Here is a 108973-nt window from a genome sequence, read left to right on the forward strand (position 1 = left end):
TGTTAAGTTCTTTAAAGTCTCCAAGAGCAATACGTCTTCCAATTTCATCCAATGTAAGATGTTTCTTGGTCCGTATCGATTGTTCCCTCTGTAATTGCTCTCTCTTATTAGCAATGGACTTAGCTTCGCGCTCGTCCTCAAAGACACGGAATTTATCCCCTGCTGTTGGTGCGCCGTCCAGACCAAGAATCGTAACTGGAATGGAAGGACCAGCTAGCTCCATTGGCTTTCCGCGCTCGTCGAGCATCGCCTTAACTTTACCGTGGTTCTTACCTGCCAGTACATAATCTCCAACTTCTAAAGTACCCGATTGGATAAGCACTGTGGAGACATACCCTCTACCCTTATCTAAAGAAGCTTCAATTACAACTCCCTGCGCTTTCTTGTCTGGATTGGCTTTAAGCTCCAGGAGTTCTGCCTGAAGCAACACTTTTTCAAGCAATAGGTCGACATTCGTACCAAATTTTGCAGAGATTTCTTGAGATTGTACATTACCACCCCACTCTTCTACCAATATATTCATACTGGAAAGTTGTTGACGGATATTGTCTGGGTTTGCATTAGGTTTATCCACCTTATTTAATGCAATAATCATTGGAACACCAGCTGCCTGCGCATGTGCTATGGCTTCCTTGGTCTGTGGCATTACATCATCATCCGCTGCAATCACAATAATTGCAATATCGGTAACTTGTGCTCCACGTGCACGCATCGCAGTAAACGCTTCGTGACCAGGAGTATCTAAAAAGGTTATTTTCTGACCGTTTTCTAACTGCACGTTATAAGCACCGATATGCTGCGTAATCCCTCCGGATTCACCGGCAATTACGTTTGCCTTACGTACATAATCGAGAAGTGACGTTTTACCATGGTCCACGTGACCCATCACGGTAACAATAGGTGCTCTAGGAGATAGATCCTCTTCTTTGTCTGGAGTTTCCTCTTCTGCTGCTTCTTCAAGATCTGCATCGGAGAATTCAATATCGTAACCAAATTCATCAGCTACCAGCTGCAAAGTGTCGGCTTCTAGACGTTGGTTCATAGTTACCATCACTCCAAGTGAGAAGCAGGTGGAGATTACTTCGGTAGGGTTAACATCCATTAGTGATGCCAGTTCCCCCACAGTAATATATTCCGTTACTTTCAAAGTTCTGTCCTGCGCATCCATTTCTTGTTGAAGCTCGTCTTGCTCCCTTCTAAATGAACGCTTTTCGCGACGGTGCTTGGCTCCTTTAGATTTCCCACCCTTATTGGTGAGCTTCTCTAAAGTCTCCCGGATTTGATTTTTAACGTCCTCATCCGAAAGTTCCACAGGCATTACTTTCTCACCTCTGCGTCCTCCTTTCTTGTTGCCCGCTTGTCCCGGTCGGTTTTGCCCCCCTTGTCCTGGGCGTGTACCTCCCTGTCCAGGACGGTTACCAGTTTGAGCTCCCGCAGTGCCTTGCGCAGAACCAGGTCCACTTACTGGTTTTTCAATTCTCTTGCGCTTTTTCTTTTTATCTGCACTTGCTTTACTCTTTGACTGAAACTGAGAAAGATCTACCTTTTGCTCAAGAATTTTAGGGCCATCGAGTTTTTGGTATAGTGTTTTATGTTTTGCTGGCTCTTCAAAAGAAGGACTTGCAATCTCGGATTTAACCTCCGGTTGCCCGATTTTTTCTTCTGTAGGGCTTACAGCGACCTCCGCTTCTTTCGCTGGCTCCGGCTCTTTGGCTGGTTCCACCGCTTTTGTAGATTTAGCTTTTGGCGTTTTAGGCTTGGATGAAGATTCTATTTTCGACAAATCAATTTTGCCCAGCACATTGAATTCCTGACGCTGAGGTTTCTCTTGTTCCTCAACAGATTTTTCAGGGGTCTCCTTACTTGTACTCTCCTCTACTGCCGGTTCGACTGCTTTAGGGACCTCAGGGGCGGCTTCAGGCTCTGCTGATTTCGCATCCAGATCAATTTTACCAAGAACTTTGGTCTCTGCCTTGAGTTGCGATTTAGCACGGATTACCTCCGGCTTCTTCTCTTCTAGTTCCAGTTTCTCCTCCGGAACCTTCGAAATTACCACCTCATGCGAAGCCTTACGCTGTTCACCGTCTTTGGCAAACTCGGCCTGCAGTGCAGAATATGCCGCTTCTTCCAATTGAGCGTTTGGGTTGCTTTCCACCTCAAAACCTTTGGTCTGCAGAAACTCCACAAGCCTTGACATTGAGATATTAAACTCCTTTACCGCTTTATTTAATCTAATTTTTGGCATTTATACTTTTAACTTTTTATTTTTTTGTTCTGTGATCTGGCCTGGGCTGTATTAATTAATCTTCAAACTCTTCTTTAAGAATCTGTTTCACCTCATCAATAGTTTCCTCCTCCAAATCGGTCATATTAAGTAGGCTCTCCGTATCTTTATCCAACACACTCTTTGCTGTTAAGAGTCCTACTTTCTTAAATTCATTAAGAATCCACTGCTCAATATCGTCAGAGAATTCATCCAATTCTACATCGTCTTCTTCTACGGTCTCTCTATAGACGTCTATTTCGAAATCGGTTAACCACGAAGCGAGTCGTATATTTTGTCCCTGCTTCCCTATCACCTTTGAAATTTCTTCCACCGGCGTGTAGACCATTGCATAGGCCTGCTCGGGCTTGATTTCAATCTTATTTATAGTAACATTGCCCAGGGCTCTTTTTACCATGATCTCAGGATTTTTTGACCACTGGATAACGTCTATATTCTCATTGCGAAGCTCACGTACCACACCGTGAATCCTACTTCCCTTCACTCCTACACAAGCTCCAACAGGATCTATCCTGTCGTCATACGCATCCACCGCAATCTTAGCTTTCTCACCCGGTATACGTACTACTTTTTTCAATATGATCGTGCCATCTTGGATTTCCGGAATTTCAAGCTCAAGAAGCTTCTCCAAAAATTTAGGCGCCGTTCTGGAAACAATAATTTGCGGTTTAGAACCTTTAAAGTCTACACTTTCCACGATAGCTCGTACATTCTCTCCTTTCTTGAAAAAGTCGGAAGGAATTTGATTCTCTTTAGGAAGAATAAACTCATTACCTTCATCATCCAGCAAAATTACATGTTTGTGGCGTATGTGGTGTACCTCACCTACCACAATTTCTCCTATTCGGTCCCGGAACTGCTCATAAAGCAGAGCATTGTTGTGCTCCTGCAACTTAGTGGCCAGAATCTGCTTCAAAGTTAAGATATTTCTCCTACCTAACTGCGCAACCGGAATTTCCATCGTATAGTCTTCACCAACCTCAAAGGTGGGATCAATCTTTTTGGCCTCGGAAATCTCAATTTCTAAATCATCGTCTTCAGACATTCCATCTTCGACAATAGTTTTATTTAGGAAAATTTGAAAATCACCCTTGTCCGGGTTTACAATCACATCAAAGTGATCATCGGAATCGTATCTCTTTCTAAGAAGTGTCTTTAACGAGTCCTCTATGATGGCCATCAGGTCGATCTTACTAATACTCTTCTCGTCCTTAAAGTCACCAAACGCTTCGATTAAAGCTATATTGTCCATTATCTTTTGGTTTATATTTTATAATTACTCTAGGGAAGTTCCACTACCCTACTAAAACTTAACCACTACCGTGGCCTTCTTTATTTCACTGTATCTGATTTCGAGTGTTTCCTCAACATCAACTTTTCCTTTTCCCACTTCCTTTGGCTTTCTGTAGCGAAGCAGTAGCGCAATACCCTCATCGCTAACTGCCTGAAGCTCCCCTTCAATTTCCTTATCGTCTTGAAGAAGTACCTTCAAATCACGACCAATATTTTTCTTGAATTGTCGCGGCATGGTGAGTGGTTCACTTAGCCCTGCGGACATGACCTGTAAACTGAAATCATGAGCCTCCCGATCCATGTTAAATTCCACAGCACGGCTAGCATCCAAACAATCTTGAAGCGTCACTCCTTGGTCGCCATCCAATACTACAGTCACATCATCTGCAGCAGATATTTTCAAATCCAATAGAAAAAGATCGGTTCTTTGGGAGAGAAACTCCTCTAAAAGCGCAGTTATTTTTTCTTTAAATTCCATAGGTATACGGTCTTATTCGGGAAGGATACGAAAAAAGGCTTTCTTTTCGAAGGCCTTTTCATCTGTTCCGTATTTCCGTTGCAAAGATAATAAATTTATAGCATATTGCAAAACCCGCCTCTAATGGCAACCTATTGTAGTATATGCTATAGGTATAAACATACCATTCAATAGTATTTTTTCTAAATTTGTAGCAAAATTTTGCGGTAAATGAAAATTACTATTGTGGGCACTGGCTATGTAGGACTGGTTACTGGAACTACTCTTGCAGAACTAGGAAATGAAGTGTATTGCGTAGACGTAGACCAGGAAAAAGTGCGTCTTATGACCGAAGGCACGGTACCAATTTATGAGCCTAACCTCGAAGAAATGTTTCTTCGCAACATCCAGGCCCAACGACTTTTCTTTACCACAGACCTGCAAATGGCCTTAAAACAAAGTGAGGTCGTGTTTTTGGCTCTTCCCACGCCTCCAGGAGAAGACGGTTCCGCGGACCTCACTTATGTACTAGGAGTAGCGGAACAGATTGGAAGCCTGATGGATTCCTACAAGATAGTAGTCAATAAATCCACCGTACCGGTAGGTACTGCAGATAAGGTTCGCAGTGTAATAGCCGGCAAGACCAATATCGAGTTTGATGTGGTATCCAATCCAGAGTTTCTCCGGGAAGGGTTCGCTGTGGAGGATTCGATGAATCCAGCCCGGATTGTGGTCGGTTGTGGCTCTGAGCGCGCCCGTTCCATTATGTCGGAGATTTACCGACCGTTTACCAACACCGGAATCCCCATTATCTTCATGGATGAGAAATCGTCCGAACTAACAAAATATGCCGCAAACTCGTTCCTTGCTGTAAAGATCACTTTTATGAATGAAATAGCGAATTACTGTGAGATGGTTGGCGCAGATGTAGATATGGTTCGGCTAGGTATGGGCAGTGACGATAGGATCGGACACCGATTTCTTTTCCCAGGCATAGGATACGGCGGAAGTTGCTTCCCGAAAGACGTAAAGGCACTCATTGAATCCGGGCACCAAAGCGGGTTTGACTTTCAAATCCTTAAGGCCACTGAAAAGGTGAACAAGGTGCAGAAAACCATATTGGTGGACGAAATTGAAAAGTTCCTTGGCACTCTGCAAGGAAAAAAAATCGCAGTGTGGGGCCTAGCATTCAAGGCCAATACAGACGATATCCGTGAGGCATCTTCGCTAGACAACATTAGAATGCTCCTGGATAGGGGCGCTAGTGTAACGGCTTATGATTTAGTGGCAGAGAGCAATGTGAGAAAAATTCTTGGAGACCAGATCTCGTATGCCCCAAGCATGTACGAAGCCATTGAAAACGCAGACGCACTTCTAATCGCCACGGAATGGCCGGAATTCAAGAACCCCAATTTTGGCATCATGGCACAGCGCTTAAAGAATAAGGCCATCTTTGACGGAAGAAATATGTTCTCGCTGGATCTTGCGCGACAACATGGCTTTTATTACAACAGCATAGGTCGCACCACCGTTGGTGGGTAACCCTTTAAACCACAGACAATGAGCAGAAACTACGAGACCATTTTTGAAAACAACAGAAGTTGGATTCAGGAGAAACTAGGTGACGACCCTGACTTTTTCCGTAAATTGGAAGCAGGTCAGAATCCGGAATATCTGTACATTGGATGCAGTGATTCCAGAGCCACTGCCGAAGAGCTCATGGGACTGAGGCCTGGAGAAGTTTTTGTACATCGGAATATCGCCAATGTGGTAAACGCGCTCGATATGAGTTCCACAGCAGTTATTCAATACGCGGTACAACATCTGCAAGTCAAGCATATCATAATCTGCGGACATTATGGATGTGGAGGCGTAAAAGCCGCTATGACTCCCCAAGACATGGGACTACTTAATCCGTGGCTTCGTAACATCCGAGATGTATACAGAATACACCAAACACAGCTCGATGCCATTGCAGACGAAGCACTGCGATACAACCGCCTAGTAGAACTCAATGTACAGGAGCAGTGTATCAATGTGATTAAAATGGCTTGCGTTCAGCAGCGCTATATCGTGGATCAATACCCCATCGTACACGGATGGGTTTTTGATATGGGCACGGGAAAGCTCATTGATCTGAATATTGATTTTGAAGAAATCCTCCACGGCATCCAAAAAGTGTATGATTTGACCGATTCAGATTGGGTAATGAGTCGCAAGAAAAACAAGAATCTTCTTTGATTATAGATTTTGAATATTAATTTTAGTTAATATTAAGATTAAATCTATAATCACTTGCGCATTATTTAGTCTATTATTATATTTGCAACTGTTTTATTTTTAGATTGAAGCAATTTACCTACATAGCAGTTTTGGCAATTTTTGTCAATTTCATGGCTCTTCCTTCGGTGGGAGTGCTGCTCGGATTTGACGTTCCTACAACCAATGTAGTGAGCTCAGAAGAAGAAACCCATTCTTCAAATTTCACATTGTTTGAAAAAACGCTTCCTGGCACCATTAGTGTACACGACTTCATCAAATTTTTCGCAGAGCGCTCTCTCAACCAACTGAGCACTATCTATTCAGAGGACTTTCACCTCTCTCCTCTTCTTACTATATTTTCTCCTCCTCCAGAGGATTTGATTTTTTCATAACTCCGCTCTCTGAACCCTTTCGCATAAGCAATCTTGCCACTGGTTCAGATATTTCACTAAAGTACCACTGTGCTGTGGCATAGCCACTTGTTTCGGTCGCAGCTATTAACTACTTCATAAAAATGAAAAAATCAAATTTTAACCTTGGAGGGATTAAACAGAATGTCCCTTCCGGAGTTGTCGTCTTTCTTGTCGCACTCCCACTTTGTCTAGGAATCGCCCTTGCTTCTGGCGCTCCTCCACTTTCTGGTATTATTGCGGGAATCGTCGGAGGTATTGTAATTGGAAGCCTCTCCAACTCCCATATTTCGGTTTCCGGCCCTGCCGCAGGTCTGGCTGCCATAGTATTAAGCGCCATTACTGAATTGGGCGCATTTGAAATATTCCTGTGCGCAGGAGTAATTGCTGGAGTTTTGCAGCTCCTCTTAGGATTCATGAAGGCCGGAAGTATTTCCAACTATTTCCCTAACAGTGTTATTGAAGGGATGCTTGCCGGGATTGGAGTAATCATCATATTAAAACAGATTCCTTATGCCCTGGGCTACGAAGGTTCATCCTTTAGCAGCGAAAGAGTATTTGAGAGTGGCTATAGCATTGAGAGTATCTGGTTGTATATTCAAAGTATCTTCGACTCTATTCATCCGGGTGCCGTTCTCATAACTCTGATTTCCCTAGCAATCCTTTTGGCATGGGATAAAATTCCTGCATTAAAGAAACTAAAGATGTTACCTGGGGCACTTGTAGCGGTTATTGCCGGTATTGCTCTAAATGCACTCTTTCTCTCTACGGGAAGTAGCCTGGCTATAGAAAGCAAACACCTGGTAAATTTACCCGTACCACAATCCTTGGGGGATTTTGCAGGACTTCTGACACTTCCCGACTTCTCGGGATTCCTCAACCCTCAGGTGTGGGTTGTGGGCGCCACAATTGCAGTGGTAGCTTCCATTGAAACGTTACTTTGTATTGAAGCATCAGACCGCCTCGACAAGCAAAGACGCCTTACAGACACCAACAATGAGCTGCGTGCGCAAGGTATTGGAAACCTAGTTAGTTCCTTTATTGGCGGGCTACCCATTACCTCTGTAGTGGTGCGCAGTTCTGCAAATGCCAATTCAGGGGCCACACATAAATCCTCTACGATTATGCACGGAATATTACTTCTGATTTGTGTGCTGGCCATACCCTTTCTATTAAACATGATCCCACTGGCAACGCTTGCTGCAGTTTTACTGTTGGTAGGTTACAAGCTTGCCAGCCCTGAAAAAATTAAGAATTTCCTGAAGAAAGGCAAGTTTCAGTACATTCCTTTCCTAGCTACTATTTTAGCAGTAGTATTTACGGATCTACTAACGGGAGTGGCTATAGGAATGGCCATTGCAATCTTTTTCATCTTACAGGGCAACATGAAACGTGCGTACTACTTTAGCAGGGAGGAGCTTCAGGACGCGGACGAGATCACTTTAAAACTTGCCGAAGAAGTTTCCTTTCTTAATAAGGCAGCAATTAAGAAAACCTTAAAAAACATCCAACCTAATTCCAAGGTGACCATTGATGCGAAGGGAACTTCCTATATCACTGCCGACGTGATTGAGCTTATTCAAGATTTTGCAAACATTCGTGCCAGGGAAGAACAGATCCAAGTGCAGCTTATAGGTTTTAAGACCAATTACAGTCAATACGAGCACGACCAACACTCACATATCACGATCGACCATAGAAGATCAATGTAAATTATTATTTTTAAAACGATTTTTCAATTATATATAACTTATGAAAGCACATACATCAGAAACCCAAGCCACTATAACACCTGAAAAAGCACTGGAATTCCTCAAGGAAGGAAATAAGCGCTTTGTAGGAAACCTAAAAGTAAACCGCAATCTACTGGAGCAAGTTAATGATACGCGGCAAGGCCAATGGCCCTTTGCCGTGATTCTAAGCTGCATTGATTCCCGTACCTCTGCCGAACTTATCTTCGACCAGGGACTTGGAGATATTTTTAGCATCCGTATTGCAGGAAACTTTGTGAATCAGGACATCTTGGGATCCATGGAATTTGGTTGCAACGTAGCAGGCTCAAAACTTGTGGTTGTTCTCGGCCACAGCAAATGCGGAGCTCTGAAAGGCGGCTTGGATGCACCCAAGATAGAAGGCCTGGGGATGGACAACCTAAATCATCTAATCTACCATTTTCAACCTTGTATTGACAAGATCATTAAAGAGGGTGAAGAGCGCAGCTCCACCAATGAGGATCTGCTTGAAAGACTTAATATCTGCAACATTGAAAAAACCATGGACGATATCCGTCACCAAAGCTCTACTCTTAGAACTTTGGAAGAGGAGGGGAAAATCAAGATCGTGGGTGCTAATTACTGCGTGGAAAGTGGCGAGGTAACCTGGCTATAGATTTCTTTAGAACCTTGAAGAATAATAAACTGCTCTCAAATGGATTTGGGAGCAGTTTTGCTTCGTAAAGAAAGACTGGAAAGAATGCCAGCCTTATGCCTCACGTCTACGGTACAGAATCCTTTTCAGTTCAAAACAGAGCAGTATTTTACTTACTTTCCGTTAAAAGCACTCATGGTATTTGCAATCCCAGCAAATACAAAACTAAGTGAAGCCTTAGCGGCCATTTCGATGCGCTCGCTAAGGCTTTCCTTCTCTTTATCATTCCATTCACCAAGTACATAATCCACCTGGGTACCTTCTGCAAAATCGGCTGATATTCCAAACCGAAGCCGCGGATAAAGTTGTGTCCCTAGCTCCTGCGCAATACTTTTAAGCCCGTTATGACCGGCATCACTACCTTTGGCCTTCATTCTAAGTGTTCCAAAGGGAAGAGCGAGATCGTCGGTGAGTACAAGCACATTTGAAAGGGGGATTTTTTCTTTTTCCATCCAATATTTCACTGCTTTACCCGAGAGGTTCATATAGGTATCGGGTTTAAGAATAAGGACTTTTCGACCCTTGTACTTTCCCTCTGCCATCCACCCAAAATTGGTGGATTTGAAAGGAGCTTCAAGAGAGCTAGCCATTTGCTCGGCAATTTTAAATCCAATATTGTGGCGGGTTTGGGCATATTCATCCCCTTTATTTCCCAGTCCTATTATCAGGTATTTCATAAAGTATTTACTATGGCATTATTAGTAGGATGCACGAATGTTCATCAGTAGTTGGGTAAGCTCTGCAACACTCTGCACATTATCCTTACGTATCAACAACTGGCTTCCATCCTTGCTGTGCTTCTCTTTGAGTTTAGCCTCGGTAGGATTTGCGCTAAGATAATGTAACATCTTATGAAACTTATCACTTGCGTAGAAACGGTCCTGTGGATTAGAAGGGAAGTACCCCAGGAATACCCCGGCTTTAAGTACGAGTTTATCAAAACCAACCTCTTGGGCAAGCCACTTTAACTCTACAGACTTAAGTAAGTCTTCCGCCTGCATAGGCATCCGTCCAAAACGGTCCTTTAGTTCTTCGGCAAAGCTTGCTAGCTCCCCCGGTCCTTTCAAGTCAGCCAGGCGCTGGTAAAGCACCAGTCGCTCTTCGGTACTTTGAACATAATCGTCCGGAAGCATCAGTTCCAGGTCCGTATCTATGTTTACATCGCGACGGGTTTGGATAAGTTTTTGTCTTTGTTCTTCGTTCTCAAATAAATTTTCGAATTCCTCCGTGTTCTGAAGTTCTTCAAGAGCTTCCTGCATTATTTTCTGATAGGTTTCAAAGCCCATTTCGTTAATAAAGCCACTTTGCTCGGCGCCAAGTAGATCGCCCGCTCCACGGATTTCCAAATCCTTCATCGCAATGTGAAAACCAGAACCTAAATCGGAAAACTGCTCTATAGCCTCCAGACGTTTTCTGGCATCGCTGGAAATAAGTTCATAGGAAGGAGTAATTAGGTAACAAAAGGCTTTACGGTTAGAGCGACCTACTCGTCCACGCATCTGATGCAGATCGGCCATACCGAAACGCTGCGCATCGTTTATGAATATGGTATTGGCGTTTGGAACATCTACACCACTTTCCACAATAGTGGTAGAAACCAGAACATCGTATTTCCCTTCCATAAAATCCAACACATTAGTCTCAAGTTGCTTTCCTTCCATCTGTCCGTGACCGGTAACCACACGAGCCTGGGGCACCAGCCTTTGGATCAGACCGGCTATTTCCTTGAGATTTTCAATGCGGTTATTAATAAAGTAAACCTGACCATCACGCTGTAGTTCGTAAGACACAGCATCGCGGATAAGTTCCTCATCAAAACCCACCACATGCGTTTCCACCGGCTGGCGATTAGGTGGTGGCGTCTTAATAACCGAAAGGTCTCTTGCGGCCATCAAAGAGAATTGCAACGTCCTAGGAATGGGCGTAGCTGTCAGAGTTAAGGTGTCAATATTGCTCTTTAAGGTCTTTAACTTGTCTTTTACATTAACGCCAAATTTATGTTCCTCATCTATGATAAGTAATCCAAGGTCCTTAAAGACAATGTCCTTGCTTACTAATTGATGTGTTCCAATCACAATATCGATGGTCCCCTCTTTCAGGCCTTCCTTTGTTTGCGCCTTTTGCTTGGCGGAACGGAATCGGTTAAGGAAACTTACTGTAACGGGAAATTCTTTCAAACGTTCCGAGAAGCTACGATAGTGCTGGAATGCTAAGATGGTTGTAGGAACAAGTACTGCTACCTGCTTACCATCGGTAGCTGCTTTGAATGCTGCCCGAATGGCTACTTCGGTTTTACCAAATCCCACATCCCCACATACAAGGCGGTCCATAACCAGTGGGGATTCCATGTCTTTTTTCACATCGGCAGTTGCCGATTCCTGATCCGGTGTATCCTCATAAAGGAAACTGGCCTCAAGCTCCTGCTGTAAGTAGGAATCCGGTGTAAAGGCAAACCCCTTAGCTGATTTTCGTTCTGCATAGAGCTTAATTAAATCAAAAGCCATTTGCTTGACCTTGGCCTTGGTCTTCTGTTTGAGGGATCTCCAGGCCGGAGACCCAAGTTTGCTTAGAACTATTTCCCTGCCTTCCGGACCGGTATATTTAGAAATCTTATGCAATGAATGCACACTAACATACAACAAGTCCTGGTTTTTATAGACCAGTTTGAAGCATTCCTGAATGCGACCGTTATTGTTGATCTTGACCAGACCCATGAATTTACCTACGCCATGATCAATGTGCGTGATGAAATCACCGATCTTTAACGAAGTTAGATCCTTTAATGTAAGTTGCTCACTCTTGGCAAAGGAATTCTTTGCCTTGTAGCGCTGGTAGCGGTCAAAGATTTGATGGTCGGTGTATACCGAAACTTTTAGTTCAGTATCCACAAAGCCTTCATGTAGATCCGATTTAAAGCTGAAGAAATGGTCCCCTACCGCAATTTCCTTTAGAATTTCCTCCAGACGTTGCTTTTGCTTTTCAGAAGAAAAGGAAATCCAACACGAATAGCCTAGCGTATTTTTCTGTTGGAGATCCTGCGCAAGCATTTCAAAATTCTTGTGAAAGGAGGGCTGGGGAGTCTGGTGCAGCTGCAGATTGTAAAAATCCTTTAGAGGTGAAGCTGTGAAATCAACAATTTTAAAGTATTTCATCCCAGAAAGAAAAAGCTGGTGGTCCATAAAAAGATCCTCAGGCTTGGAGTGGGAAAGTTCCTTAGAAAGCTTCTGATAATTTTCCTGGGCACGATCGTAAAATTGCTCCATTTTGTGCAAACCCAGCAACCCACTGGTACTGACCACTAATGTTCTCTCAGGCAAGAGATCCGTAAAGGGCACCTTCTGGGAAGTAGTTGCGGCGGTGATATTGGATACCAATGTGAAGGAATCCACCTTCTCATGCGAAAGCTGGCTTTCTATATCAAATGTACGGATGCTCTCAATCTCGCTACCAAAAAAACTGATGCGGTAGGGATGCTCATTCGAATAGGAAAATACGTCGATTATTCCTCCACGAACTGAAAATTCTCCAGGCTCGGAGACGAAATCCGTTTGTTTGAAATGGTAGTGCGTGAGAAGCTCGTCCACGAAGTCAAAGTCCAGACTTGCCCCCTGGGAGATAGTGTGTGAAATGGCGCCTAAATCTTCCTTCTTCAGAACCCTCTCACTCATTGCGATATACGGGGCTACCACCACTAAAGGTTCTTTTAGACTGCTTAAGCGGTTAAGGACTTCGGTACGCAGTACAATGTCTGCATTTTGAACGCTTTCTAGTTGGTAGGGATCCAGGTGTGAGGATGGAAAATACAACACTTTGTCCTCTCCGAGCATTTGTTCTAATTCCGCAGTAGCGTAAAGCGCTTTCTCCTTGTCGTCGATTAGGTAAAGAACGGTGCTTTTCTCTATTAAAAAATATTCCGCTACCCATATGCTCGGAAAGGAACCGGCAGCTCCTCGTACCGCTACTAGGGACTGTGAATCCAATGTACTAAAAATGGTCTTCCCCATCTGGTACTTTAGAAATTGGGGCAACAGACTTGTCTTTATTTCGGGTAATGGCATAGAAGTATATATAAATACCCGTACGATTTCAGGAATTGCCTGAAATCGTAAGGAATGCAAAGTTAATCAATTTGAAAAAAAACTAAGGAAGCAGTGAATTTTATTAAATTTGCTTTATGTTGAGATTTCTTAAAAAGCAGGCCGCGCTAGTATGGGCAAAGCTCCATGTCAAGGCTGCGCAAAAATACAAGGATAATGCACCGAAAGATCAGGAGAGGCTACTAAAGGAGTTAATTTCCAAAGCAGAGAAGACGCTTTTTGGAAGGACACACCAATTTGAACAGATCCGCAGTATTAAGGATTTTCAGAAGAGGGTACCCCTTTACGATTACGAAGCATTACGCCCCTACATCGAGAAAGTAAAACGGGGGCAGAGCCATATCCTGTGGCCCGGACAGCCCCAGTACTTTGCAAAAACCTCAGGAACTACCTCGGGGTCTAAATACATCCCAATTTCTCATGAAGCCATGCCCTATCAGTTGGGTGCAGCCCAAAGTGCAATATTTCACTATATCGCCAAAAAAGGCAATGCCGATTTTGTAAATGGAAAAATGATTTTCCTGCAAGGCAGCCCCCACCTTGACGAAGAGTACGGCATTCTGACCGGACGCCTTTCAGGAATTGTCGCACACCACATCCCCTCCTACCTTCAAAAAAACCGGCTTCCCAGTCTTGCTACCAACACCATTGAAGACTGGGAACAAAAAGTGGATGCCATAGTAGAGGAAACGGAGACCCAGGACATGACCCTTATCTCGGGAATCCCGCCGTGGCTGATCATGTATTTTGAAAAACTCACGGAAAAGCATGGAAAGAAAATCACTCACCTCTTTCCTAATTTGCAGCTCCTTATTACAGGGGGCGTGAATTACGAACCCTACCGCGAAAAAATGGAAGAACTACTTGGAAAACCTGTAGACACGATCCAAACGTTCCCCGCAAGTGAGGGTTTTTTCGCCTTTCAGGACGATTACACCAAACCAGGACTGCAGCTTCTTACCAACCATGGAATATTTTATGAATTCATTCCTTTAGAAAGCTATGGGAAACCCGATGCTCCACGCCTAAGCCTAGCAGAGGTGGAACTGGAGAAAGATTACGCCCTTATTCTTTCCACCAATTCAGGACTGTGGGCATATTCAATCGGTGATGTGGTACGCTTTATTTCTTTGAGCCCCTACCGTATTGTGGTGTCCGGCCGTACCAAACACTACACTTCGGCCTTTGGAGAACATGTCATTGCCTACGAAGTGGAGGAGTCCATGAAAGCCACGGCAGAGAAATTTAATGCACAGATCAGTGAATACCACTTGGCACCTCAAGTAAGCCCCGCTGAAGGACTTCCGTACCATCAGTGGTTTGTAGAGTTTGAGCGGGAGCCCTCGGACTTGGATGCATTCTCTACGGAGCTCGACAAACAGCTTCGCAGTCGCAACAGTTACTACGATGACTTGGTAAAAGGGCATGTACTCAGACCTTTGGTACTCACGAGCCTCCAACGTAATGCTTTTATAGAGATGGCAAAATCGCAGGGCAAGCTGGGAGGACAGAATAAGCTCCCACGACTTTCCAATGATAGAAAAATTGCAGAGCAACTCGAACCCTACACAATTCCTTAGTTACTCACTATCTTAAGACCTACTACCGAGGCAATTAATGTGAAAACAAAGAACATCCTCCAAAAAGTGACCGTCTCGGAAAACACGAATATCCCTGCCAATACACCCCCAACAGCTCCGATTCCGGTCCACACTGCGTAAGCGGTTCCAATCGGGATGGGATGTGCGCCCCAGGAGATGGATTTGTACATTAAAAACATGGAGATGAAGAGACTCACCACAAATCCACCCCACCAATAAAGGCTCTCCCTGCCAAAGGTTTCCTGTGCTTTGCCCAGACATGTGGCAAACGCAGTCTCAAAAAGACCTGCTACTATAAGAATAATCCAGTTCATTGGGCAAAAATAATTAAAAATAGTTTCTTCCATCCGTATGTCCTCCTCCCCCATTCTAACCTTACGCATAAGCGAATTTCGCCACCTGATAACCGGTCGGTTTATACTCATACTTTCCTTTCGGATGCTTGCAACCGTTTTGGGCTGGTGGATCTACGATCTGACCGGCGATCCTTTTGCTATTGGTCTTATTGGCTTATCCGAAGTAGTTCCTGCAGTGAGTTCGGCCCTCTACGCAGGGCACATAATTGACCACCGGGAAAAAAAGAAACTTTTGCTGCTTTGCAACTACGCCTATGTACTGCTTATAGGGATCTTAACATACACCGCGCTTTTTGGCGGAAGCCGTCACGGCTTAAGCGCCACAGAGATCAGCTATGTACTTTATGGAATCGTATTCTTCACTGGATTTTGTAGGGCTTTCTTGGGACCGCTTCTTCCCGCCATGATACCGAAAATTGTAGGGGCAAAGCTTTTACCTGCTGCCATTACAGTAAACCAGGCAACTTTCCTTTCGGCATCCGTACTTGGTCATGCCTTGGGCGGATTTTGCATCCATTGGATGGGCGTAAGCGGTACACTGTGCCTGGTGGTAGCGCTCATGGTCTTGGCATCGCTTTTCTTCTGGACACTCGGCAGTCACCCGTCCAGCAACATTAAAGGCAGTTTAAAAATATCCCAAAGTATCCGTGAGGGACTTTCCTATATTTACCGCACCAAGGAAATTCTCGGCGCACTGCTTCTAGACATGTTCGCCGTCTTATTTGGAGGGGCCGTAGCATTGATCCCGGTTTTTGCACGCGACATATTAAAAGTAGGCCCAGAAGGATTCGGTATTCTCAATGCGGCAGCTGATTTGGGTGCCGCAGTTGTCATAATTACATTAAGTTTCATTCCGCTACGAAGAAATCAAGGTAAGATACTCCTTGTTGCAGTGGCCGGATTTGGCCTATGCATTATCGGATTCGGTCTCTCTAAATGGTATTGGCTTTCCTTTGCCTTACTGATGCTCAGTGGCATGTTTGATGGAATTTCCGTAGTGATACGCGGCACCATCGTGCAGCTTAAAACCCCGGAGCACATTCGGGGCCGTGTCCTTAGCGTGAATTCCATCTTTATTATGTCTTCCAACGAATTAGGTCAATTTGAGAGTGGCCTTGCAGCTAGGTTACTAGGCGTAGTACACTCGGTGGTCGTCGGGGGTTCACTCACACTGCTTATTGCACTTACGGTCGGAAAAACCGTTCCGAAGCTAAGACGTCTAGAGTATTAACGCACACGGATATTTACCAACATACAAACAATCACATAATCAATTGCTTACAGGCAAAAAACCCACCATTGTGAATTAATTAATTTAAATCAAATGGCAAAAAAACTATCTTTGTCCCATGGCACAAAAGGAAACCCTATCTTCTTTAATTCACGGCAATTTTGCTAAAGAGCTTTCTATTTCCGAAGGCAAAATGCCTCCTAATGCAATTGAATTTGAAAAACTCGTCATAGGAACCTTTTTAATCGATAAGAAGGGGATGGACTATACGATAGACCTTCTTACGCCCGATGTGTTTTACGACCCCAGACACCAACTTATATTTATAGCAATCCTCAGGCTTTATGAGAACAACCACCCGGTCGATCTCATGACGGTAATTCAAGAACTAAAAAGAGAGGAAAAACTCTCTCAGGCAGGAGGAGACCACTATATCATAGAGCTCACTTTGGGAGTTAGCTCCTCGGCACATATTGAATACCATGTGCGGATCATACTGGAGAAGTTCATACTGCGCAGTCTCATTAATGTCTCTGCTAATGTAATAGACCAGTCGTATAAAGAGTCCACGGATGTTTTCGAACTACTGGACAAGGCCGAACAGAGTTTTTTTGAAATTACCAACGGAACTATCAAGAAAGGGTTCGATACGGCTAACTCGCTCGTTAAACAGGCTGTGGAATCTATCAAATCCCTCCGCGATAAAGAAGGGCTCTCGGGGATACCCTCAGGATTCACAGCAATGGACAAGGAAACAGGAGGCTGGCAGAACTCTGACCTTATCATTATTGCAGCAAGACCTGCGATGGGTAAAACCGCATTCCTGCTCTCGATGGCCCGCAATATTGCAGTAGGGCACAAAATTCCACTGGCCCTATTCTCCTTGGAGATGGCCTCCGTACAGCTTATCACTAGAATGATCTCCTCGGAGACTGGAATTTCGTCTGAAAAACTTCGGAAAGGACAGATGAGTGATGAAGAATGGCAACGGCTCTTTAGAAACGTTTCGGAACTTGAAAACGCCCCGCTGTTCATCGATGAAACGCCTTCACTATCTGTCTTTGATTTTCGCGCTAAATGTAGAAGACTGGTAATGCAGCACGGTGTGAAAATCATCATGGTGGATTACCTACAACTTATGACGGCTAACAGCGGGGGGAAGCAAAATGGTAACCGTGAACAGGAAATTGCCATGATTTCACGCTCCCTAAAAGCAATTGCCAAAGAATTAAATGTGCCGGTCATTGCACTATCCCAGCTCTCCCGTAGCGTGGAATCTCGCCCCAATAAAAGACCGCAACTTTCAGACCTCAGGGAATCGGGTGCCATTGAGCAGGATGCCGATATTGTTTCGTTCATTTTTCGTCCGGAATACTACAAGATTTCTACATGGGACAACGATCCTGATGGAGAGGAAACCTCCACGGAAAACCAAGCTGAAATTATCATCGCCAAACACCGTAACGGTGCTACTGCAGATGTGCGCCTCTCCTTTATTAAAAATTTAGGAAAATTCACGGACTTGGACCTTTTTGCAAGCCACGACCTGAGCACATACCCCGCAGCGGGCTTCTCTCAGCAGGATGCCCCTAGTGGTTTTCAGCGCCTCCAAGGGGAGACCGACCTAAATTCCGCTTTTGGTCCTCCAGTGATGCCTTCGGGCGTTACGGGCAGCTCTATGAACGATCTTGACGATGACGATGAATCGATGCCCTTTTAATTTTTAGTTTTGCGGATTGACATCTATACAGACGGTGCGTGCAGCGGGAATCCAGGTAAAGGGGGTCTAGGGATTCTCATGCAGGTTAAGGAAAAAAACTATTCAAAACAGTTTTCCCAAGGATTTGCTCTAACTACCAATAACCGCATGGAACTTCTGGCCGTAATTACCGCCCTGGAACAGATTACCAGTACAGGACACGAAGTGCATATCCACACCGATAGTAAGTACGTCTCAGATGCAATCAATCAAAAATGGCTTCAAGGCTGGGTGAAAAGAGCTTTTAAGAATGTAAAGAACCCGGATTTATGGAAAAGACTCTTGCCGCTTTTAGAAAAACACAAGCCAAATTTTCACTGGATAAAGGGACATGCAGGACATAAAGAAAATGAAATTTGCGACAGGCTTGCAGTCCAGGCAGCCGCAAATCAGAATCTTGAGCGTGATATGTATTTCGAACAGATGCAGGGGCAAGGCCTTTTTTAGCAGTCTCTTAAATGCCTCAAGAATTATGTAACTTCGCTTCATGGATTATATTCACGCCTTAAAAAAACGGTATTCCGTAAAAAAGTTTGGACCAGAGTTGCTTGATGAGGAAAAAATAAATTCCATACTGGAAGCAGCAAGACTTTCTGCAAGCTCTATGGGGCTTCAACCCTACCGCATTTATCTGGCTAGTAAAGCCCGTACTCCTGAACTGCTCACAAAACTATCCGGAGCTTTCTATAACCCCTCACAGGTTCTAACCTGTTCCCATTTATTCATTCTCTGTGCAAAGAAGCAGGTGGAACCCCACTATATAGACGGGTACTTTAAACACATTGAGAGTGTGCGCAATGTAACGCCACAAAGCCTGGAGGGGTTCAGAAAAAACATTGGGGACTTTAAAAACTCCTTCTCCGAGGAAGCGCTCTTTCACTGGACTCAAAAGCAGGCGTATATTGCCTTGGGGCATTTACTGGTAGCAGCAGCACTCGAAGGCATTGACTCCTGTCCCCTGGAAGGGTTTGATGGGGAAAAACTCAGCGCGCTGATGCCCGTAAACCCCAAGGCGGAATTCCCTTGTGTGGCGTTGGCTCTAGGTGTCCGCGCACAGGAAGACACCTTTCAAAATTTGAAGAAGGTTCGTAAACCATTGGAAAAGCTTGTAAAATACCTTTAGCGATAAACTGCAGGATTATGATAGAGACAGATGTACTAGTGATCGGTTCGGGAATTTCCGGACTATCCTATGCCATAAAAATTGCACAGGAACTTCCACAGACTAAAATAACTATCGTCACCAAGGCGGACGAAGACGAAAGCAACACGAAATACGCCCAAGGTGGACTGGCAGTTGTCACCGATTTCGATCAAGACAATTTCGAAAAACACATCGCCGACACCATGCGCGCTGGCGACGGCGAGAATAAAATGGAAATAGTGGAAATGGTGATAAGGGAAGGTCCCGCACGGTTTAAAGAACTAGTAGAATGGGGAACTCATTTTGACCGAAGCCAAACAGGAAACTATAAATTGGGTCGGGAAGGAGGCCACACAGAAAACCGAATCGTGCACCACAAAGATATTACCGGGTTTGAGATCGAACGTGCACTGCTAGAAACCGCCAACTCTCTACCCACAATTGAGATTTTGGACTACCATTACGTAGTGGACCTTATTACACAGCACCAAATAAGCGGCCGCAAGTTAGACTTGGAACATATCACCTGCTACGGCGCCTATGTACTAGACCAAAAGACAAGCAAAATCAAGCGCATCCGCTCTAAAATTACCATGGTAGCCACCGGGGGTGCGGGGCATGTCTATAAAAACACTACCAATCCTTCGATTGCTACAGGAGACGGAATTGCTTTTGTGCATAGGGCACGTGGGAAAGTCTCTAATATGCAGTACTACCAGTTCCACCCTACCGCACTTTATTCCAAACATGAAGGTATGCTATTTCTTATCTCGGAGGCCGTGCGAGGAGACGGAGCTAAACTGCGCACCAAGGATGGAAAACCTTTCATGCACAAATACGACCCGCGTGAAGAATTGGCATCTAGAGATATCGTTGCAAGGGCTATTGACAATGAACTAATCACCTCCGGTGACAGTTACGTGGGACTCGATTGCCGGCATATGGACCGGCAGAAGTTCATAGAGCATTTCCCTAACATCTACCAAAAATGCCTAGACGAAGGCATCGATCCCTTCAAGCAATTGATCCCCGTCGTGCCTGCATGCCATTATCTGATGGGAGGAATTGATATTGATAAGAACGGACAAAGTTCCATTGAGCATCTTTTCGCGTGCGGGGAATGCACCAACTCCGGCTTGCATGGGGCCAACCGCCTTGCCTCCAATTCTCTCTTGGAAGGCTTGGTGTTCGGACACAATGCGGCTATGCGTTCGGTAGAACTTCTCAAGGAAGATGCGTTCAACTATAAAGACCTGGAACTAATTCCGGAGTGGAATCAAGAAGGGATGAAGGTCATTGACGAAATGGTAATCATTAGTTACCTTAGAAAGCAACTTCAGGAACTTATGAGTGATTTTGTGTCTATCGTTAGAAGCAATGCGAGGCTCCAGCTGGCAAAAGAAAAGCAGCGGGACATATATCTTGCCGTTACCGAACTGTACAATTTCGCTATTTTATCCCCACAACTTTCCGAACTAAGAAACTTGGTCAACGTTTCCTATCTTATTATAAAACACTCCCTGGAAATGACACAAAATAAAGGATCCTTCTACAATAAAGATCTGGCAAAAAAACCATTAATTCCTTAAAAACAAAAGACTACATGCAAAGACCTTCCTATATCACTGAAGAAAATCTTAATTTTTTCATTAAAACAGCTTTGGAGGAAGACCTTCAGGACGGAGACCACTCTACGCTTTCTACTATTCCCAATAACCTACAGCAGTCGGCCCAATGCATAATAAAGCAGGACTGTATCCTGGCCGGAGTGGAACTTGCTCAAATTATATTTCAAATTTTTGATTCCACCTTAAGGGTAGAACTACTTAAAAAGGATGGAGACAGCGCAAAGAAAGGGGATATAGCATTTATAGTTCATGGCAGTGCCCGGTCCATTCTGCAAACCGAGCGCCTTGTTTTGAATTGCATGCAACGTATGTCGGGTATAGCCACCCTCACGCACGATTGGGATGCGCGCTTGGTAGGTACCAAGACGAAACTTCTGGATACGAGAAAGACTACACCTAATTTTCGCCTTTGTGAAAAATGGGCCGTGGCAATAGGTGGAGGAACCAACCACCGCTTTGGACTATATGACATGATCATGCTTAAGGACAACCACATCGATTTCAATGGCAGTATCTCCAAGGCAGTAGCTATGGCCAGGAACTACTTAGAAGAGCAAAAGAAAAACCTACTGATTGAAGTCGAAACCCGAAACCTGGACGAGGTGAAAGAGGCTCTAGAGGCCGGAGCAGACCGCATTATGCTCGACAACATGTCGCTGGAGCAAATGCGCCAGGCAGTAACTCTCATTGGTGGAAAGACCCAGACAGAAGCCTCCGGAGGTATTACCCGGGCGATGCTCAAGGACGTGGCAGCCACAGGCGTCGACTATATCTCTGCCGGAGCACTTACACATTCTGCGCAAAACATTGATATCAGCTTAAAAGCAATAAAAGCGAAATTGTGAGATAGATAAAATAAAGCCCCTTTTCGCTTTTTTTTGGTAATTGAAAAATTAAACACACTTAGCCAATATTAGTTATAATGAATTGCATACCAATTATTTAACAGCTAATATTAACAAAACATTAAATATTAACACATTGTTAATGTATGATATAATATTTAATAGTATTTTTGCAACGTGAAAAATTAATTTCTAATTAAAAACCATTATGAATTTTAATCCATTCAAGAAATCAATGCTTGCTACAGTAGTTACTTTTTCTACTGCGAGTTTTTATTTTGCTCAGACAACAGACACAGTGAGCAAAGAAAGAGACATTGAGCAAGTCGTACTAACAGGTGTTGCGGATATCGCTAGAGACCGTAAGACACCAGTAGCAGTTTCTACTATTAGAGAAGCTGTTATCGTTGAGAGACTTGGTAACCAAGAATTCCCAGAAATTCTTAACACGACTCCATCCGTTTATGCAACTAAATCCGGTGGAGGTTTTGGAGACTCAAGAATCAACGTAAGAGGGTTTGATCAAAGAAACACTGCGGTGATGATCAACGGTGTACCAGTGAACGACATGGAGAATGGAGCAGTATACTGGTCCAACTGGGCTGGTCTTTCTGATGTAACATCTGCCATGCAGGTACAAAGAGGTCTTGGTTCGTCCAAGCTCGCTATTGCTTCTGTGGGAGGTACCATCAACGTACTAACTAGATCAGCTGACAAGAAAAAACAAGGAAATGTGATGGTAAGTGTTGGTAACGACGGATACCACAAAACACTATTTTCTTACAACACAGGTAAATACGAATCTGGATGGTCGTCTTCCTTCCTAATGAGTAGAACAGCAGGTTCTATGTATGCCGATGGAACAGAATTTGAAGGGTACAACTACTATTTTGCTCTAGGATACAACCCTAATCAGAAGCACGATTTCCAGTTTACCATTACAGGAGCTCCACAGTGGCACCACCAGCGTGCATTCCAGTCACGCATTTCTGATCACATCAAATACGGCGGAACTGAAGAAGAACCGAACAGAAAATACAACCAGAACTGGGGGTATTTAAATGGTGAAGAGTACTCCATGGCGAGAAACTACTACCACAAACCGGTAATGTCCCTAAATTGGGATTGGAAGTTCACCGACATGACCAAGTTAAGCACCGTAGCCTATGCTTCTTTTGGTAGAGGTGGTGGTTCTGGTGACGCAGGCCGTATCAACGGAACTTTCTACAACAGACTACCAAGAACTGCAGACGGTTTAGTTCGTTACGACGACATCGTAAAATGGAACCAAGGTGGTATTGTAGCGGATTTCGGAGCAGTGAACGCCACTCCAGGCATCGCTTCTTCAAGCAACGGTATTATCAGAAGAGCTTCAATCAACTCACACAACTGGTTAGGTTTAATTACAAGCCTTAACCACAAGTTCAATGACTATTTGAGCGCTTCAGTGGGTCTTGACGGTAGAACTTATACAGGTATGCACTACAGAGTAGTGTCTGACCTACTTGGAAACCAGTCTTATACAGACACCTCCAATATAAACAACCGTCCAAACATTATTAAAAACACCTTCGATGCTAACCCAAGCTGGAATCCATTCGGTGGTAAGACCAACGATATCAAAGATCAGATGGCGTATAGCAATGACGGAATCGTAAATTGGCTAGGTGCATTCGGACAGTTGGAATACAGCAAAGACGCGTTATCTGCTTTCGTTCAGGGATCCGTTTCCAACCAGGCATTCCAAAGAATTGACTACATGCTTTACGCTCCTGCAGAACAGGAAAGTGAAAAAGTAGACCTAGTAGGATTCAACGTGAAAGGGGGTGCAAACTACAACATTAACGAGAACCATAACGTATTTGCAAACGCAGGGTACTACGAAAGACAACCTTTCTTTGGTGCGGTATTCTTAAATAACAGAAACGACGTAAATCCAGGTCTTACCAACGAGAAAATTACTTCTTATGAATTAGGATATGGATTCCGTTCTGCTATCTTCAATGCAAACGTGAACCTATACAACACCGTTTGGGATGATATCTACAGAAGAATCACTTCCCGTGTGGACGGTCAGACTTTTGTAGCTAACGTACTTGGAATTAAAGAAGTACACCGCGGTGTGGAACTAGACTTCAACGTTAGACCAGCCACCTTCGTTACAGTTAACGGTATGCTATCTGTAGGAGACTGGTTCTACGAAGGAAGCCCAACAGCATCTTTCATCGATGACCAAACCAATGAAGTAGTCGCTACGCAAACGCTTTATCTTGACGGATTGAAAGTTGGGGATGCGGCACAATTAACTGCAGCACTAGGAGCAGACTTCAGAATCAACAAGTACTTCAACTTCGACGCTCAGTACAGATATGCGGACAACCTTTATTCTGCATTCGAGCCTCAGAACAGAACTACTAACGACGGTGCGACAGCAGTAAAACTACCTTCTTACGGTCTAGTGGATCTTGGAGCTACACTAAAGTATGACTTTGCTAACAATCAGGGTCTTAAGTTCAGAGTAAACGTAAACAACTTGTTTGATACTACGTATATCGCTGAATCCAGAACGAATATTGCAGCAGATTCTAACCCGGCCAACAACTGGAACGGAGTAAACAAAAACAACGAAGTATTCTTTGGTTTCGGAAGAACCTGGAATGCCTCTGTGGCATACACTTTCTAATCGAAGTGCACACAATGGAAATCCCGGCTTTTAGTCGGGATTTTTTTTATATTTGCACCACACATAAAAACTACACATGGACACATTTTACATCATGCTTCAAGCCCACCGAGGTTTTGCTTATTTGTTACTTGTATTAACAGCCGTATTTGTTGTTTCCCTTCTCATGGCCATGTTCGGCTACAGTGGAAACATTTCCAAACTCCTTAGAAAATCTACCCTTTTTACCATGATTTTCTTTCACCTTCAGGCTCTTGTAGGACTGGTAATGCTGTTCTTCTTCTCGCCTGGTTTCAAAGCAGCCCGGGAGCAAGGAACACTTATGAGTGATTCGGTAAGCCGTAACACCTATGTAGAGCATCCCTTTGCAATGATAGTAGCAGCAGTGCTGCTTACCATTTTAAATAAAAAATTAAAAACGAACGAGAAGCTATCCATGGGTATGGTAGCCATGGGACTAATAGCCGTAGCACTTATGATGTGGGCGTTCCAATGGTCGCGTTTGTTTGCTTAAATAAATAAAACTTAGTTGAGATGAAAGTAGCAGTTGTTGGCGCTACCGGGATGGTGGGCCAGATAATGTTGAAGGTTCTTAGTGAAAGGAAATTTCCAATTAGCGAACTTATACCGGTTGCATCCGAGAAATCGGTGGGAAAAGCGGTTACCTACGAAGGTGCCGCGTACCCTATCGTATCTATGAAGGATGCCATTGAGAAAAGGCCCCAACTTGCACTATTTTCCGCCGGAGGAGAGACCTCCCTGCAGTGGGCTCCACAGTTTGCAGAACACGGAACCTTTGTAGTGGATAATTCCTCTGCATGGCGTATGGATCCTTCCAAAAAACTAGTAGTACCGGAAATCAATGCGCAGGTCCTACAGTCCGAGGATAAGATTATCGCAAACCCCAACTGCTCCACTATACAGCTTGTAATGGTACTGCACCCACTAAACCAGGTGTACAACATCAAACGTGTTGTAGTATCCACATACCAGTCTGTAACAGGCACCGGTAAGGCAGCTGTGGATCAACTAAACTCGGAAATTGCTGGCGATGCTTCCGCACAGAAGGTATACCCCTACGAAATATTCAAGAATGCACTTCCCCAATGCGATGTTTTTGATGAGATGGATTATACCAAAGAAGAGCTCAAGCTTATGCGCGAGCCCAAAAAAATTATGGGAGACAATACCTTTTCTCTCACAGCCACAGCGGTACGTGTTCCCGTACAGGGAGGACACTCCGAGAGCGTCAACATTGAATTTGAGAACGAATTTGATCTGAAAGATGTAGTGGATTTGTTGCGTAACACACCGGGGGTGGAAGTGATGGACGACGTGAAAAACAAGATTTACCCAATGCCTTTATACAGTGAAGGTAAAGACGAGGTATTTGTGGGAAGAATACGCAGGGATCCTTCTCAGCCCAATACTTTAAATCTTTGGATTGTTGCTGATAACCTGCGAAAAGGTGCCGCTACCAACGCGGTGCAAATTGCCGAGTATCTTCTTTCCAAGAACCTAATTTAACAGACCCGCCTCAAGGCGGGTTTTTTGTTAGAAATATAAAACTGTTTAGTGTACATCATGCAAACTTCCAATACAGCGACCCCTAGTAATTTCAATTTCCAGCGAAATGTGGCCTTAGCCGGAGTGTTGCTTTTTCTGGCAAAACTATTTGCTTGGCATACTACCGACTCCGATGCTATCTACTCCGACGCCATGGAAAGCATTGTTAATATTCTTGCTGCTTTTATGGGACTTTACTCGCTGTATCTTGCATCCAAGCCAAAAGACCACGACCATCCTTATGGGCACGGGAAAGTAGAGTTTATTACCTCGGGAATAGAAGGCGCCCTAATTATATTTGCTGGCATACTTATCATCCTCCAAGCCTCCGATTCGCTACTTCATGGAAACACACTGAAAAAATTGGATTGGGGGATTGCAATCATAGCAACCACGGCACTTCTCAACTATGTATTGGGATACCTTTCCATACAGAAAGGAAAACAGAGTCATTCCATGGTACTGGAGAGTTCGGGCAGACACTTGCAGACCGACACCCTATCGACCGTGGGCGTCGTTTTGAGCTTAATTTTGGTCAATCTTACAGGTTACTACTGGGTGGATGCGTTAACTGCAATGGGGTTTGCACTCTTTATCATGTTTACTGGATACAAGATTGTGCGCAAATCTTTAAGTGGGATAATGGATGAAACCGACGTGGGCATGCTGGAAGAAATAGCGCAAATACTTTCCCAGTCCAGGCGCTCCCAGTGGGTGGACATTCATAATGTCCGTGTGCAGCAGCACGGCAGTGACATCCACGTGGACGGCCATATAACGCTCCCCTATTATTATACCCTACGCCACGCACACCAAGAAATGGAGGAGGTGATGCAGCTTTTGGAAGGACATACTACTCGGGCGATTGAATTCAACCTTCACATGGACGATTGCAAAGAATTTTCCTGCAAGATATGCTCGTTAACTGAATGCCCACTCCGTACCCATCCTTTTGAAAAGCAGGTGGATTGGACGCTGGGCACAATCACCCAAAAGGACAAGCATACACTAGAGACTGCCTCATAACACTACAACGAACCTGCTGGAGGTCACCCATCGAAGAATCCCTAGTAATGTTTATATTTGCATTCGCTATGGCTACACCACAAACACGCATCACCAGTTTCTTTTATGGCTATTTTAATAAATACCCCGATGCGGTTGTGCCTCTCTCCCCAAGTGGATCGGCGAGAGAGAACTTCATCATACGTTCAGGAGAGGAAAAATTTGTAGCGACCTACAATGAGAACATTAAAGAGAACCATAGCTTCTTTTATTTCTGCAGCCTGTTTGAGACTCTGGAGCTTCCCGCTCCAAAGGTCTTTCACATAGATACCTCAGAGAAACTCTACCTACAATCTTATGTAGGAGATGAAACGCTTTCCGATGTGATAGCTAAAGAAAAATCAAGTCCTCGCGTTCGCAATTTAGTACGCGTCTCCCTTGAAAATTTGGTAATGCTCCAGCAGCGAACGCTGGGTCAGGTAGACTACTCCAAAACCTTTGAATACACCTCCTACGATCGCCTCACCATCACCCACGATCTTTATTATTTCAAATTCTTTTTCGCAGATATCCTTGCAGTGCACTACCCAAAAGGGTTGCTTCTTAAAGAATTGGAGGCACTAAGTTCGCAGGTGTCGCAGCAAGGACCTAAAGTTCTGATGCTTCGTGATTTTCAGGCCAGGAACATTATGGTAGGCCCAACGAACAAGCCCTCCTTCATTGATTTTCAAGCCGCTATGGAAGGACCAGCGCTCTACGACGTAGTTTCGCTCCTTTATCAGGCCAAAGCCAATTTTTCTTCGGAGTTTCGGCAAGAAATGTTGGAGTATTTCATAGCACTTTATCCTAAAGGAGTTGAACAAGAACAGCTACGTAGATCATTGGAACCACTGGTACTACTTCGCCAGTTGCAGGTTCTAGGAGCCTACGGCTTACGGGGCCTGATTGAGAGAAAGCCTCACTTTCTAGAAAGTATTCCGCAGGGAATTCGAAACGTAATACTTACTGCCAACCAATGGACTGGCATGAATAAGTACCCCACTCTGCTGGGAATTATAAACCAACTTGAAGCTATTTACCAAAAAAAATATGCACGATAAACTACACATTGAGATTCAGAGTTTTTCTTACAAGAAAGGCGGAATTCCTACCGACCAGACAGAGAACGGAGGAGGGTTCGTATTCGACTGCCGCGGTATTTTAAACCCTGGAAGGATTGAGCGCTATAAAGAGCAGACGGGCAGGGATATTGAAGTTGCCCACTATTTAGAGGAGAACACTCTGATGCCCCAATTCCTGCAACATATTACAGCCTTACTTTCAATTACCATTGATAATTATATCGCACGTGATTTTAAGAGCCTGAAAGTCAATTTCGGTTGTACCGGCGGGCAGCACCGCTCCGTTTATTGCGCGGACTATACTGCGAAATTTATTGAACAAAAATACCCCATGGTAGCGGTAACAGTACGCCACAATGAACAACCTCAATTAATTTAAGTATATTGCCTCTACAAAAATCCAGATAACTTACTTTAAAGAATGAAAGCCATGATATTTGCGGCCGGAAAAGGCACTCGGCTGCAACCCTTTACGTTGCACCATCCCAAAGCCTTGGCGAAGGTCAATGGAGTCGCATTACTGGAGCGGAACATCCTTTATCTTAAGTCTTTTGGAATTGAAGAAATCATAATTAACATACACCATTTCGGAGAGCAAATTGAGGCATTTTTAGACGCGAACAAAGACTTCGGCTGTACCATTCATCTCTCCGCCGAAAAAGAGCTCCTAGAAACCGGTGGCGGGATGATGCTTGCAAAACATTTCCTACAAGGAAGCGAAAGCTTTTTAGTTATGAATGCAGATATCCTTACAGACCTGGACCTTCGTCCGCTGATAGCACAGCACCAGGCAAGTGGAGACCTTGCCACTTTAGCTGTCTCTTCACGTACGAGCAGCCGCTCACTTCTCTTTGACAAAAACAACCATTTGTGTGGATGGAAAAACACTGCCACTGCCGAAGAAATTCGCTCTGCCAGTAGAGCACCAGTAACTAGTTATGCATTTAGTGGTATACACTGTATACAACCTACACTTCTTACACTGCCACATCCCAAGGGCGCTTTCTCTATAATGAATTCGTATTTGGACTTAATGGACAAGTTTCCGATAGGTGCCTTTGTGCACCATTCCGTTTTGGTGGATGTGGGCAAAATAAGTTCCATTGCAGAGGCCGAAAAACATTTTAAATAAATGAGTAAAATTAAAAGAGGTAAGGGTCTTACCAAAGTAATATCAGGACCTGAAACAGAAATAGACCAGCGTGTCCAATACCATTTTCAGGAAAAAACCTGGGATGAGACAATCACTAAAGACAGTTGGATGGTCTTTAAAGTGATGGCAGAGTTTGTAGATGGCTACGAAAAAATGGCAAAGATTGGTCCTTGCGTTTCCATCTTCGGTTCTGCACGAGTAAAGGAAGGGGATCCGTCGTATGAAATGGCGGTGGAAATCGCTGAGAAAATTACCCGACTGGGATTTGGGATTATCACTGGTGGCGGCCCGGGTATAATGGAAGCCGGTAACAGGGGTGCCAGACAAGCGGGTGGAAAATCCATTGGCCTAAATATTGACCTTCCCTTTGAGCAACATTTCAATCCCTATATAGACAAACACTACTCAATGGACTACAACTATTTCTTTGTCCGTAAAGTTATGTTTGTGAAATATTCCCAAGGATTTGTAGTAATGCCGGGTGGGTTTGGCACCTTAGATGAGCTTTCCGAAGCCATCACCCTTATTCAGACGCTTAAGATTGCGCGTTTCCCCATTGTTCTGGTCGGCTCCAAATTCTGGAACGGACTCCTGGACTGGTTTAAAAATACTTTGCTGGAAGAAGGCATGATATCGGAAGAAGATCTTAAACTCTACCGCGTGGTGGATACCGCTGATGAGGCCGTTGCACACATCAAGGCGTTCTATGATAAATACTCTATAAATGTAAATTTCTAGAATTGGCATATTATTTGACCCTTTCGCTGTAAATTATGGCATAATAGTTTTTACACACAAAATGAAATTAAAAATTTATATACTTTCTTTATTTTCCCTTCTTCTGCTTTCCAGCTTTACCCTGGCGGATTTCTTCTCCTCCATGACTAAAGTGGATTACGTGGAAGGAAATAAAACACTGAAATTCACCACCAAACTCAATACCGAGCATATTTCCAATGCAATAAAAATACGCCCCGAAACGGCAGGTTTTGAGGCCGAGGTAAAGAGATACGTCAATAAAAACTTTGATGTATTTGTCAATGGAGGGGCAAAGAACCTGACGTTTACAGGCTCCCAGGTTAACGGAGAGTCCGTTTGGGTCTATTTTGAAGCACCGGGCGTAGGAGATATAAATACTCTTCGAATCCGAAATGCTATCCTTCTAGAGACGTATCCACGCCAATTCAATGTGGTGAATGTGGCCTACAGAGGACAGCAAAAAACCATGAATTTCACGCGGGGCAGGGAAACCAGTCAGGTCGAATTCTAAAGAAAGGCGAGAGACACCATGTTTGACGACGCGTACTATATGCGCCAGGCTTTGCAGGAAGCCCAAAAAGCAAAGGAGCAAGACGAAGTTCCCGTGGGCTGCGTAGTGGTATCCGACGGGCGCATTGTTGCCAAAAGCCACAATCTTACCCAAACCCTTAACGATGTGACTGCCCATGCAGAAATGCAGGCCATTACTGCTGCTGCAAACTATCTGGGTGGAAAATACTTACGGAACTGTACGATGTATATAACCCTTGAACCCTGTACGATGTGCGCGGGGGCTCTTTCGTGGTCTCAGATTACAAGAGTGGTTTACGGCGCCCAGGACCCTAGTCGTGGCTACCAGAATTTTGGACTGTCCTTACATCCAAAAACAACCGTACAGGGGGGCGTTCTCCAGGAGGAGTGCAGCGAACTGCTTCTGGATTTTTTTCGTTCTAAACGCTAACTATCTGCTGCCCAGGTAATAAAGACCTTTAAGGGTATGAAGCCGGTCGGCCACGTGAATTTTTTCCGTCAGCGGCTTATAGACGTGCGATACCCCACCGGTGGCAATTACATGACACTCCTGGCCCACATGTGCATTGATTCGGTCCACAAACCCCTCGACCATTCCAAGGAACCCGTACACCATACCACTCTGCATACAGCTTACTGTATCGAGTCCTAGGATAGACTCGGGTAGTACTAGCTCAATTTCGGGGAGCTGCGCTGTCTCATCGACCAGTGATTTAAGCGATGTGATGATGCCCGGAGCGATAATTACTCCTAAAGTATCCGCATCCTGATTAATACAGCTCACCGTCAGAGCCGTTCCAAAATCCATGACAATCTTTGTTTTCCCAGGATATAAATGGTGGGCAGCCACCAGATTCGCGTAGATGTCCGTACCCATCTGGCGCGATTTAGGGGCCACTGCCGAGGGGGTATTGCGATCGACCAGAACCGCCGAAATTCCTTGGGACTGATGGATTTTTTCCAGTGCGCGCACGATATCGTGGGTGAGCTGCGGCACCACAGATCCCACAATAATCCGCTCCACTTTTTCAATCTCTATCTTATAGCTTTGGTAAAGCATAAGAAACTGTACGAAAAGCTCGTCGCGGGTACGGTATGGTTTGGTATTGATGATCCAGGAGGTCTCGCATAGGTCCTCCTTGAAAAGGCCAAAGCGGATATTGGAATTACCGATATTTACTACCAGGGTGTGCATACAAGTGGTTTTTTGCTCAAACAACTACTTTACTTCTACCGTATTGTCCTCAAGGTTAATATCGGCCAGTCTCTGCGAGAAGTCAATTCCCAGGGCTGCTATCTGCTCTTTTGTAAAAGGCACCGTAAATGTATATTCATTTTGCGTCCACGGCCAGTACGGTAGGGTAGCGAACGAGCCGTAAATATCATTCTTCTTCCACTCCCTAGTCATATTCATAGGAATATGGTAATTGATCACGGTATTGTCCCGGGTAAGGATGCTAAAATCAATCGGCATAGGGACCTGCCCTTTATTCTGCAGTGTAATGGTGGTGGAAGAGACATCGTACTGCACATTCTTTACAGCATAGTCAATGGTTTTGGTCGTATTTATCCAGTAGTGGTAAAACCATTTCAGATCCATCCCCGAGAGTTTTTGCGCAATGTGCATAAAATCCCTGCCGGTAGAGTGCTTCATTTTCCACTGGTTGAAATATTCTTTCATTATCAGTTTAAGAGTGGGCTCTCCCACGATATAGCCCAGTTGGACAAGGAACGTTTCCCCTTTCACATAACTTGCAATGCTGTACGCCCGTCCGTCGTCGTGGTGGTCCGCTAAATACACTGCCGGTTCTTCCTTTCCTGTTTTGGTAAAGTTCGCATACCCGCGAAGAGAACCTACAAAAGGGTTGGGTTGCGGTTCTTTGGGTGGGAATAACTGGCTCATCACCAGGGTTTCTGCATAACTGGTGAATCCCTCATCCATCCACGGGCTCATACTTTCATTGGTAGCCAGCATATGCTGAAACCACATATGCGCTCCTTCATGCACCATAAGACCTACCAGACTCTCCAGGCTTCTGTGTTCCCCCAGTATCATCGTGGTCATCCCGTATTCCATTCCACCGTCTCCCCCCTGTACAAAGGAGTAGGTAGGATACTGGTACGGACCGAAAGTAGCATTCATAATTTGGAAAAACTTCGTAATGTGGGGTTTGCTCTGCTCCCAAAATGCAGTCTTTTCTGATTTCTGGTATACATAGGTAACCTCCGGTCCTCCCAGAACCGTGAACTGCTCTACCGTGTAATCACGGTCTGCGGCCCATGCAAAATCCAGAAGGTTTTTAGCGCTCCACTTCCAAGTGGCTTTTCCATCTGCTGAGGACTTAACATTCGCACCAGGTACATATCCCTTAACTTCTCCGGGGTTCAGTAGCGTGCCTCCGGCGCCAATGACATAATCTTTGTCTATTTTGATCTGCACATCGAAATCGGAAAACGGGGCATGGAACTCTCTTCCAATATAGTCAAACGTGGCCCAGCCGTCGTAATCGTATTCAGCAATTTTTGGAAACCACTGGGTCATGGTCATATCAATTCCTTCCCTGTTATTGCGTCCCGAGCGGCGAATCTGCATAGGGATTACAGCATCCCATTCCATAGTGAATTGCGTAGTGGCACCGGGCTTTATAGGATCGGCCAAAACCACCTTCATAATCGTTTCCTGCACTTCAAACTTGAGTGATTTACCCCCTTGTTTGATCCAGTGTATATTTTGCGCCCCTGCCTGCTCCTCAGGAATACCGGCCAGGCGTGAAACTCCGTTTTGCTGCAGTCTGCTGTCCCCATTGGGAATCTGGTTCTGTACTCTTTGGTCCATCATCGATCCCGCCCTAAAGGCATTCCAGTACAAATGAAAATAAACTACTTTGAGTTCGTCCGGAGAATTATTGGTATAGGAAAGAGACTGCTTGCCCTTGTAGGTGAAATTGGCAGCGTCTACATCAATCTCCATCTTATACTTTGCCTGCTGCTGGTAGTAAGGACCTTGTTGGCCATATAGGGCGGCGGTAAGTAAAATGAGAAATACAGAAAGAATTCGATTCATCAGGATTTAATTTTGAGTGGGAAGATACACAATTTTTGAAAAATTCTTTTCCCTACACTTGGGTTTCCTGTAGCTCCGGGGGCGTTTGATGCCTACTATCCAAAATAGTTTGTAATTTTGCACGCGCAATCCCATCCCATATGTTAACAGTAGAGAAAATAGGCGGCACCTCCATGAGTCAGTTTGACCAGGTGCTGGAAAATATCATCCAGATCAATAGTCCCCAAATACCGAAAAACAACCGCATTTTTGTAGTATCGGCCTACAGTGGGGTGACCAACTGGCTACTGGAACATAAGAAAACGGGGGAACCGGGCGTGTATAACTATTTTCTCCGTGGCGAGGATTTTTCCGCGCCGCTTTTCGCCCTCTTGCAGCGCCTTCTGGAAATAAACACTACCCTGGTGCCTCTGGGTCTTGATCTTGCAGCGGCCAATGCGTTTATCACAGAGCGAATTAAACAGGCAGAGACCATGCTCAAGAGCCTTAGTCAGGTACTGGCCTCGGGTTACGTACTGGAAAAAGACATCCACCTGGCCGCGCGTGAAATCCTGGCCTCTATTGGTGAGGCGCATTCGGCGTTTAATTCCACGAGCATCCTTACGAACCACAACATACCGGCGCGCATGGTGGATTTGTGTGGATTTGAAGACAATCATGCCTATACCATTGACGAGCGTATTCACTACGGATTGCAAGGAATTGATTTTACCCAAGGGATCTGCATTGCCACCGGCTACACGAAAGGTACCGAGGGCATCATGCGCGCTTTTGACCGCGGCTACTCCGAGGTCACTTTCAGTAAGATCGCCGTAGAAGTGCAGGCCGATGAGGCAATTATACATAAAGAATACCACCTCTCCAGCGCAGACCCGGGAATTGTTGGGGTGGAAAACTGCGTCCCGGTAGGTCTAACCAATTTCATTGTAGCCGACCAGCTGGCCGACATCGGTATGGAAGCCATTCACCCCAAAGCGGCTAAGCCCCTGGAACTAGCCGGAATCAACATCCGTATCAAAAACACCTTTGAGCCCCTCCACGACGGCACCCTAATCTCCAAGGACTACCAGTCGCCGACTCCCAAAGTGGAAATTGTTTCGGGATCCAACCAAATGCTGGCCGTAGAAATCCACGATCCGTTAATGGTAAGCGAAGTGGGCTACGATGCGCGCATAATGGAGTATTTTATGCGCTACGGCATCAGCTACGTGCTCAAATCCACCAACGCCAACTCTATCACAATGGTCGTTTGGGACACTCCGGTGGCACGGGAAATGATCGAAGTACTTAAAGAAAATTTCTATCAGGTAAACTTCATCGAGGCCGCCATGGTCTGCGCTATGGGCACCAACCTCTCCGGTCCGGGTTTTCTGTACCGGGCCACCAAAGCCCTGTACGAAAACGGAATCAACATCGAGTGCTACGGACAGTCCTTGATGCAGGTGAATCTCCAGTTTGTGCTTTTACGTGCGAGCTACAACGATGCCATCCGCGCCCTGAACGCTAGTCTATGCACCCCAGGTGCCAACAAGTAAAAAGGGCTGCGCAAAGGCAGCCCTGTAGCATTTAGTTCTCGGGGGACCCCACGGAGGAGCCCAGAATTTTCTCTAGAATCTTAAGGGTAATAAGGTAGGTGGGTTTTACGCCCGTCAGGCCAAGCCCGCCGGAAGAAAGCGTGCTTCCTGTCTCCAGGGGATTATCTGAGGCATAATAGGCATAGCACACAAAGAGATCGGGAGAAATATGGTGCCGTATTTTGGAGGCCACCTGAATCGCCTTGTGGTAATGTGCACCTTCCATTTCCAGTCCCACCGCCTTCCACGTAGTATTCATAAAATAGGAAAGGATGTCTTTATTCTGCAGGGACGTTCCCAGAACCGTGATCATCGAGCCTTCAAACGCTTTGATTTCTTCGTCTTTGAAATCTTCGAGTTTGAGCGCGTTTTCAAATACGTAATTATCCGCTGTCCCCTCGAAGATATGGGAAGTAGGTATCATGATGTCCCCTTTGGAACCGGTAAGAATCCCGGCCTTACCCATGATGGATATGGACTTTACTTTCATAGTGTAAACCTCTCCATTATGTTCGTAGGGTCTAAGCAGTTCGTCCATTACTTCGTAGGCCTGCTCCCCGAAGGCATAATCAAAAACCAACACCACATCCTCGCCCTGAAAATTGCAGTGGGCAAAAGGCGTCTTAGAGAGGTCCGTTTTCTGTAGATCGATGATCTGTACATCAATGTTACTGCCGCTCTGGTCGTCGATATAGATAAGTCCCTGCTTTTGGGAATAGTCCAGGATTTTCTCCTGCAGAGAGCGGGTATTGGAAATCTGTTCGTACAGGGAATAGTCTACCTGGCCCTGAAAGGGTTTACCAAGCGAGTTGTTGGCATAGAGCATATTTTTTACCGAGTGCATATTGGCCGAAATTATATGCAGTGGCCGCATATGCAGCTTGTTTTCGGCCAGAACCTGCTTGATGCTGTTGGCCCACCGTTCTCCGAAAAGGTGGTGCCCGACGCGCTCTCTTAAAATAGCACTGAAAAATACCTCCCGCTCTCTGATGCCTTTCAGATCGTCCAGGCTGGCCTTTCCCAAGTAGTATATGATTTTAAACAAGCGGTCCGGATTCTCATCGTCACCAAAGTTATTGTAGGCTGCAAGCACTTCATCGAAGGTTCTGCCCAATAGTGAGGAGAGGTGTATGAGTGCTACTTCCTTCTCTTTCCGGCTCATTTTGGCCTCGCCGGTGGCCACCTGCTCAATGATTTTCCAGGCGCGGCTCGGTTTGTAGTCTTCGTCCTTTCTAAAGCCCAGCTCGCGGATCTTGTCCGCCTCTATATAGAGAAAGGTCAGGTGGGTGAGTATATCGTAGATTTCAGAGCGCCCCAAGAGCACCTCTATATTCATCTGGTGCTGGTCAATGCGGTAGCAGTTCCGTCTTCTTTTCTTGGGTACAATTACCTCAAAACTTCCTTTCTCAAAACCTTCATCGGAGGTGAGATGTACAAAGGCCGTTTCTTCGATTCCTTCCGGCAGACGGTCCAGGACATAGAGAAGACCATCGAGCTCCACTTTATTGGAAATGCTCATGGAACCATAAATCTCAGGAGAAATAATCATTAGTAGATTTCGGATGGTATCACCCGATACGCCGCCTGGCTTGAAGAATCCGCGGTAGAACAAGTGACGCATAGTCACATATAACCTTTCAATCGCTTCGGTTGTTTCGCGGGCCCGTAAGTTTGTTGCCATAAATTATATATCTTGTTTTTTAGTTTATAATAGATGACGCACAAAGTTACTACATTTCTTCCTTACAACCACCATAGAAAGGTGGCCGCATTAGCGACGAAATCGAAAGTACTTAGCCAATGGATGCTCCTTACCCTTCAGATGCGTACTTACTAAATCCATTCCTATCACCGAGAAGGTAATACCGTTGCCTCCGAATCCCAAAACAAAGTAGGCGCCGGGAAAATTGGGGTGCTCTCCTATATAAGGAAGACCGTCCTTAGTCTCCCCAAACGTTCCCGCCCAGGAAAAATCAATACGCAGGGGCGTTTTGGGAAGATGTTTGGAAAGGGTCTTTGCCAGTTTTTCACTCTTCTTGGATAGCAGCTCATCGCGTTTCTTGGCGTCTGTAAAATCCTCGTCCTCCCCGCCGATAAGAATTCTATTATCGTCGGTGGTACGCATATAAAGATAGGGATCGGCTGTATTCCAGACAAGTAGCGCTTCCAGGGCGGATTGTTCGCTCTGGCGTTCCCCCACTACCGCATAGGTGGAAAGAAGCTGCACGAAATTGTCCTTTATAAGCTCCGTACTTTCAAACCCGGTGCAGTAGATGATCTTCTTTGCCTTGATCGTGTTTCCGTACTGGGTCACTACACGCACGCCTGTTTTCTTATAGGTAACCTCTTCTATTTCGGTCTTGTCGTAAATATCAAGGCCTTTATTGTGGTTGTATTTAAGGATGTCATGGGCAAGCTGGAAGGCATCGATACTGCCGCCCTGGTCGGAGAGAATCCCCCCGTGGGTACTGGCGATCCCGTAGCGCTCCTCTATCTCTTCCGGTTCTAGCCACTCCACAGGAAAACCCGCTTTGCGACGGGCCTTGAACTCCTTCTTTAGCCACGGCACGTCCTTTTTGTACGATGCGAAGTACAACGATTTCTTTTTCTTGAAGCCGCACTCAGAGCCCACCTCCCTGCAGATATCGCCCAGAGTGTCTATCGAATCGTAGCAGGCCCAATAACTCTTTTCCGCGCCGGTTTCCCCGATCATCTCCTTTAGCTCGTGCAAAGCCACGTCAATTTCGTACTGCAGCATGGAGGTGGTGGCGGATGTACTTCCGTTACACACCTCGCGGCGGTCCAGTACCGCCGTGCGGTATCCGTCCTTAATGGCTTGGTGGGCAATCAGGCTACCGGTGATGCCGGCCCCTACGATGAGCACATCTACTTCCAGTTCTCTATCAAGCGAAGGATAACTCTCCAGAATACCGTTCTTTACCAACCAAAAAGGCTCCGATGTTTTGAGTTTCATGTTTTATTTCAAAAATACTAGGCGCCTCCGGTGTGCTGCTTACAGTATTTGTCTATTATATTACAAAGTATGTTATAGAAACTGGATATGCTCCAAAAACCACAAACCGCACTAAAAAATCAAAAAATTTTAGATTACCCCCTAAAAACATAGGGGTATTCATTTTTTTTATTGGTTTTTTATCTACATTTGCATCATTAAACAACCGTTATATGTCCACACTACGTTTCAAAGCTTTAGCGCAACTCCCTTTTATTGATTTCAGAAAAGACAATGCCGTGGAAGTTCCCAAGAAACTCTCAGAGCTCTTCTGTGAGAATGTGTTCTCCGAGGAAACCATGCGTAATTACCTTACTAAAGAGGCCTTTACCTCTATTCAGGATGCGATCAAACGCGGGACCAAAACCCCGCGCCATATTGCCGACCAGATTGCCGTCGCCATGAAGGACTGGGCGCTTTCCAAGGGTGCCACCCATTACACCCACTGGTTCCAGCCCCTTACCGGCTCTACGGCGGAAAAACACGACAGCTTTTTTACTCCATTTGAGAGCGACCGTGCCATTGAGCGCTTTAACGGTAGTATGCTCATTCAGCAGGAACCCGACGCCTCTTCCTTTCCCAATGGAGGCATACGCAACACCTTCGAAGCCCGCGGTTATACCGCCTGGGACCCAACTTCCCCGGCTTTTATCATAGGAACCACCCTATGTATTCCCTCCATCTTCATATCCTATACCGGAGAGACGCTGGACTACAAGACGCCCCTGCTTCGCGCCCTCTCGGCCGTGGACGATGCGGCTACCGACGTATGCAGGACCTACTTTGATAAGAACGTCACGAAAGTAACGGCTACCCTGGGCTGGGAGCAGGAATATTTCCTTATCGATACGGCGCTCTACCAATCCAGACCGGATTTGATTCTCACGGGCCGCACCCTGCTGGGCCACTCCCCTGCAAAAGGCCAGCAGCTGGACGACCACTACTTTGGATCCATTCCTACCCGGGTGATGAATTTCATGAAGGAACTCGAGATCGAGTGCATGAAACTCGGCATTCCTGTAACTACAAGACATAATGAAGTCGCTCCGAATCAGTTTGAGCTGGCCCCGATGTTTGAAGAGACCAATGTGGCAGTGGACCACAACTCCCTGTTGATGGATATAATGGCACGTGTGGCACACAAACACCATTTCCATATCCTATTTCACGAAAAACCGTTTAAAGGTGTGAACGGCAGTGGCAAGCACAACAACTGGTCCCTTGCTACCGATACGGGAGAAAATCTACTGAGTCCTGGGAAGAACCCCAAGAAGAATCTTCAGTTTCTGACCTTTTTTGTAAACTCGCTAAAGGCCGTGCAGGAGTATTCGGATCTACTGCGCTGCAGTATTGCCTCGGCAAGCAACGACCACCGCCTCGGAGCCAACGAAGCGCCTCCAGCGATCATCTCGGCGTTCATCGGGTCGCAGCTCTATTCCGTTCTTGAAGAACTCGAAAAGGTTACCAATGGAAAACTAAGCCCGGAAGAAAAAACCGAGTTGAAACTTAACGTTGTAGGTAAGATTCCGGAAATACTCCTGGACAATACCGACCGGAACCGAACCTCCCCTTTTGCCTTTACCGGGAACAAATTCGAATTCCGCGCTGTGGGCTCTTCGGCAAACTGTGCAGAACCCATGACCGTGCTTAATGCGATCGTGGCCAAGCAGCTACGTACCTTTAAAAACCAGGTGGAAGAACTTATTGCAGGCAGCAAGTTAAAGAAAGACGAGGCCATCTTCAACGTCTTAAGGGAATACATTAAGGAATGCAAGAACATTATGTTTGAGGGGGATGGGTACTCGGATGATTGGGCCAGCGAAGCGGAAAAGCGTGGTCTTAGCAATTTGAAAACCACGCCGGAGGCTCTTAAGATGGAACTAAATGAAAAATTTGTTTCCCTGTACGAAGAGCTGGGCATTTACAACCACAGAGAATTTGAAGCCCGTAACGAGATCAAACTGGAAAAGTACGCCGCAGAAATCGATATCGAGGCCAAGGTCTTAAGCGATATCGCGCGAAACCACATCATTCCTGCAGCCCTATACTACCAGAACCGACTGATCGACAATGTAAAAGGTCTGAAAGAGATTTTCTCAGAGAGTGAATACGGCGACCTTGCAAAAGACCAAATGGATATTATCCGAAGTATCTCCTACCATGTATCTGAGATCAAGGTGGGTGTGGATGAACTTCTCCAGGCAAAGGAAGATGCGAATAGTACGCACAATGCACAGGAAAAAGCCGAACGCTTCTGTAACGAAGTAAAGCCGCGCTTTGATAAAATAAGAGAAGCAAGCGATGCGCTGGAAATGCTCGTAGACGATGAGCTTTGGCCTATGACCAAATACCGAGAACTGCTTTTCACGCGTTAAGAAAACGTTCCTTCTTAAGTAGCAACCCTCAGGAAATTTTCCTGGGGGTTTTTCTATATTTTTCTTCTAGGGCACAATACCCCGAAATAGCGTGATTCTATACCTTTTATAGGACGAAAACACACTTATAACAGCATAACAAATGTATAATGTCCTCGCAAATAGCACATTACACAATTATAGGCAGAGCTTATATAATTAATAGAAATTGACTATGAAATGTTAAAAACTCTTAATAAAAAAAATGGCCGCAGCACCTAAACAAAGGGACTACGGCCGGTTTTTTTTTAACATACCAAAATAATATGTTAAAATGTGTTAAAAGCAGCTTGGCAAAAAAGCAAAAAACAGCTTGTTTTTGAGCTATTATCTACATTTGTCTTGTCAAAAATCAAAGTAAATAACTTTTTAACACAGATAATCAAATATATATGAAGAAAAGAGTTCTATTTTATCTGACTGTAATTACTTCAGTATTTTCATTACAATCTTGCGTTTCCAACTACGTTGTATCACAACCAACTACATACAAATCAGATGCCAAACTACAGCCCGTTTCACTTAATGCTGTAGCACTTGAGAAAAAAGAATTATCTCCGTCCAAGCAAATCGATATGGCGCTTGCATCCATTGAGAAAGTGAACAGGAATGCAGAAATCCACAAGACAATACTTTTCGAAAAAAAGATGGACGATCTTCTTGCAGAGGCAGAGTCCTATCTGGGCGTTCCGTACCGTTACGGGGGGACCACTCGCAGTGGAATTGACTGCTCTGCATTCGTATTGTCTGTATTTGAAGACACCATGGGAATGGATCTGCCGCGCGTAGCAGCAGCACAGGCCCAACAAGGAGAACGCGTTTCTAAGGAAGACATGAAAAAAGGAGACCTGGTCTTTTTCTCCCGCGGAGGACGCATTTCCCATGTGGGTATTGTCCATGATGTAGATGCAAGCGGTGAGGTGTATTTTATCCATGCAGCTACTTCCAGAGGCGTGATGATTTCTCCATTAAGTGACCGCTACTGGGGTCCTAAGTTCCGATTTGCAAAAAGGGTGATTACCGACAATTCGATCGACTATTCTCAACTAGCTCAGAATTAATCATAATAAATAATTGATAGATTAAGCCACCGCCTTTGCGGTGGTTTGTTTTTTTTGTAAATTTGGCCACACCACCGTAAAGCAAATACTACACATAGTACTTTTACTTGCCACCGGCATTATGCTTTTAATGCCTGGGAGCATGCTTGCGAATTATTCTCAGAATCCAATGTCCTGCTGCGAAAAAGAGCAGCCCGTAGAGACAGAAAGCTGCCACGCTAAAAAAGATACCTCTTCTGAGAAAGGCTGTGGCGACCACCAGGATTCGGACTGCAATTCACAGTGCTGCTTAAGCTGTATCAGATGCCATAGCGTACACACGCTTTTAAGCGTGGTAAAAGTGCTTTCTTGGCAGACTATGGCAGCAACGGCTGAGAATACCTCTAATTTCTCGTACGTGCATCCGGCGCTTTCCAGTACAGGTCCGGAGATATGGCAACCCCCTAAAATCTTTAGTTAATTACCCGCTGCACTCCCTTTGGGAACGTGTACCGGATACTTTATGCCTTGGGATTTCTTGTGCTTTGCACACGATTCTACTCCCATGCTATCAAGCGAGCCCTTCCAGGGCCGGCTTCAGCCAATCCAATTAACTAAAAATTTAATGACATGTCGTTTTTTATTAAAAAAACCACCCTTTTAATGGTCCTCTTACTTTCTGCTTTAAGCTTTGCTCAGCAGCTTACTACATTGCAATTCGAAGTAAAAGGAAACTGCAGTATGTGTAAAGAGCGTATTGAGACTACAGCCAAGACTTTAGGTGCCCATTCTGCACAGTGGTCCGCTTCTTCACAAAAACTAACCATAGAACTGGACTCTTTAAAGACCAATCCAGAAAAAATCCTGCAGGGCATTGCTCGTGCAGGCCACGATAATGAACTCTTTACTGCGCCCGACGATGTATACAGCGCGCTACCCAGCTGCTGCCTCTATGAGCGTGAAACCACCTCCCAATCCACACAGCTTAGCCAAGAGCAGTTTTTTGTGAAAGGAAACTGTGATATGTGTAAAGCGCGTATTGAAAATGCTGCGCTAAGTGCAGGCGCCAAAGCCGCCACCTGGGAAGCACACAACCAAACCCTTGTACTCTCCCTGGACGGTAGCATCTCTGCCGACACGATACTAAAGGCCATCGCACAGAGCGGGCATGATAATCAGCTCCATACAGCCCCTGACGAAGTCTACAAAGCGCTTCCTTCCTGTTGCCTGTACGATAGAAAGGCCCCGTTAGGTAAAGTAACCCACCTGGTGCATTCCGACAGAAAACCTCAGGTACAGGACCACGTTGACCATTCGGACCACGTTGATAAATCCATCGAAGGGGTAAGCATCACCAAAGCACAGGCCGCGACGAGCCTAAGTAACAAGAGCGCCGGTCTGGTTTTCAATATCTCTGAAAAGGAACTTTTAAAAGCGGCCTGCTGCAACCTGGCGGAAAGCTTCGAGACCAATGCGACCGTAGATGTAGCATTCAGCAATGCGGTGACTGGAACCAAACAGCTTAGAATGCTGGGCCTGGATCAAAAATACACCTCCCTTACTAAAGAGCTTCTTCCCGAAATCAGAGGTCTTGCCAGTGCGTACGGCCTTAATTTTATCCCGGGGCGGTGGATCCAAGGGATTCAACTCACCAAAGGAGGCAGTACTGTAACGGCAGGGTACGAAAGCATCACCGGCCAGATCAATACCGAACTTTTGAAATACGGCAGCGAACCGGAGACCGCACTTAACCTCTTTAGTGATATTAACGGAAGAAACGAGCTAAATATTACCAATACTTCTCCGCTCAGCACCAAATGGAACCAAAGTATCCTTCTCCATGCCAATGCGACGGTAGGAAAAATGGACTACAACGACGATGGTTTTCTGGACCAGCCTACAGGATCGCAGCTCAATATGACCTACCTGTTAAATTATAACGACCTGGAAAAAACCGGATGGGGTTCGCATTTTGGAATTAATGTTCTCAGCGACCAGCGCTACGGGGGACAAACGGACTTTGAGAGAAATGTACCGCAGAGTGAGCAGACCCCCTATGGAGTCGGAATTAAGATTGATCGGGCACAGTTATGGAACAAAACTGGGTATATTTTCAAAGGAAAACCCTACCAGAGCATTGGGCTAATGAACCAGTTCACCTTCCATGAGCAAAACAGTTTCTATGGACCAAGAACCTACCAAGGAAAACAAAACACTTTCTTTTCCAATTTGATTTTTGAAAGCATACTTGGGAATACCAACCATAAGTATAAGGCAGGGGCCAGCTTTCTGTACGATAAGTACGACGAAACCTACCTGCAAAACCCCTACATGCGGAGCGAATCGGTACCTGGTCTATTCTTTGAGTACACCCTTACGGGCCTGAAATACACCCTAGTGGCAGGCGCCCGAACGGATTTTCATAATCTGGCAGGTACACAGTTCACCCCGCGGGTAAATTTCAAGTACGATATTACCCCCCAGCATATACTGCGCCTTTCCGCAGGCAAGGGATTTAGAACCGCCAATGTGTTTGCAGAAAGCCAGGCGTATTTCGCCTCCAACCGGGAAATCGTCATAACGCCCAGTGGCGGATCCATATACGGTTTAAAGCCTGAAATTGCATGGAACTACGGCGCCAGCCTTCAAAACCAGTTTAAGCTCTTTGGAAGAACCGCCTCACTGGTGACCGATTTCTTCCGTACCGATTTTACCGATCAGGTAGTCCTGGACCTGGACCAGTCGACCCGACAGATCCATTTTTACAATCTGGACGGAAGTTCCTTTGCCAACAGTCTGCAGACGCAGCTCGATCTAATTCCTTTACGCAACCTGGAACTGCGCCTTGCCTATAAGTACTACGATGTACAGACGGACTTTGCCAATGGCCGCAACAGCATTCCCTTTATTGCCAAGCACCGTGGTTTTGTAAATGCGGCGTACGCAACCCCGAAAAACAGCAAAGGAGGTTTCTGGAGTTTTGATACCACGCTTAATTTGGTTGGAAAACAACGTCTGGCGGATACTTCTATGAACCCAGTGGCGTTTCAGCTTCCTGAGTACAGCGACCCGTATTCCACGCTCAACGCACAGATTGCGCGTAATTTCACCGAAAAATTTCGCCTCTATGCCGGTGCGGAGAACCTGACGGGAACCATGCAGGACAATCCGATTATAGATGCCGCCAATCCATTTGGCAATTACTTTGATGCCTCTATGGTCTATGCCCCGATTATGCCAGCAAACGTGTATGTAGGTGTAGATATTGCCTTTTAGACCTACCCTACCTTTCTAAAGCAAACTGCCCCCTAAAAGTGTAGATACTTTATGGGGGCAGTTCGTTTTTAAGGGAGGGCTCTTTTTTAAACCGCCACTTACGGTTGGTCCGGTTCAAAATTTAAACTCACGGAGTTCATACAATAGCGCACGCCCGTGGGCGGTGGACCGTCATTGAAGACATGCCCTAAATGAGAATCGCACTTATTGCATACCACTTCAATGCGCTCCATACCGTGCGAGCTGTCTCGTAAGTACCGCACACCCCCCTTAATAGATTCGTAAAAGCTGGGCCACCCACAGGTGGATGCAAATTTCTGGTCGCTACGAAACAGATGATGACCGCACGCTGCACAGTAGTAGTTCCCTTTTTGGTCAAACTCATTGTACTTACCGGTAAAGGGTCTTTCGGTCCCCTTCTCACGAGCAATATAATACAGCTCGGGATTTAGCACTTTTTGCCACTCTGCATCGGAGAGCGTGACTTTTGCGGTATCGCCTTTTCTGTAGTATGGATTGCTTTTTGTATTTTCTTCCATCGAATTACTTTTTTGTGGTTGGTGTGGGCTACCGCATGCGACCAGTATCAGAAGCACGGAAGCCAGGATTGTATTATTCTTTATCAGATCTTTCACTACCAAACAAAATTATTAAATTTAAGTGCATGAAAACCATTAGCAACAACGAAAAAAAATATCTGCTTAATAGATATAAAGCATTAGCCACGGGACTGTTCCTGCTGATGGCCGTTGTGTTTGTGCTTAGCTCCTACCTGATAAGCGCGCATAGCATGCGGTGGCTTAGCTACGTTCGCGCATTCTCGGAGGCCGCCATGGTAGGGGCACTGGCAGACTGGTTTGCCGTCACGGCCCTCTTCCACTATCCTTTAGGACTAAAGATCCCGCACACCAATTTAATACAGAACAAGAAAGACCAGATAGGAGGCAATCTGGGGGATTTTGTTGTGAGTAATTTTCTGGCAACGGAGAATATTAGGCCGTACATAGCCCAGCTAAAAGTTTCCAACTATATGGCAAAATGGCTCTCTTCAGAGAGTAACCAGAAACTTCTGGTGAATGAAATAGCAGGGCACGTGGCGGGTATTTTAAACGAAATTGACCAGGATAAGGCAAAAGAATGGATAGCCTTACAGGGAAGGGAAATGCTGGACCTGGTGGATTTTGGAGAAATTCTGGGCTCGGGAATGCAGTACCTGCTGGAAGAGAATCTTCACCAATCCGCAGTAACGCAACTGAGCAGTAAAATCCGGGGGTTTATCTTGGAAAACCACGATCTTATCCGGACAAGGGTACAACAGCAAAGCTCCGCATTCATCCCGCGATTTATTGATAATTCCATAGCGGAAAAAATTACTTTAGGACTTGCCGAATATTTTCAGGAAGTAGAGGGGGATTCCGCACATCCCTTACGCGGTGAAATAGATGTGCAGCTGCAAAGGTATGCGCAAAACATGCGCAGCGATGAATCGTTAGAGAGGCATATTGAGTCCCTAAAACAGGGCATTTTGTCTAGCGACCGCTTGGATTCCTACAGCGGAGCGGTATTTTCTAAAGTAAAATCCACCCTAACCGATGAACTGACGCGTCAAGACTCCACACTGCTAAAATACCTTCGCGATAAAAGCGCAGATCTTGCCTATTCGCTGGAAAACGATCCGGTTCTGCAAAATAAGATAGACCGCTGGATACGTCTTACACTCTACCGCACCTTTTTAAGAAAAAAGCACTTGGCTTCGGCCCTGATAAGCCGCACCGTAGAAGGTTGGGAAGGAAAGGAACTGAGCGAAAAACTGGAACTGGAAGTAGGTAAAGACCTTCAGTTCATACGTATTAACGGCACACTAGTGGGTGGACTGGTAGGTCTTATAATTTATTCCCTTTCGCAGCTTTTCAGCTAGCTAACCTCCTTTAACAGCGCCTGATTGATCTCCCGAATCAGCTCGGGCCCCCGGTAGATAAACCCGGTATAGAGCTGTACAAGACTGGCCCCTGCCTGAAGTTTTTCCAGAGCATCCTGAGCACTTAAAATTCCTCCCACCCCTATTATTGGGAATGCACCGTTACTTTTTTCATGTAAGAACCGGATGACCTCTGTGGAGCGGTTTTTAAGCGGTGCGCCGGAAAGTCCCCCGGTCTCACTCTTTAAATGGGACTTAATTCCTGTGCGTCCGATGGTCGTGTTGGTGGCAATCACGCCGGCGATTTGGGTCTTATCCACGATATCAATAATATCCAGTAGCTGCCCATCGGTTAGATCGGGCGCGATCTTCAGCAGAATGGGTTTTGCTTTACTTTGCAATGCGTTGTGCGTCTGTAGCGAAGACAATAATTCCATAAGCGGCTCTTTCTCCTGTAGCTCCCTGAGGTTGGGAGTGTTGGGGGAAGAAACGTTCACTACGAAATAATCCACCACGGGATACAGTTGGTCATAACAGTACAGGTAATCCTCCACGGCCTTTTCGTTCGGGGTATCTTTATTTTTACCGATGTTTCCTCCAATAACCACGCCCGCATTCTTCTTTAAACGCCGCACGGCATCCTCTACTCCGTTATTATTGAACCCCATCCGGTTTATTATGGCCTCATCCTCCACCAGGCGAAACAAGCGCCGTGGTGGGTTTCCAGGCTGCGGCCGGGGCGTAAGGGTACCTATTTCAATGAATCCAAACCCCAATGCATCCAGCTCTTTAAAAGCGATCGCATCCTTATCCATTCCCGCAGCCAGACCTACAGGGTTCTTAAAGGTTATTCCAAAGACAGTGCGCTCCAGTCGCTTATCGGTAAGTGGTTTTGGAAGCAGCCAGGAAATGAGCCAGGAAAAGCGGCGCAAAAGTGCAAAGGTTACGTGGTGGGCTTTCTCCGGATCGAGAAGAAAAAGCAAGGGCTTGAGAACGCGGCTGTACATAATTGAAAAGTATAGACAAATTTAAGGAAAAACCATGGACAATCCTTTTTTTACAGGACTTTACTTAACCCCAGCCTGCCCGATGGGCTACAGCAAGTTGGGGCGTTTGCCAAAGGCTTTTGAGAAAAATTTGCGTAATTTCGCACGAACAAATTATTTACAATGGCAAAACAGGAAGACGCATTTAAGAAGGTGGTATCCCATGCGAAGGAATACGGGTTTATTTTCCCCAGCTCAGAGATCTATGACGGACTCTCAGCAGTATACGATTACGGTCAAAACGGCGTTGAACTGAAAAATAATATTAAGCAGTACTGGTGGAAAGCCATGGTACAGCTCAACGATAACATAGTGGGAATCGATTCGGCGATCCTGATGCATCCCACCGTATGGAAAGCATCCGGTCACGTGGATGCGTTCAACGACCCTTTAATTGACAATAAAGACTCCAAGAAGCGATTCCGGGCGGACGTACTAATAGAAGATTACTGCGCCAAGCTGGAAGATAAAGCAACTAAAGAGATAGAGAAAGCGCAAAAACGCTTTGGAGAAAGCTTTGATAAAGCCCAGTTTGAATCCACTAATGAGCGCGTGCTGCAGTACCGAGCAAAACAGCAGCAGATCCTCCAGCGCATGGCACGCTCCCTGGAAGCAAACGATTTGGCAGACGTGAAAAGTCTCATCGAAGAACTGGAAATAGCAGATCCGGATACCGGCTCTAAAAACTGGACCGACGTGCGGCAGTTCAATCTAATGTTCGGAACCAAGCTGGGCGCCTCGGCCGATTCTGCAATGGACCTTTATTTACGGCCCGAAACGGCGCAGGGAATTTTTGTCAATTTCCAGAACGTGCAAAAAACTTCCCGCCACAAGCTTCCCTTTGGAATTGCGCAGATTGGTAAAGCCTTTAGAAACGAAATTGTAGCCCGGCAGTTTATATTTAGGATGCGGGAGTTCGAACAGATGGAAATGCAGTTTTTTGTACAGCCGGGAACCGAACTAGCGCAGTACGAGGCGTGGAAGCAAAAGAGACTTAACTGGCACCTTGCGCTGGGTCTGGGCCAGGAAAACTACCGTTTCCACGACCATGAGAAGCTGGCGCACTATGCCAATGCGGCGGCAGATATAGAGTTCAAGTTCCCGTTTGGATTTAAAGAACTTGAAGGAATCCATTCCCGCACCGATTTTGATCTGAAAGCACATGAGGAGTTCTCCGGGCGTAAATTGCAGTACTTTGACCCGGAACGTAACGAAAACTACGTACCGTATGTTGTGGAAACCTCCATCGGGTTGGACCGGATGTTCCTTGCGCTTCTTTCCCACTGTTTAAAAGAGGAGACGCTTGTAGACGGCTCCGAGCGTACGGTGCTTTCCCTACCGCCTGCCCTGGCGCCCGTAAAAGCGGCCATTCTCCCACTAATGAAAAAAGACGGCCTGGGAGAGTATGCACAGAACATCTTTAACGATTTGAAATACGACTTTAACCTCATTTATGAAGAAAAGGACAGTATTGGCAAGAGGTACCGCAGAAACGACGCTTTAGGAACCCCTTACTGTATTACCGTAGACCACGACTCCTTAACAGATCATACCGTGACCTTGAGAGACCGCGATACTATGGAGCAGACCCGTGTACCGGTCGCAGGACTTAGAAGCATCATTGAGGAAAAAACCAGTTTTAAAACGCTGCTCTCCCAAATCTAAATTTGTCTTTTGGACGTGGGGTCGCGTAGTACCTGCTGCGTTTTGCAAAAGGAATGCAGTGCTAACCGAATAAAAAAGTTATGTTAAATATAGAATCCATCCGCGCGCAGTTTCCCATCCTTTCTGAGAAAATCAATGGGAAGCCGTTGGTATACCTGGACAATGCCGCCACATCGCAGAAGCCCTTACGTGTACTTAGCGCCTGGGAGAACTACTACCGCTCGTATAATGCGAACGTCCACCGTGGCATTCATACCTTAAGCCAAATCGCCACGGAGGAAATGGAAAATGCACGGAAAAAAGTGCAGCGGTTTATAAATGCAGAGTTTGACCATGAAATTATATTTACCCGGGGCACCACCGAAGGACTGAATTTACTGGCCTATGCATTTACCTCAAAACTGCGCCCAGGAGACGAGATTCTGATTTCCCATCTGGAACACCACTCCAATATAGTCCCTTGGCAAATGCTTTGCGAGCGAACCGGCGCAAAACTACAGGTGATTCCAATGAACGATTCGGGAGAGCTAGACCTCTTAGCCGTGGATGCACTTATTACAGAGAAAACGAAAATCGTCTCCATAAACCATATTTCCAATGCACTGGGGGTAGTCAATCCCATCGAGTACATCATAAAAAGAGCGCGCGCACATTCCAGTGCCTACATAGTAATTGACGGCGCGCAGTCCGCGCCGCATCTAAAGATCGATGTGCAGGCAATGGACTGTGATTTCTTCGTGTTCTCCGGGCATAAGATGTATGCTCCGATGGGAGTAGGTGCCCTGTACGGTAAGGAAAAACACCTCCTGGACTTACCACCATTCCATGGCGGTGGAGAGATGATCGCAGAATGCACCTTTGAAAAGACAACCTATGCGGCTCTTCCCTTCAAGTTTGAAGCGGGCACGCCCAATGTAGGAGGAAATATTGCACTGGGGGCAGCCGTAGATTTCATAGAAGAAATCGGTCAGCAGCATATCGCTAAGCATGAGAACACATTACTGCACTACGCGCAGCAGCAATTGCTTTCTTTGGGCGGTGTAAAAATTTACGGACAGGATGCCTTGCGCGCGGGTGTGGTCTCCTTTACGCTCGAGGGCGCAGGTATTGCTTCCGATGCGGGAATGATTCTCGATAAACTAGGAATCGCTGTGCGCACCGGACACCATTGCACCCAACCCATTATGAATTTCTACGGTATAGCAGGTACCATCCGGGCGAGTTTTGCAGTATACAACACCCTAGAGGAAGTTGACCTGCTGGTAGAAGGGGTGAAGAAAGCCAAAAAAATGCTTCTCTAGCGGACCTCTGCTCCACTGAGGGCGCGCAGGCGCAGTCCATACTTCCACTGAACAAAAGCAAATACCTGGTACAGCCTGTATTCAAATTCAAGTCCGTAGTTTTCATTGGGATCGTACTCTATAGCGGATTCTATGACATTACGATACCTCCCTGCATAGTAGTAGCTGTTCCACTCACTAACTAGTGCCTGGTTGCGTGCTTTCAGCACCTGTTCATTGTACATAGACTGAGGCTTAGCAATGGCATTGAGAAAGTAGTCGTACTGCGTGTCAAATACCAGGATTTCCCACTCCCCTTCCTGGTTCTTTTCCGGTTTTATTACTGCAGAGGAATCGGAAGAAGCACGCTGCGTAGCGCAAGAATTTATCACAAATACACTAAATAACAAGTAAAAGATATAATGTGCTTTCATAGCATTGGGATTTACCCTTTTAGATGCATAAATTAGGCCGCTGTTAAATTTACGGGAATGGGGTCGGAAAACATCCTGCGGATATTAGGTTTAATGGTATCATTATTGCAGAAAATGGGTAACACTATTACAATACAGTTTAAAGTCTTTGATATTCCTTCTATGAGGTGTACTGTACTCACTCTACTATTGGCAGCCATCGGTGGACTTCCTTTAATGAGCGCACAAACGACCGTATTTGCCTACCTTAAGGATCAGGAAGGAAAGCCTGTCGAAAGAGCTACCGTAGATTTAATCCGCTCGGACAACGATCTGATTGCCGATAAAATAGGCTATTTTCAGTTTGTTAATTTGGAGCCGGGGCTCTACAAAATGCGCATCTCGAAAACGGGTCTGATGAGTCGTGAGATTGAGTTTGAGGTAAACCCTTCCCTAAAAAGACAGGATTTGGGTGTTATCAGCATGCTTCCCTCCAGCAAAGAGCATGCAGTGGCAGCTGCGGCAGTAAGTGAGAATCTTTCCTCAGATAATATGAGTTTGGAGCCTTCAATAGCCCTACTAACCAATCAAGGGTCGCTCTATACAAGACTTGTTTCCAGCGACATGCGCTGGTACGGCTACAAACCCCGCGCAATCGATAATTCCCAGCACAGCATTCTGGTAAATGGCACCCCTACCCTCAGCACAAAAGCCCCACAAGGGGATTTACTCTACATTCCGATTTCGGCTTTTGCCAGCTTGCCCATTGAATTCACCGAATCCTACCAGCCGCATGCCGCGCGCATAAATCCGGGCGCCATTGTGGAATTTACTACGCGGCCATCCCAAATACCGAAAACAACGAAACTGGGATATAGCTTCAGTACGGCTGTACTTGCTAACCGGCTGGAGCTATTCCATGCTTCGGGAGAATCCACCACCGGCTGGTCCATAGCGTTTGGACTAAGTCCGGAGTGGGGCGCCGACAAGAAGATAGCGGGAATCGACGGCAGCCGCCTGGGCTACTTTGCCTCTGTGGAACGCGCAATAAACCCCAAGTCGAGTATTTATTTTACCACCTATGCACAAAGCGACCGGACCGGCCTTAGAAGTGCCCTGGACCCCGATAGCGGATCAGAAAACCATTTGGACAATGGCTACTGGGGCGTGGACGGGAACCAAATTCGTAATGCAAGGACCCGAAATTACTTTTTACCGGTGTACCAATTAGGCTTTACTTACCTTCCTACCAAATCTTCGCAGTGGGAGACGCTGGTATCCCTACAAGAGGGAAGCATTAGAGAAAGCCGCTTGGAATGGGATAAGAGCGATGTGCCGTACGGACTTCATCCTACCCTCGCCAATTTTGACAGCGACCTAGGGCCTGTACGCTGGCAAAGTATGCGGGAAGAAAACGTTTTAGCCGACGGGAAAGCCAGTTTCTTTATGGCCGAGGATGTGGAGCAGATCCGAACTATTTCCGCATTAAGCACCTATTCTCTTCGTCTAAATCCGCATTTCACTGTAAAGTCCCACGTACAGGTGCGCTCCAAAGAATCCAAATACTACCGGGAAGTAAGCGATCTTTTGGGCGCATCTTATGTTCTGAATCGCAGTCCCTTTACTAATCTTGATTACAATACACTGGAGAGTTCGATCCAAAAAACCGAAGGTGAGCGTCTGGGATATGACTACTCTATAGAAGAAAACGCCTTGCAGTGGGGCATTTTTGGAGCCTATAAAAAGAACAGATGGAACGCGCAGGCCTCGGCCTTTGTGCGGGTACATAATTCACGGCGCTTAGGAAATATGTTAGGAGAAAATGCAGAAGAAAGCGATTGGGGCCCATCGCCCACCCGACGCGGCGTAGATTCGGGCATCAACACCAAAGTGGACTTTATGATTAACTCCAAAAATACGCTAAGTGCCTCCGGGTTCTACCATGCAGTTAATCCTGGAATACGTCCCTTGTTAAGACAGCCTCTTTCTTCGAATGCCATACACAACCAGAGAAATCCTATAAAGAAAATGGGCACGGAACTCTCCTACCGCCTCTCCTTAGAGAAGCTGCAGCTATCCGCCTCTGCCTACTACCAAAGAGCACAAAACGACCTGCAGCACTGGAACTATTTTACAGACCAAAACTATGCGGGACCTTTGGACTACATGGGTAATACCTTTATAAATGAATCGTGGATCGGACTTGACCGGGAAAGCCGCGGTCTGGAACTGGGCGTGGAATGGAATTTTACCAAGAATTTTACCTGGTTCACTGCGGCGGGACTTAATAATTCTTCGGTTAAGAATAACCCTCTAGTGCACTACGTTTCCAGTCAAGTTTTGCACTCCGACGTGCAGGCACCTCTTTCGGGCGAGCGTCTCTCAGGTTCTGCGCAGAACAACATTGTTGCAGGACTCCGTTACGACAATCCCAAACTCTTCTGGGCACGCATCTCCGGGATTTACCTCGATGCACTGTACCCCGAATTTTCTGCCCTTTCCAGAACAGAACTCTCGGAAGAAGCCTTGCCTTCCGGAATTTTGCCTGCATATCCTCATGGACTACCGCCGCAAAAGGAGCTGCCAAGTTATTTTTTAATGAATCTTACGGCGGGAAAAACCTTTTCTATCGGTAGGTACGAGCTGGGGCTGAACCTTGAGGTGATAAACCTCTTGAACAATACCGAGTATACTCCGGCCTCCCGCGAAAGCCTGGGTCTTTTAAAGTTTGATTCTCAGGTGCAAAGGCCCTACGTACATTCATCGCATAACCAATACTACTACGACCGGGGAAGACGGATATTTGCAGGTCTGTACTTTAAATTCTAGCAGGAAGGGTACGGAGAAAGTCCTCCTTGCTGATCATTTCGGCGCCCAGCTGCTCCAAATGCGCGGAATGCACCTGGCAGTCTATTAACTCGATATCCTGCTTGTGTTTGTCTACAAAAGAAATTAGGCCCGCTTTAGAGGCGTTGGATACCAGACTGAACATACTTTCGCCACAAAACACCTTTCCTACCAACAGACCGTATAAGCCACCTACCAGCCTGCCCTCCTGCCAAACTTCGTAGCTTAAAGCCTTTCCTTCACGGTGAAGGACTTCCAGCGAGTCAATAAGTTCCATCGACATCCAGGTTCCGTCTTGGCCTTCGCGGGGCGTATGCATGCACTGTTCCAGCACCTCTCTAAACGCTTGGTTTTCTGTAAACTTAAAGACACCCCGGTCCATTATCTTGCGCATACTTTTGCTGATCCTGAGCTTCTGTGGAAAAAGCACAAAGCGGGGGTCCGGACACCACCAAAGAATATCTTCCCCAGGATTGTACCAGGGAAATATCCCCTGACTGTAGGCAGTCCATAGGGTGTCCGGACTCAGGTCCCCACCGTAGGCTATAAGACCTCCATGGGGGTATTCTTGGTACGGGTCCGGAAAGGAAATGTAACGCTCTTCCATAGTATGCATAAAAAAATCCTACTTGAAAGCAGGATTTGAATTTTGTTCGCTGTTAAAAAGGCAAATCGTCGTCTTCGTCTTCGAAAGGATCGGAAGATGCTGCAGGAGCTGCTCCCCCTGCCGCTGGTGCTACTACAGGATCGCTGAATCCGCCGCCGCTTAATTTTTCGACTCTCCAACCGGTAATAGAATTAAAGTATTTTACTTCCCCCTGCGGGCTGGTCCATTCCCTACCGCGGATATTGATTCCTACTTTTACATCATCCCCCTCGGAAATAGTATCCAGTAGTCCTATCTTATCGGATAAAAATTCAATGTTTATTGGTTGTGGATACTGCTCTTGCGTCAGTAGAACCATTTCTCTTTTTTGAAAACCACTTGCAAAAGTCTGGGTTTCAAATATTTTCTTTACCGTTCCTTGTAATTCCATGTTCAGATTTCTTAAGTGTGTAAAAATACAAAAGTAATTTAATTTTAAAGTCTGCTAAGCGTTTAAATTTTATTCAAAAAAAATATTTAAAAAATTTGCTTTTGAAATACTAAATCGTTTATATTTGCACTCACAAAAAAAGAACAGAAGGTCTTAAATTAATGCGGATGTGGTGTAATTGGTAGCCACGCCAGACTTAGGATCTGGTGCCGTGAGGCGTGGGGGTTCGAGTCCCTTCATCCGCACTTTTATAAAAAAATTTCTAAACTTGTTTTAGAAATTTTTTGTTTGCGAAAATAGCTCAGCTGGTAGAGCACAACCTTGCCAAGGTTGGGGTCGCGGGTTCGAGTCCCGTTTTTCGCTCATTTTCTACCTTGCCCTGGTGGTGGAATTGGTAGACACGCAGGACTTAAAATCCTGTGTCCGCAAGGACGTACGGGTTCAAGTCCCGTCTGGGGTACTTAAAAGCATTGTTAATCGTTCGATTTTCAATGCTTTTTGCTTTTAGAGGGTTGCTAAAAGGGTGGCTAAATTAAAAATTGTCCGGAATTCTTTTCATCTCTCCAGTAGACTATAGTTCAACAGACAAAAAAATATCTTCTTCTTTAGATGTTGAAATTTATGGAGGTTTTTCCATAAAAGGTATTATTAATATATAATGCGAGATTTTGCGATAATCTCGCATTACTTACTTTTCTCACCTTCTTGTGAATCACATTTAAGGAAAAATGATAGTCAAATAGATTGCTTGTAAAGCATCAGGAGGCACTTGTTTTGTGCTCCTATTTGGGTCTGTATCCGCTTGAGAGTTTTTTGGCTCAAGATGGCAAGGGCGAATATCCAACATTTATTACAAGGCCTCTCGTTTGGGCAAACTAAAAGTTCTAGCGTGTTTGGTAGCATATTTGCTCCAAAATTGCATACCCATTTTTTATGAAAATTCTTCTGACAGGGGCTACCGGATACATCGGCAAACGTCTACTAATCCAACTACTCTCTCAGGGGCACACTGTGGTTTGCTCCGTGCGTGACTCCATGCGCTTTAACAGCGCTAAATACAAGGATGCTCCTGGAGAAATAGAAGTGATCGAAAATGATTTCCTAGACCCGGAATCTCTTTCTTCTATACCCGCAGATATTGATGCCGCCTATTATCTGATACATTCCATGTCCAGTAGTGCGGGTGACTTCTCGCAAATGGAGCTCGACTCGGCCACCAATTTTAGAAAAGCAATCGAACAAACCTCCTGCAAGCAGGTTATTTTCCTTACTGGCATTGCTAATAATCCAAAGCTCTCCAAACACCTCTCTTCACGTCTAGCTGTGGAGCATGCTTTGGAAAGCAGCAAATACGGCCTGACTTCCCTGCGTGCTGCCATTATCGTAGGATCCGGCAGCGCTTCCTTTGAGATTATACGAGATTTAGTGGAGAAATTACCTGTTATGGTAGCTCCTAAATGGTTGAAGACAAAATGCCAGCCCATCGGAATACGAAATGTTATGGAATTTTTGGTCGGGGTACTCGGAAAAGAATTTACCTACAATAAAAGCTATGACATAGGAGGAAAGGACATTCTAACCTACAAAGAAATGCTGCTGCAGTATGCCGAGGTTCGGGGGCTGAAACGAAGCATATTTACGGTTCCTGTGATGACGCCAAAGCTCTCCTCCTATTGGCTCTACTTTATAACCAGTACCACCTATCCCCTGGCTAAAAATCTTGTGGACAGTATGAAGATTGATGTAGTGGCCACGCCCAATGAGCTAGCTTCACAGCTGAACATCTCCCTGTACAGCTATAAAGAAAGTATTACCCACGCTTTTGATAAAATCAAGCAAAACGATGTGCTTTCAAGCTGGTACGATTCGTTCTCCAATCCTTTTCATAAGAAGAATGTATGGCAATATTTGGAGGTCCCTTCAAAGGGCTGCTATAAGGATGTGCGGCGCCGCAAGGTGCACGATACCGAAACGACACTGGACAGAATATTTGGCATTGGAGGAAGAAACGGGTGGTACTACGCCAATATTCTTTGGAAAATCAGAGGGCATTTAGACCGGCTCTTTGGAGGTGTGGGTCTGAGGCGGGGACGCAGGGACCAGCGCAGCGTGGAACCGGGCGACAGTATTGATTTTTGGCGGGTGCTCTACAGCAACCGGGAAGAAAAACGCCTTTTACTCTTTGCAGAAATGAAAGTGCCGGGCGAGGCGTGGCTGGAATTTAGAATCGAGGGCGATACCCTGATACAAGAAGCCACCTTTAGACCACTGGGACTTGCAGGAAGGCTCTATTGGTATGCGGTTCTGCCTTTCCACGGTCTTATCTTTAACGGAATGATTACTAAACTAACCGACAAATAAACTGTCTTTCGTCTCCGTAATGTCGTGGAGATTTAAGTTACACAATCTGCAATTCACAGAAGTTATTGCTATTTTTGTCCTAAATACCTTTTATGTCCGATATCATCCAGCTGTTGCCTGACCATGTTGCCAACCAGATTGCTGCCGGAGAAGTGGTTCAGCGCCCTTCTTCAGTGGTAAAGGAGCTCATGGAAAATGCTATTGACGCGCAGGCAACCAAGGTGGAGCTGATTATTCGGGAGGCGGGTAAAAATCTAGTACAGGTTGTTGACAACGGCATGGGAATGTCGGACGCCGACGCACTGCTTGCCTTTCAGCGGCACGCTACTTCGAAAATCAAAACCACTGAGGATATTTTTAAGATTGCTTCCAAAGGATTTCGGGGTGAGGCTCTGGCTTCTATTGCGGCCGTAGCCCAGGTGGAGCTCAGAACCAAGCAGTCGGGAGCAAGTGCGGGAACCAATATCTATATAGAAGGCGGAGGACTGCAGTTTCAGGAACCTACACAGACGCACGAAGGCTCGAGTTTTTCCGTTAAAAACCTGTTTTACAATATCCCGGCAAGAAGAAAATTTTTAAAAAACAACAATGTTGAACTCCGCCACGTCATCGACGAGTTTCAAAGAATTGCCCTGGCACACAATGACGTCGAATTTGATTTCTTTCATAACGACGAGCCGGTTTTTAGGCTGCGCAAGGGAACGGCTCTGCACCGCATCGTGGAAATCTTTGGCAGAAGGCTCCAGCCACTTTTACTTCCCATAGCAGAAGATATGGACTGGATTAAACTCTCTGGCTATGTAGCCAAGCCCGAGGGATCCAAGAAAACACGTGGGGAACAGTTCTTCTTCGTCAATAAAAGATTCTTTAAAAGCCCCTACCTTAACAAAGCGGTCCAGGAAGCATTTGAAGGGCTGCTCCAACCGGGCTACATCCCCTCTTTTTTTCTGTTCTTGGAAATTGATCCAGAGAAAATTGATGTGAACATCCACCCTCAGAAGACAGAAATAAAGTTTGAAGATGAAAACCTGATATTTGCGCTCATTCGCTCTACCATAAAAAAAGCGTTGGGAATATATAACGTCGCTCCCAGTCTGGATTTTGATCGTGATCCTAAAATGGATGCTTTCTTCTCCAGCGCCAAGTCTTCCCAGAGCTCTATGAATACGCCCGGCAGATCCTTTGCCGTGGACCGGGACTTCAATCCCTTTAAATCCGAACAGTATCCCCAGTCCCAGCAAATAGCAGCAGAAACACTGTATCAGGAACCACTGCATTCCGCACCGTCGAAAATCAACCTGTTTGAAGAGGAAGATTTTCAGGAAGATTTACTCCGCCTTCCCAATGGGTACTGGATTTACAACAAAGGCTCTGAAACCCTTATACTGGATCCGGGAAGAATGCACCGTTTACTGCAGCAGAACCAGAAAGCACCTAAATTTTCTTCCTCTGTGGCGCAGTCCTTACTTTTCTCTCTGGAATACCATATGAATGAAATTGAGAAAGTCAAGTACAAATCCATAAAAAAGTACCTTCCAGAGCTGGGATTTGACATGAAGCTTGCTCAGGAGAACGTACTGAGGATCGATGCGGTCCCGCAAGGCCTGAAGGAATCGCAGGTCACCACCTTTCTGGAACGGATATTCGAGATTTTGGAATACCGAACTGAAGAAGATTTTATGAGCTATTTTTCCCACCAATGGAACCGGCTGCATTCCAAATCACGCTTCGACTTTATTTACAAGCACGAAATGGAAGACCTTATCAGACGCTACCAAAAAATAGGTTTTCCCCGGTACGATCCCAGGGGCAAACAATGCTATACCGAACTCTCCCTCGAGGACATAAATTCCAAATTTTAATCTATGTTTAGAAATATACCCCCTGTTACCAAAAATATCATCATTTTAAATGTCGTGGTATATTTGGTGTCCAATCTACTTTTTTCCGGACATCTCTATAATATACTCTCGGCATACTATCCCTTCTCCCCCAACTTCAGAAGCTGGCAAATACTGACCCACATGTTTATGCACGCTCCAATGGGTCAGGGCATGGGCCTTACGCATATTCTCTTTAATATGTTTACGCTTTGGAGCTTTGGCCCCGTACTAGAACAGGTCCTGGGTGCAAAAAAGTTCTTACTGCTATATTTTGTTAGCGGGCTGGGCGCATTTCTTTTATTTAATGTGTGGAACGTCTACGAGGTCAATCAGATAATTTCCGCTTTGGACCAACAGGGAATCGATGTGGCCGAGGTCTTTAGAAAGTCCAGTCAGACCTATACTGGAGATCTAAGTGTGTTTAAAAATCCCGACGCTCTGCTGCTGGGACAAATGCTAAACAGCAAAATGCTGGGCGCATCTGGAGCCATTTTTGGTGTGGTTGCCGCATTCTCCACCATGTTTCCCGACGCCAAATTGGTGTTTCTTTTCATTCCGTTTCCGATCAAAGCCAAGTACCTATTTCCCATTATCATCGTTGTATCGCTTTATTTAGGAATTAGCGACAGTATGGGAGGAATCGCGCACTTTGCCCATATCGGTGGTGCAGTAGTAGGATTTCTTATGGCCCTGTATTTCCGCAAAAAGCATATTCAAAGATGGCATTAGTACGCACTGTGCTCTTGCTTGTACATTTGGGGGTCCTTCTGCTAGCTGGGGCCACCGTGCTTAATGCCTATATAGCACCCTCCACTTGGGCACTGCTTAACCTGTTGTCCCTTGCTTTTCCGGTACTGCTGCTGCTTCACATTTTTCTTACGCTTTTATGGGTGCTAATGCTTAGAAAGCGCACAGTGGTTTTTGCTCTATCCACAGTACTTCTAATTAACCCTATTCAAAGAATTGTCAACTGGAACAGTACTTCCGACCAGGTGGAATCGCAACTGAAGGTACTCACCTACAATGCCAAGAACGGTGCCTATGCAGAGGATTCTACGGGCGAAAACTTGGAGAACTACCTGGCGGCGCAGAATGCGGACATCGTATTCTTACAAGAGACCCGATTGGACGAAGAAAAATTATACCAGCACCAGCACGAGGTCCTTGCAATCCGAAGCAAATACCCCCTGGAAAACATACGCTCCCTGATTACCGACGGCTCTAATTCTTACGCTGTATCGGCGGATATCTCGGTAAAAGGAACCAAGATCCGTCTGATCAATATTTACCTGGAACCTTTCCAACTGAAAAAGACCATGGTACGACCCACCCGAGATGTGGACACCAATAAGATAAAGGCCAAGCGGCTTATTGCTCGGATGCTGCCTGTATTTAGAAGCCACCAGGAGCAGGTAGCTATGATTCAAAATGCTATTGAATCCTCCCCCTATCCGGTACTTCTGGGTGGCGACTTTAACGCCGTGCCAAATTCCTACGAATACTACCACTTATCGCAGTCTCTGGTCGATCCCTTTGTACAGGTCGGAAGGGGGCTTTCCACCAGTTTTCACGACTACAAGTTCCCGATACGCATCGATTATCTGCTGACCTCACAGAGTATTACACCCCGTAGCTACCAAGTGGACAGAAGCATTGGAATCTCCGATCATTTTCCCGTCATTGGGTATTTTTCCCTACCCTAAAAACATAAATGGCAGCACCTTAAGCGGGCGCTGCCATATACTAAAAAAAATAAGGTCTTAATTTTCGGGGGTCCACTCTACTACCGCGCGAATGAATGCTTCTGCATTTTCCACCGGAATATTAGGCAGAATGCCATGGCCTAAATTTGCTATATACCGTTCTTTTCCGAACCGGTTGATCATTTGGTGCACCATTTTGCGAATTACCTCTGGGGAAGAATGCAGACGGGCAGGATCAAAATTACCTTGCAGCACCATTTGGTCTCCTACCAGGCTTCTGGCCAGTTCCGGTTTTATTGTCCAGTCCACGCCTAAGGCAGCCGCCTTGGATTTACTCATTTCCTCCAAAGCAAACCAGCAGCCCTTACCAAAGACAACGGCCGGAGCAAAAGGGCTTAACGCATTAACAATCTGTTCAATATAAGGCCAGGAAAACTCCTGGTAGTCTTCCGGGGAAAGCATTCCTCCCCACGAATCGAAGATCTGAACAGCCGAAACGCCGCTCTCCACCTTTCTTTTAAGGTAGGCAATGGTAGTGTCCGTAATTTTCTGCAGAAGCAGATGTGCCGCCTCGGGCTGGGTGAAGCAGAACGACTTTGCAATATCAAAGCTTTTGCTTCCTCTTCCCTCCACGCAGTAGCAGAGAATCGTCCACGGAGAGCCTGCAAATCCAATAAGGGGAACCGAAGAATCCAGCTTATCAAGCGTCATGGAAATAGCCTCAAACACGTATCCCAATGCGTGGTTTACGTCCGGAACTTCAATTGCTTCAACCTGCCCGACTGTACGAATGGGCGTATCCAGCCAAGGACCCACCGACTCCTTCATTTTGAAATCAATGCCCATCGCCTGCGGAACTACTAAAATGTCGGAAAACAGAATTGCCGCATCCAATGGGAAACGTCTCAAAGGCTGTACCGTGATCTCCGAGGCCAGTTCCGGAGTCTGGCAACGCGTAAAAAAGTCGTACTTTTCGCGCAGTGCAATGAATTCCGGAAGGTATCTTCCGGCCTGTCGCATCATCCAGACCGGTGGTCTTTCCACAGTCTCACCCCGTAGGGCTCTTAGGTATAAATCGTTCTTAATCATAATCTTTTAATAGGGTTAGCTTCAAGGTCCTTAGCGATAATCCCGAGCAGATCTTCGGTACTGTTCTCTGGGCTCCAAATGCCGTTGGAAATTCCCAGGCGCAAAAGTTCTTTACCTGTGGTCTCACCAATGGCATAGACCCGTTTGGAAGAAACGCTGTTGTTTTTAAGAAAACTTCGAGCGCCACTGGGAGAGAAAAAAACCACGGCATCAAATCCGGAAGTATAGTGGGGATAAAGAAGTTCGGTGTGGTACACCACTATTTTCTTATAGTAAATATTCTGCAAAACATGTCCTGCAGTTAAAACGTCCAGGGAAATATTGCCACAGAAATGCAGGAAACGCTCCGAGGGAGACTCCACTGTTATAAACTCGCGGAGCTGCTGGGCATTGCGCATAGTCTTGTAGGTTCCGTACCCAAATTTTCTCAGGGCATTCTTTGTTTTCTGGCCCACGCAGTAGATCCGGTTGTAGTTGCGGTCCGTAAAACGCTCATTGGGCTTAAATCCATTTGCAAAGAAAGCCTCTACTCCGTTTACACTCGTAAAAATAAGGGAATAATCGTGCAATGGAAACGCTTGCACCGGATCCTGTTTTATCTTGATTACATCTACAAAATCATAGGTGGACAGAGTATCCAAGTAACGCGATATTATTTTTTTGTCAATGCTTCTCTTCGTAAAGAGAAGATTGGGAAGTCCTGCAGTATCCATAGCATCTGGAAATTCTAACCGGTTTGTCCCTTTATCTGTTGCATCAGCGCACGACCCCCATTCTCCAGCATTTTTTCGGCCAGCTCCACGCCGTGGTCTTTCATTTTATCGTAGGCAAAGACTTCTTCCATTTCCAGAAGGTCTGCCCCATCCAGGGAACAGATACGTCCCTGGAAACGAATATCGGAGCCCACGAGCTCTGCATACGCTCCTATGGGGGCCGTACATCCGCCCTCTAGAGTCCTTAGAAAGTCCCGTTCTATCTCGACGCAAATCTGCGTCTTAAAATCGTTGATATCGCGTAAAATGGTGTTTATTTCCTGATTGTCCGTACGTCCCGTTACCGCTACCACCCCTTGGGAAGGAGCGCATAGTAATTGGGGAATCTCTTCGTATGCTACCGGCAACTCAAGCCTCTCAAGACCTGCCTTGGAAAACATGGTGGCATCGGCCACCCCGGATTCCAGCTTGTCCAGCCGGGTTTGCACATTGCCGCGAATGTCCACAAACTCGGCATGAGGGAAATGGTTTTTCCAAAAGGCGCGTCTTCTTAAGGAACTCGTAGCGATCAGTAGCTCACTGAGTTTCTTATCTTTAGCCGCGGAGGAGCGCACCAGAACGTCCTGCGGAAAATCACGCTCTAAATAGGCGATTATCTCAAGTCCCTCCGGAAGAAGGGTGGGTATATCCTTCAGGGAATGTACCGCTACGTCAATCTCTCCGGAAAGAAGCGCAGCATCAAGATCACGCGTGAATACCCCGGTGATGCCCATTGCGTAGAGCGGCTCGGTGAGATTCTTATCACCGGTCGAGACAATTGGGGTAATATCGGTAGTGTAATTGAGGTTCTGAAGGTGCCTTGCCACCTCCCTTGCCTGCCACAATGCCAAAGGGGAATTACGTGTTCCAATCTTAATGCTTTTCATTGAATTCTTTATTAGGTTGTTCCACTAAAATCTCATGCATGAGCTGGGTAAGCTCGTCCGCTTTCCAGGGATGCTCTATAATGTATTTGGCAAAGCGATTGGTTATCTTCTGTATCAGCTTGTCGGAGAGTTCCATATCGTCAATCCCCACATACCGGTGCTTCTTATGAATATTGTGCATTTCATTGCGCTCCATATTCTTCAGGATTGCTTTGAAATGGTGGATATTGGGCGCCATTTTTCGTTTTTTCTCCCAGTCCAAAAACTCCTGTGTCATGTCTTTTATAATCATCTCGGCCTTAGGCACTTCCTTTTTCCGCTGTTCCATCGTTTCCTGGATATGATTGGAGAGTACGTCCACATCCACCAGTTCAATCCCGGGAAGCTCCGAGACCTGTGGGTCCACATTGTTTGGGATGGAAAGGTCAATTACCAGCATTTGGTCAACGCCTTGGAAATGTTCCTTTCGCACGATGGGCCGTGACGCGCCCGTGGCTACAATCAGGATATCGGTCTGCTTGAGTTCTGCGGTAAAATGCTCAAACTCAATATGGGGTATATTGTACTTGCTACCGATTTTTTCGGCAAGCTCCGTAGTACGGTTTGCAATTTTGACCTTCGGCTGGTAGATATGCTTTACCAGGTTTTCCACCGTATTCTGACCTATTTCCCCCACGCCCAGAAGCAGAATGTTTTTGTCGGAAAGCTGCCGCTCCGCATTTAAGATATAGTGCACCGCCGCATACGAAACCGAGGCGGCTCCATTGGAAATACCCGTCTCGTTCTTGATGCGTTTTGAAATCTGGATCGCGGAATTGATTGCCCGTTCTAAATACGGGTTGGATTTGGATTTTTCTTTCTTAAAACGGTTGTAGGCATTTTTGATCTGCCCTATAATTTCAAAATCGCCCAGAATCTGGCTTTCCAGTCCTGCAGCAACCCTAAATAGATGCGTGAGCGCTTCTTCGCGCTTGAGAATCTCCGCATACTTCATAAAATCCATCAGGTCTACGTCCACGGCTTTGCAGTACTGCTCGGCTATGAGCAGGTAGTTGGGAGTCGTGGTATAGATTTCTGTGCGGTTGCAAGTCGAAACAACAAATGCATCCCCCAGATTCTCACTGTGGACGCGGTTCACAAACGACTTGACATGTTCATCAAAAAAGGCAAATTTCCCGCGTGTCTCGGCATCCGCTTTCTCAAAGCTGACGCTTAGTACAGCAAAATTGGAAGTCTGATGTATGTTCGAATTTTGTGGCATAATAAACGATCGCAAATTTACGCTTTTTAAAATAAATCGCAGTAGCTGTTTATGGGGCAATTCCACGAAAATTAGCGCCTGATTTTAAGGTATTTTACCTTCCAAATTTTAATAAAACTTTAACCAAATAAAGGGGAGGCCCTCTTTTAGAATGCGTCTAAATGTATATCTTTGTACACTTAATAGTTTAGAAGAAAAAATGGGATTATTTGATATGTTTACGCAAGAGATTGCGATCGACTTGGGAACAGCCAATACGCTGATCATTCACAACAATAAAATTGTAATCGACCAGCCGTCGATTGTAGCCATTGAGAGACAGTCCGGCAAACCCATTGCCGTGGGGGAACAAGCCAAACATATGCAGGGTAAAACCCATGAAGATATTCGTACCATCCGCCCACTTAAAGACGGGGTTATTGCAGATTTCCATGCTTCCGAGCATATGATCAAAGAATTCATCAAGCAAATTCCGGGAATCAAAGGCAAGCTTATCCAACCGGCATTAAAGATTGTAATCTGTATTCCCTCCGGCATCACGGAGGTGGAAAAAAGAGCCGTACGGGATTCCGCTCAGAAGGTGAATGCAAAGGAAGTACGTCTTATCTACGAACCAATGGCGGCCGCTATCGGGGTGGGTATTGACGTGCAGAAACCGGAAGGGAACATGATCATCGACATAGGCGGTGGAACAACAGAGATTGCCGTTGTAGCCCTTGGAGGTATTGTGTGTGATAAGTCGGTTAAGATCGCAGGAGATGTGTTCACAAGCGACATTGCCTACTACCTTCGCACCCACCACAACCTATACATCGGAGAGCGCACCGCAGAGAGAGTGAAAATTGAGGTAGGTTCTGCCGTGGAAGAATTGGATGTTGACATCGAAGACATCCCGGTTCAGGGACGTGACCTTATAACCGGTAAGCCTAAGGAGATTATGGTTGGATATAAAGAAATCGCCCGCGCCCTGGACAAGTCCATTATCCGTATTGAGGATGCGGTTATGGAAACCCTTTCCCTAACCCCTCCGGAACTTGCAGCCGACATCTACAAAACCGGTATTTATCTCGCAGGAGGTGGCGCGCTTCTTAGAGGCCTTGCCGACAGACTGCACCGCAAAACGGGCCTTCCGGTATTTGTAGCCGAAGATCCGCTTAGAGCCGTAGTAAGAGGAACAGGTATTGCCCTAAAAAACATGGATAAATTTAATTTCCTGATCCGTTAATTCATAACTAATTTTTCCTGAATGGGCTTTTTGCTGCGTTTGTTTTCACGAAATGGACTGTTTGTCTTTTTTCTTTTCCTGCAAATAATCGCTCTTATCCTTATTTTCACCCGTAATTCCATGCAAAGAAGCTGGATTGCGGGAAGAACGGCTGCTGTGAATTCCACAATCTCCGGGTATATCGATGAGGGGACGTCCTATTTGCGGTTAAAGCAGATCAATGAAGAGCTTGTGGCCCAGAACAAGGACCTCATGCAGAAACTCTATGGAACTTCGAGCGATTCGGTGGCAAAAATCACGCGCGTTGACGATGTAGCCAGCAACCAGCAGATCTATACGGTGCTGGACGGGGAAATTATACACAACAGCATAAACCGCAGCGATAATTATTTCACCATAAACCGGGGAGAGCGCCATGGGGTACAGCCCCAAATGGGGGTGATTGGCCCGAGAGGAATCGCAGGAATTGTAATCAATACCACGGGGCAGTATTCTCTGGCGCAGTCTATCTTAAGTACAAACAAAATACGGATCAATGCGGCCCTGAAGAATTCAGGCTACTTCGGTACCCTAACCTGGAAAGGAGAAGATTCAAGGCTGATGCATCTCTCCGATGTGCCCAAATACGTGCCTCTTAAAGTGGGCGACACAGTGGTTACCGACGGTAAGTCGGCCATCTTTCCGGAAGGGGTAATGGTAGGTAGAGTAGCAGGCTACCATGTAGATACCAAGACCGGCTTTTGGGATATAAGCGTGGAGCTGAGTGAGCAAATGGGGAACCTTAAGAAAGTCTATATAGTAAAACACCTTCAAAAGAAAGAGATTAGTATGATACAGGATTCTTTAAAGGCAGCAATGGATAAAGATGATTAGCAGAAGTATATTAAGTGATGTGTTTTGGATTGCGCTTTTGGTAGCGCTTCAGATCTTTGTACTCAACCGCATGGTGCTGCTTGACCGTTATACCCCTGTGCTTTATCCGGCCTTTGTACTTTTTTATCCGTTTTTTAGAAACAAGTACCTTTTCCTTTTTCAGAGCTTTCTTTTGGGTCTGCTTATAGATGCTTTCCTTGGAACCTGGGGAATCAATGCCCTGGCCACCACCTTTGTTGCGTATTTCCGGACCCTTATTTTCCGGACCTCCACGGAGACCTCCACCGACTTTTTCTCGTTTCAGTCCCTGCAATGGAACCAGTTCCTGTTCTTCCTCTTTGCCAGCATCTTTATACACCAGTTTTTTGTGCAGAGTTTTGAATTTTTCAAATTCAGCCGTATTTTAGAGATATTTTTGAATATTTTAGCCACAAGCTTCATCTCATTTATTTTTATTCTAATCTTTGCTCTGGCATTCCGGGTTAAACAAAAGGTGTGAAATCGCAGTACTTTAAAATCACTTTTACTCTTTTCTTTCTTGCAGTTATCTTCATTGCAAGGCTGGCCTATTTACAGCTTTTCACCGACCGGTACGCGCTCAATGCGGCAAACACGTCCATAAAGACCGAATATATAATTCCCCAGCGCGGAATCATCTTCGACCGTAACGGTAAAATCTTGGTAGGAAATCAGCCGGCCTACGAGATTACCTTCACCCAAGCCCTCCTTAAACCGGATTTTGACACGCTTGGATTCTGTAATTTACTGCAGATAAGTAAAAGCGATTTTGAAAACCGCATCGCGCAATTAAAAAAGGAAAAGTACTATTCCCGGGTAACGCCCATGACGTTTTTAAAAAACCTGGACCGCGAAGACATAGCGCGCATTCAGGAGATCATCTTTAAATATCCGGCGTTCAGTATCCTGCAAAGACCCGAGCGCAAGTACGAGGTAGAGACCTCCGGGAACCTGCTGGGTTACACCAATGAGGTAAACAGCAACGACATCAAGAAAGATTCCCTCTACTACCTTCCGGGGGATTTGATCGGAAAATCCGGAATAGAGAAAGCGTATGAAAAAGTACTGCGCGGAACGAAAGGAGTACAGTATATTCAGAAAGACATCAAACTCCGAAGTATCGGTCCCTATAAGAACGGAGAGCTTGACAAAGATGTGGTGACCGGAAGCGACCTTACCCTAACCATTGACTACGACTTGCAGCGCATTGCTCAGGAAATGCTCGTAAACAAGCGGGGCGCCATCGTAGCGCTGGATCCCACCACAGGAGAAATACTGGTGCTTGCCACCGGGCCAGACATCGATCCGAATCTATTCACAGGACCTGAGAAATCCAAGCAGATTAACAGCCTTTTGAGCGATGAATTTAATATGCCTTTCTTTGACCGCTCCACCCAATCGGCCCATATGCCGGGATCCACATTTAAAATGTTCACGGCACTGGCCGCCATGCAGATGGGGGTAATGGACGAGAACACCATATTTCCCTGCGGCGGTGGGTTCAACTACCGAGGCCTGCGCATCAAAGGGCACGGGGGTGCCGACCCGTTAATCCCGGCCATTCAGGTGTCCTCCAACTGCCATTTCTCCTACGCCTACCTGGCTATTATCAATAAGTACCCCGGAAATCCCTCCAAAGGAATTGATGAGTGGAAGCGCATTATGGAGAGCTTTGGCTTTGGAAAGTATCTGAACAACGATTTGGCCACGGGAGTGAAAGGCCGGATTCCAAGCGGCGAATTCTACGAAAGACGCATGGCTTCCATTTACAAAGCCAGCGGCAGTAAGAAAAATCCCAAGCAATGGGATCCCCTGGCCACCGGGGCCGTTTTCAACGGAATGGGTCAGGGCGATGTGATGCTCACGCCGCTTCAGCTGGCCAACGGTGTGGCCGCCATTGCCAATAAGGGCTGGTACTATACCCCACATATTGTTAAGTCCATCGACGGAAAGCCCAATCCGGATCCTCGGTTTAGGAAAAAACACAAAACCCTGGTGGATCCTAAGCACTATATCCCCATACTCAAAGGAATGGAACAGGTAGTGCTCAACGGAACCGGCCGGGGGCTTCAGTCCAAGGATTTCACGCAGCTTGCAAAAACCGGAACGGCGCAGGTTCCCCAGGGCAAGGACAATTCCGTTTATGTAATGATTGCCCCTAAAGAGAACCCCAAAATCGTTGTAGTGGCCTTGATGGAGCATGCGGGATTTGGCGCCACCTGGGCAGGTCCTGCCAGTACCATCATTGCTGAAAAATACCTTACCGGGACCATCAAGCGGCCGCATCTCTACGACCGGATGATTAACGCCAGCTTCATGCCTGAATACCGAAGACAGTGGATCGAGGATTTAAAACGGAAAGGGAAAGACCATCCCATTAACCAGGATTCGCTACGGCTGGAAGCGGTAAAGGATTCGCTGCGTATGGTACCCCGTGGGCCTAAACGAAACCAGCTGCAGCGCACGCAGGATTCCCTGCAGCTACTGCTAAAGAAAAGAAAAACACCCTAAGCTCGAGCTATGAAATGGACCCAAGGACTTGACCGCACGGGAATCGGACTTTACTTTGTGATATGCCTGTTTGCTATTGCCAATATCTACAGTGTGGATCCCTCGCTGGGAATCAAGCAGATGGTATTCTTTGGCATCTCCCTGGTGGTAGGCATAGGAATCTTTCTCAGCCGCTCGAATTTCTTTGAGAATCTCTCCAGTATTTTCTATATCCTCGGGGTGCTTCTGCTGATAGGACTCTTCCCCTTCGGTACGGAGATTCTCGGACAGAAGAACTGGTATAAATTCGGCAGCATTACCATGCAACCGGTAGAATTTGCCAAAATAGGCACGGCCCTGATGCTTGCAAACTACGTATCCGGACCGGATTTTAATATAAAGGACAAAAGATCCTTACGGGGGGCACTTATTATCGTCTTAATTCCGGCAATAGTAGTGCTTGCCATTCCCGATGTGGGGTCTTTACTGGTCTTCGGCGCTTTTTTCATCGCGCTGTACCGCGAGGGATTAAGCGGCTGGTTTTTTGGGGTGATCGGTATTGTGGCGGCCGTATTCTTAACCGCCATCGCCGTACCTGCCCAGTACGTGGCCCTGGGCATTTTGCTCATTGCGCTGATCGTATGGCTTCTCAACCGGCGCCATATTCACTGGAATATTGTAAGTATAGGTCTTACCATACTGGCTCTGGGAAGCTTGATTGCACTGGCCTTTGCCACGCCCGTGGTACTGGAAAAACTGCCCAAACACCAAAGGGAGCGTATCGAAGTGCTCTATAAAGGGGAAAAAGCCTTTCGGGATACATCGGGCTACAACCTTTTGTATTCCAAGACCGCAATCGGTTCGGGAGGACTGACCGGAAAAGGCTACCAGCAGGGATCGGTCACCCAAGGTAAATTTGTACCAGAGCAGGAAACCGACTACATTTTCTGTACCGTGGGGGAGGAATGGGGTTTTTTAGGGAGCAGTGTTTTGGTACTACTCTACGCTTTTTATATTGCCCGGATTTACTTTCTCTCCGAGAATCTTAAAACCTCCTTCGGACGTATCTTCGGCTATTGTTTTGCATCCATACTGCTGATCCACTTCGGAATCAATATCGGTATGGTGATGGGACTGTTTCCCACAGTAGGTATTCCCCTGCCCTACTTCAGCTATGGGGGAAGCTCCCTCTTGGCGTTTTCCATCATGACGGCCATTTTCTTCAAGCTGAACTACAGCGATAAAAACAGCTTGGTCTAGGCGCTGGAGAACAACAAAAATCCCTGAAAGCTGAACGTTCAGGGATGGATTATTGTGGGAAAAATTCCCGATTAATTCTTCACAAGGAGTCTAAAGCCCTCGCCATGGACATTGATAATTTCCAGTCCGTCGTCTTCTTTTAGAAGTTTGCGCAGCTTTGCAATGTATACGTCCATACTGCGGGCGGTAAAGTAATTCTCTTTCTTCCAGATCTTGCGCAGTGCCAAATCCCGCGGCATAAAATCATTGCGGTGAATGCACAGAAGCTTAAGCAGTTCATTCTCCTTAGGCGAAAGCTTGTACTCGGTCTCTCCCACTTTAAGCTGCCGCAGCATGGAATCGAAATAAATGTTGCTGATCTTAAATTGCTCCTGTTCCTCGCTCTCCAGGCTCGTGCTTCGCTGCAAAATAGCTTTGATCTTGTACAATAGCAGTTCCGTATCAAAAGGCTTGGTGATGTAATCGTCTGCACCGATCTGGTAGCCCTTTAAGATGTCCTCGCGCATATTGCGGGCCGTTAAGAAAATAATTGGTGTATTCTTGTCAATTTTCTTCACATCCTCCGCCAGGGAAAATCCGTCTTTCTTGGGCATCATGACATCGAAAATACAGATGTCGAATTCGTTCTCAGTAAATTCCTTCAGTCCCTGTTCCCCATCGGTGGCCAGGGTTACTTCGAAATTGTTAATGGTCAGATAGTCTTTCAGTACCGCTCCGAAACTCTGATCGTCCTCTACTAGTAATATTCTGTTGCTCATATGTGGTGTTTTTTAATTATTAGGTGTTACGATAAGGGCAGCTTTATGGTAAAGGTAGAGCCCTTACCTTTTACAGAATCTACACTGATTTGCCCTTTGTGCAGTTCTACAATTTTCTTCACGTAGGAGAGACCCAGTCCCTGCCCCTTGACATTGTGGATGTTGCCGGTTTCCTCCCGGAAGAATTTCTCGAATATCTTGTTCTTGTTAAGGTTTTCCAGTCCCATACCCTTATCGGAAATCTCAACGACATACCAGTTGCCCTCGTTACTGGTACGCACCTTTATCTCCGGCGTATCGGGTGAGTATTTATTAGCGTTGTCCAATAGGTTAACCAGCATATTGGAAATATGGAACTCATCCACCTTCAGGTGGTATTTCTCGGCTGTGAATTCCTTAATTAACTGGCCGTTTCTTTCCCCCACAATCAGTTGGAAGGATTTGGTTATCTCCATGATGAGTTCGCGCATGTTCGTTTCCCGTAAAAACAGCTGCACTTCATTACGCTCGAGTTTGGACATGTTCAGCACGTTTTCCACCTGCTTTTTCATGCGCAGGTTTTCCTGCTTGATAAGCTGCGAGTAGTATTTCACCTTCTCGGGATTGGTAGCTATCTTATCGTTTGCCAGGGAATCCGTGGCAACCGATATGGTGGCCAAAGGCGTTTTAAACTCATGCGACATATTGTTTATAAAGTCGGTCTTTACGTCGGCGATCTTTTTCTGGCGCATCATATAGTTAATGGAGGTAATATAAATACCCAAAATGGTCAAAAGCGATAAAAACGTACCGAGCAGCATCGGAAGATTATTCTTTATAAGGGAAAAGTTTTTCCTTGGGAAAACCAGAGCAAGCGTATAGAGGGTTTTATCCTCGGCATCCCGGAATAGTACTTTCTTATAGGTGGAGCTTTGTTCCGAAAGTTTATAATCCTTATCGGTAATGGAGGTCAGGCGGTTGTTTCGGTCGTAGATCCCGTAGCCAAAATCACTGCTTATCCCCTGCTTCTTTAGCTCCCTGGAAACCACAGAATCCAGTGTTTTATGGTCTACCCGGTTTTCAATCGGGCGATTATTGCCCACGATCCGCGTGAATTCCTTAAGGTTATACTCTCCGGAGGTGATCGAGGAGTTCAGTGCCGCGGTAAGCGGTTCGGGCTGGGTAGTGTCTTTCTTTATGCGTACCAGCACCTCATCGGTCCACATCTTGATCCGGTTCAGACTGTCTCCGGAATTATCGATCGGCAAATTCTCCCGCTCGATGATGTTCTGCTGGTAGGTGATGGTTCTTCTCGAAGCGGAATCCTCGGTCTGCTGGATGATCGTAGAGCTGGGCTGCTGGCTGTTGGCAATTACCGTCCTTCCAAAATCCTTATAGGTCTCATTAAGATAACGGTCAATCTCCAGCTCAGAAATCTCCCCCACGGCTTTCTCTAATGCAGTCTCTACCTTGTTGGAAAAATCCTGGTCCAGGGCGCCGTAGTATTCCTTGAGCCACTTGATCTGCAGCGTGACAAAGACGATTACCGACACCGACATTAAAAACGAAATGATAGGAATAAACCTTTGATTCATGTTATAATTTTCATTTCAATTGTTAAAATTAATGCATTTAACAATATAAAAGCAAAAAATGCACCTTTTTGTTGTGCATTTTTTGAGCTATACCGCAATTTTAACTTTTTTTTAATACTTACTCCAGGGCCTGGAGTACGTCTTGAGAAAAGAGCTCTTCATCGATAAAGTACTGAATGACTGCCTTTTTCATAAGAAGGGTCTGTTCGTTGGGCTTTAGTTCCGGCATGGGTTCCTTCTCGGTGAAATGGGGATAGCCCTGGTCGTCGTAGTGCGAGAATTCATAGAATCCAAAGGGCTGGAGCAAACGGCACACGGCGATGTGTATCAGATTCAGTTTATCGTCCTTGGTATATTTTTGCTTGCCACTGCCCAGTTCCTGTACTCCGATAAGAAAAAGTACGGTTTCAATAGGTACGTGGGGTTCGGTCTGGAAGTGCTCTTCAAAGAACTTTTCCACTTCCTTCCAAAGCTGCGCTTCTGTCATGGGTTGTGTTCTAAATTTAATAAAAATGCATATTCAAGGGCTTCCTCGTGCAGGGATTCAAAACGCCCGCTCTTTCCTCCATGGCCCGATTCCATATCGGTGACCAGTAGTATAGGATTGCCGCTGGTCGAATACTCCCGCAACTTGGCGACCCATTTGGCAGGCTCAAAATACTGTACCTGCGAATCGTGGAAACCGGTGCTCACCAATATGCTGGGATAGGCCTGTGGGACCACATTATCGTACGGAGAATAGGAGCGTATGTATTCATAATACTTTTTCTTGCGGGGATCCCCCCACTCATCGTATTCGCCCGTAGTTAAAGGTATCGTTTCATCGAGCATCGTGGTGAGCACATCCACAAAGGGAACCTGCGCCACAATTCCGCGGAAGAGCTGCGGCTCCATATTGGCAACCGCCCCCACCAGCAGACCTCCGGCACTTCCGCCCATAGCGTAGACGTGCGCTGCACTGGTTCTGCCCTCCTGTATCAGATGGTGTGCGCAGTCGATAAAATCATAAAAGGTGTTTTTCTTTTTCAGCAGCTTTCCCTCTTCGTACCAGTCCCTTCCCAGGTACTCGCCCCCGCGCACATGGGCGATGGCAAAAACAAATCCCCGGTCCAAAAGCGAAAGACGCACGCTGGAAAAAGAAGCATCCACCGTATGGCCGTAGCTTCCATACCCGTACAGAAGAAGGGGAGTTTCGCTGCTTTTTGGGGTGGAATTACGGTACACCAGGGAAATGGCCACCTCTTTTCCGTCCCGGGCCGTGGCCCAAAGCCGCTCACTGGTATAGTCGTCGGGAGTAAAATCCCCAAGTACTTCCTGCCTTTTGAGAAGCATTGTACTGCGGGTCTTCATGTCGTATTCGTACACACTGCTGGGCTTCGTTAGGGAGGTATAGCCGTAGCGCAGCTTGGTGGTGGAAAACTCCATATTCACCCCTATGTACGCCGTATAACAGGGATCACTAAATTCAATCACATGCGAGTCGCCGGTGGAAAACTCGATAATTTTAATTTCCAAAAGTCCTTTAATGCGCTGTTCCAGCACCAAATACTGATCGAAGAGTTCAAAGCCCTCCAGCAGTACCTCCTCTTGGTGGGGCACCACCTCCTGCCAATGCTCTATTCCCGGAGTCTCCACAGGGGTTTTAACCAATTTGAAATTCGTGGCACCCTGGGCATTAGTGATGATAAAGAATTCGTCCCCGAAATGTTCCACGGCATACTCCAGATCCCTGGTCCTTGGCTGAAGCACGCGCCAGGGGCTGTGCACATCACTGGAGGGGAGGAAATGGTGCTCGTCGCTTACCGAGGAAGAAGAGGAAATAAAAATATACTTCTGCGATTTGCTTTTGTAGACGTGCACATCAAAGGTCTCGTCCGGTTCCTCAAAAACCACAGTATCCTGCTCCTTTGCAGTGCCCAGAGTATGCCTTAGCACCCTGTAGGCCCGAAGCGCACTGTCTTTGGTTACATAAAAGACGTGTTTTCCGTCCCCGGCCCACACCACCTTTCCGCTGGTGTCTTCCAGGGTATCCTCCAGATTTTGGCCCGTTTCCAGGTCGCGAAAATGCACAGTGAAGTTGCGCATTCCTACTGTATCAAAACTGTAGCTCAAGAGCCGGTTGTCCTCACTTACTGCAATGCTGCCTACATCCAGATAGGAATGCCCCTGGGCAAGCGCGTTGGCATCCAGCAAGAGCTCCTCCCGGGCACTAAGGGTTTCTTTCTTGCGCAGAAAAACCGGGTATTCCTTTCCCTTTTCGTAGCGCACTATATACCAGTACCCATTAAAAAAATAGGGAAGAGAATCGTCGTCTTTCCTGTAACGGGCCTTCATTTCTTCAAAGAGTTCGCTTTGCAGCTGCTTGGTCGGGCAGAGAACGCTCTGCGCGTAGCGGTTCTCTGCCTCTAGGTGCGCGAGCACCTCAGGGTCCTGCCGCTGATTCATCCAGTAGTAGGGATCTTCGCGCTCTTCGAACGGCGCATAGACTTTATGGGGAATTTTTTTGGCTACAGGTGGTTTCATAATTTAATTAAAAAGCCATCTAAACCTTAAGGTATAGACGGCTGTTATCTTCGTTGTGTACAACAATCTATTTTCCGTTGCGTATAAACTTCTCTATAGCCATGGTCATCGAGGGCGTCTCCTTGGTAGGTGCCATGACATCTACCTTCAGTCCCGATTCTTCCGCAGCATTTAGCGTAGTGGTTCCAAATACCGCAATCTTGGTATCTCCCTGCGTAAAGTCCTTGAAGTTCTCATGCAGTGATTTAATCCCCTGCGGAGAAAAGAATACCAGCATGTCGTATGCGGCGATTTCGATATCCGAGAGGTCCGAACACACGGTGCGGTACATAATAGCGCGCGAATATTCTACTCCGGCTTTCTCCAGCGTGGAAGGTACATCGGCATTGAGCACGTCGGAGGAAGGCAGAAGGTACTTTTCGTTGGGGTATTTTTTAAACAGCGGCGCCAGATCGGAAAAGTTCTTTTCACCAAAACTGATTTTACGCTTTCGGTACACAATGTGCTTTTGAAGGTAGTTGGCTACTGCCTCGCTTTGGCAGATGTAGCGCATGGTATCCGGTACGCTGTAACGCATCTCTTCGGCCAAACGGAAAAAATGATCTATAGCATTTTTACTGGTAAAAATAATACCCGTGAATTGGTTCAAATCAATTTTCTGCGCTCTTAACTCCTTTGCTTCGACGCCTTCCACATGAATAAACGGGCGAAAATCAATCCGAATCTTTTCTTTTTTAGCAATCTCCAAATACGGAGACGATTCACTGGGAGCGGGCTGAGAAACTAGTATCGACTTAATTTTCATCATCAGTAGCATTTATATAAACAGCAACTTTCCTAGAACGATATAGGGTACAAATTGCAGCGTGCAAATATACAAAATTTTATAATACCACTCCTGTGGCAGAATCCTACCCGGATGCAGTAGAAAGTAGATAACTTTAAAGAAAAGGCTCAGTCCCGCGCCATAAAAAAACAGCTGTAGAAGCAGGAAATGATCCACCGAGGTAAAGAAAACAAAAAACAGCAGCACAATCAGCACCAGGCCAAGTACAAAATAGTATTTCAGGCAGAGGAAATACATCTTTCCCCAGCCTTTGAGGATATCAACACTGGAGAAGAAAAAGAAAGTCAGAAAGAACTTTACAAAGTAAAAAACAGAAACTACCAGTAAGGTGTATCCAAAACGGGTAGGCTCGAATCCTGCTACCCCTACTTGGGAGACCCAGCGCGGCACCGAGGGAACAAAGTTGTAGGTAAGGGTGCTTAAAAGCACAATAAATACAGTAGAGACCAAGAGAAAGGACGGAAAAATATTGCCGGAATCCTGAAAATCCTGGTTTAGAAATTTCAGTACATTAGGCTGACGCTGCAACACGTGTAGCACCAGTATGTAAAGCAGTACCGACCCCAAGATGATCCCCACAACCCAATCGGTATTTTCCACTATCCGTAGCACTTGAAAGAATTTTGTGCAAAAGTAAGAAATTATTATACCCAAAGTCCATTTGAAAAATAGATTATCTTTGCATTCGCATATGAAAAAACTGGTAATCATACCCACCTACAACGAAATAGAGAACATCCAAGGGATTATACATGCTGTATTCGCTCTAGAGGACGGATTTGAAATTCTGGTGGTGGACGATTCCTCGCCCGACGGCACTGCCGCGGTGGTACAGACCCTTCAGCAAGACTACCCGAACCTTCTGCATCTTACGGTGCGCACCGTAAAGGACGGTCTGGGAAAAGCCTACCTCCATGGATTTGCATGGGCGCTGGAGCGCGGGTACGATTATATCTTCGAAATGGATGCGGATTTCTCCCATAATCCCGCGGACCTTCCCCGACTCTTTGCCGCCTGCCAAGAGGCCGATATGGCGGTAGGATCGAGGTACTCCCAGGGCGTGAATGTAGTGAACTGGCCCATGGGCCGCGTGCTGCTTTCCTACTTTGCCTCCAAGTACGTGCGCTTTATACTGGGAATAAAAGTGCACGATACCACGGCCGGCTTTGTATGCTTTAAAAGAGCTACCCTTGAGGCCATAGGACTGGAGCGCATTGGACTCAAGGGCTACGGTTTTCAGGTGGAGATGAAATACCGCGCGGTGAAAAAAGGTCTGCGCATCGTGGAAGTTCCTATTATTTTCACCAACCGCATACTGGGAGAAAGCAAAATGAATGGAGGAATTATCGGCGAGGCGGTATTTGGAATCCTGGCACTTAAATGGAAATCACTAATCGGAAGACTATGATACGCGCGCTGCTCTTTCTCTTGCTTTTAACCTGTAGCTGGGCCTGTAAGGATCCAGCCCCGGTGGTTGCACCCAAAGCACTTCTTTCGGAGGAAAAAATGGCCGCCGTCATTGCGGATTTTGCCCTGAACGACCAGATGAGCTACCTCAACCCCGAAGGCAATCTCGAGCTGCAGTCCCGCTATATACTGAAAGAGCATAAGGTCAGTGCAAAAACCTTTGCGGAAAGCTATAAGTATTATATTGCTTCCCCCCGCAAACTGGAATCGATCATGGACCAAGCCCAGGAAATAATCAAAAAGAAAGATCCCAAGGCAGAGGCCTATATCAACAAAAAAACAGAAGAAAACGGAGAGGTTCCTGCCTTTGCCCGATAGTACTATGAATTCAAAATTTTTCACAATAGAAAGTCAGAGCTCTGGCAAGGCGCGTGCAGGAACGATTCAGACCGACCACGGAGCCATCCAGACGCCCATTTTTATGCCCGTCGGGACCGTTGCGTCCGTAAAGACGGTACACCAGAGGGAACTGCGCGAAGACATTAAGGCGCAGATTATCCTGGGCAACACCTACCACCTCTACCTTCGTCCCACTATGGAAGTCATCAGTGGCGCCGGGGGGCTGCATCCTTTCATGAACTGGGATCTTCCCATTCTTACCGATTCGGGGGGCTATCAGGTCTTTTCCCTGTCGGCAAGCCGGAAGATGAGCGAGGAGGGTGTTAAATTTAAATCCCATATCGACGGAAGTCTCCATTTTATTTCTCCGGAGAAATCCATGGAGATCCAAAGGGATATTGGTGCCGACATTTTCATGGCGTTCGACGAATGCACACCCTACCCCTGCGGCTATACCCAGGCGCGTGAGTCGATGGAGATGACCCACCGCTGGCTGAAGCGCTGCATTGACTGGACAAAAAACCATCCCGAGCGCTATGGGCACAAACAGCACCTGTTTCCTATCGTTCAGGGATCCACCTACAGCGATCTGAGAAGACAGTCCGCGGAGTTCATCTCCGAGCAGGATGCCGTGGGAAATGCCATCGGAGGACTTTCCGTAGGAGAACCCGAAGAGGAGATGTACCGTATTACCAATGAGGTGACCGACATCCTGCCCAAAGAAAAGCCGCGCTACCTTATGGGGGTAGGAACCCCCTGGAATATTCTTGAGAGCATTGGTCTGGGTGTAGATATGATGGACTGCGTGATGCCCACCCGCAATGCGCGCAATGGCATGATTTTTACCTGGAATGGAGTGATGAATCTTAAGAACGAGAAGTGGAAGAATGATTTTTCCGCCCTGGATCCCAGCGGTACCAGCTTCGTTGATTCCGAGTACAGCAAAGCCTACGTACGGCACCTTTTCGTCTCGAAGGAATACCTGGGCAAACAGATTGCCTCGATTCATAACCTGGCCTTTTATCTGGATCTGGTACGCACGGCGCGCGCGCACATCCTGGCAGGGGATTTCTACCAGTGGAAGGATTCGGTCTCTCCCATTTTACGTCAAAGACTCTAGAGAAGATGCTGACCACGATTGATAAATACATCATAAAAAAATACCTGGGCACCCTGGGCTTTATGCTTTTGCTTCTCTCCATCATTGTGGTGGTTATTGACGTGCAGAGTAAATCCCCACGGATTGAATCCAATGGCTTTACGGTAGGATATTTTCTGGTTCATTTCTATCCGTTTTGGATGATCTACCTGATAATAACTTTTATGTCCATTCTGGTATTTATCTCGGTGATATTCTTTACTTCCCGAATGGCCAACAACACCGAGATCGTAGCCATTATCAGCAGCGGCGCCAGTTTTCACCGTTTCGCTCGCCCCTACTTCATTGCCTCGGGACTGATTGCACTGTTTTCCCTTACCACCAACCACTTTTTGCTGCCCTGGGCCAATACGGAGAAAAACAAGCTCGAGGCCTATACCATGGGGGAAGCTTCACGGGAAAAGATCTTAGGCAATACTGAGATCGCCACGCAGCTCTCGCCCACCTCCTATATTTTTATCAATAACTACAACCGCAAGGAAAAGCGCGGAAGCAGCATGGTGCTGCAAAAGTTTGATAACAAACGAAAACTCCTGCATCAGATCTCGGCCAATGAGATCTTTTGGGAGGAAAAAAAGCAGAAATTCACCATCACTGGCTATCTGGAGCGCCACATAGGAAAAGACGGCAAGGAAAAACTAAGCAGCGGAGAAAAAAAGGACCTGGATCTAGGACATCCCCCCCAGGAACTCTTCCCCGATGAGCTCCTGGGCCAGACCAAGACTACGCCCGAGCTTTTGGCGCTAATAAAACAGGAGAAACAGAAAGGCAACAGCAACCTTAATTTTTTCCTTAACGAGCTCTACCTGAGGACCTCTATGCCGGTTTCCATTATAATCCTGACAATCCTGGCCCTTTCTCTTTCCTCGCAGAAAAAACGCGGAGGGATCGGGGGCAATCTGGCTATTGGAATCGCTCTGGCCTTTGTATTTGTGTTTTCTTTTGAAGCCCTTAAGGTAGTATCCCAAAACAATGTACTCCCACCGCTTTTGGCCATGTGGATCCCCAATCTGGTATTTGGCCCTTTGGCGGCCCTGCTTTATTTCAAACGAGCCAATCAGTAAAGCAGTTTGTACTCCTTGTGGCGTATCTGCCTTGTGCCTTCTTTTTCCAATTCCACCAGCAGTGTACCATCGGGCAGAGCCCTGCGTATGATGCCATTTTGTCTGACCCCGCTTTGCGCTTCAAATACACTGATTTGGTCTTTTCGGAATAATACCTGATTGAACGCGCGCATAATCCCCTGCTCGGAAGGGCGAAAAAAAAGCCCCTCAACCACAGCCCGGTAGAGGTCCTTGGTAAAGGCGTGGAGATCAAACTCCCGACCTGCTTCAATGCTAAGGGAACTCGCCTGCGGCAGGGAAGAGAAATCCCTCTGAAGTACATTGATACCCACGCCTATGATGTAGTACCCCCTGCCGTGCCATGCCCGTTTCTCTATTAGTATCCCGCCCACTTTTTTTCCTCCTGCCACCAAATCATTGGGCCATTTAAGCGCCACCTCAAGATCCGCAGCACTTGCCAAATAGTCACGCAATAGTACGGCGGTACGGTAATTGAATAAAAATCCAGACCAGGGAAACGGACTGCTCTCCACGGCAATGCTAAGAGCCGTATTTTGCGCTGTGCCCCCTTCCCAGTGGTTGCCGTAGGTTCCGCGGCCCTGGAGCTGGCAGAACGTATAAAGCCCGGCGGAGGAGGCGCCCGGTGGGATGAATTCCTCCAACAGATCGTTGGTAGAGTTACAACTGGAAACGTAATGAAGCTCGGACATTTAAGAAAAATTTATGAGTTGAAAGCGCTAAATTAGGGCCAAGTACCAACTAAAAACAATAAATTTGCAGATTATACCTTTTTTTAATGAATAAACTTACACAAAAACAACTATTAATAGATAAAATAGTCGAAGCCATCCAGGATACCAAGGGCGAAGACATCAAGATTTTTGATCTTACCAACATTGAAAATTCGGTTGCGGAAACCTTTATTCTCTGCAGCGGAAACTCCAACACTCAGGTAAATGCCATCTCGGGAAATATTGAGAAGAAAGTACGTAACGAACTCAAGGAAAGACCTTGGCACGTAGAGGGTACGGACAATGCCCTGTGGGTACTTATGGATTATGTATCGGTAGTAGTCCACGTGTTTCAGAAGCAGACCCGGGAATACTACGATATCGAGGAGCTTTGGGGCGATGCAAAAATCACCATAGTAGAGGAACAAGTTTAAGTACCTAATCTCCAAAACCGTTAGAAAATCACACCATGAACAATAAGGGATTTAATTGGTTCTTCCCGATAGCTATTGCTGTAATACTCTTTATATTCTTACAGCCCATGTTTTCGAGTTCGGAAGGACCCAAAATAGATGAAGAAAAATTTTACGAACTGGTCGAGGCAGGGAAAGTACAGGAAGTGCTAGTATACAACGATGTAAACAAAGCCGATGTATTTTTAACCAAGGAAGCCAAAGCCGAACTCAGTGCCGGGGCGAAAAAGCAAAGCGATCCTTTCGCGGCGTTTAACCCTTCCACCGGGCCGGACTACTCTTTCTCCTTCGGAGACAAGACCTTTCTTTTAGAAAACTACCGGGAAATCAAACAGGCCAATCCAGCAATTAAAACCAGCATGGACTACACTACGGCGAAAAACCCGATAACTGAGATTCTATTCTCCGTACTGATCTGGGTAGCCGTTCTGGGGCTGTTTTATTTCTTTCTTTTCCGACGCATGGGTGGAGGCGGAGGCCCGGGCGGACAGATATTTTCCATAGGGAAATCCAAAGCCAAGCTTTTCGACGAAAAAGATAAAGTACAGGTGACGTTCAAGGACGTGGCCGGTCTGGAAGGAGCCAAAGAGGAAGTACAGGAAGTTGTGGACTTTTTGAAAAATTCCGATAAGTATACCCGTCTTGGGGGAAAAATTCCTAAAGGAGTACTTTTGGTAGGGCCTCCGGGAACCGGTAAGACACTACTTGCCAAGGCAGTGGCTGGAGAAGCCAAGGTGCCGTTTTTCTCGCTCTCCGGATCCGATTTTGTGGAGATGTTTGTAGGAGTAGGAGCTTCCCGCGTACGGGATCTCTTTGCCCAGGCTAAAGCCAAAAGTCCTGCGATTATTTTCATTGACGAGATCGATGCCATAGGACGTGCCCGAGGCCGAGGAAACATTACCGGAGGGAACGACGAGCGTGAAAATACCCTTAACCAACTCCTTACCGAAATGGACGGTTTTGGAACCGATACCAATGTGATCGTGATGGCTGCAACCAACCGTGCAGACATTCTGGACAAGGCTCTGATGCGCGCGGGTCGTTTTGACCGCTCCATCTATGTAGATTTGCCGGAACTGCACGAACGCCGCCAGATCTTCGACGTTCACCTTTCCAAGATTAAACTCGACGAAAACGTTGACCGCGAATTCCTTGCAAAGCAGACGCCAGGGTTCAGTGGAGCGGATATTGCCAATGTATGTAACGAAGCAGCTCTGATCGCTGCACGAAACAACCACGACAGTGTCACCAAACAGGATTTTCTCGATGCCGTGGACCGTATTATCGGAGGATTGGAGAAACGAAACAAGGCGATTAAGCCTTCAGAAAAGAAAAGGGTGGCCTACCACGAAGCAGGACACGCTGCGATTTCGTGGCTCGTGGAACATGCAGCGCCGCTGCTTAAGGTTACCATCGTACCTAGGGGCCGGTCCCTTGGGGCGGCATGGTACCTTCCGGAGGAACGCTCCCTTACCACCACCGAACAGATGTTTGACGAAATCTGTGCGACCCTGGGGGGACGTGCCGCAGAGCAAACTGTTTTTGGAACCATTTCCACCGGCGCACTCTCCGATTTGGAACGGGTCACCAAACAGGCGCAGGCCATGGTGACCGTCTACGGACTCAACGAGAAAGTAGGAAACATCTCCTACTACGACAGTTCGGGACAAAGTGAATACAGTTTTGGTAAACCCTACTCGGAGCAGACGGCAAAAACCATTGACGAGGAAATCTCTAAGATCATTGAAAACCAGTACACCAGAGCCCTGCAGATCCTTTCGGAAAACCGGGACAAACTCGATGCTCTGGCAGGCAAGCTACTGGAAAAGGAAGTGATTTTCCGCGAGGACCTGGAGGAGATCTTTGGAAAAAGAGCCTGGGACCCGGAACTTACCGAGCACCCGGTGACCAGTATCGAGGATCCGACCAGCCACGGAAATGTGCTGAACCCGGACCAGACTCTGGAACAATAAATACTTTAAATCCTGACTTAGTTCAAGTCAGGATTTTTCAGTATCTGTTGTTTTTCATTAAATAATCTTTATTTTTGTTATACTATTACTAAATCCCTAAGAAAGAGTGAGCTTATTTAGAAAATTTGTCGGTAAAATTCTGAATCAGCCTGAAGTTGACCAGCAAGACGATTTAGTCAAACTGGGCGATCAGCTGAAGAATGCCGACCTGGACTATAAATTTGCTCAACTGTTCACCCACTCGGGGGGCTATTTCAATTACTGCCAGGACGAGGCCGAAGCCTTGCAGGTCCTTAGCCAGATACTAAAACTCGAACATGCCAGGAGTGTATTCTGCTGTGATCCGGACCTGAAGAATTTCTTAAACGTACTGAATGTATCCTACAGCAGCGAGCTCTTGCCTGAAAACGACACGGCCTTCATTACCTGCGAGTACCTGATTGCCTACGACGGAAGAATCATGCTCTCCCACAACAATATTTTGCATTACCATTCCTCGCGTCTTCCGGAGAAAATCATCCTGATGGCCAATGTCTCCCAAATTGTAAGCAACCTGGGGGATGCGATGATGAAGGTGAAAAGAAGGGGTACCTTAAAGAACCTCACCTCCATAAGCGGTAATCAGTCCAAGCTCGACACGCCCAACAAAGACCAAACCAAATTATTCCTTCTGCTTTTAGAGGATTAATACTAAATCTTAAATACACTCCCTTGGACAAGAATCTGTTGCAAAGATCCCTTTCCGGCCTACTCTACGGTGCACTGATAATTCTCTGCACTACTCCGCTCTCCGCCCATGTGCTTCCCGAAGACATAGCCCTAAAACCAGCTTACCTGTACTATGGACTTATGACCGTACTGCTCCTGGTGGCTCTTTTTGAGGGTATTCGTGTGCTTAAATTCCCTCAGGGGTGGCACCGGATGGCGGCGGTTCCCTTGGTTTTGGTAGTGTACTTTCTTTTTTCCAGGAGGTATTTTACCCAGGGTTTTTCATACCAACCCGATCTGAGCGACTTGCTTTCCCTGGGCCTTATTGGGGTGGGGGCCGCTACGATTCTGTTTTTTACGCGGGAACTAAACAGTCCGCTCAACAAACTTCTCATCCTGGTGCTCTACCTTGCTCTTCCCTTTGGTTTTGCACTGGGTCTTCCCAGTGAAGCATACCACAGCGATTTAAGCCTGGAAGCCTTTATGCTCTTTATTCTTATCTGGTCCAGCGATTCCTTTGCCTTCTTTACCGGTAAATTCTTCGGAAAGCACAAAATGGCACCGAGCATCTCCCCGAACAAAACCTGGGAGGGTTTTGCCGGGGGCGCAGTACTGACCGCGGCGATGAGCTACCTGATCGAGCTGAACTTTCCGGAGCTTCGCGCAAACTGGATAGTGGTTGGCGTGCTCACTGCGCTTTTTGCCCCTTTAGGGGACCTTATTGAAAGTAAACTCAAAAGGCATTTTCAAGTAAAAGACAGCGGAAACATCATTCCTGGGCATGGAGGCATTTTGGACCGTCTTGATAGTTTTATTATTTGTGCACCTATTGTATATTTGTACTTTATCATCGACTATATCCTGTAAGAAAAATGAAACTACATAAAGAATCCCGCGGTACGCTTATTGTCGCCTCCGTTTCCTTCGCACTTATTGCCTTTCTGGCGGTTTATTTTCTTGAGGGCTGGTCTCTTCTAGTACTCCTGCCACTTCTGGTGCTCTACGGGTTGGTATTTTGGTTCTTTAGGGTTCCGGAACGCGAAATACTCGAGCACCACGAAAATGTAATTGCTCCGGTGGATGGAAAAGTCGTTATGATCAAAAAAGTGTACGAAGAGGAGATACTGAAATCCGAGGCCATCCAGGTGTCTATTTTTATGTCCCCGCTCAATGTACATATATGCCGCTATCCGGTATCGGGACAGGTTACCTATAAGAAATACCATCCCGGGAAGTACCTAGTCGCATGGCACGAAAAATCCTCTACTGAGAACGAACGCACAACCGTGGCAGTACAGAGCAGGACGGACCACACCGTAGTATTTCGCCAGATTGCAGGGTACGTAGCACGTCGGATTGTTTTTTACTGCAAGGAAGGGGACCAGGCCAAAGCAGGACATGAGTTCGGGTTTATTAAATTCGGCTCCCGTATGGATGTGTTTTTACCGCTAGATACGGAGATACTCTGTAAGATCGGCGACAAGACCAAAGGAGGAATAGATATTATCGCCAAGATGCAGTCCTAGAGTACCTGCATATTTTGTATAATAATGCCACAAATGCATAAAACGCATACGTGGCATTTTTTTGTATCTTTTATCCATGCTATACAGGTACATTATTGCTGCGCTTTGCACACTGATGCTGGGAGTTATTTCCTGTCAGGAAAACACAACCCAGCAGTCCCGCTTACTGGAAAAAGAGCGCGTAGAATTAAAGAAAAAGGAAAGCCTTCTCCTAAGTAAACAAATTCAGTACGAATCCCAGCTGAAAAACCGCGACAGCCTCCTTGAAGAAAAGGATTCGCTTCTGGCCCTCCAGCTTTCCAAGCAGATAGAGGGCCCCTGGAACGGTAAGATGGTGTGCACGGAATCTACCTGCCCGGAGCATGCCGTAGGCGATACGCGCATTGACCAGTGGATCCTGCGTGCTGAGAAAGGAAAAATCATTGCAATCAATGTAAATAAATTTGGAAGCCAGCGAATCTATCATGGAACCATTGAGAACCAAAAAATTTCATTAGTGGACAGTGCGCCCAGTTCCCAAAACGATGTGCAAATGGAAATTGTTCTGGATCGTCTGGAGCAGGACCGACTCACCGGTCGGCGCACGCTGCAGAAGGGAAAGGAGTGTACCTCGCTATTTACCATCGAGCTTAACCGCGTCAAGTAAACGATTATGCTTCTCTCTTCAATCCATTTTTCGCTGCCCGTGGAGGATCCACTGCTGAAATTCCTGCTGATTTTAGTAATAATTCTACTGGCGCCCCTGCTGCTTAATAAAATAAAGATCCCGCATTTGCTGGGACTAATTATTGCCGGGGCACTTATTGGACCCAATGGTCTGGACGTTCTTCCCCGGGACTCCAGCGTAGTGGTTCTGGGTACTACCGGGCTGCTGTTCATTATGTTTCTGGCGGGGCTGGAGATCGATCTGGAAGAATTCAAAAAGAACAAATGGAAAAGCATGACCTTTGGTCTCTATACCTTTAGCCTTCCCCTAGCTCTTGGAATACTCTCAGGGCACTTCCTGCTAGGGTACAACTGGCTTACCTCCATTCTCTTTGCAAGTATATTCTCCTCCCATACACTGATTGCATACCCTATGGTCAGCCAGCTTAATCTGGTCAAGAACAGGGCCGTGAATATAACGGTAGGGGGTACCATGATTACCGACATAATGGCGTTGCTGGTTCTGGCCGTATGCGTGGGTATCGTTCAGGGAGAGGTAAACACCGCCTTTTGGACCCAGCTAAGTATATCCATGGCCGTGTTTGCAGCAGTAGTAACCGTGGGGTTTCCGATTCTGGGAAGATGGTTCTTCAAGAAAGTGGACGACAAAATAGCGCAGTTTATCTTTGTGATGGTAATGATCTACCTGGGGGGACTCTTTGCAGCCCTGGCGGGCATCGAACCTATCATAGGGGCATTCTTGGCAGGCCTTTCCTTCAACCGGCTGATTCCCCATTCTTCCACCCTGATGAACCGCATTAATTTTGTGGGCAATTCCCTGTTTATTCCCTTCTTCCTTATCAGTGTGGGGATGCTTATTGATTTTCGGGCGTTTATAAAGAATTTTGAAACCATCAAAGTCGCCCTTATAATGACCACTATGGCCATGGCCGGAAAATATCTGGCCTCCGTGGCTACCCAAAAGACATTCCGGCTGACCCGCGACGAAGGCAGGCTCATCTTTGGACTCTCTACTGCCTCTGCAGCAGCTACACTGGCGGCCGTTTTGGTGGGCTACAACATCATATTGGGGGAGACCGAATCGGGAGAACCTATACGTTTACTTAATGAACATATACTCAACGGAAGCATCCTGATGATTTTGGTTTCCTGTACCGTATCTTCTTTCACAACGCAGAAAAGCGCCGCGGCTGTTGCTGCAAAAGAGCAGTCCCAGCTGCCGGAAGATTCCGGGAAAAGAAGGTTTCTGCTGGCAACCTACTACGAAAGCACTGTGGAGCCTCTCATTAACTTGGCGAACTACGCCCGCAGCAGCTCCGATAAGGAGCCTATTTACGTCCTTTCGGTTCTTACCCATAGCACCGAAGATGTCCTTGAGGAAAAGAATGCCCAGCGCCTGCTAAACAAAGCTACCGAAGTGGGTGCCGCGGCCGAAATTACCATTGAGACCGTGCGAAGATACGACTCGGATGTAATCCACGGCATCGGCAATGAAATCAAAGAGCATAATAGTACCGACCTTTTTATAGGTGTAGCGCCCGAACGGGGCTTCTCGCCTTCCTTTGTCTATAACCTGTATAATGGGTACTTAAGAAATAACAGGGTCAATATTGGGATTTACCATGCGCAGCAACCCATCTCCACAATTGCCACCAACCATGTGCTCATTCCTCCGCGCGCCTTCGACCAGAAGCATTTTCTCGAGGTGCTCTCCTTAGTATGGAACCTATCAAAAAATGCAGGCTCCAAAGCACTTTTCTATTCCACAGAGCAGAACCTTAAAATCCTGGAAAGCATACGCCGGAAGAAAACCGTCGATGCCGAGTTTATTGTCCTGAGCGATTGGAATCTGGTGGAAGAGCTCTGCGCTAAAATAAAACCCGACGAGGCGTTTATCTCGGTAATGGCACGCCCCGGGGATGTTTCCTACCAAACGGCCATGCACCGTATTCCCAATATTTTGCAAAAGCAGTTTGAAAACACCAACTACCTGCTGCTGTATCCAAGGCAGGAGCCGTCTTCTACCACGGAGCCGGGAAATTCACTGCACCGCGAAATCAAAGACTACCAACAGATTACCGATCTGGTAGAAAAACTCTTTAAATAGTACTATCCGAAATTCTGTAAATCGACCAGTTTGCGGTACATACCGTTTTGACTGTACAGGACCGAATGCGTCCCCTGCTCCACTATCCGGCCCTGGTCCATTACCAGGATAAGGTCCGCTTTCTGAATGGTCGAAAGACGGTGCGCTATGATCAGGGAGGTGCGGTTCTCCATCATATTTTCCAGCGCCAGCTGCACCATGCGCTCGCTTTCGGTATCCAGTGCGGAGGTAGCCTCATCCAGGATCATAATGGGCGGATTCTTCAGTACGGCCCGCGCAATGGATACGCGTTGTTTCTGACCTCCGGATAATTTTCCTCCGTCATCGCCAATGTTGGTGTGGTAGCCTTCCGAAAGCCCCATAATAAATTCGTGCGCATTGGCAATTTTCGCTGCCTGATAGACCTGCTCCTGCGTGGCGTCCTGCTTTCCCATAAGAATGTTATTGTAGACGGTATCATTAAAAAGCACCGACTCCTGGGTGACCATTCCAATCAGGTCGCGGTATTTCTTCAGATCCAGTTCTTTAATATTGATTCCGTCCAAAAGCAGCGCGCCCGATGTAACGTCGTAGAACCTGGTTAAAAGATTGGCCACTGTGGTTTTTCCGCTCCCGCTCTGTCCCACCAACGCTACGGTCATTCCTTTGTATACGGTCAGATTAAAATCCTCGAGCACCGTGCGCCCACCGTCGGGATTGTACGAAAACCCTACCTTATCAAAAATAATAGATTCGTGGAAGCCCTTAGGATCTATAGGACTTGCGCTTTCCCCTACCTTAAGATCGTAGTCGAGCACTTCAGAGACCCTATCCAAACTGGCCATACCCCCTTGAATGGAAGAAATAGCGTTGGAGAGTTTCTTGGCGGGATCGAGTATCTGAAAGAATATCGCTATAAATACCAGAAACGTTTCCGGATCCATGGATTTTTCCGTAATAATCTGTACGCCTGCAAACCATGTAATGAGAAGTATGGTCACCGATCCCAAAAACTCACTCATTGGGGAGGCAAGCTCTCTTCGGCGGCTCATGCCAATAGCAAAATTTTGCCACCGCTGGGTGGTTTTCTCAAAACGGTTGGTAAGGATCCTGTCCGCATTGAATATCTTGATGATTTTGGAAGACTTCAGCGTCTCATCGACAAGGGAAAAGAGATTTCCAAGTTCTTCTTGCGCCGAGGTTGCCTGACGCTTGAGGCTCTTGCCTACCACCGAAATAATCCATCCCATCACGGGAAAAACCAGCAGGGAAAAAAAAGTAAGCTCCGGGGAAAGAAAAAACAAAGTTACCAAAGAGGTAAGAATCATAAACGGGGAATTCACCACATCCACCAGGCTTCCCATAATACCGTTATCCACCGCCCCTATATCGTTGGAGATGCGCGACATCATATCGCCCTTACGCTGTTCTGTAAAGAAGCTTACCGGCAAATTCAGGAATTTAGTATACATCGCGCTTCGTAAATCCCGGGTGATCTTCACGCGGTAATTCACTAAAAGAAAAGCCCCCAGATAGCGGAAAATATTTCGTAAAAGAAAGGCCCCTGCCGTAATGGCGCAAAGTACCGCAAGAACCTGCACAGCGCCGTACTGATCCATACTGCGCTGAATCGAGTAGTACGCCAGATCCTTCAAATAATTGAAATAATCACCAATGTTCCCACTGTACGAGGGAGCCACCGAGGTATCCACGCGCTCCATAGTGCCAAACATAAGCCCCAGGATGGGAAGCATAGTGGCTACAGAGAAAATATTTAAGACCGAATAAAGTATATTAAACAGGATGCTCAGATACAGGTACCGCTGGTGCGGCTTGGCAAAATAAAGGATGCGGTCCAGTGGTTTCATCGAATAATAATAAGAGGCAAAAATACAAAAAATACTACCAGCAGCATTTAGAAGGCAATGCCACGAAAAAAGCGGCCCAAAGAAGGCCGCTTACACTCAAAAAAAATCGTTGTCAGGTTACCGAAGTCTGTCTACAGATTTTACAAGCTTTTCGTCCCGCTTAATGTAGTGGCTGGCAATAAAAAGACTAACCACAGAGATTACAGGAAACAAAAGCTCAATACCTTTCTCAGGAATAGAAATTCCTCCAGATAAATTTAGCAGCCAGTAAATAAGTACACCAATCAACAAAACGTTTATAAAAATGCCGATCTGATTCAGCATTAATTGTCTCTTTCGCTGCTTGTAACTTAGGATACTTAAAAATCCTGTTACAGCAAGTAGCACGGAGGCAATGGTTACCGGAAAGTTACTTCCTGCAATATCCACGTCCTGCGCAGTGAGTAAAAGAAATACCGAACCAAGTACGGCAATTCCCATCCAAACTGTTTGTATTCGTTGCAACATAAGGCAAAAATACCACATTTTTTGGCATTTTTCAAAAATTAATGTAGATTTGCATGATAATTGATTCATCAAAGAAAAGTCGTCCGACTTAACTTTCTTACTCACACTCATTTAACTATACTTTCTACATAGACAATTTATGTTCAACATTGAAATGTTAAGGTCAAAATCCGATGCGGAATTGGCACTTATACTCAAGGAATTTGGAGTCAAATTACCTAAAAGCAGCACAGAAAACGACAAAGTTTTTGCCATTTTAGACTTCCAAGCTTCCAACCCCAAAATCGCAAAGGACTATTATAACGCGAACCAACCCGCTCCAGTGCAGGAGGAATCGCAAAAGCCTGCAGCCCCTGCAAAGTCCAGAGCCAAGAAACCAGCTGCTAAAAAGACAAAATCCAACGCGGTGGAAATTACTAGCCAACCGCCCCAGATCATAAGCAGCGAGCAGGAAACGCCTGAGCCAAGCAACAATGCAGAGGCGGAAAAAGAAAAACCTGCCACTCCACCTGCTGCAGCGTCTGGCAGTACCTCGGAGAGCCCCGCGCAGCAGAATACAAAATCAAGACGTAAGCGCCTACCCAACAAGCCCGAAGCGGCCGGGGAGGTTTCCACACAAACTCAGGAGGCACCTTCAGAACCGCAACCAGAGACCCCTAATTCTGAGGCTCCTTCCGAGCCGACCCAACCACAGAACAAGCAGCCGCAAAACCAGCGTACGGCAAAACCCCAAAATACTTCCCAAAATTCCCCTGCAGCGCAAGGAGCCGCTAATAGTCCCCAGGCAGCGGGCAAGCAGCGCCATGGGCAGCATAACGGAGCGCACGGACAAAAAAGGGAGCAGAATGGAAGCGCTTCCAAAGCAGAAGGGGAAAGCGCAGAAACCCGAAAAGAGTTTAATTTTGACGGCCTTGTTACCATCGAGGGCGTACTAGAGATCCTTCCGGACAACTACGGATTTTTACGGTCTTCCGATTTCTCCTACATTTCCTCGCCCGACGATGTATATGTATCTACGGCGCAGATCCGCAACTACGGCCTTAAAACCGGAGATACGGTAAAAGGTATAGTGCGCCTGCCAAAAGAAGGGGAAAAGTACTTCTCCCTGCAGAAACCACTGGAAGTAAACGGCCGGGACCTGGCCTTTATCAAGGACCGGGTAGCCTTCGAATACTTGACACCTTTGTTTCCGGAAGAAAAATTCAATCTGACGGCCAAAGGGTCCACCCTTTCGACAAGGATTGTGGATCTCTTTGCCCCTATTGGAAAAGGCCAGCGCGCCATGATTGTGGCCCAGCCAAAAACCGGTAAGACGATGCTTTTAAAGGATATCGCCAATGCTATTTCTGCAAACCACCCGGAAGCCTACATGATGGTGCTTCTTATCGACGAAAGACCTGAAGAGGTTACCGATATGGAACGCAGCGTAAATGCAGAGGTCATCGCCTCTACCTTTGACGAGGCTGCAGATAAGCACGTGAAGGTAGCCAACTTAGTACTGGCAAAAGCGCAGCGACTGGTGGAATGCGGACACGATGTAGTAATACTTTTAGACTCCATTACCCGACTCGCAAGAGCGTACAACACCGTTACTCCCGCATCCGGAAAAGTCCTTTCCGGTGGGGTGGATGCTAATGCGCTGCATAAGCCGAAACGTTTTTTCGGTGCCGCAAGAAACATTGAAGGCGGGGGATCTCTTACCATCATAGCGACTGCACTTATTGATACCGGTTCCAAAATGGACGAGGTTATCTTTGAAGAATTCAAAGGTACCGGAAACATGGAACTGCAACTGGACAGAAAGATTGCCAATAAGCGGGTGTATCCTGCCATTGACCTGGTCGCTTCCAGTACCCGTAGAGACGATCTGCTTTTGGATGAGACTACTATGCAGCGTATGTGGATTCTAAGAAAATACCTCTCGGACATGAATCCACTCGAAGCGATGGAATTCGTTCAGAAAAACATTCGTCAGACGGTAAGCAACGAAGAGTTCTTAATGTCCATGAATAAATAGGGCGCTTTTTAATGAAGCAAGCACCTGCTAGCTAAAAATAAAGTCCGGAATCAAGAAGGTTCCGGACTTTTTTATGCGGTAGAGGGCAGCGAGCCCTCTGCACTAGGAGCGCTTCCTACGAGGACATAAGTGCTTCTATCTATGTTAAAGATATATTAAAGTACTTGAGCAAAATTGGAAAGCCCCACTATTCTCCTTAAATTAGGGTCAAACATAAAAATTAAACATTATGCCTTTTGAATTACCTAAATTAAATTACCAATACCAGGCGCTGGAGCCTGTAATCGATGCGCAGACTATGGAAATCCACCACAGCAAACACCATCAAGCCTATGTGGATAATCTCAATAAAGCGATCGAAGGAACCGAACTGGAAGGCCTTACTATCGAAGAAATTTGCAAGAAAGGAACCGACAAGCCGGCCGTTCGCAACAACGGAGGCGGACATTACAACCACAGTTTGTTCTGGGAAATTCTTACGCCTGGAGGAAGCAGCCAGCCGGTGGGAAATGTCAAGCAAGCCCTAGAAAACTACGGCGGATTTGAAAAGTTCAAGCAGGAGTTTTCCGATGCTGCAAAGACAAGGTTCGGCTCTGGATGGGCATGGCTCTGCAAAATGCCGGACGGCTCCGTTGAGGTGTGCTCCACGCCTAATCAGGACAATCCATTAATGCCTGTATCCGAATGCCAAGGAACTCCTGTCCTAGGAATAGACGTTTGGGAACATGCCTACTACCTTAAGTACCAGAACAAGAGACCAGACTACGTGGCATCTTTCTTTGATGTGATCAACTGGGATAAAGTGGAAGAGCTGTACAATAAAGCGTAGAGCGTACAACTCCATAAAACCAAAAGGCCCGCTAGCGGGCCTTCTCTTTGTGATAGAGTTCCAAGAGGGGGTCTATATAGGACCGGTCGTTGCTTAGTCTTGGTACCTTATTCTGTCCTCCGAGTTTTCCTCTGCTGGCCATCCAGTTATAGAACAGGGACTGGGTAGCCACATGAATAATCGGGCTTCGTAGCGTCATATCGTTGTAGCGTTTTGCCTCATAGTCTGAATTCAGCTCCTGAAGCCGCTGATCAAATATCCGGGTAAAGGTATCCATGTCGTCCGGCTCCTTAGAAAACTCAATCATCCATTCGTGTGCGCCGGAGTTTTTTCCGTCCATATAAACCGGGGCTCCCGTATAATCCTTTATAAGCGCACCGGTACTGCTGCAGGCGCTGTCCAGAGCCGTCTCTACGTTTTCAATCATCAGCTCCTCCCCAAAGGCGTTGATATAGTGTTTGGTTCTTCCCGAAATGATAATTCTAAAGGGGCTGAGCGAAGTAAACTGCACGGTGTCTCCTATTACGTACCTCCACAGGCCTCCGTTGGTAGAAATCACCAGCGCATAGTTTTTTCCCATTTCCACCTGCTCCAAGGTCAGAACGCGCGCAGTGCTTTTTCCAAACTCATCCATAGGAATGAATTCATAGAATATCCCGTAATCCAGCATCAACAGCATCTCACTGCTTCCAAAGCGGTCCTGAATGGCAAAGAACCCTTCACTAGCGTTGTAGATCTCGTAGTAATTGATATCCCGCCCAATCAACTGACGGTACTGCTGCTTGTAGGGCTTAAAACTGATTCCTCCATGGAAAAACACCTCGAGGTTGGGCCAGAGCGTACCGATGTCGGGTTTACCCGTTTCCTGAAGAACCCGCTGAAGCAAAATCATCATCCAGCTCGGAACCCCCGTGATACTTCCCACGTCCTGGGTTCTTACTTCCTCTACGATGGCTTTAAGTTTAGTCTCCCACTCACTCATCAGCGATACCTTGCGGCTGGGAACAGTCGTTATTTCCACCCAAAAAGGAAGGTTTTCTATCAGTATTGCAGAAAGGTCTCCGTATTTTGTGTTAAAATCCTTATACATCTCGGCACTTCCCCCAAGACGCAGATTCTTATTGGTGAAAAGCTGATTGCCGGGATGGTTGTTGGCATAAATGGAGAGCAAATCCTTACCGGCTTTGTAGTGGCAATCTTCCAGACTCTCTGCAGAAATCGGTATATACTTGCTCTTGGCATTGGTCGTTCCTGAAGACTTGGCAAACTGGCGGATGTACCCGGGCCAGAATACATCCTTCTCCCCCTGACGGGCGCGCTCTATATACGGCTCGAAATCTTCGTAATGTACAATAGGCACCTGCCTTTGAAAATCTTCTAGGGTAGAGATGTCTTTAAATCCATGCAGCTTTCCGTATACCGTATCTTCCGCCCGGTACAGCTGCGAGAACAATAGACCCTGCTGCGTATCGATCGGATGACTGATAAAATTCTGAATCTGGTCAATCCGTTGTTTGATAAACCAGTTGACCAGAGAGTTGAAAAGTGCTTTGGTTGCCATAGGTAACAAAAATAAAAAAATAATCCGGCGCGACTCCCTTAAATAATTGTATTGTAACAAAATTTTTAAAACTTCGTCTAATTGGTAAATGCCCGAAATGAGAAACATCTTTGCTCTATTTTTATTTTTAAGTACGCTCAGTATGCACGCCCAAGAGAAGTGGAGCCTGGAGCGGGCAGTCCAGTACGCTCTGGAAAACAATTTACAGGTGCAATCCAGCGCCTATAACCGTGCACTGCAGGAAAAGAGTACAGAAATAGCGCGCGCCGAGCGGCTGCCGGGGGTTTCTGCCAACCTTTCCAATAATTTGAGCTTCGGACAGCAGCGCTATATTAATTTAGTACAGCGAAACGATAATTTCAATAATTCCCTTAATGTAGGAGCAGATATGCTTCTGTACAATAACGGCAGACTCGAGAAAAACTACCGCCGCGCACTGCTTGATCTGCAGGCGGCCAGCTACGACGTAGAGACCATAAAAAACAACATAGCACTGCAAATCGCGCAGGAATACCTTTCGGTACTGCTCAGTAAAGAAATTGTTCAGATAAGTCAGAGCGCCCTTACCAACGCGCAGCAGACCTTGCAGCGCGCAGAAATTACCACGCGCGTAGGAACTACGGCCCAAACCGTTCTTGCAGAAGCGCAGGCCGCACTGGCCCGCGAGGAGCAAAATACGGTAGCGGCCCAAATCAATGTTGAGCGCGGGCTTTTCAATCTCGCGCAGCTCCTGCAGCTGGATGACTATACCTCCTTTGATATCGAAGATGCACCGTCTTCCCTTCAGGTGGAGGCGCCCCTGTATTCTGCGCAGGATATTCTCTCTACCGCCTATGCGCAGCAACCGCAGATAAAAGCGGCGCAGATGCGCATCGAATCGGCTATAGCGCAGACCGAAGTAACCAAGACCGCCCTTTACCCTTCCGTATCGGCAAGCGCCGGGGTAGGAACATTTTATTTCAATCAGTTAAACCGGGGCCAGGATACGGGTTTTTTCAAACAGTACTCCGAGAATTTTGGGCAGCAGCTGGGCATTTCAGCAAACATCCCCATCTTTAACAAGGGAATCACCAAACTGCAGATTGAGCAGTCCAAAATCAATGAAAGCCTTGCTAAAAACAACATGGAGCAACAAAAACAGGAAGTGCGGCAAAATGTGCAGCGCGCTCAGTTTGATGCCAAAAGCAATTACCAGGCGTATCAGAGCGCCGAACGTATGGTTAAAAGCGCCGAGCTAGCGGAAGACTTTGCCCTTAAAAGCTACGAGGCAGGAAGAAGTACTATCTATGAGCTAAATGCCGCCAGAAACAATACCGTCAATGCGCGGGGCAGCCTAGCACAGGCAAAATACAACTATCTTTTTAGTTTAAAGCTGCTGAATTTCTACGCAGGGGTTCCTATCACGCTCTAATACAAAATACTTTTTTTGCATGTCACACATCCACTTAGACCCTTACCTACCCTCGAAAACGCTGGAACAGGTGGACGACTGGACGCAGGATTTCAATTTAACCATAGTACTTTCCAAAGACCGCAAAAGCAAACTCGGCGATTACCGCAGGCTGCGCGGAGACGGCCATCTAATCACCATAAACCATTCGCTCGAGCCTTACCTGTTTTTCTTTGTCCTCACCCACGAACTGGCCCATCTCTATACCTTCAGTACCTACGGACCACGCGTGGGGGCGCACGGCAAGGAATGGAAGCAGACCTTTCGTTCTATGCTTCTGGAAACCCTGGACAAATACCCCGAAGAGCTGCAAGAACCCATTCGCTCTTTTGCGCGTCTGCCCAAAGCCAATTTCATGGCCTCCCCGGAACTGGTGAGGCATTTTCAGTACAACACGCTCGGGCCTAACGAGGCGTATATGGAGGATCTAGGTTTCGATACGCGGTTCGAATACCGGGGTGAGGAGTTTCTGACCCTCTCGAAACTTAAAAAAAACTATCTTTGCCAGCACATAGCCACCGGAAGAAAATACCGGTTTAACTGCCTGGCGCGCGTGAAACTTCGTAAATAGAATGAGTGCAAGCAATCGTTATTGTGTGATTATGGCTGGCGGGATTGGAAGCCGCTTCTGGCCTATGAGCACAATAAAGCATCCCAAACAGTTTCAGGACATCCTGGGTACAGGCCGGACCATGATCCAGCAGACCTTTGACCGTATTTCGGGAATCGTTTCCACCGAGAATATATTTGTAATCACCAACAGTGAATATGTAGAGCTCTGCATGCAGCAGCTCCCGGAACTTGCTCCAGAGAATATCGTCGGCGAGCCTCTGATGAAAAATACCGCTGCCTGCAACCTGTATATGGCCAACAAAATCGCAGCGATAGATGCGTCCGCAAGTATCCTGGTGGTACCCGCAGACCACCTTATTCTAAAAGAGCAGCTGTTTCATGAGAAAGTGGAGCTGGGATTCAGCCTTGCCTCCACCAACGATTATCTTATCACTATGGGTATTGAACCTACAAGGCCCGATACCGGCTACGGATATATCCAGTATTTAGCCAATAAAAAAGACACGTATTTCAAAGTAAAGACCTTTACCGAAAAGCCGAACCTGGAAATTGCTAAGGCTTTTTTGGAAAGCGGCGATTTTCTTTGGAATGCAGGAATCTTCATATGGAATGTCCAGTCCATACGCGCGGCCTTTTCTAAATATCTGCCCGATATGGTTCAGGAGTTCAACTCCTGTCCCTTCAACGCCCAGGACGAGCAGTCCTGCATTGAGCAGATCTATCCCAAAATCCATAAGATCTCGGTGGATAACGGCATCCTTGAAAAAGCAGACAATGTCTACGTAATACCTGCGGATTTAGGCTGGAGCGATCTGGGAACCTGGACTTCTGTGTATCAGAACTCCGAAAAAGACGCCCAGGAGAACGCGCTGAACTCCAAAAACATACTCACCTATAATGCGCACGGAAATGTAATCCGCCTTAAAAGCAAAAACAAAGTGGCCATTATCGATGGACTGGAGGACTTCATCGTGGTGGATACGGACAAATCCCTTCTGATCTGCCCGATAAGCAACGACCAGCTGATCAAGGACTACGTACTGGACCTTAAGAACCTAAGGAAAGGCGATCGGTTTATGTAGCTACTTGGTTACAAAGGGCTTGACGAGTTTCTTGTTTGCCTGCCGTGCCTGCCCCTCTGCGCCCATCGTGTAGGTAAAACCAATACCCAGGGTTTGTTTCATCTGTGTTTTTCGTATCTGGTCGTGGTCGTAGAGCACATCCACTCCAATCAGCGCCGAGATGTAGCGGTTAAACTTCATATTAAGCATTCCGGAATAATTAATATCCACACGCTCGGGGTGGTTGACATAATTGGAAAAGAAGTTGAGTTGGTTTACCAGATGTACATCCTTATAGATTTTGAGTCGGTATAGCAAATTAAGGTTCGCACCAAGCTCGGTGCGCACACTCTGTCCGTCTTCCTCCAGTCCGTACCTTCCCGCGGTCTGTAGTTTTGGATCCAGCACAAAGGTAAACTTACCGTTGGCCGGCCGGAAAATCACCTGAAAGTCCTCACTTGGGTTGTAGGAGATACCCACACCGACATTTAAATATCCCGGAGCCATAAATTTGGAAATACGATCGGTGTATTCCGGATCGGGGGTTTCGACGTAGTTATACCCAGGTGTAAACTGGGAAAGAAACTGATACCCCGTGGAAAGATAATAGTTCCTGCCCAGCTCGTAGCCGTAGTTGGATGCGAGGTTTATGAAATCCTCTGTTTTCCTTGTGGCCTGCCCTTCGGAGGCTACAAAGCCATAGCCCAGCTGCAAAATGTTTTCCAGGTAGTGTTTGTCTTTTTTGAAGCTCAAATTGTAACTGACCTTCCCCAGTACCCCCATATTGTTATTACCTCCGGAGTTCCAGTTGGAGAAGGACGCCTGATTGAAATGCAGGTTATTCTGCGCATAGAAAAACCAACGCTTTTCCTGGCGGTTATTTATAAGATTAAAGGGCGTTAAGGGAATTTCCTCGGGCACTTGGGGCACAACCACAATATCACGCACGACAATGGTGTCTTTCGGGTCCAAGGAAATCGTCTCAAGCACAGGATTGGCAAGACTGTCGAGATTTAGCTGGGTTTTATTCCATTTGCTCTGCGCTATAGAATCGATTCTGCGTTGCAGCTCGGAGCGCTGTGCGGAGACAAAAACACTGGATAAAGTTAGCGTCAACAAAACATATCTTTTCACCATACAACCAATTTTAAGATGCAAAAATATGGATTACAATTTACTAAGGCCCCTTCAACCAAATATTTTACTAATATTGGAAGGATTAAAAGGCACTTTATGGCAACTAATGCCAAAATAACCTGTTTTTTCCTCTGGCTAGTGATTTGATATCTACCAATGGTCTTGAAAAAATTTAGTCTTAACCCAAAAGCCCTAACGCGCCCTTTGCTTCTCGTTGCCCTAATGTGGCTGGGATTTTTGCTGCAGTACACAGGGCTCGTGAGCACCTGCCAGGGCGCCCTTATACCCCTGGTCCCGGAAGGACTCAAGGGCGTCCTTTTCGCTCCTTTCCTGCACGGAAATCTCGAGCACCTAACCAGCAATTCCCTGCCCATTGCCGTTCTTGTATTTTTACTCTACCAGTTCTACCCGACTCTGGCCTGGAAGGTTCTTGCCACGGGCTGGATTGCTGCGGGTCTTTTAATCTGGAGCATTCCTCCCATCGCCCTGTTTTCTCAGGACAGCCTACCCTCCTGCATTGTAGGAGCAAGCGGTATTGTCTATGTCCTGGCCTTTTTTCTTTTTTTCAGCGGCGTCATTAGAAAAGAGCGGCATCTTATGGCGATAAGCCTGGTTGTAGGATTTTACTACGGCAGTTTAATCTGGGGAATATTTCCTGAGGAGTTTTTTTACCGTCTTGAAGAGCCCAGCAGAATATCCTGGCAGAGCCATTTGAGCGGCGCCCTGGTAGGTACCACCCTGGCCTTTGTATTCCGCAAGCGGGGAAGCAAAAGAAAGCGGTATATCTGGGAGTTCCCCAATTACTATAACGAGAAGGACGATATGCTTTGGCAGGAGTTCAAAGCAAATTCCCCGGAACTTTACCAGGAAATGCCGCAGAAAAAAGAAGACTCCATCTGGAAGCGCCTGGATAAAATCCGAAGGGAGGATTCCGATTGATACGTTTCTGCTTTTTTTTAACTGAAAGCCAATAATTTGCCCGACCCGATGCGGGATTGCGCGTCGGGGATTTGACGCTTTGGTTTATTAACCCGTTTTTAATAATTCATCAAATTATTCTTAACATGGCTTTTTCTTTAACACTCGTGCGTTAATTATGAATTTAATAAAAATATTGTCTAGTTTCGCTGAATTTTCATTAACATTAAAAAGAATGTTTGCGAGATTTAAAAAAAAAATTAAATTTGTTAATAATAATTATCACTTAACATGGAACATTATAATGTAGATCAAAAAATCCAGGAATTCGTAGCCAAAATTGAGGCGCGAAATCCAAACGAACCTGAGTTTCTTCAGGCCGTAAAAGAGGTAGCTGTCACCGTAATTCCTTTTATTGCAACACGGAAGGAATACAACGGAATGAAACTTCTTGAAAGAATGGCCGAAGCAGAACGCATTATTATTTTCCGAGTTCCATGGATAGACGACAAAGGAGAAATCCACGTAAACCGTGGGTACCGTATACAGATGAATTCGGCCATTGGTCCATATAAAGGCGGAATCCGTTTCCATCCTACCGTAAACCTCTCGGTTCTTAAATTCCTAGCATTTGAACAGGTCTTTAAAAACTCCCTGACTACCCTTCCAATGGGCGGAGGAAAAGGGGGCGCCGATTTCGATCCTCAAGGGAAATCCGATATGGAAATCATGCGTTTCTGTCAAGCGTTCATGACCGAGATGTGCAAACACATTGGTCCGGAGACCGACGTTCCGGCAGGAGATATCGGAGTGGGGGCCAAAGAGATTGGGTACCTTTTCGGACAGTATAAAAAGATCCGCAATGAATTCACCGGTGTACTTACCGGCAAGGGACTGGCCTACGGGGGCTCACTTATCCGCCCGGAAGCTACCGGATACGGAGTAGTATATTTCTGCGAACAGATGCTAAAGACCAAAGGAGAGAGCATAGAGGGTAAGACCTTTGCGGTATCCGGGTTTGGTAACGTGGCCTGGGGCGTAGTGAAGAAAGTGAATGAACTGGGCGGTAAGGTGCTTACCATTTCCGGTCCGGACGGATACATCTACGACAAGGACGGGATTTCCGGAGAAAAAGTGGATTACATGCTGCAAATGCGCGCCTCTGGGAACAACCGCGCAGAAGACTACGTAAACCAGTTCCCTGGCGCAGAATTCTTTGCAGGCAGAAGACCTTGGGAGGTTAAGTGTGATGTGGCTATTCCAGCCGCAACGCAGAATGAACTGCACCTGGAGGATGCCGAGAAATTAGTCGCCAACGGGGTAATGTGCGTGACGGAGGCTGCCAATATGCCTTCCACGCTGGATGCCATCAATTACTTCCTGGACAATAAAGTACTGTTTAGTCCTGGTAAGGCTTCCAACGCAGGGGGTGTAGCTACCTCAGGTCTGGAGATGACGCAGAATTCCATCCGTTTGAACTGGACTTCCGAGGAAGTGGATGCACGACTTAAGGAAATTATGATCGGGATCCATAAGGCCTGCCGTGATTTTGGAAAAGAAGAGGACGGATACGTAAACTACGTGAAAGGAGCAAACATTGCGGGCTTTGTAAAAGTAGCCGAAGCCATGCTTGCCCAGGGTGTGGTCTAACCCCACAACCTTCAATATAGTAAGAGTCCCTGCCCCGTGCAGGGACTCTTATTTTTTTTGCTCCAAATGCCTTTGAAGCTTTTCCACAGCCAGATAGGCCGCAGGGCAAATAAGGGTGTTTTGCAGGGTAAGATGGTTAATCTGATAGATTTTCTTGCGGTCCGTGTGGGGGTATTCTCGACAGGCTTTAGGCCGGACCGCATAAATAGAGCAGGCATTATCCGGCAGTAAAAAAGTGCAGGGAACCTGTTGTAACACCCGATCGCCGTCTTCATCGGTGCGCAAATATCTGGAAATAAACTCTCCCGGCCGGATTCTGAGGAATTTGGCAATGCGCTCGATATCTGCATCGGTAAAGAGCGGCCCGGTGGTCTTACAGCAGTTGGCACATTTCAGGCAGTCGATTTCTTCAAAGACCTCTTCATGGATCTCCTGGGTGAGGTAATCCAGATTTCTGGGCGGTTTTTTCTTAAGAGCAGCAAGAAATTTCCTGTGCTCCGACTGCCTCTTTAGGGCAAGTTTCCTGAAGTGCGCTACATCCATAGGATCTGTGTTTTATTGCAATACTGCTGGGCAAAGGTACGCCATTGAATTAATTACTAACTTTACTGACCCAAAACCATCGCAGCGTGCAGACCCGAGAACTTTCCACCAGAGAAGATATTGAAGAACTTGTCAATCACTTTTACAAGAAAGTGGACCGTGATCCCGTCATTGGCTTTTTCTTCAATTCTATTGCAAAAGTGCAGTGGGATGACCATCTACCTAAAATGTACAGCTTCTGGGAAACCTTACTCTTTGGGCAGATATCCTACAAAGGAAATCCTATGGCGGCGCATTTTCCAATCAATGCGCAGCACCCGATGAAAAAGGAGCATTTTGAGCACTGGCTGAAACTCTGGACAGAGAGCGTGGAAACCCTCTTCCACGGTGAGATAGCAGATCTGGCTATTTACAAGGCCGGAAATATCGCGCGCCTTATGGCCCATAAGATGGAAGTAGCCACCCGATTAAGCTAAGGCACGATCACAGTAAAGATATACGCCGCGAGATTCACCAGGAGCACCGTTCCGTACAGCACATTGGTTTTCCCCCTGCTTAAGGATAGCATGACGATACACACCGAGAGGGCAAGCAGAATGATGGATTTTAGATCCAGACCCAGCACAAAGGGAATATCGTAAATGATACATACCACCGATACGGCAGGTATAGTAAGTCCCACACTGGCCAGGGCGCTTCCCAGACCCAGATTAATGGAGGACTGAATCTGGTTGTTTCTGGCGGCGCGGATTGCGGCCAGTCCTTCGGGAAGCAAAACCACCAGGGCAATGATAACCCCCACCAGTGCCCTTGGAGCGCCAATGCTGCTGACAAATCCTTCAATGACCGGAGAAAGCCCCTTAGCCATTAAAATGACCACCGCCAGACACAATACTAAAAGGATCAGGCTTATGATCGTTACCGCCCTACTTGGGGGAGCAGCTTCATGTACGGTATGGTTTGGATCCTCCACGACGAAAAAGTTCCGGTGGCGAACGGTCTGTACCATAAGAAAAGTCCCGTAGATGACCAGGCAGGCAATGGAGACAAAAATGAGCTGCGATTCGGTATAAAAAGGTCCCCGTACACTGGAAGTATAATTGGGAAGAATTAAAGTTAGAACCAGAATAGCTACAAGACTTACCAAATACGTGGTAGCAGAGCTTCGCATAAAAAACTGTTCTTTGTATTTAACGCCACCCACCCAGATACAGATGCCCAGAATCCCGTTTAGGATAATCATAACGGCTGCAAATATCGTGTCCCGGGCATAGGTGATTGCGCCCTCCCCTCCCGAGAGCATAAACGATATGATAAGACCAACCTCAAGAATGGTTATACAAATGGCCAGAATAATGGTACCGTACGGCTCGCCTACTTTATGTGCTATGACCTCGGCATGATGTACTGCAGCAAGTACCGAAGCAAAAAGAAACGCGGTTCCCACAATGCTTCCGATGTTTCCGTATTCCAGAAATCCTCCCAAATAGAAGATTCCTGCTACGACGGGAAAGACGTTGTACCATTTAAGAAATTGAGTGGTGCGCATAGTGTACTGGATTTTAGTTGCAAAATACAAAAAATCTATCAAAATTGCTTTTAAAATACATTTTAATGATAATCTAGTTCCACAGGTAATAGTCCTGGAAGTCGGTTACCATATGCCAGAGAAGACCTATAGCCACCACCCGGAAATTTCCTTTCAGAAAAAGACTCCCTAATAAATACAGCGCTATCATGGGGTAGGTATGCAGCGGATGAAATCCAATGCTGTTTCTATTGGGATCAAAAAGCGGATCGGCAAAAATATGGTCCAGATCTACCAGCATTGTTAGAAGCAGCAGCGCATAGGTTTTTTTACAGTTCCTAGGCGCAAGAAAAAAAGCGATAAGCGCCGGGAATACCAGATGCAGAAAATAATGCACCCCCGTTTGAAGCTCCACCGCGGGAAGCGCTGTACCTAAAGCCTCCATATCAAAGCGTGCGGGGCGCTCTCCCCGCTAGCTTACTGCAAGACAACTCGTTACGAAGTGGTTTCTTCATCGTCGAAATATTCAAAAAGAAAGTCGTTGTACGGGAAACGCGCGATATGCAGCTTGTGAACCTCCTCGTAGAGTAGCTTCTTGAGCTCTGGGAAGTTCTCTTTACTCGTGGCAGAAATAAATACGGTAGGAAACTTGTTCTTGGCCATCCACGTACGTTTCCATTCCTCTAGTGAGATGTTCTTTCTGGTGGAAGGGGTAAGATCATCCTCTTCCTTCACCTCATAGGCAAAGGCATCAATCTTATTAAACACCATGATCATGGGTTTTTGATTTGCTCCGATTTCAGTTAGAATCTGGTGGACCGAGTTAATATGGTCCTCAAAGCTCTCATGCGAAATATCCACAACGTGCACAAGAAGATCCGCCTCCCGGACCTCATCCAAAGTAGACTTAAAACTCTCTACGAGCTGGGTAGGGAGCTTGCGGATGAATCCCACCGTGTCGGTAAGTAAAAACGGTAGGTTTCCGATCACGACCTTACGTACCGTAGTATCCAAGGTGGCAAAGAGCTTGTCTTCGGCAAAGACCTCCGATTTGGAAAGTGCATTCATCAGGGTGGATTTTCCTACATTGGTATATCCCACCAGGGCCACACGGATCATTTTCCCGCGGTTCTGGCGCTGCGTCTGCATCTGTTTGTCAATGGTTTTAAGCTTCTCCTTTAAAAGGGATATTCGGTCCCGGATGATACGGCGGTCGGTTTCTATCTCCGTCTCCCCCGGTCCGCGCATCCCGATACCACCCCTTTGGCGCTCCAAGTGGGTCCACATTCGGGTAAGGCGGGGAAGAAGGTATTCGTACTGCGCCAGTTCCACCTGCGTTCGTGCGTAGGAGGTCTGGGCGCGCTGGGCAAAAATGTCCAGGATAAGGTTCGTACGGTCTATTATTTTTACTTCCAGTTCCCGCTCCAGGTTCTTTAACTGCGATGGCGAGAGCTCGTCGTCAAAAATCACCGTTCCTATTTCGTTGGCGTGCACGTACTCACGGATTTCCTGTGCTTTACCGCTTCCTACAAAGGTTTTTGAGTCCGGCTGACTCATTTTTTGCGTGAATCTCTGGTGTACCTGCGCTCCGGCAGTAAATGCCAGAAACTCCAGTTCGTCCATATATTCCTGCAGTTTTTCTTCCGATTGCTCCTTGGTTACCAGTCCCACGAGGACGGCTTTCTCATAGTTATGTTCTTTTTTCTCCAGCATAGTTTTTTTTCTCTAATAAATAGTTTAGCTGCCCTTGGGCACGTCACCGTCCTTGAATCTCAGTTTGGCAAAACACAGTATGGTTGTGGCAACAACCGATATACTGTTGGTCACGATCATGGAAATATGCTCGTTGAGTATTCCGTAGTAGAGCCAGAGCGCCGAACTGACAATACCGATAATACAGGTTACCAGGGAAATCTCCTCGGCAGAACGCTCCCTGAAAATCTTTATAATTTGGGGTATAAACAAAGCCGAGGAAAGGCCACCCGCCACAAAACCAATAATTTCTGTATTCATCGATTGCTTTTTATCTGTAAAGGCGCACGGAAAATCACGGGGCCCCAAACACCTTCTAAGGACTTATTTTTATAAAGTGTGAATACAATTACCCAAAATTAAGCCAAAAAATAAGTAAATTGCAGGAAAAATTTATCAAACATATGAAAAGATTACTTTTATTATGTACATTCCTTTTAAGCTTCATTCAAATGAGAGCGGACGAAGGTATGTGGCTAATGATGCTCGTTAAGAGATTAAACGGTCAGGATCTTCAAAAGAAAGGTCTTAAACTTACCGCGGAAGAAATTTACTCCGTTAACCAGTCCAGCCTTAAGGACGCAATTGTACAGTTCGGAGGAGGATGTACCGCAGAGATGGTCTCCAAAGAAGGGCTTCTATTTACCAACCACCACTGTGGATACGGTCAGATCGCTGCACTTTCCACACCGGAAAAAGACCACCTTACCAACGGTTTCTGGGCAATGAAAAAAAGCGAGGAACTTCCTGCAAAAGGACTTTCTGTGCGTTTCCTTGTACGTATGGACGATGTAACGCAGCGCATCAACTCCAAACTCAATAACGCAATGTCCGCCAAAGAGCGCAGAGACATCATTGAGGCTGAATCCAAGCTGATTCAGCAGGAAAACTCTGAAAACGGAAAATACGTAGTTACTGTTCGTGATTTCTACAACGGAAACGAATTCTACTATTTTGTATACCAGGATTATAAAGACGTTCGTCTGGTAGGAACACCACCGAACTCCATCGGAAAATTTGGAGGGGACACCGACAACTGGGAGTGGCCAAGACACACGGGAGACTTCTCTGTATTCCGCGTCTACTCGGATGCAAACGGTAACCCTGCAGAATATTCTCCAAACAATGTACCTTTAAAACCTAAGCACCATTTACCGGTATCACTAAAACCGTTCAAGCCTGGAGATTTTTCTATGATTGTAGGGTATCCGGGACGTACCAACCGCTACATGACTTCCTACGGAATTGACCAGTTGGTAAACAAAGACTATCCGGCCTGGGTCGAAGCCTCTAAGACGGCTATGGACGTAATGAAATGGTACATGGATAAAGACCAGGCCACTAAATTAAACTACGCCTCCCAATATGCTTCGGTAGCCAACTACTGGAAAAACAGAGCAGGTACGATCGAATCTGTGAACAAAAACGGTACGATTCAGGACAAACAGAAAGTAGAGGAAGTATACCAGCAGTGGGCGGAAAAAGAAGCAAACCGCGAACTGTATGGAAACGTACTGAGCGATATGAAGGACTACTACGCCCAGACCTCTGCGCGTGGCATTGAAAGAAACTACGCGGCGCAGATGACCCGTAACGCGAAGTATATTCCGTACGCCATCAACCTTTCCTCAATGTTTAAGTCGTATATGGCTGAGAGTGATGCGGCCAAGAAAGCAGAGCTTAAAAAGACCATCGCTTCACGTATCTCTTCTATGTATGAGAAGTTCAACCCGGCCCTAGAACAGCAGATGCTCAAGGCTATGGTTTCTCTATATGCGCAAAAGGTACCGGCAGCAGCCTACGCTCCTTCCCTGTATACGATTAATCCAGCGCTTTTGGACGATGTAGCCAAGAACAGCATTTTTGCTACCGAGGCAAGTGCAATGGCATTTTTAAATAATCCGGACGCAGAGAAACTCTCTAGGGATGCACTGCTTAAAATAGCAAACAACTACGCTACCGATTCGCGCCAGGCAGCAGACAAATATGTGGAACTGGATGATAAGTTTTCTGTCAGCAACCGTCTGTTCTTTGACGGTCTTAGAAAATCCCATCCAAACAAAGAGTTCTATCCGGATGCGAATTCCACGATGCGGATAACCTTCGGTAAAATTTCCACGCTCCCATTCAGAGACGATCGGAACTACCACGGGGTAACGAACAATTTCTATACGGATCTGGACGGTACGGTAGCCAAGTACAAGAAAGGCGATGAGGAGTTTGATCTTCCGCAGCGACTGATTGATCTGAATGCCAAAAGAGACTACGGACAGTATGCCGATCCTGCGGGGTACCTTCCAGTGAATTTCCTTAGTGACCACGACATCACCGGAGGGAACTCAGGTTCTCCAATTATGAACGGAAACGGAGAACTCATCGGACTTGCATTCGACGGAAACTCCGAGGCGCTTTCTGGAGACATCGTATTTGAAGAAGAATGGCAAAAGACCATCAACGTTGATGCGCGCTATGTGCTTTGGGTAATCGACAAGTTTGCCGGAGCAGGCCACCTCGTTGAGGAAATGACCATCGTTAAATAATTTCTTTTTATTATAAAACATAAGAAGCCGTCTCAATACTAAATTGAGGCGGTTTTTTCATTTTAGGAGGTTTTAGTGTTGTATAATTAGGAGGTATTTTGTATCTTTATTACTGATAATCAACAAGATGCGACCTACTTTCAA

Annotated in this window: 95 protein-coding genes and 3 tRNA genes (1 of these 98 only partly in view); 63 read left to right on the forward strand and 35 right to left on the reverse strand. The window is 46.3% G+C overall.

Going from position 1 to position 108973, the window contains the following annotated elements:
- The 3 genes in view from infB to rimP are tightly spaced (at most 55 nt apart) and all read right to left on the reverse strand, a layout consistent with a single transcriptional unit that may run on beyond the window.
- On the reverse strand, window positions 1–2245 hold the 5' portion of the coding sequence (infB, locus tag IC612_RS03380; RefSeq protein ID WP_194738765.1) for a translation initiation factor IF-2. 602 nt of this gene lie to the left of the window's left edge; the window shows 2245 of its 2847 coding nt (coding positions 1–2245); the start codon lies at window positions 2243–2245; its stop codon lies off the left edge, out of view.
- A gap of 55 nt (window positions 2246–2300) precedes the next feature.
- Window positions 2301–3536, reverse strand: a complete 1236-nt coding sequence (nusA, locus tag IC612_RS03385) for a transcription termination factor NusA (protein ID WP_194738766.1) — start codon at window positions 3534–3536, stop codon at window positions 2301–2303.
- 51 nt (window positions 3537–3587) lie between these two features.
- Window positions 3588–4055 (reverse strand): ribosome assembly cofactor RimP, encoded by a 468-nt coding sequence (gene rimP / locus IC612_RS03390; RefSeq protein WP_194738767.1) that lies wholly within the window; start codon window positions 4053–4055, stop codon window positions 3588–3590.
- Between the two features lie 210 nt (window positions 4056–4265).
- On the opposite strand from rimP, the gene IC612_RS03395 reads away from it, so the two are divergent.
- From IC612_RS03395 to IC612_RS03415, 5 genes are all read left to right on the forward strand, one after another.
- Complete coding sequence (locus IC612_RS03395; RefSeq protein WP_194738768.1) at window positions 4266–5576, forward strand: UDP-glucose dehydrogenase family protein; 1311 nt, start codon at window positions 4266–4268, stop codon at window positions 5574–5576.
- Between the two features lie 18 nt (window positions 5577–5594).
- Window positions 5595–6275, forward strand: a complete 681-nt coding sequence (locus tag IC612_RS03400) for a carbonic anhydrase (RefSeq protein ID WP_194738769.1) — start codon at window positions 5595–5597, stop codon at window positions 6273–6275.
- 131 nt (window positions 6276–6406) lie between these two features.
- Window positions 6407–6688, forward strand: coding sequence for a hypothetical protein (locus tag IC612_RS03405; protein WP_228512851.1), 282 nt, complete (start codon window positions 6407–6409; stop codon window positions 6686–6688).
- Between the two features lie 122 nt (window positions 6689–6810).
- The gene (locus IC612_RS03410) at window positions 6811–8418 is read left to right on the forward strand and encodes a SulP family inorganic anion transporter (RefSeq protein ID WP_194738770.1); all 1608 of its coding nucleotides are present in this window, start codon (window positions 6811–6813) and stop codon (window positions 8416–8418) included.
- A gap of 40 nt (window positions 8419–8458) precedes the next feature.
- Window positions 8459–9094: a carbonic anhydrase gene (locus IC612_RS03415; protein WP_194738771.1), complete on the forward strand. Its 636-nt coding sequence runs from the start codon at window positions 8459–8461 to the stop codon at window positions 9092–9094.
- Window positions 9095–9246: 152 nt separating this feature from the next.
- Here the strand turns inward: IC612_RS03415 and pth are convergent, their stop codons facing one another.
- Both pth and mfd read right to left on the reverse strand, forming a co-directional pair.
- Window positions 9247–9810 carry an aminoacyl-tRNA hydrolase gene (gene pth, locus IC612_RS03420; protein ID WP_194738772.1) on the reverse strand — a complete coding sequence of 188 codons (564 nt, stop codon included), beginning with the start codon at window positions 9808–9810 and terminating at the stop codon, window positions 9247–9249.
- Between the two features lie 21 nt (window positions 9811–9831).
- A complete protein-coding gene (gene mfd, locus IC612_RS03425) occupies window positions 9832–13191 on the reverse strand; it encodes a transcription-repair coupling factor (RefSeq protein ID WP_194738773.1) in 3360 nt (1119 codons plus the stop codon).
- Between the two features lie 116 nt (window positions 13192–13307).
- Between mfd and IC612_RS03430 the strand changes: the two genes are divergently transcribed.
- The gene (locus tag IC612_RS03430; RefSeq protein ID WP_194738774.1) at window positions 13308–14810 is read left to right on the forward strand and encodes a GH3 auxin-responsive promoter family protein; all 1503 of its coding nucleotides are present in this window, start codon (window positions 13308–13310) and stop codon (window positions 14808–14810) included.
- Here IC612_RS03430 and IC612_RS03435 read toward each other — a convergent pair.
- Window positions 14807–15145: a DMT family transporter gene (locus IC612_RS03435; protein ID WP_194738775.1), complete on the reverse strand. Its 339-nt coding sequence runs from the start codon at window positions 15143–15145 to the stop codon at window positions 14807–14809. The genes IC612_RS03430 and IC612_RS03435 overlap by 4 nt on opposite strands.
- Window positions 15146–15182: 37 nt before the next feature.
- Here IC612_RS03435 and IC612_RS03440 point away from each other — a divergent pair, with 37 nt between their 5' ends.
- From IC612_RS03440 to IC612_RS03515, 16 genes are all read left to right on the forward strand, one after another.
- Complete coding sequence (locus tag IC612_RS03440) at window positions 15183–16418, forward strand: MFS transporter (protein WP_194738776.1); 1236 nt, start codon at window positions 15183–15185, stop codon at window positions 16416–16418.
- Between the two features lie 118 nt (window positions 16419–16536).
- Window positions 16537–18138 (forward strand): replicative DNA helicase, encoded by a 1602-nt coding sequence (gene dnaB, locus IC612_RS03445; protein WP_194738777.1) that lies wholly within the window; start codon window positions 16537–16539, stop codon window positions 18136–18138.
- 9 nt (window positions 18139–18147) lie between these two features.
- Window positions 18148–18624, forward strand: a complete 477-nt coding sequence (gene rnhA, locus IC612_RS03450; RefSeq protein WP_194738778.1) for a ribonuclease HI — start codon at window positions 18148–18150, stop codon at window positions 18622–18624.
- A 40-nt stretch (window positions 18625–18664) separates the two neighbouring features.
- Window positions 18665–19300, forward strand: a complete 636-nt coding sequence (locus IC612_RS03455) for an NAD(P)H-dependent oxidoreductase (protein ID WP_194738779.1) — start codon at window positions 18665–18667, stop codon at window positions 19298–19300.
- Between the two features lie 17 nt (window positions 19301–19317).
- Window positions 19318–20910 carry an L-aspartate oxidase gene (gene nadB, locus IC612_RS03460; protein ID WP_194738780.1) on the forward strand — a complete coding sequence of 531 codons (1593 nt, stop codon included), beginning with the start codon at window positions 19318–19320 and terminating at the stop codon, window positions 20908–20910.
- 14 nt (window positions 20911–20924) lie between these two features.
- Window positions 20925–21794: a carboxylating nicotinate-nucleotide diphosphorylase gene (gene nadC, locus IC612_RS03465; protein ID WP_194738781.1), complete on the forward strand. Its 870-nt coding sequence runs from the start codon at window positions 20925–20927 to the stop codon at window positions 21792–21794.
- A gap of 208 nt (window positions 21795–22002) precedes the next feature.
- Window positions 22003–24477, forward strand: a complete 2475-nt coding sequence (locus tag IC612_RS03470) for a TonB-dependent receptor (RefSeq protein ID WP_194738782.1) — start codon at window positions 22003–22005, stop codon at window positions 24475–24477.
- Window positions 24478–24553: 76 nt separating this feature from the next.
- Complete coding sequence (locus IC612_RS03475) at window positions 24554–24991, forward strand: hypothetical protein (protein WP_194738783.1); 438 nt, start codon at window positions 24554–24556, stop codon at window positions 24989–24991.
- Between the two features lie 20 nt (window positions 24992–25011).
- Complete coding sequence (locus IC612_RS03480) at window positions 25012–26004, forward strand: aspartate-semialdehyde dehydrogenase (protein ID WP_194738784.1); 993 nt, start codon at window positions 25012–25014, stop codon at window positions 26002–26004.
- Window positions 26005–26061: 57 nt separating this feature from the next.
- Complete coding sequence (locus IC612_RS03485) at window positions 26062–27069, forward strand: cation diffusion facilitator family transporter (RefSeq protein WP_194738785.1); 1008 nt, start codon at window positions 26062–26064, stop codon at window positions 27067–27069.
- 47 nt (window positions 27070–27116) lie between these two features.
- Window positions 27117–28148: an aminoglycoside phosphotransferase family protein gene (locus IC612_RS03490; protein WP_194738786.1), complete on the forward strand. Its 1032-nt coding sequence runs from the start codon at window positions 27117–27119 to the stop codon at window positions 28146–28148.
- Window positions 28138–28548 carry a RapZ C-terminal domain-containing protein gene (locus tag IC612_RS03495; RefSeq protein ID WP_194738787.1) on the forward strand — a complete coding sequence of 137 codons (411 nt, stop codon included), beginning with the start codon at window positions 28138–28140 and terminating at the stop codon, window positions 28546–28548. The genes IC612_RS03490 and IC612_RS03495 overlap by 11 nt, the downstream gene beginning before the upstream one ends.
- Window positions 28549–28590: 42 nt before the next feature.
- Entirely contained in the window at window positions 28591–29301 is a 711-nt protein-coding gene (locus IC612_RS03500) for a nucleotidyltransferase family protein (protein WP_194738788.1), read from the forward strand.
- Entirely contained in the window at window positions 29302–30060 is a 759-nt protein-coding gene (locus IC612_RS03505; protein WP_194738789.1) for an LOG family protein, read from the forward strand.
- Window positions 30061–30121: 61 nt separating this feature from the next.
- Window positions 30122–30592, forward strand: a complete 471-nt coding sequence (locus IC612_RS03510) for a DUF6702 family protein (protein ID WP_194738790.1) — start codon at window positions 30122–30124, stop codon at window positions 30590–30592.
- An 18-nt stretch (window positions 30593–30610) separates the two neighbouring features.
- Window positions 30611–31042 (forward strand): nucleoside deaminase, encoded by a 432-nt coding sequence (locus tag IC612_RS03515; protein WP_194738791.1) that lies wholly within the window; start codon window positions 30611–30613, stop codon window positions 31040–31042.
- On the opposite strand, the gene IC612_RS03520 is transcribed toward IC612_RS03515, so the two are convergent.
- Window positions 31043–31807 (reverse strand): type III pantothenate kinase, encoded by a 765-nt coding sequence (locus IC612_RS03520; protein ID WP_194738792.1) that lies wholly within the window; start codon window positions 31805–31807, stop codon window positions 31043–31045.
- Window positions 31808–31831: 24 nt separating this feature from the next.
- On the reverse strand, window positions 31832–33676 hold the full coding sequence (locus tag IC612_RS03525) for a M1 family metallopeptidase (protein ID WP_194738793.1): 1845 nt from the start codon (window positions 33674–33676) through the stop codon (window positions 31832–31834).
- 140 nt (window positions 33677–33816) lie between these two features.
- On the opposite strand from IC612_RS03525, the gene IC612_RS03530 reads away from it, so the two are divergent.
- Complete coding sequence (locus IC612_RS03530; RefSeq protein WP_194738794.1) at window positions 33817–35211, forward strand: aspartate kinase; 1395 nt, start codon at window positions 33817–33819, stop codon at window positions 35209–35211.
- A 31-nt stretch (window positions 35212–35242) separates the two neighbouring features.
- Here the strand turns inward: IC612_RS03530 and IC612_RS03535 are convergent, their stop codons facing one another.
- Window positions 35243–36931, reverse strand: coding sequence for a DUF6909 family protein (locus IC612_RS03535; protein ID WP_194738795.1), 1689 nt, complete (start codon window positions 36929–36931; stop codon window positions 35243–35245).
- A 90-nt stretch (window positions 36932–37021) separates the two neighbouring features.
- Complete coding sequence (locus IC612_RS03540) at window positions 37022–38224, reverse strand: NAD(P)/FAD-dependent oxidoreductase (protein WP_194738796.1); 1203 nt, start codon at window positions 38222–38224, stop codon at window positions 37022–37024.
- Between the two features lie 212 nt (window positions 38225–38436).
- On the opposite strand from IC612_RS03540, the gene IC612_RS03545 reads away from it, so the two are divergent.
- From IC612_RS03545 to IC612_RS03560, 4 genes are all read left to right on the forward strand, one after another.
- A complete protein-coding gene (locus IC612_RS03545; RefSeq protein WP_194738797.1) occupies window positions 38437–40638 on the forward strand; it encodes a glutamine synthetase III family protein in 2202 nt (733 codons plus the stop codon).
- A 431-nt stretch (window positions 40639–41069) separates the two neighbouring features.
- On the forward strand, window positions 41070–41738 hold the full coding sequence (locus tag IC612_RS03550) for an NlpC/P60 family protein (protein WP_194738798.1): 669 nt from the start codon (window positions 41070–41072) through the stop codon (window positions 41736–41738).
- Window positions 41739–41880: 142 nt separating this feature from the next.
- Window positions 41881–42198, forward strand: a complete 318-nt coding sequence (locus IC612_RS03555; protein ID WP_194738799.1) for a hypothetical protein — start codon at window positions 41881–41883, stop codon at window positions 42196–42198.
- 149 nt (window positions 42199–42347) lie between these two features.
- Window positions 42348–44993 carry a TonB-dependent receptor gene (locus IC612_RS03560; protein WP_194738800.1) on the forward strand — a complete coding sequence of 882 codons (2646 nt, stop codon included), beginning with the start codon at window positions 42348–42350 and terminating at the stop codon, window positions 44991–44993.
- A 98-nt stretch (window positions 44994–45091) separates the two neighbouring features.
- On the opposite strand, the gene msrB is transcribed toward IC612_RS03560, so the two are convergent.
- Window positions 45092–45532 carry a peptide-methionine (R)-S-oxide reductase MsrB gene (gene msrB / locus IC612_RS03565; protein WP_194738859.1) on the reverse strand — a complete coding sequence of 147 codons (441 nt, stop codon included), beginning with the start codon at window positions 45530–45532 and terminating at the stop codon, window positions 45092–45094.
- 125 nt (window positions 45533–45657) lie between these two features.
- Between msrB and IC612_RS03570 the strand changes: the two genes are divergently transcribed.
- Window positions 45658–46911, forward strand: coding sequence for a DUF445 domain-containing protein (locus IC612_RS03570; protein ID WP_194738801.1), 1254 nt, complete (start codon window positions 45658–45660; stop codon window positions 46909–46911).
- Here IC612_RS03570 and IC612_RS03575 read toward each other — a convergent pair.
- Window positions 46908–47918 (reverse strand): quinone-dependent dihydroorotate dehydrogenase, encoded by a 1011-nt coding sequence (locus IC612_RS03575; protein ID WP_194738802.1) that lies wholly within the window; start codon window positions 47916–47918, stop codon window positions 46908–46910. The two genes, IC612_RS03570 and IC612_RS03575, sit on opposite strands and share 4 nt — an antisense overlap.
- 162 nt (window positions 47919–48080) lie before the next feature.
- Between IC612_RS03575 and IC612_RS03580 the strand changes: the two genes are divergently transcribed.
- Together IC612_RS03580 and IC612_RS03585 are read left to right on the forward strand one after the other, a co-directional pair.
- Window positions 48081–49622, forward strand: a complete 1542-nt coding sequence (locus IC612_RS03580) for a glycine--tRNA ligase (RefSeq protein WP_194738803.1) — start codon at window positions 48081–48083, stop codon at window positions 49620–49622.
- Between the two features lie 80 nt (window positions 49623–49702).
- On the forward strand, window positions 49703–50923 hold the full coding sequence (locus IC612_RS03585; RefSeq protein ID WP_194738804.1) for an aminotransferase class V-fold PLP-dependent enzyme: 1221 nt from the start codon (window positions 49703–49705) through the stop codon (window positions 50921–50923).
- On the opposite strand, the gene IC612_RS03590 is transcribed toward IC612_RS03585, so the two are convergent.
- Window positions 50920–51336, reverse strand: a complete 417-nt coding sequence (locus IC612_RS03590) for a DUF6146 family protein (protein WP_194738805.1) — start codon at window positions 51334–51336, stop codon at window positions 50920–50922. The genes IC612_RS03585 and IC612_RS03590 overlap by 4 nt on opposite strands.
- A gap of 93 nt (window positions 51337–51429) precedes the next feature.
- Between IC612_RS03590 and IC612_RS03595 the strand changes: the two genes are divergently transcribed.
- Window positions 51430–54144 carry a TonB-dependent receptor gene (locus IC612_RS03595; protein WP_194738806.1) on the forward strand — a complete coding sequence of 905 codons (2715 nt, stop codon included), beginning with the start codon at window positions 51430–51432 and terminating at the stop codon, window positions 54142–54144.
- Here IC612_RS03595 and aat read toward each other — a convergent pair.
- Together aat and IC612_RS03605 are read right to left on the reverse strand one after the other, a co-directional pair.
- On the reverse strand, window positions 54134–54778 hold the full coding sequence (aat, locus tag IC612_RS03600) for a leucyl/phenylalanyl-tRNA--protein transferase (RefSeq protein ID WP_194738807.1): 645 nt from the start codon (window positions 54776–54778) through the stop codon (window positions 54134–54136). The two genes, IC612_RS03595 and aat, sit on opposite strands and share 11 nt — an antisense overlap.
- Before the next feature lie 43 nt (window positions 54779–54821).
- Complete coding sequence (locus tag IC612_RS03605) at window positions 54822–55199, reverse strand: DUF3127 domain-containing protein (RefSeq protein ID WP_194738808.1); 378 nt, start codon at window positions 55197–55199, stop codon at window positions 54822–54824.
- Between the two features lie 163 nt (window positions 55200–55362).
- Here IC612_RS03605 and IC612_RS03610 point away from each other — a divergent pair.
- The 7 genes from IC612_RS03610 to IC612_RS03640 all read left to right on the forward strand — a co-directional run bounded on the left by IC612_RS03610 (window position 55363) and on the right by IC612_RS03640 (window position 61146).
- Window positions 55363–55444 (forward strand) — tRNA-Leu (locus tag IC612_RS03610).
- Between the two features lie 45 nt (window positions 55445–55489).
- Window positions 55490–55562, forward strand: a tRNA-Gly gene (locus IC612_RS03615).
- A 13-nt stretch (window positions 55563–55575) separates the two neighbouring features.
- Window positions 55576–55659 (forward strand) — tRNA-Leu (locus IC612_RS03620).
- A 473-nt stretch (window positions 55660–56132) separates the two neighbouring features.
- Window positions 56133–57560, forward strand: coding sequence for an SDR family oxidoreductase (locus IC612_RS03625; protein WP_194738809.1), 1428 nt, complete (start codon window positions 56133–56135; stop codon window positions 57558–57560).
- A gap of 92 nt (window positions 57561–57652) precedes the next feature.
- Window positions 57653–59422 carry a DNA mismatch repair endonuclease MutL gene (mutL, locus tag IC612_RS03630; RefSeq protein ID WP_194738810.1) on the forward strand — a complete coding sequence of 590 codons (1770 nt, stop codon included), beginning with the start codon at window positions 57653–57655 and terminating at the stop codon, window positions 59420–59422.
- A gap of 3 nt (window positions 59423–59425) precedes the next feature.
- A complete protein-coding gene (locus IC612_RS03635) occupies window positions 59426–60172 on the forward strand; it encodes a rhomboid family intramembrane serine protease (protein ID WP_194738811.1) in 747 nt (248 codons plus the stop codon).
- The gene (locus tag IC612_RS03640; RefSeq protein ID WP_194738812.1) at window positions 60163–61146 is read left to right on the forward strand and encodes an endonuclease/exonuclease/phosphatase family protein; all 984 of its coding nucleotides are present in this window, start codon (window positions 60163–60165) and stop codon (window positions 61144–61146) included. The genes IC612_RS03635 and IC612_RS03640 overlap by 10 nt, the downstream gene beginning before the upstream one ends.
- A 57-nt stretch (window positions 61147–61203) precedes the next feature.
- Here IC612_RS03640 and hemE read toward each other — a convergent pair whose 3' ends face one another.
- From hemE to hemA, 4 genes are read right to left on the reverse strand one after another with little or no spacing between them, the layout of a single operon-like run.
- Complete coding sequence (gene hemE / locus IC612_RS03645) at window positions 61204–62235, reverse strand: uroporphyrinogen decarboxylase (RefSeq protein WP_194738813.1); 1032 nt, start codon at window positions 62233–62235, stop codon at window positions 61204–61206.
- A complete protein-coding gene (locus IC612_RS03650) occupies window positions 62232–62948 on the reverse strand; it encodes a uroporphyrinogen-III synthase (RefSeq protein WP_194738814.1) in 717 nt (238 codons plus the stop codon). Before IC612_RS03650 ends, hemE begins: the two co-directional genes overlap by 4 nt.
- Before the next feature lie 14 nt (window positions 62949–62962).
- A complete protein-coding gene (gene hemC, locus IC612_RS03655) occupies window positions 62963–63874 on the reverse strand; it encodes a hydroxymethylbilane synthase (protein ID WP_194738815.1) in 912 nt (303 codons plus the stop codon).
- Window positions 63861–65135, reverse strand: coding sequence for a glutamyl-tRNA reductase (gene hemA, locus IC612_RS03660; protein ID WP_194738816.1), 1275 nt, complete (start codon window positions 65133–65135; stop codon window positions 63861–63863). Before hemA ends, hemC begins: the two co-directional genes overlap by 14 nt.
- A 199-nt stretch (window positions 65136–65334) precedes the next feature.
- Between hemA and IC612_RS03665 the strand changes: the two genes are divergently transcribed.
- The 5 genes from IC612_RS03665 to rodA are packed head-to-tail and all read left to right on the forward strand — an operon-like array spanning window position 65335 to window position 71001.
- Complete coding sequence (locus IC612_RS03665) at window positions 65335–66360, forward strand: rod shape-determining protein (protein ID WP_194738817.1); 1026 nt, start codon at window positions 65335–65337, stop codon at window positions 66358–66360.
- Between the two features lie 21 nt (window positions 66361–66381).
- Window positions 66382–67233 (forward strand): rod shape-determining protein MreC, encoded by an 852-nt coding sequence (mreC, locus tag IC612_RS03670; protein WP_194738818.1) that lies wholly within the window; start codon window positions 66382–66384, stop codon window positions 67231–67233.
- Complete coding sequence (locus IC612_RS03675) at window positions 67226–67732, forward strand: rod shape-determining protein MreD (protein WP_194738819.1); 507 nt, start codon at window positions 67226–67228, stop codon at window positions 67730–67732. The genes mreC and IC612_RS03675 overlap by 8 nt, the downstream gene beginning before the upstream one ends.
- Window positions 67729–69762, forward strand: coding sequence for a peptidoglycan D,D-transpeptidase FtsI family protein (locus tag IC612_RS03680; RefSeq protein ID WP_317173986.1), 2034 nt, complete (start codon window positions 67729–67731; stop codon window positions 69760–69762). Before IC612_RS03675 ends, IC612_RS03680 begins: the two co-directional genes overlap by 4 nt.
- A gap of 9 nt (window positions 69763–69771) precedes the next feature.
- Window positions 69772–71001, forward strand: a complete 1230-nt coding sequence (gene rodA, locus IC612_RS03685; RefSeq protein ID WP_194738820.1) for a rod shape-determining protein RodA — start codon at window positions 69772–69774, stop codon at window positions 70999–71001.
- Between the two features lie 71 nt (window positions 71002–71072).
- Here rodA and IC612_RS03690 read toward each other — a convergent pair whose 3' ends face one another.
- From IC612_RS03690 to IC612_RS03715, 6 genes are all read right to left on the reverse strand, one after another.
- Window positions 71073–71759: a response regulator transcription factor gene (locus IC612_RS03690; protein ID WP_194738821.1), complete on the reverse strand. Its 687-nt coding sequence runs from the start codon at window positions 71757–71759 to the stop codon at window positions 71073–71075.
- Between the two features lie 26 nt (window positions 71760–71785).
- Window positions 71786–73333 (reverse strand): sensor histidine kinase, encoded by a 1548-nt coding sequence (locus IC612_RS03695; RefSeq protein WP_194738822.1) that lies wholly within the window; start codon window positions 73331–73333, stop codon window positions 71786–71788.
- A gap of 118 nt (window positions 73334–73451) precedes the next feature.
- A complete protein-coding gene (locus tag IC612_RS03700; RefSeq protein ID WP_194738823.1) occupies window positions 73452–73820 on the reverse strand; it encodes a hypothetical protein in 369 nt (122 codons plus the stop codon).
- Window positions 73817–75856 (reverse strand): S9 family peptidase, encoded by a 2040-nt coding sequence (locus IC612_RS03705; protein WP_194738824.1) that lies wholly within the window; start codon window positions 75854–75856, stop codon window positions 73817–73819. Before IC612_RS03705 ends, IC612_RS03700 begins: the two co-directional genes overlap by 4 nt.
- A 67-nt stretch (window positions 75857–75923) precedes the next feature.
- Window positions 75924–76661 (reverse strand): uroporphyrinogen-III synthase, encoded by a 738-nt coding sequence (locus IC612_RS03710; protein WP_194738861.1) that lies wholly within the window; start codon window positions 76659–76661, stop codon window positions 75924–75926.
- Between the two features lie 12 nt (window positions 76662–76673).
- Window positions 76674–77315: a DUF4271 domain-containing protein gene (locus IC612_RS03715; protein WP_194738825.1), complete on the reverse strand. Its 642-nt coding sequence runs from the start codon at window positions 77313–77315 to the stop codon at window positions 76674–76676.
- A 79-nt stretch (window positions 77316–77394) separates the two neighbouring features.
- On the opposite strand from IC612_RS03715, the gene IC612_RS03720 reads away from it, so the two are divergent.
- From IC612_RS03720 to IC612_RS03735, 4 genes are read left to right on the forward strand one after another with little or no spacing between them, the layout of a single operon-like run.
- Window positions 77395–78111 (forward strand): polyprenol monophosphomannose synthase, encoded by a 717-nt coding sequence (locus IC612_RS03720; protein ID WP_194738826.1) that lies wholly within the window; start codon window positions 77395–77397, stop codon window positions 78109–78111.
- Entirely contained in the window at window positions 78108–78488 is a 381-nt protein-coding gene (locus IC612_RS03725) for a DUF4296 domain-containing protein (protein WP_194738827.1), read from the forward strand. Before IC612_RS03720 ends, IC612_RS03725 begins: the two co-directional genes overlap by 4 nt.
- 4 nt (window positions 78489–78492) lie before the next feature.
- Window positions 78493–79629 carry a tRNA guanosine(34) transglycosylase Tgt gene (gene tgt / locus IC612_RS03730; protein ID WP_194738828.1) on the forward strand — a complete coding sequence of 379 codons (1137 nt, stop codon included), beginning with the start codon at window positions 78493–78495 and terminating at the stop codon, window positions 79627–79629.
- A gap of 8 nt (window positions 79630–79637) precedes the next feature.
- Window positions 79638–80732 (forward strand): LptF/LptG family permease, encoded by a 1095-nt coding sequence (locus tag IC612_RS03735; protein WP_194738862.1) that lies wholly within the window; start codon window positions 79638–79640, stop codon window positions 80730–80732.
- Here IC612_RS03735 and IC612_RS03740 read toward each other — a convergent pair.
- Complete coding sequence (locus IC612_RS03740) at window positions 80726–81442, reverse strand: biotin--[acetyl-CoA-carboxylase] ligase (RefSeq protein WP_194738829.1); 717 nt, start codon at window positions 81440–81442, stop codon at window positions 80726–80728. The two genes, IC612_RS03735 and IC612_RS03740, sit on opposite strands and share 7 nt — an antisense overlap.
- A gap of 86 nt (window positions 81443–81528) precedes the next feature.
- On the opposite strand from IC612_RS03740, the gene rsfS reads away from it, so the two are divergent.
- The 7 genes from rsfS to IC612_RS03775 all read left to right on the forward strand — a co-directional run bounded on the left by rsfS (window position 81529) and on the right by IC612_RS03775 (window position 88916).
- On the forward strand, window positions 81529–81897 hold the full coding sequence (rsfS, locus tag IC612_RS03745) for a ribosome silencing factor (protein WP_194738830.1): 369 nt from the start codon (window positions 81529–81531) through the stop codon (window positions 81895–81897).
- 35 nt (window positions 81898–81932) lie between these two features.
- The gene (gene ftsH / locus IC612_RS03750; RefSeq protein WP_194738831.1) at window positions 81933–83909 is read left to right on the forward strand and encodes an ATP-dependent zinc metalloprotease FtsH; all 1977 of its coding nucleotides are present in this window, start codon (window positions 81933–81935) and stop codon (window positions 83907–83909) included.
- Window positions 83910–84015: 106 nt separating this feature from the next.
- Window positions 84016–84597 carry an LUD domain-containing protein gene (locus tag IC612_RS03755; RefSeq protein WP_194738832.1) on the forward strand — a complete coding sequence of 194 codons (582 nt, stop codon included), beginning with the start codon at window positions 84016–84018 and terminating at the stop codon, window positions 84595–84597.
- 23 nt (window positions 84598–84620) lie between these two features.
- Entirely contained in the window at window positions 84621–85484 is an 864-nt protein-coding gene (locus IC612_RS03760; protein ID WP_194738833.1) for a phosphatidate cytidylyltransferase, read from the forward strand.
- A gap of 5 nt (window positions 85485–85489) precedes the next feature.
- Window positions 85490–86143 carry a phosphatidylserine decarboxylase family protein gene (locus IC612_RS03765; RefSeq protein ID WP_194738834.1) on the forward strand — a complete coding sequence of 218 codons (654 nt, stop codon included), beginning with the start codon at window positions 85490–85492 and terminating at the stop codon, window positions 86141–86143.
- A 76-nt stretch (window positions 86144–86219) separates the two neighbouring features.
- Window positions 86220–86789, forward strand: coding sequence for a hypothetical protein (locus IC612_RS03770; RefSeq protein WP_194738835.1), 570 nt, complete (start codon window positions 86220–86222; stop codon window positions 86787–86789).
- A gap of 6 nt (window positions 86790–86795) precedes the next feature.
- Window positions 86796–88916: a cation:proton antiporter gene (locus IC612_RS03775; RefSeq protein WP_194738836.1), complete on the forward strand. Its 2121-nt coding sequence runs from the start codon at window positions 86796–86798 to the stop codon at window positions 88914–88916.
- A 2-nt stretch (window positions 88917–88918) separates the two neighbouring features.
- On the opposite strand, the gene IC612_RS03780 is transcribed toward IC612_RS03775, so the two are convergent.
- Window positions 88919–90763, reverse strand: coding sequence for an ABC transporter ATP-binding protein (locus tag IC612_RS03780; RefSeq protein WP_194738837.1), 1845 nt, complete (start codon window positions 90761–90763; stop codon window positions 88919–88921).
- Window positions 90764–90880: 117 nt separating this feature from the next.
- Entirely contained in the window at window positions 90881–91270 is a 390-nt protein-coding gene (locus IC612_RS03785) for a DUF4293 family protein (RefSeq protein ID WP_194738838.1), read from the reverse strand.
- Between the two features lie 139 nt (window positions 91271–91409).
- On the opposite strand from IC612_RS03785, the gene rho reads away from it, so the two are divergent.
- Together rho and IC612_RS03795 are read left to right on the forward strand one after the other, a co-directional pair.
- Window positions 91410–93287: a transcription termination factor Rho gene (gene rho, locus IC612_RS03790; RefSeq protein WP_194738839.1), complete on the forward strand. Its 1878-nt coding sequence runs from the start codon at window positions 91410–91412 to the stop codon at window positions 93285–93287.
- A 229-nt stretch (window positions 93288–93516) separates the two neighbouring features.
- Window positions 93517–94116 carry a superoxide dismutase gene (locus tag IC612_RS03795; RefSeq protein WP_228512853.1) on the forward strand — a complete coding sequence of 200 codons (600 nt, stop codon included), beginning with the start codon at window positions 93517–93519 and terminating at the stop codon, window positions 94114–94116.
- Window positions 94117–94147: 31 nt separating this feature from the next.
- On the opposite strand, the gene IC612_RS03800 is transcribed toward IC612_RS03795, so the two are convergent.
- Window positions 94148–95677: a GH3 auxin-responsive promoter family protein gene (locus tag IC612_RS03800; RefSeq protein ID WP_194738840.1), complete on the reverse strand. Its 1530-nt coding sequence runs from the start codon at window positions 95675–95677 to the stop codon at window positions 94148–94150.
- 97 nt (window positions 95678–95774) lie between these two features.
- Here IC612_RS03800 and IC612_RS03805 point away from each other — a divergent pair, with 97 nt between their 5' ends.
- From IC612_RS03805 to IC612_RS03815, 3 genes are read left to right on the forward strand one after another with little or no spacing between them, the layout of a single operon-like run.
- On the forward strand, window positions 95775–97088 hold the full coding sequence (locus tag IC612_RS03805; RefSeq protein WP_194738841.1) for a TolC family protein: 1314 nt from the start codon (window positions 95775–95777) through the stop codon (window positions 97086–97088).
- Between the two features lie 19 nt (window positions 97089–97107).
- Window positions 97108–97698, forward strand: coding sequence for a SprT-like domain-containing protein (locus IC612_RS03810; RefSeq protein WP_194738842.1), 591 nt, complete (start codon window positions 97108–97110; stop codon window positions 97696–97698).
- 1 nt (window position 97699) lies between these two features.
- A complete protein-coding gene (locus IC612_RS03815; protein WP_228512854.1) occupies window positions 97700–98782 on the forward strand; it encodes a mannose-1-phosphate guanylyltransferase in 1083 nt (360 codons plus the stop codon).
- Here IC612_RS03815 and IC612_RS03820 read toward each other — a convergent pair whose 3' ends face one another.
- The gene (locus IC612_RS03820; protein WP_194738843.1) at window positions 98783–99898 is read right to left on the reverse strand and encodes a DUF3078 domain-containing protein; all 1116 of its coding nucleotides are present in this window, start codon (window positions 99896–99898) and stop codon (window positions 98783–98785) included.
- A gap of 156 nt (window positions 99899–100054) precedes the next feature.
- On the opposite strand from IC612_RS03820, the gene IC612_RS03825 reads away from it, so the two are divergent.
- Window positions 100055–100837, forward strand: coding sequence for a rhomboid family intramembrane serine protease (locus IC612_RS03825; RefSeq protein ID WP_194738844.1), 783 nt, complete (start codon window positions 100055–100057; stop codon window positions 100835–100837).
- Window positions 100838–101107: 270 nt separating this feature from the next.
- Complete coding sequence (gdhA, locus tag IC612_RS03830; protein WP_194738845.1) at window positions 101108–102466, forward strand: NADP-specific glutamate dehydrogenase; 1359 nt, start codon at window positions 101108–101110, stop codon at window positions 102464–102466.
- Window positions 102467–102514: 48 nt separating this feature from the next.
- On the opposite strand, the gene IC612_RS03835 is transcribed toward gdhA, so the two are convergent.
- Window positions 102515–103009, reverse strand: coding sequence for a YkgJ family cysteine cluster protein (locus IC612_RS03835; RefSeq protein ID WP_194738846.1), 495 nt, complete (start codon window positions 103007–103009; stop codon window positions 102515–102517).
- Between the two features lie 86 nt (window positions 103010–103095).
- Between IC612_RS03835 and IC612_RS03840 the strand changes: the two genes are divergently transcribed.
- Window positions 103096–103485, forward strand: coding sequence for a group III truncated hemoglobin (locus IC612_RS03840; RefSeq protein WP_194738847.1), 390 nt, complete (start codon window positions 103096–103098; stop codon window positions 103483–103485).
- On the opposite strand, the gene IC612_RS03845 is transcribed toward IC612_RS03840, so the two are convergent.
- The 4 genes from IC612_RS03845 to IC612_RS03860 all read right to left on the reverse strand — a co-directional run bounded on the left by IC612_RS03845 (window position 103482) and on the right by IC612_RS03860 (window position 106550).
- Window positions 103482–104558 (reverse strand): calcium:proton antiporter, encoded by a 1077-nt coding sequence (locus tag IC612_RS03845; protein WP_194738848.1) that lies wholly within the window; start codon window positions 104556–104558, stop codon window positions 103482–103484. The genes IC612_RS03840 and IC612_RS03845 overlap by 4 nt on opposite strands.
- A 73-nt stretch (window positions 104559–104631) precedes the next feature.
- Window positions 104632–104982 (reverse strand): DUF6122 family protein, encoded by a 351-nt coding sequence (locus IC612_RS03850; RefSeq protein ID WP_194738849.1) that lies wholly within the window; start codon window positions 104980–104982, stop codon window positions 104632–104634.
- A 50-nt stretch (window positions 104983–105032) separates the two neighbouring features.
- The gene (gene hflX, locus IC612_RS03855; protein WP_194738850.1) at window positions 105033–106250 is read right to left on the reverse strand and encodes a GTPase HflX; all 1218 of its coding nucleotides are present in this window, start codon (window positions 106248–106250) and stop codon (window positions 105033–105035) included.
- 24 nt (window positions 106251–106274) lie between these two features.
- A complete protein-coding gene (locus IC612_RS03860; RefSeq protein WP_194738851.1) occupies window positions 106275–106550 on the reverse strand; it encodes a SemiSWEET family sugar transporter in 276 nt (91 codons plus the stop codon).
- 143 nt (window positions 106551–106693) lie between these two features.
- On the opposite strand from IC612_RS03860, the gene IC612_RS03865 reads away from it, so the two are divergent.
- Window positions 106694–108829 (forward strand): S46 family peptidase, encoded by a 2136-nt coding sequence (locus IC612_RS03865; protein WP_194738852.1) that lies wholly within the window; start codon window positions 106694–106696, stop codon window positions 108827–108829.
- The last annotated feature ends 144 nt before the right edge of the window (window positions 108830–108973 follow it).

It is taken from the genome of Planobacterium oryzisoli (assembly GCF_015354315.1).
Lineage (GTDB): Bacteria > Bacteroidota > Bacteroidia > Flavobacteriales > Weeksellaceae > Planobacterium_A > Planobacterium_A oryzisoli.

What these genes read in the sequence shown, in the direction of transcription:
- IC612_RS03640 (WP_194738812.1), top strand. Translation starts at nt 60,163, where the DNA reads ATGGCATTAGTACGCACTGTGCTCTTGCTTGTACATTTGGGGGTCCTT.
- IC612_RS03800 (WP_194738840.1), bottom strand. Translation starts at nt 95,677, where the DNA reads ATGGCAACCAAAGCACTTTTCAACTCTCTGGTCAACTGGTTTATCAAA.
- IC612_RS03845 (WP_194738848.1), bottom strand. Translation starts at nt 104,558, where the DNA reads ATGCGCACCACTCAATTTCTTAAATGGTACAACGTCTTTCCCGTCGTA.
- IC612_RS03665 (WP_194738817.1), top strand. Translation starts at nt 65,335, where the DNA reads ATGGGATTATTTGATATGTTTACGCAAGAGATTGCGATCGACTTGGGA.
- IC612_RS03455 (WP_194738779.1), top strand. Translation starts at nt 18,665, where the DNA reads ATGGATTATATTCACGCCTTAAAAAAACGGTATTCCGTAAAAAAGTTT.
- IC612_RS03470 (WP_194738782.1), top strand. Translation starts at nt 22,003, where the DNA reads ATGAATTTTAATCCATTCAAGAAATCAATGCTTGCTACAGTAGTTACT.
- IC612_RS03485 (WP_194738785.1), top strand. Translation starts at nt 26,062, where the DNA reads ATGCAAACTTCCAATACAGCGACCCCTAGTAATTTCAATTTCCAGCGA.
- aat (WP_194738807.1), bottom strand. Translation starts at nt 54,778, where the DNA reads ATGCATACTATGGAAGAGCGTTACATTTCCTTTCCGGACCCGTACCAA.
- IC612_RS03595 (WP_194738806.1), top strand. Translation starts at nt 51,430, where the DNA reads ATGGTATCATTATTGCAGAAAATGGGTAACACTATTACAATACAGTTT.
- IC612_RS03430 (WP_194738774.1), top strand. Translation starts at nt 13,308, where the DNA reads ATGTTGAGATTTCTTAAAAAGCAGGCCGCGCTAGTATGGGCAAAGCTC.
- IC612_RS03570 (WP_194738801.1), top strand. Translation starts at nt 45,658, where the DNA reads ATGAAAACCATTAGCAACAACGAAAAAAAATATCTGCTTAATAGATAT.
- mreC (WP_194738818.1), top strand. Translation starts at nt 66,382, where the DNA reads ATGGGCTTTTTGCTGCGTTTGTTTTCACGAAATGGACTGTTTGTCTTT.
- dnaB (WP_194738777.1), top strand. Translation starts at nt 16,537, where the DNA reads ATGGCACAAAAGGAAACCCTATCTTCTTTAATTCACGGCAATTTTGCT.
- IC612_RS03475 (WP_194738783.1), top strand. Translation starts at nt 24,554, where the DNA reads ATGGACACATTTTACATCATGCTTCAAGCCCACCGAGGTTTTGCTTAT.
- mutL (WP_194738810.1), top strand. Translation starts at nt 57,653, where the DNA reads ATGTCCGATATCATCCAGCTGTTGCCTGACCATGTTGCCAACCAGATT.
- IC612_RS03575 (WP_194738802.1), bottom strand. Translation starts at nt 47,918, where the DNA reads ATGTACAGCCGCGTTCTCAAGCCCTTGCTTTTTCTTCTCGATCCGGAG.
- gdhA (WP_194738845.1), top strand. Translation starts at nt 101,108, where the DNA reads ATGGAACATTATAATGTAGATCAAAAAATCCAGGAATTCGTAGCCAAA.
- IC612_RS03785 (WP_194738838.1), bottom strand. Translation starts at nt 91,270, where the DNA reads ATGTTGCAACGAATACAAACAGTTTGGATGGGAATTGCCGTACTTGGT.
- IC612_RS03535 (WP_194738795.1), bottom strand. Translation starts at nt 36,931, where the DNA reads ATGGCAACAAACTTACGGGCCCGCGAAACAACCGAAGCGATTGAAAGG.
- IC612_RS03440 (WP_194738776.1), top strand. Translation starts at nt 15,183, where the DNA reads ATGTCCTCCTCCCCCATTCTAACCTTACGCATAAGCGAATTTCGCCAC.
- IC612_RS03635 (WP_194738811.1), top strand. Translation starts at nt 59,426, where the DNA reads ATGTTTAGAAATATACCCCCTGTTACCAAAAATATCATCATTTTAAAT.
- IC612_RS03705 (WP_194738824.1), bottom strand. Translation starts at nt 75,856, where the DNA reads ATGAAACCACCTGTAGCCAAAAAAATTCCCCATAAAGTCTATGCGCCG.
- IC612_RS03410 (WP_194738770.1), top strand. Translation starts at nt 6,811, where the DNA reads ATGAAAAAATCAAATTTTAACCTTGGAGGGATTAAACAGAATGTCCCT.
- nusA (WP_194738766.1), bottom strand. Translation starts at nt 3,536, where the DNA reads ATGGACAATATAGCTTTAATCGAAGCGTTTGGTGACTTTAAGGACGAG.
- rho (WP_194738839.1), top strand. Translation starts at nt 91,410, where the DNA reads ATGTTCAACATTGAAATGTTAAGGTCAAAATCCGATGCGGAATTGGCA.
- IC612_RS03550 (WP_194738798.1), top strand. Translation starts at nt 41,070, where the DNA reads ATGAAGAAAAGAGTTCTATTTTATCTGACTGTAATTACTTCAGTATTT.
- mfd (WP_194738773.1), bottom strand. Translation starts at nt 13,191, where the DNA reads ATGCCATTACCCGAAATAAAGACAAGTCTGTTGCCCCAATTTCTAAAG.
- IC612_RS03865 (WP_194738852.1), top strand. Translation starts at nt 106,694, where the DNA reads ATGAAAAGATTACTTTTATTATGTACATTCCTTTTAAGCTTCATTCAA.
- IC612_RS03675 (WP_194738819.1), top strand. Translation starts at nt 67,226, where the DNA reads ATGATTAGCAGAAGTATATTAAGTGATGTGTTTTGGATTGCGCTTTTG.
- IC612_RS03530 (WP_194738794.1), top strand. Translation starts at nt 33,817, where the DNA reads ATGTTAACAGTAGAGAAAATAGGCGGCACCTCCATGAGTCAGTTTGAC.
- IC612_RS03435 (WP_194738775.1), bottom strand. Translation starts at nt 15,145, where the DNA reads ATGAACTGGATTATTCTTATAGTAGCAGGTCTTTTTGAGACTGCGTTT.
- IC612_RS03580 (WP_194738803.1), top strand. Translation starts at nt 48,081, where the DNA reads ATGGCAAAACAGGAAGACGCATTTAAGAAGGTGGTATCCCATGCGAAG.
- IC612_RS03510 (WP_194738790.1), top strand. Translation starts at nt 30,122, where the DNA reads ATGAAATTAAAAATTTATATACTTTCTTTATTTTCCCTTCTTCTGCTT.
- IC612_RS03690 (WP_194738821.1), bottom strand. Translation starts at nt 71,759, where the DNA reads ATGAGCAACAGAATATTACTAGTAGAGGACGATCAGAGTTTCGGAGCG.
- hemC (WP_194738815.1), bottom strand. Translation starts at nt 63,874, where the DNA reads ATGAAAAGCATTAAGATTGGAACACGTAATTCCCCTTTGGCATTGTGG.
- IC612_RS03650 (WP_194738814.1), bottom strand. Translation starts at nt 62,948, where the DNA reads ATGGATACTGCAGGACTTCCCAATCTTCTCTTTACGAAGAGAAGCATT.
- IC612_RS03500 (WP_194738788.1), top strand. Translation starts at nt 28,591, where the DNA reads ATGAAAGCCATGATATTTGCGGCCGGAAAAGGCACTCGGCTGCAACCC.
- IC612_RS03395 (WP_194738768.1), top strand. Translation starts at nt 4,266, where the DNA reads ATGAAAATTACTATTGTGGGCACTGGCTATGTAGGACTGGTTACTGGA.
- hemE (WP_194738813.1), bottom strand. Translation starts at nt 62,235, where the DNA reads ATGATTAAGAACGATTTATACCTAAGAGCCCTACGGGGTGAGACTGTG.
- nadC (WP_194738781.1), top strand. Translation starts at nt 20,925, where the DNA reads ATGCAAAGACCTTCCTATATCACTGAAGAAAATCTTAATTTTTTCATT.
- hflX (WP_194738850.1), bottom strand. Translation starts at nt 106,250, where the DNA reads ATGCTGGAGAAAAAAGAACATAACTATGAGAAAGCCGTCCTCGTGGGA.
- IC612_RS03740 (WP_194738829.1), bottom strand. Translation starts at nt 81,442, where the DNA reads ATGTCCGAGCTTCATTACGTTTCCAGTTGTAACTCTACCAACGATCTG.
- IC612_RS03400 (WP_194738769.1), top strand. Translation starts at nt 5,595, where the DNA reads ATGAGCAGAAACTACGAGACCATTTTTGAAAACAACAGAAGTTGGATT.
- IC612_RS03835 (WP_194738846.1), bottom strand. Translation starts at nt 103,009, where the DNA reads ATGGATGTAGCGCACTTCAGGAAACTTGCCCTAAAGAGGCAGTCGGAG.
- rsfS (WP_194738830.1), top strand. Translation starts at nt 81,529, where the DNA reads ATGAATAAACTTACACAAAAACAACTATTAATAGATAAAATAGTCGAA.
- IC612_RS03545 (WP_194738797.1), top strand. Translation starts at nt 38,437, where the DNA reads ATGTCCACACTACGTTTCAAAGCTTTAGCGCAACTCCCTTTTATTGAT.
- IC612_RS03560 (WP_194738800.1), top strand. Translation starts at nt 42,348, where the DNA reads ATGTCGTTTTTTATTAAAAAAACCACCCTTTTAATGGTCCTCTTACTT.
- IC612_RS03515 (WP_194738791.1), top strand. Translation starts at nt 30,611, where the DNA reads ATGTTTGACGACGCGTACTATATGCGCCAGGCTTTGCAGGAAGCCCAA.
- IC612_RS03415 (WP_194738771.1), top strand. Translation starts at nt 8,459, where the DNA reads ATGAAAGCACATACATCAGAAACCCAAGCCACTATAACACCTGAAAAA.
- IC612_RS03495 (WP_194738787.1), top strand. Translation starts at nt 28,138, where the DNA reads ATGCACGATAAACTACACATTGAGATTCAGAGTTTTTCTTACAAGAAA.
- rimP (WP_194738767.1), bottom strand. Translation starts at nt 4,055, where the DNA reads ATGGAATTTAAAGAAAAAATAACTGCGCTTTTAGAGGAGTTTCTCTCC.
- IC612_RS03700 (WP_194738823.1), bottom strand. Translation starts at nt 73,820, where the DNA reads ATGACAGAAGCGCAGCTTTGGAAGGAAGTGGAAAAGTTCTTTGAAGAG.
- IC612_RS03770 (WP_194738835.1), top strand. Translation starts at nt 86,220, where the DNA reads ATGCTATACAGGTACATTATTGCTGCGCTTTGCACACTGATGCTGGGA.
- IC612_RS03490 (WP_194738786.1), top strand. Translation starts at nt 27,117, where the DNA reads ATGTTTATATTTGCATTCGCTATGGCTACACCACAAACACGCATCACC.
- IC612_RS03605 (WP_194738808.1), bottom strand. Translation starts at nt 55,199, where the DNA reads ATGGAATTACAAGGAACGGTAAAGAAAATATTTGAAACCCAGACTTTT.
- rodA (WP_194738820.1), top strand. Translation starts at nt 69,772, where the DNA reads ATGAAATGGACCCAAGGACTTGACCGCACGGGAATCGGACTTTACTTT.
- IC612_RS03590 (WP_194738805.1), bottom strand. Translation starts at nt 51,336, where the DNA reads ATGAAAGCACATTATATCTTTTACTTGTTATTTAGTGTATTTGTGATA.
- IC612_RS03710 (WP_194738861.1), bottom strand. Translation starts at nt 76,661, where the DNA reads ATGAAAATTAAGTCGATACTAGTTTCTCAGCCCGCTCCCAGTGAATCG.
- IC612_RS03695 (WP_194738822.1), bottom strand. Translation starts at nt 73,333, where the DNA reads ATGAATCAAAGGTTTATTCCTATCATTTCGTTTTTAATGTCGGTGTCG.
- IC612_RS03765 (WP_194738834.1), top strand. Translation starts at nt 85,490, where the DNA reads ATGAAACTACATAAAGAATCCCGCGGTACGCTTATTGTCGCCTCCGTT.
- IC612_RS03525 (WP_194738793.1), bottom strand. Translation starts at nt 33,676, where the DNA reads ATGAATCGAATTCTTTCTGTATTTCTCATTTTACTTACCGCCGCCCTA.
- IC612_RS03720 (WP_194738826.1), top strand. Translation starts at nt 77,395, where the DNA reads ATGAAAAAACTGGTAATCATACCCACCTACAACGAAATAGAGAACATC.
- IC612_RS03775 (WP_194738836.1), top strand. Translation starts at nt 86,796, where the DNA reads ATGCTTCTCTCTTCAATCCATTTTTCGCTGCCCGTGGAGGATCCACTG.
- IC612_RS03540 (WP_194738796.1), bottom strand. Translation starts at nt 38,224, where the DNA reads ATGAAACTCAAAACATCGGAGCCTTTTTGGTTGGTAAAGAACGGTATT.
- IC612_RS03585 (WP_194738804.1), top strand. Translation starts at nt 49,703, where the DNA reads ATGTTAAATATAGAATCCATCCGCGCGCAGTTTCCCATCCTTTCTGAG.
- IC612_RS03780 (WP_194738837.1), bottom strand. Translation starts at nt 90,763, where the DNA reads ATGAAACCACTGGACCGCATCCTTTATTTTGCCAAGCCGCACCAGCGG.
- IC612_RS03820 (WP_194738843.1), bottom strand. Translation starts at nt 99,898, where the DNA reads ATGGTGAAAAGATATGTTTTGTTGACGCTAACTTTATCCAGTGTTTTT.
- IC612_RS03480 (WP_194738784.1), top strand. Translation starts at nt 25,012, where the DNA reads ATGAAAGTAGCAGTTGTTGGCGCTACCGGGATGGTGGGCCAGATAATG.
- IC612_RS03805 (WP_194738841.1), top strand. Translation starts at nt 95,775, where the DNA reads ATGAGAAACATCTTTGCTCTATTTTTATTTTTAAGTACGCTCAGTATG.
- ftsH (WP_194738831.1), top strand. Translation starts at nt 81,933, where the DNA reads ATGAACAATAAGGGATTTAATTGGTTCTTCCCGATAGCTATTGCTGTA.
- IC612_RS03815 (WP_228512854.1), top strand. Translation starts at nt 97,700, where the DNA reads ATGAGTGCAAGCAATCGTTATTGTGTGATTATGGCTGGCGGGATTGGA.
- IC612_RS03825 (WP_194738844.1), top strand. Translation starts at nt 100,055, where the DNA reads ATGGTCTTGAAAAAATTTAGTCTTAACCCAAAAGCCCTAACGCGCCCT.
- tgt (WP_194738828.1), top strand. Translation starts at nt 78,493, where the DNA reads ATGAATTCAAAATTTTTCACAATAGAAAGTCAGAGCTCTGGCAAGGCG.
- nadB (WP_194738780.1), top strand. Translation starts at nt 19,318, where the DNA reads ATGATAGAGACAGATGTACTAGTGATCGGTTCGGGAATTTCCGGACTA.
- hemA (WP_194738816.1), bottom strand. Translation starts at nt 65,135, where the DNA reads ATGCCACAAAATTCGAACATACATCAGACTTCCAATTTTGCTGTACTA.
- IC612_RS03555 (WP_194738799.1), top strand. Translation starts at nt 41,881, where the DNA reads ATGCTTGCGAATTATTCTCAGAATCCAATGTCCTGCTGCGAAAAAGAG.
- msrB (WP_194738859.1), bottom strand. Translation starts at nt 45,532, where the DNA reads ATGGAAGAAAATACAAAAAGCAATCCATACTACAGAAAAGGCGATACC.
- pth (WP_194738772.1), bottom strand. Translation starts at nt 9,810, where the DNA reads ATGAAATACCTGATAATAGGACTGGGAAATAAAGGGGATGAATATGCC.
- IC612_RS03520 (WP_194738792.1), bottom strand. Translation starts at nt 31,807, where the DNA reads ATGCACACCCTGGTAGTAAATATCGGTAATTCCAATATCCGCTTTGGC.
- IC612_RS03860 (WP_194738851.1), bottom strand. Translation starts at nt 106,550, where the DNA reads ATGAATACAGAAATTATTGGTTTTGTGGCGGGTGGCCTTTCCTCGGCT.
- IC612_RS03810 (WP_194738842.1), top strand. Translation starts at nt 97,108, where the DNA reads ATGTCACACATCCACTTAGACCCTTACCTACCCTCGAAAACGCTGGAA.
- IC612_RS03625 (WP_194738809.1), top strand. Translation starts at nt 56,133, where the DNA reads ATGAAAATTCTTCTGACAGGGGCTACCGGATACATCGGCAAACGTCTA.
- IC612_RS03505 (WP_194738789.1), top strand. Translation starts at nt 29,302, where the DNA reads ATGAGTAAAATTAAAAGAGGTAAGGGTCTTACCAAAGTAATATCAGGA.
- IC612_RS03850 (WP_194738849.1), bottom strand. Translation starts at nt 104,982, where the DNA reads ATGGAGGCTTTAGGTACAGCGCTTCCCGCGGTGGAGCTTCAAACGGGG.
- IC612_RS03795 (WP_228512853.1), top strand. Translation starts at nt 93,517, where the DNA reads ATGCCTTTTGAATTACCTAAATTAAATTACCAATACCAGGCGCTGGAG.
- IC612_RS03725 (WP_194738827.1), top strand. Translation starts at nt 78,108, where the DNA reads ATGATACGCGCGCTGCTCTTTCTCTTGCTTTTAACCTGTAGCTGGGCC.